The sequence below is a fragment of the Paenibacillus shunpengii genome (genome assembly GCF_042684905.1).
Taxonomy (GTDB): domain Bacteria; phylum Bacillota; class Bacilli; order Paenibacillales; family Paenibacillaceae; genus Paenibacillus; species Paenibacillus shunpengii.
The window spans coordinates 115,343-230,685 of sequence record NZ_JBHUMJ010000011.1; the positions used below are offsets into that span (position 1 = coordinate 115,343).

Genomic DNA, 115,343 nt, shown 5'->3' on the forward strand with positions numbered 1-115,343 from the left:
ACAAAATGCAGTTTTATGCTTCCTACAGATTAGGAATCTGGAACGCACTAGACTCCGCAGATCGGACAAGTCGTTTCGTAATTTCTCCGCCAATCGATCCGTTTTCTCTAGAGGTCAAATATCCCCATCCAGCAAACGAGGAATGACCCGTTGTTGAGCCCAGCTCATCACCAAACTCTGTGTCTGCCCCCCCTGTATGGGAACCGCCGGTATATATCCCAAACTCCGCTGCGATTTCGTATTTCATTTGCTCCAGCATTTGACGGGATTCCGGAACCAGCTTGCTTTTGTTTCTCGCCATATTCTATGCACCTCCTGCGTATTGTTCTTGCAGAAATATTGTTTGCAGCTCGGCCGCATTGTAGACTGGCGAATCATTGTTACTTATGGAAAAATGACACTCAATAAGCAAATCCATCTCGTTCACGAAAAAAGACGCTCCGCCTCATATATAATATGAAGCGAAACGTCGCATACTTATAAGTAACGGGCTATAAAAATATGACTTAGCTTTTGTACACCCTAATAAGAAGCTCAGTGCTTAAGGAACCAAGAAAAGATTATAATTACCGCGAACCATAACCGTCAGATTATATTTATTGCCCTGAGCAACCTCGATCCCTCTACCCTCACGAGGGAAAGAGAGCAGATGATTGTTCGTAATTGCTGTTCCATTGGTCAAGTCCTGTCCTGCAGTCAGATCGGCTACACCGTTCGCATCTGCTGAATAGATAACGGCCTTCCCACTACGAACGATAAACTCAGTTCCTGCTCCCGCAACAAGACGCTGTCCGGGCTTCACAACAACGATCTTCAGTTCTTCACCTGCAGCTGGGGTGGATGGTTCAGATGGACCCTCTCCACTCCCGCCATTTAGTGCATTTTGTATTGCTTGATCTACATAACTCTTTGTAACGACTGGATCATCCGCTGTACCCGGCTGGGTATTCACTGATGCACCGTCCGCAGTAATATTCATAACTGATCCAATCCATATGCCACCACCGATCGCAACGGCAGCCATAACTAATTTCAACATGCGTTTCATGATGTTCCTCCTCTAATCTATCAATCCCATAATTATCATGATAGAGTGATTTTGCCATATAGACAAGAAGAACTTGGTAATAAGAAAAAAACTATTCTTCTGGAATTACAGCAGGAAGGCGATTGGGATTATAGTACATGGACTGACCAGCAATCTTTAACCTCTCCCCTTGAAACTCGTCATAAATGGATATTTGATAGGTTCCCGCTCTACGATCTTCGAAGATTTGATCATCTATAGACCAGGATAGCAGCTGGTTCCCTCCCAGCTTCATGTCTGTGCCCGGAACGAGCTCCTTGGCAAAGGTTCTGCCCGTAGAGTCACTAATCTCGACAATGAACTTGTGCTCATTCTCAGGAAGGCTATACTCGTTGTTTTGGCTAAGTGTATAGTACCATTCAATAGATACATTGGAACCACCTGACAGGTATGCATCGAAGGTATGCGTCTGTACTTGGTATGGGAACAGCTCAAAATTTTGGATCGTTGTCAGTGCAGTTATCTGCTGCGGGCTAATTTCAAGAGATGCCGCATTAACGTAACCACTTGACTCTCCTTTCACCGGTGTAAGCTTATCCTCCGTAATTCCTTCACCGACGATTAGTCGCATATCAGAAACCGTGACTCGTTTAGGAATCTTGGTCCACATGGTTACGATGCTCTTGTCTTCAGGGCCAGCCGGGTAATCAATCTGTTTGACGTTCGCTTTGAAATAAAGGCCGCTGGAAGACATATAGTATCCGCTGAGTTGAGATAGATCTGCCTGACGATTCTCCATATTGGTCATTTCCAGCTCTGTATACACAAGATCTGTCGTTGTCCCTGGATAAACGACGGATTTTCGTGTCTTGACTTCCGCCTTTTTACCGAGTGTGGTTAGCGTGTAAGCTTCATCCTTCTCAATCTCCGGCACCTCTGGGATGGCTCCAATATTCGTCAGCTTGATCCACTCTGTTGACTCTTCTCCTACCTTCTCTTCAAGTGCTACTTGCAGCTGAGCAATATCTAGCGATGTCGGAATCTTCGTTACCAAATACATATCTACCGCCTGCCCTGGTCCGAGCAGTGAAGCAGCCTGACTCTTAATCAGTTTCGTGCTGCTTGCGTCCTTCGCTGCATCAATGGTATATACACCTTGCAGATCTGGAAGACGAAGTGTCTTCACCGACGTGTTCTTGACCGTCAGCTTGGCAGAGAGCAGATCCCCGTCTGTCCAAGGTAAACGTTGAATGGAAGACCAGGTCACACCATAGGTTCCGCTATCATTCTTTACAGAGATCTCTCGCCCAAGCGTATTCTGTAATGAAGATGGCTGAGGAAGTATATAGATTCCTGCGGGATAACTGTAAGCGGGTGCTTTGCTCTCTGGATCCTCCGATTTAGGTGTATTCATGATTAGCTTTAGCGCACCTTGAGCCACTTCATAGGATACGGAGATATCCAGCTTGATCGTCTTCTCTGCACCTGGCTGTAAAGATAGATTCTCTAGCGCCTTCGTTGTCATCGGATAGGAGTTGCCATTACCGCTTTTCAATAGAAATTCGTATTTAGGCACCATGATAGTTTCTTTGCTGATGTTCTTGAATTTGAAGCTTAAGGACAAATCATTGCTGCCATAGCTCTGACTGACCGTCGCTGCTTCCAGCGTCGTTTCCAGCTTCAAATTCTCCACCGTGACTTGTCTTGGTTTAAAAGGCGGCGTCGATACAGTCTGTGTCGTACTTGCTGCAGGCAGCTGTAAGGTAGCAAGCGGAAGCACCGTCTTGGCCTCGCCTTCCTCTTCAACGACAATGAGCTCTGCTCCTGCCAGCTTGACCGACTTCGGGATACTGGAGAGCAGCTTCAATGTCTTATTCTCCTGTGGCTGAATACTAAAGGTAGCTTCTGCCGAATCCAAGAGCAGCGGATAGTTGCTGCCTCCTGCTGTTCTCAGAATCCATTTTGCGGTAGGGTTCTCCAGCAGCTTGTAGCCCGTATTATGCAGGTTCACACTGACCTCTGCATAGTTGTAATCCGTACCCGAATGGAACTCAAACTTCGATACTTTAATCTTGACCGGTATATCGTTGAGACGTATGGTCTTGGATTGTTTGACTGGTGTAGACAAGGTATAAGATGCAGGCACATTAAAATGCCCTAAATGGCTCTCATAGTTCGGTTTGCTGAAATCCCATTTCACGATCTGGAACAGAAGATCACTGACTTTTACGTTCTTTCCAACCTTCACAATATAGGTAACGGCAAGGGACGAGCCAGCGGCTACACTCTTCTTCTCCTGATCGCGTGCGATGAGGTTCGGAGAATACAACGTTCCACCTTTGGTTTTCACTTTGGTCCAATAATCAATAAGCATTAATGTCTTGCTGTCATTATTCTGATAGGTCAGGGTGTAGGTGAGGGTCTTGCCATCTTCTTGTGTAAGTACATTGAGGTCGGTAAGTTTAACATTGCTCTTAGAGGTTAACTTGACGGGTTTGAGGTTATTAAGTGTATGTATGGGTTTGTCACTTTTTATCGATGATACATTGGAGCTTTTGCTTGTTGAGGAGTTCTTTACAGTTGAATTTGATTTTGAGTTACTGGCCGAGGCACCGATTTGATTTAGATCGGAGTTGCCATTCATCAAGCCTGCTCCAAGTAGTTGTGCTCTTGGCACCTGTCCGCTATACAGTAAGTGCGACGGTGTTAATGTGGATGTGTCTGAATAAGTGGACGTTAATGGATGAATAGGCAGTGCTTGTACTACTTGATCTGAGTGAGGATGTGAAGTAACCTGTGTTCCTGTTAAATCACTGGAATCATCTGATATAGCACCTACGGAAGTGCCTTGCCCGATAATAAGTACGGCAGCGGTGATCCAAAGTAAGGCTTTTTGAGTATGTTTATGATCCACGTCTGTACCTCCAATTGTTTCCTTATTTTGAAGTTACTATATAGACGCTGGTTTAGTAGGAAAAGTTTCTATAGATATAAACAAAAAAACAGTGGGGTTCCCCCCACTGTTTTTTCTGCTCAACTAATTATTTGAATACTACAGATGTAGAGAATGCTTTTGCAGCATTACCTTTAGTTGTATCCTTAATAACTTTAGAGCTTTCGTTGCTGGAGTTCAGTTCAATAGTTACTACAGAGTCAGTAGTCAAAGCTTTATCAGTAGTAAATGTAACTACCAAATCTTTACCACTAGCGCTGTACTGAACGTTGCTCACAGTTACTCCTGTAACAGATGCAGATACTACGTTAGTACCGGAAACAGCTGCGATTGCTTCGTCGAAAGTCACACGTGCTTCGTAAGAAGTACCAGTTCCAGTAACTTTCAATGGGTTTTCGGAAATAATAGCAGGAGCAATCTTATCAGTTAGATTGATTGTAAATCCAGTTTGTACTTTAACTCCAAACTCAGTTGCGGAGTTAGGTTCTGTTGCATCTACAACAAATGCATAATTTGAAGCATCAGCAGGAAGAACTTTGTCTCCTCTTAAGACGAAGTTGTAAGCATCAGAAGTTTTACCATCATAAGAAACTTCGTAAGTGTCACCAGTTACAGTGTTCTTGATTGCAAAATCGTTAGCATCAATGCTGGACAGATTCGCATCAAATTCAACTGCAATTTTCGTGTTAGATACAGCATTTGCTACTGTTGCTTGAACTGCTGAACTTGGTTTAACAACTACATAACCAACATAACCATTGTTCTTATAAGCATAGTTTCCAGCTTTGTCTGCTACCAATGTCACTCTAAGCTCAGCGCCATTAGCAGAAACTTGTTTAGTCGTGCTAGGAACTGTAATCTTCACTGTGTCGGCTGTAACAGCTTCTACTGTTGCGTTAGTTGGAAGTGCTTCGTATGTGCTGGAAGCCGCAGTCCACTTCACATTATACTTAGTTCTTTCCAATACGCTTCCAGAACCATCAGTAGCCATTTCTTTATTATAAGTGAGGTAGAAGCTTACATCACGCGCACCGTTAGTATTAGGTGTACCTTCTTCAACCCAAGCAGTTTTCAGTTCCGGAGTAGTTGTATCGCCTACTTCGAATGTACCAGTGTAAGGCAAGATTGTGTTAGGAACATATGCATTATCTTGTACTCCAGCAACTGCTAGTGTATAAGTACCTTGTTTAAAAGTGCTAGAAAGAGTGATTGTAGCTTCTGTTTTATCAGCGCTTAGAGCAACCTCTCTTACAGGATGACCTGCTGAATCAAGTCCATTTCCAGTAACTACTTTGCCGTCTTTATCTTTGATAGTGTAGTTATCTTTATTAGTTGCATAGTTTACTGTTTCGGAATATTTCACTTTAATTGAGATATCTCCGTTGTCTTTAACACTTGTAGTAAGAGAAGTAACTTCAGGACGTGCAGTGTCTAAAGTAGGAGTAATCTTAACTTCACGATTTGCACTGTTACCACTATAGTCAGTAGCACCTTCAATCACAATTGTGTTCTCATTAACTGCAAGTGCGTTCTCTTTTGTGAATACTACAGTAACTTTGTTACCGGAACGAGTAACTGTACCGGTTTTGGATGATACACCGTTGTAAACTTTACCTACGGATCTCAATGGCTCGTTAAACTCGATTTCCACTTTTGTAAGATCAGAAGATTTGGATGTCACTACAGTTGGAGCTTCAGTATCAACTGCTACAGTGAAGTCATAGGATACTGGAGTAACTACGAAACCAGCAAAATCTTTAACTCCATTTACTGTAAGTTTGTGATCTCCTGTAGCGAGTTCAGTAGTAACGATCACTGTTGAAGAGTTAACGTATTCTACAGAACCAGCAATGGATTTACCATCAATTTTGTAGTTTGCAGTAGAGATCGCTGTTGCACGGTCAACCGGCTCAGAGAATTCTACTTGGAACGCTTTAGTACCAAGACCAGTTACTTCTTCAACTTCAGGAATTGTAACGTCTACTGGAGTAAATGTTACTTCTTCAGAGAAAGTTTTAGATTTATCAGCGTTTTTAACGCCGTCAACTTTGATCTTGATAGCTTTTTGGTTCTCTAGTTTGTTAGTATCAGACAGATTTTCGCCTTTCAAGGAAAGAACAACGGATTTCTTATCAGCAGACAATACTGCGGAATCAATTGTTTTAGAGAAAGAATAGTTTGTAACTTCTTCTGCAGTTTCTTCGTCAACTTCTCCGTCAAAATTCACTACTACTTGTTTCAAGTTGTTAGCAGAAGCACCTTCAACTTTAGTTGCAGAAGTAACTACGTAAGTAACTTTCTCAGTGAATTCTTTTTCTTGGTAAGTAAATTTAACTTCAGTTTCTTTGTTAGCTTCAAGAGCTTTATCCAAAGTTACTTTTACAGTTTCGCCGTCAGTCATTTTGAATTCTACAACTTTACCAGCTTCGGATACAGTGTAGGATTCTACGGACAGGCTCAATTCTTGATCAACTGCGTAAGCAGCGCCTACAAGAAGTTCGCGAGTAGCGTTGGATTGGAAGTTAGCGTTAGCGTCAACCAGACCTGCGTTGATTGCTGCTTGAACATAACCTTTAGCCCATGTTGTTGCAGAGTTGTTAGTTTCAGTTGGTACTTCAAGATCAAGCGCACGTACAAGTACAGTTGCCATTTCTTGAATTGTTACTGGGTTAGAAACTCCGAAGATTTTCTTAGTAGAGTTAACGCCTTCCATGATACCTGCAGCGTAAACTGCTTCTACATAAGGAGCTGCCCAGTGTTTCTCACCGTAGTTTTTGTCTTTGAAGGAGTAAACGCCTTCTACTTCTTTAAGACCCAAAGTTTTAGTGATGACTTTAGCGAACTCAGCGCGAGTCATTTGTCTGTCAAGGTGTGCTTGACCGTCTGGGAATCCAGAGAAGATTCCTTTATCTTTCAAGTAGTTGTATTGCGCGTTTACATCAGTAAGACCAGTTTGACCGAATGCTACAGAAGCAAACATGGAGAATGCCATTGCTGTAGACAAAGCCACGGATAAAATTTTCTTCATAACCTTTTTTTCTCCTCCTCGAGAAATCATCACATGATTATTTTCTTTATGATTGCTAGTACTAGTAAATGGGTTGCCCGTGTTACTCATTAGCCGATACACCCCCTTTCCAGAGTTGAGCAAGTAAATCCATATAAAATGATGTCTGTGATAGATCACAGAAACTAGTAAATATAAGCCAGGGTAAGAAAAAATAGAGTAGTTTCCTAATCCTACCTATCGTATTATACAATGCGGTTTAGAAGACGTAAAGAAAATTTTTCTAATAAATAGACAAAATTCTCCATGAATCTCTTTCCTAAATCCTCCATCGTTTTGGCTCTACATCTTAAACGCAGTAGTTTCAAAAAAGTTGCGAAGTTTCGAAAAAAATTTTCCACTAATTAAAAAATGATGGGATTCATCCTTCAATATAGAATATCGGTTCCAATTAATTGATGATGAATAGCGCGTAAACTCTATGTTATATGTAACCACAAATAATACTGGAATATACTTCAATTTAAGTAACATTTCAAAAAAAATTCAAAATCCCCTCAGGTGAAACAGCAACGTAACTAATAGAACGATAAAAATATAAAAAAGGTGCCGAATTTCGGCACCTTCATCTCTTAAGTTATCCAGTTGATTTACTTAATCTTCATTGCCAGTTCAATGATGCGAGCACGCAGCTTAGGATCGGTATTCAAATTCTCATACATATCCTCGATTGGTTTCTTGTTATCGCGGTATGTCTTCTCATGCTTGATCGTAACATGGGACCATTCAATAAGCTCATTCTCTGCTGCCATCAAATTATTATATGCATCGTGGAATCCAGTCTTCATAACAAGACCTTCCATAACTTCCTGCGAGATCTCCTGAGTCTTGCGTGTCTTCTCAATCTCTACTTCTAGAATCGCTGCTTGTTTCTCAAACTGTGTCTTTGCCTTCATGTAGCCAAGCTGAGCTTTCGAATAGATTGCTTTCATCAGATACCTTCACCCTTTAGCAAAATGTGTATTTTAACGCTATTGTATCTTATAATCTATTAAATTACAAAATCTAGTGAATGATTCTTTCTATAGATAGAAAAGAACTGCGCCTCAGAGGAGCAGTTCTTTCTCTGTTAGAAGATTTTAACTTAAATTAATTGGAAAAAGTTTGTTGCTCTTTTTGAACAGCTCCACAGCAATTTTAGCTGCTTCTGCACGTGTCAGGAAGCCCTGCGGATTAAAACTGTACTGCGGCTTGCTCTGTCCGGCAACCGTTAATGCATTTCCTGTCATGATTTTTGCTTTGTTCACTGCCAGGACGGCCGGCTTCGCATAATAGTTAATGCTGCCCGAATCCACATACAGCTTCGCCAGATTGTCTGTTAGCTTGCTGTCATTAGCAGCTAGCTTGAGCTTCATTGCACGGGCGATCATCACAGCCGCTTGTTCACGGGTCAGAGGCTGGCTCGGGGCAAATACCCCTTCCGTTAGTCCTGTCACAATTCCTGCTCTTGCTGCTGTTTCAATATGCTCGTAATCCCATGTTTCGCTTCGTGCCCCAGGCACAAGATCCACGAAGGTTTGATTATTGTCATAGTTCAAAGGCAGATTCATACCCTTAACGAGCAGCGTAGCGAATTCTCCGCGCGATGTGCGATCATCAGTACCAAACTGATCAAATCGAATATTCTCCATCAAGCCCTTAGAATACATCGCGTTCAGGACGTTTCTAGCCCAATTGTGATTCGTAATATCTGTGTAGCTGCGGCTCAGCTTCATTACCACATAATAACCGAACTCATCGAAAGGAACAGTAATGGTATGGTTCTTCGCGTCGACAATACCACCAACATTGATCCATTCCCGATCAGAGGTATATTTAAATACGGTAATTGTAGAACCCACTTCATCAACCACGCTGCTGTTGTAAGTAAGTGTTAGTTCCCCACGCTGCGACGGAGTAACCTCACGTTCAGCTGCAATTGTCGGATCACCATACAAGCCTTCAATCGAATATGGAGCAAGTCCATTGGTAGGCGGCAAGTAATCTGCAGAACCTAATGTTCCGCGTTCTCCAAGTCCTCCACTGATCCAGTAAACATTAGAGATCGTCGTAAAATTCTGTTTATCTCCAGAGGAAGCTCCGAATCGCAGGAAGTACTCATCCGGGATATCCCATACCGGAAATCCTGTTTCTTCATTAGAAAGACCGTTGTTCGGGAAACCGATAATGTTGCCATAATCATTTCTGCGCTCCACTACGCCGTCTTTTGGATCTGCTAGACCGAATAGCAGCTGTGTTGTAGGGTAATATTTATTAATCCCTCTCGAATCTGTAGATTGCATAATAGTTCCCTTAGGAAACTCAAGCTCTAGACTCTTATTAAATACACTGTATTTAGTAGCGACTTTTGGAGCCATGTACTGGGAATCAACTGCGACTGCACCTGTATAATACACCGATATCGTGTCTTCAAGTGTTGTACTTCCACGTACGATCTCAATATCAATATCATTTGCTTTGTCTTGCTTGAGGCCAACATAATCATACAAGAAGCGATCATCACCGAGATCTGTTCTCTTTACCGCAGGCTCTCCATCGATTAATACTTCAGTGGCACCTTCTGCTTCAATATCAAAGCGAACAAAATTCTTATTCACAACATAGGCTCCATCAACCGTCGGCTGTGGTGCTAACAATCGATAAGGCTTAACCTCTCGGACCAATTGGAGCTGCTGGCTTGTCTTCGCCCCAGTGCTATTAATCAATTCCAGATTATATACATAGGTTCCAGGCGTTTCAGCAGGCAAATTCTGCACACGGATAACAAATTCAGCTGAACTGCCGAAGTATTCATAGGCGTATGTCTTATTGTTGTAAGTAAACTCGCTTGTCTGCTTAATAATTGTATCTGTGACATCCAAGGAGAATAAATTCTGTGATCCTAGATTCAAGTTCACCTTGGATGCTCCATTACCGCGAATAACGATGTCATGCTCTTGAAGACTCGTTGTATACGTTCCGCCATTGTATATGAAATCAGGAGTCAGATTGAAAATCTTCGCCCATTGTTCATTATCTGTATATTCCAGCGGGAAGGTAACTCTGTTATTGCCTACAGCCGGCTGAAATTTATCAATGTTGGAAACATTCTCATCCAGAATATAGATGCGGATTTCTTTTCTTACAACCCGGTACTGATTGTTATCATCTGCAACCGTTCCGGTAAATACGATTCTGTTTTCACCATAATATAAAGGTCCGGTGTCTGCATTGACTTGCAGATTCAGATTAAACTTTCCGTTTGTCAGCCAAGTTCCAAGACCCGATGGTGTTGTTCCGTTAACGAACACTTCTCCTTTGAAAGCCGTGCTGTTCAGATCAAAACCGATATACTCCCCTGAGACCTGCAGGTTTGTTGTCTGATTCGAATCAATGGTCACCGTCTGACCATCCGTCAGGTTAGAGACATAAATATAAGTTTTGGAAACAAATGAAATGACAGCGTCCTTATACTGCGTGGATCCGGAATATTGGAAACGAACGGTTTGATTCCCGTTCTGGAAACCAGAAATTCTGTAAATATACTCTGTTGTTGAACCTTCTACCGGTCCCACATAATTGATTGTCATGTTGCTGCCTACGGGCAAGTATTTTGCTGTTAGGGCATTAGGATCTGTGACAGGAGAATTCGTCTTAACGGAAATATAATAATCGCTGGAATCTACGTTTGCTCCGTTAAGATTCTCTTTGGAATATGTTGCTTTACCATCTGTGCCTACTGTATAGCCTTTCAAATGATACAGCTGACTAATTACGACTTCACCTTGAGCAAAATTGAAATTTGCAGCCTTGTTCACTATTGTTGAACCGTAGGTAATATTTAATGTGTGTCTTTGGCTTTTTGCTGTAGTCCCACTTGTATCGTCAAGAAAAGGAAAGTTCGGAACTGCAAATGTAATCAGCCGGTAAGCCGAAGTGGCCCCTTCGACACCTTGAATAACAACATCGCTATTACCTGCAGTAACCAGCTTGCCTGAGCTGTCTAGTGACAGGGAAGAAAAGTATACCGGAGTTACATCAAGACCATTAAGCTTAATTGACTTACTCACAGCATCGCCTTCATCAGGAACTAAAGCTTGAACATACAATGTCGCTGTATCTTCCGCTCCTGTCCATGTTGGTGTTCCTGTTAATAAATTGTTTGCATTACGATCGGAGTCAGCTAAGTACATAGAAACGATCGGATTGCTCGTATCAAAGTAATACAGTGAGTGATTTACCGTAATTCGATCTGAACCATTCTCAATAACGAGAACAATATTGTTAAGTCCAGGATTCAGTGATAATTGTGGAGAGTAGAACGTCCCATCCGACAATAATGTCGTTGCTAGTGCTGACCCGCCATTTAGAGCCACCGTTGCTCTCGTCGCATTTTGAATTTTACCTTGAAGGGTAATATCTTTTCTTGGGATAACCACTTGAGTCCCCTCATTCAAGGTAACAGGTTGGGACAAGCCTAGTACACTTAAGCTCTCTACATATGGAACCTGGTCAAACAATACATAGAAGCTCTCCGACCGTGTCATATTGCCTTGTGTTCCAGAGAACGTAATTTCATTCATACCTGGATACAGCGTAAGTGTAGATGTAAAACGGTTTTCCGGGCTGTCTAAATCAAGCTGAATGGTTCCTGGAGTTACTTTTGAAGTATCACGAGTCCACTTCGAGGTGAGTGGATCCCATGTTAATTGCTGAATGCTGGCACTGAGTGTTGAGCCTGTAACTTTGGTATAGGTACCTGTTGCTGTTAGCATTTTATTTGTTACTTTATATGCATTTTCTCTACTCAGTAATTTATCCGTTCCTTCGAGCTTCAACTGAACGGTATTCTTCAGCGTTTCGATATCCGGAGCAAAATAACTCGTAGATACATTGTCCGCTGCCTCTGCCTTATTAATCAAACCAGGGGGGAACAGTGAAACAATAAGTGTTACTAACAGCAGCCATACCATCGGCCGTTTGATGCGCTGCATATAATCTCTCCTTTAAATATAGTTACCTCTTATATCGGATGGCCTGGGTTAAATATGAAGAAGTTTCAACAAAAAAAGCCTTATTCCCTAAATAGGAACAAGGCTGGTTAATAATAGTTCAAAGGTTTAAATTATAGATGATATAATGGCTGTTCAATTCACTTCTTATTTCGTGCGAGACTCGGACGCCTTCACTCTCAGCTTCATAAAGAAGTTGATCAGCGGACGCTTGGTTTTATCGATCAGGCCGATGACCTCTGCTCCGATCTGCAGGAAGAACATCATGACACAGATCACGACAAAGGTAACCCAGTTCGCTTCATGCATCGTCGCAGAAGACTGGATCACGGCAAGCACGCCGAAGAATGCGGCAATACCGTAGATAATCAGCACCGTTTGACGGTGGCTGAAGCCAAGCTCACGCAGACGGTGATGCAAGTGACCTTTATCCGGTGCGAAGATCGGCTTCTTGTTCAGGAAGCGGCGAAGAATCGCAAACAGCGTATCGGACAATGGCACAGCGATAATAATCAGCGGTGTGATCAAGGATACGACAGCGATCTGCTTAAATCCAAGAAGTGAGAGCATAGCAAGACTGAAGCCCAGGAACAGTGATCCTGTATCTCCCATGAAGATCTTGGCCGGATGAAAGTTAAAGAACAAGAATCCGATAATACTGCCGAGCAATACAAGACAGATGAGTGCAGTCGTAACATTGCCCATAATGAAGGACATCACCGCGATCGTACCAATCGCAATGGCAGACACACCTGCGGCAAGACCATCGAGTCCATCGATCAGGTTGATCGCATTCGTCACACCGACAATCCAGAAGATCGTCAGCGGAATCGAGATCCATAGTTCAAGTGATGAGTAAGCATCAGCAAAAGGAATATTTACAAAATCTATACGGATTTGAAATCCGAACACAACGACACACGCCGTAATAATCTGAGCTAAAAACTTAACCTTGGCCGACAATTGGAACCGGTCATCTAGCGCACCGATCAGGGCAATCATTGTACCGCCAATCATAAAAGCCTGGATGAATCGGGAATCTCTTGCAGTGAAGTATTCCGAAACAAACGGAAGCAGCGCCAGCATCGTGACCATGAAAGCAAGAAAAATACCGAGACCACCGAGTCTAGGCATAATCTTGGTATGAACCTTCCGTGCATCAGGCACGTCAACGGCTCCCACATTTACCGCAAACTTCTTCACGAGAGGCGTAAGTCCTACCGCAAGTCCGAGAGCCACGATAAATCCCAAGATATAGAACATTAACATTTGTTCATTCAACCCCCAATTTTTAAAAACAAAGAATCCTTCACGAATCTGTCCATGACCCAACTGAACAGCATTATACTCTCTTGACCTCTGAATTACTATTCTTTTTTTCTAGCAAAAAACATTGTTTTTAACAGATCTTCCTGTATTTTCACACGATTTACACTATTTTCGTCACGTTTTCTTTCTCACGTTTTACCTTGAGTACAAACTGCGGCAAGGCAAGCATGCGCTTGGCCCGCTTCGGTTCCTTGAGCAGCCGGTACAGCCATTCCGCTCTCAGCTTCTGGAATACGACCGGTGCACGCTTAGACTTGCCGGAAATAATATCGAAGCTGCCGCCCACGCCCATCATCAGCGGAACGCCGAGCTGCTCCTTATATTTACCAATCCAAGGCTCCTGGGTATCTGCCCCCCTGGCTACAAACAGCAGGTGCGGGCTCGCTGCACGAATCTGCGCAATGACTTCCGGATCTTCGGGCTCACCGAAGAAGCCATCGCGATATCCGCACACCACGATGCCAGGATATTGCTTTTGTAACCTGCTTGCTGTCTCTTGAATCACTTCTTCTGTAGAACCGAGCAAATACACTCTCCACTGATAGGATTCACCAACATGCATGAGTTCATGTAACAGATCAAATCCGGCAACACGCTCTGCTACAGGAACACCGCAGTATTCGGCTGCCCAGACTACACCGGTACCATCTGGAACGACCAGCTCGGCCGACTTCATAATTTCCATATATTTCGGATCATTCAGCGCTGCCATGACCATGATCGGGTTGCCTGTAATGATCTGATGGGGCTTACCGGCCTGTATCGCTTCGGTCAGATAAGCCACGGTGTCCTTCATATTCATGCGCGAAAACGGAATGCCAAAGATCGGCACCGTCGGTACGGTTCTCACGGGGGATTGAGTTTGATCTGCCGTCCCGCCAGACGCTTGTTCCTTACGCTCTATCATGACTTTCAATCATCCTTTGCCGCTAAGAAATTTTAGAATGTGAGCTGCAGGCTCCTGAGCTTGCTCTTTCAGCGCAGCGATCGCCTCTTCCTTGTCCGCAAGCCACTCTGCATGAGAATCCAGCATGTCATTAAGTGCAGCAAGCAGCTTGTCTGCATCCAGTGATTCTGTGCTGCCGACAGGCTCACTGTTCAGCCGCTGCAGGAATGCATCGATCTTGGGATCATAAGATACACCTGCGAGCGGTACCCGCTGTGATGCAGCATAGATCAGACTGTGCAGACGCATCCCGAGGACGAGCTTGCATCGGGATACCTCCAGCAGCATCATCTGGGGATCGGTCTGCTGGGAGCAGATACTCACCTTGCTGCCTGTCCCATTCAAATGCCCGATCTTCTTTTTCACATAAGCAGAGGCTTCCTCATCCGAAGGAAGATGGAACGGAAGCAGCCGGATATGCACCTTGCGCTGCTCCGCGAGCTTCTTGAGTCCTTCGCCGATGGCATCCAGCTCTCTTCTCTCCTTGTCCCAGAAACGAACCGACACCCCGATTACAGGCAGGTCTTCCTCCTCTTGTCTTGGTGTCGTTCTTCTTGCACTTCCTCCGCCATACGCAGCGGCCTTCTTCACCTTGGATTCATCGGGCAGTGGTAATCCCATGACAGGGTCTGGGACGACCTTGACATCATTCCACTGAATCCCATAGCTCTGAATGAGCTTGGCTGAATCCTCGTCACGTACTGAGATATACTCACAGTGTTTGAAGACACCACGGATCATCGGGTGAAAAATCTTCCGGTGCACTGGCCCCACGCCCTGCGCATATATAAACGTCGGCTTCTTCATATTCTGTGCCAGTTTAAGAATACCCAGATAATAAGGAATGGACTTCCAGCCCGTTGCATCCTGCAGCAAGCTGCCGCCTCCGCTGATCAGACCGTCGCTCTCCTTAATGGCCCGCCGAACCTCTCCGAGCTTCATCCGATGTACAGCTCTCACGCCATACGTCTGCTGTGTCCATTCAGGATCACCTGATAAGACGATGGGCTCAATTTCAATAGACGAACGCTGGCTTTGTTCCTCAAGCGCTGTAAGAATCGACTTAAGTACCGCTTCATCTCCGCTGTTACGAAAGCCGTAATATCCTGAGATAACTATTTTCTTAGTAGTATTGGTGACCATTTTTTCCAACATCCTTCCAGAACTTGCCACACCAGTATTGCAATCAGTCCAACAATCAGTCCCAGTCCGAGACCAAGCAGTCCACGAATAAGTGACAGATGCACCGGTGTATGAATGTGAGCGAAGGTGCCCACCATAGATAGCTGTGCAATAGCTGCAATGATTAGCAAGTAAATCCCATGACGGTATTTAAGAGCAATAAATGCTCCTACCACGAACATCGGATGGCCCAGCAGGAATTCCTTGTTACGCGGACGTACGCCAAACGTATTCTCAAGGAATGTACGCAGCTGTGCTTCAAACGGCAGTACCGTTCCGGCGTTCCCAGTTCGAGTCATATAGTAATAGCCTACCACACCGACAATACCCACTGCCACTATCATCAAAATCGTGATCGGCCGGTTCAGCAATTGGCGAATTGATGCGACTGACATGGACTTCAGGTAGAAAAATACATAGATGGCAACGAGCAAAACAGGTCCGGAGTACAGTATGCTTACGCCTCTAAATTGATCGATGACGAGTGAATACGTAATGTTGTTAAGCAGTGCAATCATGAACGGAACACCAACGAAGGATAGGATAGATGTCCATACATACAGCAGGATGCTCTTCGATAACCGGCTCTTCACCGATAAGTCAGGCTTTCTCACCTGTGCAGCATTAATCTTTCTTACCGCAAGGATCATCGCAACGGTTGGTGCACTGATCGCAGCCAAGAGAGCTAACGCTTGTTCAAGCAGTGTTGGTCTAAGCAGGAACAGTCCAGCACTTCCAATCAGTCCGAGAACAAAGGCCGGCAGAGTCAGGAACGGAATAAAGTAGGATATCATCAGCGCAATCATTGCCACGCTGCCGACAACGACGACGGCCTTAAAGTATCTCTCACCGCCCGTTTCTGCAACATCAAAAGGCTCTGCCTTGCCCATTACAAAACCGTTGTCTTCCATTCGCTGAACCGCATTTCCTTCTTCACCCAATGCATCCATCAGGTTATCCAAAGGATCCGTTACTTGAGCCGTAAGTGCACTTCTAGCCGGAGCGGCATTTAGGTACAGCATTCGGATGTTCCGGTCCTTCGTTGCCAGTGCGAATCGATCTGAGATCACGTTCACATCCAGGTTTGCATCCGATTCACTGAGTGAATATAGACGAGTGACATTATAATCCGTCAGATATGCAAGGGTGCTGAATCCACTCTGAGGCTTCTTCAGATTCTCGATGGCAGCAAGCCCAATCCCATGCTTGTTCATTAGTTCTGCAAAGGCAGACAGACTCTTCATGTCTTCGTTATCGTTATAACCCTTAACTTTATCGCCATCAAACAGAATCCGTGATACACCATACTGCTCAAAGGTCTCCATCATCGCAGCAGCCGCTTCTTGATCATACGGCAGTGCATCACCCAGACGAGGCATGATGTTGAAGCCACGCTCATGGAGTTCCGCCATCGCAATAGGATCAGGAAGCATCGGCTTCAGCTTCGCATTTTCCGTCGGAGTCTGAAGAACCAGTCCTTCTTCATTCAAATAGGTCCATGGATTCACGGGAATATCGAGTCTTTCGAAAGTATCTTCGATAATTGAAGACAAAGCCTCCCGGCTCTCATCCGATGTGAAGAGAATATACGTGTAGTTCTCATTAACCGGTGGGATTTGACCTGTCAGGTTGGCCGCTTGTACGCTGTCATAGATTGTAATCCTCTCTGACTTGCGGAATTCTTCCAATGTGCTCTCGTACACTGCCATCGTGATGACACCAGCATCCTTCAGCTCGGTCAGCTTCTGGTCAATAAAATCCTGTGGATGCACCTGATAAGCGGCTACTTCGACAAGATCCCGATAATCGAACGCAAGCTCCACGTTCTTCGCGCTTGATTCTGTCTTCACACGATCTGCAATGATGGGAATCGAGGCAATGAGTCCGATAATAACAAGGATCCAGAGCCATTTGCGGGATACGGTGTTCCAATACTGCCATTTTTGACGCACAAAAAGTACCTCCTAAACAAAATAAATTAAAGATAATGAACAGAGACGGTAGAAATGAAGGAAATGAATTCAGCTGAAGAAAATAAGTATAATAATTTTCTATAATCGCATGATACATCGTTACGATGGAGGGTAATAAGTGTATAGGGTGAAAAATGACCTCATATTTTTATACATTTCATATCATGCCCTAAGGAACCAGAAAATTCTCCTTCTGAACCAAACTTGCAATCTGCTGACATAGGAAGAGCCTTTCCGCCAAACAACCCGTAACGGTGCGGAAAGGCTCTCTACAATTAAAGTCTTGCTTATGTTAACTCCTTGACCTTATGCATCCACACGTGCCATTACAGCTTCAATCAAACGATCAATCCGTGCTTGTGCATCTTCATAAGAAGTACCCTGTACCGCAAAATAAACCTTAATCTTCGGCTCCGTCCCTGATGGACGAAGGCAGAACCAGGATCCATCCTCAAGGATAAATTTCAGTACATTTTCTTTTGGCAGACCGTTCAGGCCTTTGGAGTAATCCTGCATCTCTGCCACTCGGATGCCTGCAACCTGATCAGGTGCGGATGTACGCCAATCTGTCATTTTGGACTGGATTTGCGCTACGCCGTCCTTACCTTTCAAGGTTCTCGATTGCAGTGCTTCAAGGAAGTAGCCGAACTGCTCGTACAGCTCCTGCAGTACATCGTAAAGCGTCTTGCCTTGGGCTTTGTAATAAGCCGCCGCTTCACAGATCAACATCGCTGCAAGGACCGCATCCTTATCTCTCGCATAATTACCGGCAAGATAGCCGTAGCTCTCTTCATAGCCGAACAGATACGTATGGCTGCCCGTCGCTTCAAAAGCATCCATCTTCTCACCGATATATTTGAATCCGGTCAGTGTATTAAATACCTGTGCACCGTAATGCTCGGCAATTACTGCCCCCATCTCACTCGTTACGATCGTCTTGACAACCGCACCGTTCGAAGGCAGCTCTCCCCGCTCCTTCATCTGACTGAGCAGGTAATGGGTCATAATCGCCCCGGATTGATTGCCGGACAATACGAAGTATTTGCCGTTCTTATCCTTCACGACCGCTCCCATCCGATCTGCATCGGGGTCGGTACCAATCAGAATATCGGCTCCAACTTGTTCTCCAAGCTCAATCGCCAGGGTGAAGGCTTCTCGCTCTTCCGGGTTTGGAGATTTCACGGTAGAGAACTCGGCATCCGGCTCTGCCTGCTCAGGTACGATATGCAGGTTCGTAAACCCGATCCGCTCAAGCACCTGACGAACCGGATGATGGCCTGTCCCGTGCAGCGGCGTGAATACAATGTTGAAATCCTTCGCGTATTCGGAAGCGATGCGATCACGGTTCAAGCTTACAGAAGCAACCGTTTCAATAAACGCTTCATCCTCCTCTTCGCCAAGCCATACCAGCAGTCCTTCAGCCTCGGCTTCAGCCTGGTTCAGCTTCTTCACTTCACTAAGTGAGGAAATCTCCTGTATGTAGCTGATGACACGTTCTGCTTCGTCCGGTACCAGCTGTCCACCTGAGGCATTGTACACTTTATAGCCGTTATATTCTGGCGGATTGTGGCTCGCTGTAACGACAATACCTCCTGTTGCAGCAAGATGTCTTACGCTAAAAGACAGCTGCGGCGTAGGGCGCAGTGATGGATACAATTTAGCAACAATCCCATTCGCTGCAAGGACCAGCGCAGCCTCCAGGGCAAATTCAGGTGAGAAGTGACGTGAATCATGTGCAATGACAACAGAAGGCTGCCCTTCGCCTTGATGCTGTTCAAGAATATATTTGGCAAATCCTTGCGTCGCTTTACCAACCGTATAACGGTTCATGCGGTTGCTTCCTGCTCCAATTACACCACGGAGACCCCCTGTACCAAATTCCAGCTCTCGGTAGAAGCGGTCCTCCAATTCTGTAGTGTCATTCGAAAGCTCTTTAAGCTCCTGCTTCGTCTCCTCATCGATTGAAGGATCCGCAAGCCATTGATTCAAACTGCGTTCTGCTGTTTCACTTAACATTACCATCATTTCTCCCTCCGGCCATGATCATTATTTTCTCTATGTGTTTATCCAGTAAGTACAACCATTAGAGCTGCTATTACTATATAATCATTAACCAATTTATCTAGGATCTGATAACGCAAACATGATTTCGCCTTCAGCAACCACTTTGCCTTCCACGCGAGCCGTTGCTTTTCCCTTGCCAATGGAGCCCTTCAAACGGGTAATCTCCACCTCAAGCTCCAGCGTATCGCCAGGCACTACTTGTCCGCGGAAACGGAAGTTATCCAGTCCAGCCAAAAATCCGATCTTGCCCTTGTTGGCTTCAACGTTAAGAATGGCAACCGCTCCGACCTGAGCCAGTGCTTCGGTAATGAGCACACCCGGCATCACCGGATAACCGGGAAAGTGGCCTGTAAAAAACGGTTCATTCATGGTCACATTCTTGATGCCAACGGCACGCTTGCCCTCTTCCATCTCCACGATCTTGTCCACCAGCAAAAACGGAGGACGGTGTGGAATAATCTCTTGAATTTGATTAATATCGAGCATTATTGGTAAAACTCCTTCCATTCTATGCATAACATCTCAGCTTCTCGTCAAAACTATTCTTATCCTTCATCATCTGCAGTAGTGAAGGTTAAGATAAGGGGGTTTCTCTACCGCTTGCAGAACCGTAAACAGCCTTATGGGCTGCTTGCCCTGCTATAGAGAAGCCCTTTTTTGTTGTTGTTAAATGGAGCCTTGCTTTACGCACAAAGTCCCCCATCATTATACATTTTTCGGGAACAAAAAGAAAACTCCTGCTAAACAGGAGCTTTCCGTATTTTAAATGTTAAACGTCTATGGTGCAAATACCAGATCAAAAATATGCTTCCAGGTACGATAATCAAAGGCTGAACCGATATCCTGTCCACCAACGACCACATAACCCGCAATCATACCGCCGACGAGTGCCAGAATGAACAGCATAGGGATGAGCCACCAGCGCAGGACCTTCTTCCCAGATCCTTTCTTCTTCACCACAGCTGTATCTTCTTGAGTCATTACGTTCACCTATGCCCTCATATTATTCGCGAGATTTAACATGGTATCACTGGAGCTGAGTGCACGCGCAGCCAGCTGGTATGTGCGCTGTACCTCCAGCATCTTGGTCATCTCTGCGGTTAGATCCACATTCGAAGTCTCCAGGTAACCGGAACGAATGGAGGCACCCGCAGGAACACGAGCCGCTGCATTCTCTCCAAAGACTTCTGCTTCCGTCGCTCCCGGTGCTAGTGTATAGAGGTTGTCCGCACTTGCAGAGAGCCCCTCCGGTCTCATTGGCTCAACAAATTGCAGCTGACCTGCAATCGCTGCGTTAGGCGAGTTGCCTATACGGACCAGCAAATTCCCGCTTGCATCTACAGCAGCAGATGAATTTACCGGTGCGGTAATCCCTTCTCCGTCTCTGCCGAGAACAGCGTAACCTTCTGCGGTAACAAGTCTCATCCGCTCATGATCTGCTGGGTCGGGAACAAATTGAAAATTCCCTGCCCGGGTCCAGGCCTTCTCTCCGTTCACCTCAACAGCGAACAGGGCGTTGCCTTCAATAGCCAGATCGGTCGGATTGCCTGTTGCATTCATTTCGCCCTGCGTCATATCCTGCGCAAGTGAAACCATCTGAATGCCGTAGCCTTGCGTAAAGCCCAGTGGCGTGGCACGGCCATCCCGGTTCAGTGGTGAAGCCTGCTGCTGGAACGTGGTTAGTACATCTTCAAAAGAAGCCTGCTTGCTCTTATATCCCACCGTATCTACATTCGCAACGTTATCAGCAATTACATTCAGGCGCTGCTGCAGACTTTGCATAGACACGAGTGCACTTATCATCGAATTATTCATAAATTATCCCCCCAAACTTAAGAGATATGTAAAGCTCTAGCCGTATCCATTTAGACACGACCAATCTCATTCACAGCCTTTTCAAGGCTTTTATCATAGAATTGTATTACCTTCTGATTCGCTTCATACAGTCGCAGCGCCGCCATCATGTCTACCATAGACTGAGACGCATCAACCGTAGATTGCTCCAGAAATCCTTGCTGAACCTGTACATTATCCCCATCTGCCAGCTGCCTTGCCGCCCCTTCACTAGAAGGATCCAATGCAAAGTTACCATTACCTTCTTTAACAAGCTGGTGAGGCTGATCAATAATGGAAATTCCTAGACTAAGCCCTGCAGGGGTGCCGTTCACGGCATTCACCAGACGTCCTTGCTCGTCCACTTTAAATTGATTTACGGATCCTGTCAACACAATCGGCTCGCCATTATCTGACAGCACTTCGTAGCCGGTTGCACTAAGAAGTCTCCCTTCAGCATCCACACTAAATTCACCATTCCGTGTATATTTAACATTGCCTTCACTGTCCTGTACGGTGAAAAAAGCCTGCGGCTGATAAATGACGCTGCCGTTATCGCTAATATATTTACCTGACGCATCAAAGGGTACAGCCTGGCCTGTATTCGGGTCAATCACATTCAGATCGGAATACAGCGCAAAATCCATATTGTTCTCCGTTGGCGTAAGCGCTCCTTGGATATTCGAATACAAGCTCTCCTCCGCATATACGCCTGTGTTGAGCAGACCTACCTTCTTATTGCCGGGCGAGGAAGCATCTCCTGTCCGCTCCAAGAGCATTTCGGGAAAAGAACGAGTCACGCTCTCCACCTGCTTGTATCCTGTTGTATTCAAGTTGGCGATATTTTGCGTCACGGTATCATGTCTGCGCTGCTGGGCTACCATTCCGGCTGCCGCTGTATAAAGACCACGAATCAACCTTACTCCTCCTTCATGTTGTCAGCATATTTGTATATATTATTTAAAGACCAGCTGTTTGATAAGTTATCAATTTAATTTATGTACTGCTTATTGCTATATCGGCAGATTAGAACTTTTTCTTAAGGGAACGATCCAAATGATTAAGCATCAGGCCCGTCCCCTTGACGACGCAGTGCATCGGATCCTCCGCCACCAGAACCGGAACTCTGAGCTCTTCTGCGAGCAGCTCGTCCAATCCTTTGAGCAGTGCACCTCCACCGGTCAAAATCACTCCACGATCAATGATATCCGCAGCCAGTTCAGGCGGAGTCTGCTCCAGTACCGATTTGGCAGAGGCGACGATCCATTCTACAGGGTCGGACAATGCCTCCTGAACCTCACCTGATGTGACCATAATCGTCTTCGGCAAGCCGCTGACCATGTCCCGTCCGCGAATATCGAGCTCAGCCTGCTCACCATTCGGATGTACCGTACCGATCATCATCTTAATATGCTCTGCCGTCCGCTCTCCGATCAGAAGCTTGTACTTATTTTTGATATACTTCAGTATAGCTTCGTCAAACTTGTCCCCCGCCATTTTAATAGAAGAAGAGGTAACGATCTCACCCATCGACAGTACAGCGACATCCGTTGTCCCCCCGCCGATATCGACGACCATATTTCCACTCGGCTCATAGATATTCATGCCTGCGCCAATGGCTGCCGCTTTGGGCTCCTCCTCCAGAAATACTTCCTTCGCCCCACTACGTTCTGCCGCTTCACGAATTGCCTTCTGTTCTACAGAAGTGATATTGGTTGGTGCACATATTAAAATACGGGGACGGCTGTACCAATTCTTGCCGCCAACCCGATGAATGAAATATTTAAGCATCGTTTCCGTAATATCAAAATCAGCAATGACCCCATCACGCAAAGGCCGGATAGCCACGATGTTCCCAGGTGTACGCCCTACCATACGTCTTGCTTCTTCTCCAACGGCGAGGACTCTCTTGGACCCGCTCTCAATCGTAACGACAGAAGGCTCGTCAAGCACAACACCGCTTCCTTTCACGTGAATAAGCACATTTGCTGTGCCAAGATCAATGCCGATATCCTTGCTAAACATATAAAAGAGCCCCCAAAGTGATATTTTATAGGTCCGGGATTTTGCATAAGGTGAATGGTTAACGAATGGATTTATGCAAAATCCTCATGAAAATACGTTGTTTGCTGCATATCGAATCTCGCACCACTCGAATGACTCAAATGAATGCTTAATCCCTCATATAGCTATTGTTCGACAAAAGACAGCAACTTTATGTGAAAGTTCAATCGTATACTAGTCATATTTCGACGTAATCCCATCTTTTAACATATCATACTTCAGGGGAGGTATTCAATGCATTTGTATGCTTCTGGTCCTATCTTAAGCAGGGTGGTCTCAAGATTTGCTGGAGGCGAGCACCTCCCGTTTTTTTCCGCTCGATTTCTTATATTTGATCTTGGTGGCTTCTCCTCCCCGCAAATGACGGATGGATTTATGATACTCAAGAATGTGCTTTACCTGATCGGCAAGATCAGGGTTAATTTCCGGCAGCCGTTCGGTCAAATCCTTATGCACCGTGCTCTTTGAAACGCCAAATTCTTTGGCGATTGTCCGGACCGTATGCCTCGTCTCAACGATGCAGCGTCCAATCTTAATGGTCCGTTCCTTGATGTAATCGTGCACGCTCCCGCCTCCCTACTGTGGATAGTTTGGTACATTATATGAGGGGCGTGCCTAGATATTCACGGTTTCAAAGGGTGACAAGCTTAGGTAGATGGATTTATTTTCATTTTCATTATCCACAGGTTTGTCCATTTCCGCGATTTAAGCGGCAAAAAAGAAAAACAGCGGGTTTCCCCGCTGCTTTATAAAGATAGATCTTTTATTATTTTTGTGGCAGGTACTGCTCTGGATTAACCGGTTTTCCTGCTTCGAATACTTCAAAGTGTACGTGGTTGCCAAGATCCTTCTTCAGCTCGCTGGTTCCGGATGAGGCGATGATATCACCTTGTTTGACCTTATCATCCTGTTTCACTGTTACGTTAGACAAGCTTTGGTATACCGTCTTCAGATCGTTGTCGTGTGTAATTTCAACGACCATTCCGTTTAACGGATGTGTTTCAACACGAGTTACGGTACCGCTCATTGCTGCTTTGACTTCAAAGCTCTGATCATCTGCTCTTGCGAGGTCAATACCGACATTGGCAAAAAACGTTTGGTCATACTCTAGCAATGCACTTGCTTTTTCTTCATTCGAAGCTTCTGAATCATAGAAAGGCTTCACGACACTTACATCAGCTGGGCTTGCAACCGGCCATGCGAGATTCTCGGCTGTACCTTCTCCTTCACCGCTGCTAGCAGGCTCTTCTTCTAGATTCACTCCAGTGGTAGGAACGGATTCTCCTGTTTCTGAAACCTCATTTACGGTCTCATTCACTAGAGATTGTCTGGTTGTGTCCTGGTAGACCCACACTAAAGTTAGTATAATAGCTGCTGCGGCAATGTAAGCTGCCGGGTATACCCACCGTTTGGACAACAGCCTTTTCCAGGATGAAGGTTGTGAACTTTGTGCTCCTTGATTGGATTTTGGAGCATCTTCTTGGTTTTGATTTTTGTTTTGTTCATTCATATTCTATCACCTCAGTAACAAGTGTTACCGGGCGCAACTCTTTTATACTCGCCTATTAAAATATTTATGAAATTTTTTGAGAGTTCAGGATTTCTCTTTATATAAGAGCTCAGAGGCTCGTCCGAACGATATCCCTGTATAGTAGTGTTTGAGAATCTCTGTTGCTGTATATCCTTCCATAGCCATGCCGTTCGCCCCCCACTGGCTCATCCCTACGCCATGCCCGTAGCCGATCGTCGTGATCGTAATCTCATTTCCTTTGGTAGACCATTTGAACTCACTAGATCTAAGCCCCAGCAGCTCTCTTATATCTTGTCCGGAGAAAATCTTGCTGCCTACACGAATCTCTTTGATCCGATTCCCCTCGGTCTTGGAGATGACTTCGATAAAAGGCTTGACCCCTGCGTTATTCGTAGACACTGGCACCGGATCCGGAATGACATTCAGCTTATTCAAAAATTCCACACGCGTCATTGTCACACTCTCTTGAAATCCAGGTGCAATCTTGGCATCCCATGGACTTGCCACGCTTCTAAGGTAAGGAACCGCCTCTTGCCACACTTCCTCGGAGTTCTCTGTGTATCCATTGCTGGTGGAGAAGAAGGAGGCCGTAATCGGTTGTCCTTTGTACGTCATAATCGAATCCTTGCTCTCCCGGACAGCCTGCTCCAGCTTGGCCCATTCCTCTTGCTTGCCTAGCTCGGCCCACTTGTCTTCCAGACCGCCGTACGGATGATAAACCTGGTGATCCACAGTATCTGTGACATCAGCACCGCTGACCGGAACGCCGCTGGCATTGCCTGCGGCGAGACGCTTCACGATATAAGTGCGCGCGGCAATGGCCTGCGCCTTCAACGCCTCGAGGCCGAAGTCCGAAGGCATTTCGGCCGCCAGTACCCCGGTGACGTACTGCTCCAGCGTCACCGTATCAATGGTGCCCGTCTCCGCCAGGTAGACGCGCACCGTGGGTTCGGGATACACCTGGGCCGGCTGCGTAACGGCCGGCCCAGGTGTATCCGGCGCTGAGGCAGCCGGCGGAGCTGCTGCCTCCTGCGGCGCCTTCCCGCCGGTGCTGCTGCCGGCGGGAGGCGCGGTTTGCTCCGCCGCTGGCGCTGGCTGCGGCGGGGTCCCCTCGCGGGGCCAAGCGAGCACTGCTGGGATCAGCAGTGCGGTGAGGGCCAGCCCCGCGAGGCCGGCGGCAGGTGCGAAGCGCCGCCGAGGGGGGCGCCGCGAGCTGCTGCCGCGGCGCCAGACGTAACGGGCCGTGGCGGGAGCCGGCCCGTCCTCTTCGTGAGCAGCCGGCGAACGATCCGGCTGCGGCCCCACCCCTGGCTGCAACTTACCCCCTGGATCCGTCTCCGATTCAGCCGCTGTTTTTCCTGCCGTACCGAAGAAAAACACCTCAGGCAGCTTGTTTCTGATAGAAGCCGTCTGCTTCAACCCTGATTGATGTCCTGCATGTTTCTCATTGAAGTCATGCTTGACGGGCGCCTCCTCAGCAGCTGTAATCTGATGATTCAGTTTTTTTAACCTTTTACTTTCTTCTTTTTTTTGTATCACGTTGATATCTATTAGGGTAGAGTCAGGTGCGTTCTGCTTCTTTTTTGAGATCAAGTACGGAGTAGATTCCACCTCTTCCTGCTCTGTGGGATTAGAATTAACAGAATGACGATCTGGCCATGGGATTCGGACGATCCGGCTTCTTCGATAAGTGCGTACTCGTTCTTTCTTATAAGATGTATTGCTGCGTATCTTGCTCATCTTCGTGTTTCCCTCCGTTCTATTTGCCTGTCCATGTTTCAAACAAGGCTCGTAGAGACTTCATAGACTATACATATGAGTCCCCACCATCTGATAGAACCAAATAAGAGAATCGAAATGAAGAGACTAGCAGGTCGTTATAGAGTGATCTTACATCGTATTCAAACCCTAAATGCGCATGCAGCGCGTCATTATAATCATTTTAAAAACATTCCATATAGGAGCTGTTACCGCTTCATATTAGAAGCTGCTACTAATAGTAGATAACACAGGCTCTAATCCTTGCTTTTTCCAAATTCGTAGAATTACACTTTTAGTAACTTACTTTAATCAATATAAAATCAAAAAAAAGAACCAGGGCTGCTAGGAGCCTGGTTCTCTGTTCGAACACACTGTTGCATATATTTGTATTATCCTTATGCCAGACTGGATTGAACTTTGAAGAGAGGTGTTTCTTCCGCCTTCTTCTCGCTTGCCTTGTTCTCCAGCTTCGGCTCTTCCACAGATACACGGTAAATGTCAGCACCAAGGCCATTCAGCTTCTCAGCCAAATGAACATATCCACGATCGATATGATGTACACCACCGACCTCTGTCGTACCGTCAGCAATTAATCCAGCCAAGATCAGAGCCGCCCCTGCACGCAGGTCTGTCGATGTGACTTTGGCTCCGGTCAGCTTAGCACCGCCCGTAATAATAGAAGAGCGGCCTTCTACTTTAATTTCGGCATTCATCAGATTAAACTCATCGACATGCATAAAGCGATTCTCAAACACCGTTTCCGTTACAACACTGGTTCCTTCAGATTTAAGCAAGAGCGCCATCATCTGCGATTGCATATCTGTAGGGAAACCTGGGTATGGTAAGGTTTTGACATCTACAGCTTTGAGAGGACCGTCCGCAATTACACGAACACCGTTCTCATCAGGAATAATGGTTACGCCCATTTCTTCCATCTTGGAGATAACCGGACCGAGGTGATCCGAGATCGCTCCCTCGACATAAACGTCGCCGCCTGTAATGGCAGCTGCCGCCATATAGGTACCTGCTTCAATCCGGTCAGGAATAACGGTGTGCTTCACGCCATGAAGTTTGTCAACTCCATCAATACGAATGACACCTGTACCCGCACCGCGAACCTTAGCACCCATTCCATTGAGGTAGTTAGCAAGATCGACAATCTCAGGCTCTTTTGCTGCATTCTCAATCGTCGTTGTTCCTTCAGCAAGTGTAGCTGCCATCATGATATTCTCTGTCGCTCCCACACTGGCTACGTCCAGATAAATCTTAGCTCCACGCAGCTTGCCGTTAGAACGTGCTTCTATATAACCTTGACCAAGGCTGATTTCCGCACCCATCGCTTCAAACCCTTTGAGATGCTGGTCAATCGGGCGAGTACCAATGGCGCATCCGCCTGGTAAAGATATTTTTGTATAACCCATCCGAGTTAGCAAAGGACCCATAACCAAAAAGGAAGCCCGCATTTTCGTAACCCATTCGTAAGGGGCCTCGCACGAAGTTAAATTCGTTGCATTTACAGTAATTACCTCATCCTGGTATTGTACTTCCGCTCCTAGCGATTCCAGTACTTTGTTAATAGTCATCACATCGTCGAGAGGAGGTGCATCAATAATTGTGCTTACTCCTACTTCCCCTAAGAGAGAGGCGGCGATGATCGGAAGAACTGAATTTTTAGCGCCGCTGACTTTGACACTTCCGGTCAATCTCTTGCCTCCGCGGACGATAAATTTGCTCATCATGGTTCCCTCCGCGCGTTTTTTTCCCTTTTCTGCTTACAATCTTAGATCCTGTAAAACAGATCATCCGTTGCTTGCCCGAATGAATCGGAAAATTCGACATCATCATTTAATGTTCGTCAAGATGTCTTTCTTCAGAAAAGAATCGTTTTCATTGTTATTAGAATAATTTGATCATAACTACACTACAAATCGAAGAAAAAGCGAGTCATTCGCTAATCCCCTAAATTCCATCATAACACCTTATAAATAAAGGAGACAAGCATTTTTTCAATTAAGGCAGAATATTCAAGTTCCAACTTCCATTAACACTTGTTTGACCCATCTTATTCAAGGACATTCATTACTTTCATTGTTCACATAAATACATGATGTTATTCGACAAAAGCCGTGTTGTTCTTGCCTAACAGAGATTAACCAGCTTTATATATCTTTAAAACAAGATTTTTATAAAATTATTCTTCACCTTGCTTTATGGTAATTCCTGGTCGAAAACAAGCTGAACAGCACATTTGATTAAATCTCACATGACTGAATCAATTTCTTGAACAACTTATACTATGAAATTGATTCTGCGAAGTGAATTTATGTAAATTCACTAGAACAGATATCTCAGCATTTGAGTCCAGCTTAAATACTTTAGTATGAACTCAGATACGAAATGACCAATGACAATTGCGATTAACAGCTGCAGCATCCTTGCTTGGGGACTCTGCGGGTGACGTACGAATAAATCCAATTTCAAATGCTGTAATGACCACCAAGCTAAGGCAACACAGGCGAGTGAAACGATCATCGCTACCAGACCATTCACACTAACCGCTTGATTAAGCTGGTCGTTCACCAATTGATCCATATCCTACCCTCCGCCTTTATCATAACATCAGAAAATCACACACTGAGAAATCATAGTCGGTAGACGTCCCCTTGTCAACATGCCAAATACCTTATCTGACTGCCAATATACGTCACTTCCGTCAAAATTGTTCTCTTTCAGACACATTTCCTGTTTGTCCGAGCAATTCTCTGTCATTTCCTCGGAAATAATATCAAAAAATTAAAAGAAGGATCTGGGACACATTCATGCCCCAAATCCTTCTTCAGTTCATATATATTTAGAATGATCTCAAAGCTTCATTCTAACTTATTGATTACTGACCGGAAACTTTAAGTCGGTTCATGGCTTTTTGCAGTGCAAGCTCAGCACGTCTGTGATCAAATTGATCCCGATTGCTCGATAGACGTGTTTCTGCACGCTCTTTCGCAGCTCTTGCACGATCAACATCGATCTCATTAGCCAGCTCCGCACTTTCAGCCAGAATAACGACCTTCTCTTTGCGAACTTCAACAAATCCACCGGCAACGGCGATCTTTTGCTCTTTACCGTTCGCTTTAATCGTTACAGGGGCAATCTGCAATGGAGTCACGAAGGGTACGTGACCAGGTAAAATACCCAGTTCTCCCTCTAGACCTCGTACAACCAGACTGTCAGCCTGTTCAGAGTAGATGAGTCGCTCCGGAGTTACGATTTCCAATAAAAAGGTGCTCACTGTCATCCCTCCTGAACACTATCCGCAAGGGATAGTTCACTTCATGTGTGGATCATTAGTTCTAAGTCTTAAGAACTATTCCATTGATTTTGCTTTTTCTACAGCTTCTTCAATAGTACCCACGAACAAGAATGCAGCTTCCGGAAGATGATCGTACTTGCCGTCGAGGATTTCTTTAAAGCTGCGTACTGTTTCTTTAACAGGAACATATTTACCCGGAATACCGTTAAATGCTTCTGCTACGTGGAACGGCTGGGACAAGAAACGTTGAATTTTACGTGCACGTGCAACGAGCATTTTATCTTCTTCACTAAGCTCGTCCATACCCAGGATCGCGATGATGTCTTGAAGCTCATTATAACGAGCCAAGATACGCTTAACGCCTTGTGCCACATTGTAATGCTCTTCACCCACAACGTCCGGTGTAAGAATACGGGAGCTGGAAGCAAGAGGATCTACCGCAGGATAGATACCCATCTCAGAGATTTTACGCTCAAGGTTTGTCGTTGCATCCAAGTGAGCAAAGGTTGTTGCTGGAGCCGGATCCGTATAGTCATCGGCTGGTACATAGATCGCTTGGATGGAAGTAACGGAACCTGTCTTCGTGGAAGTAATACGCTCTTGCAATTGTCCCATTTCCGTTGCAAGTGTAGGCTGATAACCTACCGCAGACGGCATACGACCGAGCAAAGCGGATACTTCAGAACCCGCTTGAGTAAAGCGGAAGATGTTATCGATGAAGAGAAGTACGTCTCTTCCTTCTTGATCACGGAAATATTCTGCCATTGTCAGACCTGTCAACGCTACGCGAAGACGTGCACCTGGTGGCTCGTTCATCTGTCCGAATACCATTGCCGTCTTGCTGATAACGCCGGAATCCGTCATTTCATGGTACAAGTCATTACCTTCACGTGTACGCTCACCAACACCGGCAAATACGGAGATACCACCGTGCTCTTGTGCAATGTTATTGATAAGCTCCTGAATCGTAACGGTCTTACCTACACCGGCACCACCGAAGAGACCGATCTTACCACCCTTAGCATAAGGAGCAAGCAAGTCGATAACTTTGATTCCTGTTTCCAGCATTTCTGCTTGTGTAGACAATTCTTCAAACTTAGGTGCTTGACGGTGAATCGGGTTACGAGTAACGTCGGCTTGAATCGTTGTTCCATTATCAATCGGCTCGCCCAATACGTTAAATACACGTCCCAAAGTAGCCTCACCAACAGGAACGGAGATTGCTTGTGTTGTATTCACTGCTTCCATGCCGCGTACAAGACCGTCTGTGGAAGACATGGCAATACAACGTACACGGTTATCACCAAGATGTTTTGCTGCTTCAAGAGTCAGATTGATCTCGGTGCCGCTGTCTGTAGTTGTATTGATCGTAATCGCATTATTAATATCCGGGAGTCCGCCGCGGTCGAACTCGACGTCAACGACCGCACCCTGTATGCTGACAACGCGTCCTTTATTCATCTTTTAGTTCCCTCCTACAAGCTATAACAGATCAAAAAGTCCAAAGAAATATTTATTTCTCCATTAACATTAATCCCTGATTAGCCTTCGATTTATATTATTCCGTACATGACTTTAAGATTGAGCGTTAGCTCCCGCAACGATTTCCGTAATCTCTTGCGTGATCGCAGCCTGACGAGCACGGTTATACGTAAGAGACAGCTCTCCAATAAGCTTGGAGGCATTCTTCGTCGCAGATCCCATGGCGGTCATCTTGGCACCAAGCTCACTTGCTTTACCGTTCAAGAGCGCACCGTAGATCAACGTTTCTGCATAGCGTGGAAGAAGAGCTTCCAGCACAGCATCCGCAGAAGGTTCATACTCATATTGAGCAGAAGCACCCGTGGATTGTTTCTCTGGTCTTTCCATAGGCAGAAGCTTCTCAACGGTTGGAACTTGAGTAAGTGCATTCACAAAACGGCTGTAACAGATATAAATCTCATCAAACTTACCTTCCTCAAATCCATTTACAGCTTGGTTCGCTATGGTTTTGATGTCTGCAAAAGAAGGCGAATCTGATAGATCCGTTACATCCAACTCAATGGCCTGTTCCCGGCGTCTGAAGTAATCACGACCCTTTCTTCCGATGACATAGAGAACATACTCATCCTGGGAGGAGTGGCGTTCTTTAAGGGTAAGTGTGACTTGACGCAGGATGTTGGCATTGTATCCACCCGCAAGACCACGGTCTGAAGTGATGATCAGATAAGCTGTTTTCTTAACCGGACGTGAGACAAGCATCGGATGACTGACCTCATTGGAGGAAGATGCGATGCTTGTTACGACTTCCTTAAGTTTCTCGGAGTATGGGCGAGCAGCTTCTGCTTTCTCCTGGGCTTTTCTTAGCTTGGAGGCAGCGACCATCTCCATTGCTTTGGTGATTTGCTTCGTGCTTTGAACACTTTTGATTTGGCGCTTGATTTCGCGCATGCCTTTTGCCATTTTTTTCACCACCTTAAAGTTTTGACGTAGTCAAAACTAGCATCGTAAGCATAAACCTTAAAGTTTTGACGTAGTCAAAACTAGCATCGTAAGCATAAACCTTAAAGTTTTGACGGAGTCAAAACTAGCATCGTAAGCATTAACTTAGTTTTGACGGAGTCAAAACTAACTTCGTAAGCGTAAACTTGGTTTTAACGTAGTCAATGACTGAGTCAATTCCAATCCGTTCACATTCAAATATATATACCATTATGCAAGAGAGGCTGCGGCGTACGTTAGTCGCGCAGCCTATTTGCACAAAGGTTATAAGCTCATTCAACTCGCTGGAAGCACTTAATCTACTTAAGCAGATGTAGAAAAGCTCTTTCTGAAGGTCTCGATTGAATCCTTCAATGCAGCTTCGTTGTCAGCTGTAATTTCTTTAGTTGTACGAATCGATTCCAGGACTTCTGGCTTGTTGCTCACCATGAAGCTGTGGAATTCCTTCTCGAAGCGAGTTACATCGCCAACTGGAATTTCATCCAGGTAGCCTTTCGTCGCTGCGTACAAGCTGATGACTTGCAGCTCAACTGCGAGCGGCTTGTGTACATCCTGTTTCAAAATTTCCATCATACGCGCACCACGGTTCAAACGAGCCTGCGTGGATTTATCAAGGTCAGAACCGAACTGGGAGAACGCTTGAAGCTCACGATATTGAGCCAGGTCTAGACGCAGGGATCCTGCTACCTTCTTCATGGCTTTGATCTGAGCGGAACCACCGACACGGGATACCGAGATACCTACGTTGATCGCTGGACGTTGACCCGCGTTAAACAAGTCTGCCTCCAGGAAGATCTGACCGTCTGTAATCGAGATTACGTTTGTAGGAATATAAGCAGATACGTCAGAAGCTTGTGTTTCAATGAATGGAAGAGCGGTTAATGAACCACCGCCAAGCTCGTCGTTCAGCTTCGCTGCACGCTCCAGCAAACGGGAGTGCAGATAGAAGACGTCACCCGGATATGCTTCACGGCCCGGAGGACGACGAAGCAGCAAGGACAGCTCACGGTATGCAGATGCTTGTTTAGTCAAATCATCATACACTACGAGAACGTGCTCACCTTTGTACATGAAGTACTCACCAATCGCACAACCTGCATATGGAGCGATGTACAAGAGCGGTGAAGGCTCAGATGCAGATGCAGTTACGACAGTTGTATACTCCATTGCACCGTTGCGGCGCAGTGTTTCAACAACCTGTGCAACGGTGGACTGCTTCTGTCCGATCGCTACATAGATACATTTCATTCCATTGCCTTTTTGGTTCAGGATGGCATCAATTGCAATCGCCGTTTTACCTGTTTGACGGTCACCGATGATGAGCTCACGTTGACCGCGGCCGATTGGAACCATCGCATCAATTGCCTTAATCCCTGTTTGCATTGGCTCGTGAACGGATTTACGTGCCATAACGCCTGGAGCTTTATTCTCAACTGGACGGAACTGATTCGTTTCAATCGGTCCTTTGCCGTCGACAGGCTCTCCAAGTGCATTAACAACACGGCCGATCATTGCTTCACCAACAGGAACCTGCATAATTTGACCTGTACGCTTCACTTGATCGCCTTCACGGATATCCGTGTAAGGTCCCAAGATAACGATACCTACGTTGCTTTCTTCTACGTTCAGTGCAAGACCCAGTACGCCAGTTGAGAATTCAACGAGCTCACCGGACATTACGTTCTCGAGTCCATATACGCGGGCGATACCGTCCCCGACTTCGATTACAGAACCAACCTCGCTAACTTCGATATCAGTTTTGTATTGTTCGATCTGATTTTTAATTAAAGTACTGATTTCCTCAGGTCTGATACTCAAGTGTCCTCACCCCTCACAACTATACTCGTCTATTAAAAGACTGTTCTATCCGTTTTAATTGACCTGCGAGACTTCCATCATAAACCGTATCGCCGATGACGACCTTCAGTCCGCCGATCAAACTCTTATCGACAATATTTTCAATGCGGATCTGTTTATTGATACGATCTCCAAACTCTTTCGACACCGCTTGCTTTTCTTCTTCACTCAGCTCATAAGCAGAGTACACACGAGCATTCACCATACCCAGAGATGAGGCTTCAAGATCAAGATAGCTGTCTACAACAGCATCCAGCACCTCAATCCGTCCCCGCTCAATGAGCAGCTTGATTGTGTTGAGAACCGGCTCTGATACTTTCTCTTTCAGGGCGTCCAGAACACTCAGCTTCGTTGAAATACTCACATTCGGAGAAGATATAAATTTCAAAACGTCGCGATCTCCCGTAATGGAGCTTGCAACCGCGCGAAGTTCGGCTTCCACTTCCAGGACGGACTGTTTCTCGATCGCCACATCATACAATGCTTTGGCATATCGTTTAGCAACTACCGTATCCTGACTCATGGTCTGCCTCCTACTTCATTCAGATACTTCTCAACCAGTTCTTCTTGAGCTTTATCCTGCTTAACTTCCTTATCAAGAATCTTGGATGCGATTTGTACAGAAACTGTACCAAGCTCGTTCCGCAAGGAAGCAACTGCTTTGTTTTTCTCACTTTCAATTTCACGTACAGCTTCATCTTTCATGCGTTCAGTCTGCTGCTTCGCTTCAATCAGCAGCGCCTCAGCCTGACTTGCGCTTGTCTTGCGAGATTGCTCAATGATTCCCTGTGCTTCTTGACGTGCTTCTTGCAAAGCCGCCTTTTGCTCTTCAACATATTGAATCGCTTGCTCACGGGTTTGCTTTGCATCTTCCATTTGCTTCGCTACCAATTCACGACGCTGCTCCATAATCCCAAACAGCTTATTGAAAGCAAATTTAGATAGCAGGAAGTAAAGAATTAGAAATGCAACGATCGTAATTGCGATATTTTCCCATAAGATACTCACTCACGTCACTCCTTTCCGTTCAATCCATTATCGTAACAAAACGAAGGCGCGGATGGCATCGCCCTCCCCGCCAAACCGTCTAAATGTGATATTAAGAAAACATGATCAAGAACGCGATAACTGTAGCTGCCAAAGGAATAACCTCTACGATACCAACACCGATAAACATTGTCGTTTGCAATTGACCGCGAGCTTCTGGCTGACGAGCGATAGATTCTACCGTTCTGCTGACAATCATACCGTTACCAAGACCTGCACCAAGTGCACCCAAACCTACTGCAACAGCTGCTGCTAAAAATTCCATTTTAAATTTCCTCCTCGAAATATATATACATTTTTTTGTTAAAAACTGTTTAATATAATAATCTTCTAGCGAGTAAACTCGCATAAGAAGTTACCACCTTGCTAGTGTTCCTCATGAATCGTTGTCTGTGCAATGTATACCATTGACAGAATGGTAAAGATAAAGGCCTGAAGTGCACCTACGAATATACTGAAGCCTTGCCACGCCATCATGGCCGGGATTCCCAACCATCCGATTCTCAAAATGGTGGAGATCAGGATCTCCCCTGCAAAGATGTTTGCAAACAAACGAATTGCAAGCGCGATCGGCTTCGCCAGGTTCTCAATAATGTTAAGCGGAAGGAAAACCGGGAACGGCTCGATGTAGTGCTTCAGGTAATGCTTGCGGTTGTGTTTCAAACCTAAATAATTCATTAGAATAAAGATGACGATCGCAAGACCTGCAGTCACAGAAATGTCAGCCGTAGGTGATTTCCACCATAGGATGTGCGCATGATGATCTTCCGTCAACCCCCTGGTCGCCTCAATGACGAATGGACCCACATTGGATTCATGATGATGCTCAGAGATAACAGAGAATGGCAACCCCAGCAAGTTAGCGACGAAGATGAACAGAATCAAAGTCAGGCCAAGATTGATATAAGCCTTCCCTTTGCTGAGCGGCATGGCGCTTGCAATAAGATTCTGAACAAACTCGACAACCCACTCCATGAAGTTCTGAACCTTCCCAGGATTCTCAACTGATAGATTGCGAGTTGCCAGTCGGGCGAGTATGAACACAATGAGCACCGTCACTGTGAGCATAATTACAGCGGAAAGGTCAATGTTCAATCCTCCGAGCTTAATTATCGGTGAGTCATGCATAGTGATTTATTCACCCCTTTCCAAAAGTATTTTCATTTGCCGGCTCTGGCGTTCAAGATAATACTGACCGGAATAGCCAGAACCTGAACTAAGAAAAGCCCAATTATAGTGAAGCTCATGGATACCTGCTCAAACCGCACTGCAAACATGATCGCCAAAAGAGTAATGCACATTCGTGACAAAAAACCGAAGTTGACTCTTTTGCCTCCGGGCGTTGCGGCGCTTTCCGACACCTGGTTGATTTTCACCGATAAATATCGAAAATTGAATAATCCTGCAGCTAATCCAATGGTAAGTCCAAGAAACACCGGACGATGTTCGGGCATAAGCACCCAAGCGAACAGCGATACTGACAAGAGTACAAATGCCAATCTTGTCACAGCATTCACGATGGAAGACAAACTAATCATTTTGTGCCCCCAAAAACTTCTTAATAAACATAGCTATATTCAGAACCCCCAGCACGAGCCCGGCCATACAACCAATCGCGATTATATATGCCTCTCCGTCTATGAGATTCATCAGCCACCTGCCTGCAAAGAATCCAATGGTTATGTACGTAGCCAGCAGGATGCCGGAACCACCGATTGCAAGAGCAATTAACCACGGTTTATCTTGGTTCATCGTAGACACAACCCATCCCTTAGAAAGCGCTGTATATGGAAAATGAGTCAAAATCTCGTTCTTCACGAATACTCCGTAAAAACGATGAATTATGCATCTGGCCTGTCCAATCCCAATTATCTTACTGAATGGGTAAACTGTTTGTCAATCGGTCGATTCCTTGCTCCAGCTATGAAAAAGGCCTTGAAAAACAGTGAAAAAATCTCACAATATCTCTCAAAGCCACGTAAACCGTACAGTTTGACTGTATGCTGTACTGTTCACTTCATCACATAATAAAAATAATTATTTTTCGAACTTTCTGTGAAATTGCTCAGGGCGCTCTTCTTTTTTGCCAAAATGGTGCAAAATCGCACTGACAATCCGTTCAGAAGCACGTCCGTCACCGAATGGATTCGCTGCTTCGCTCATTGATGCGTACAGCTCCGAGTCGGTCAATAATGCCTTCGTTCTGGAATATACTTGCTCCTCGTTCGTACCGACAAGCTCCAGTGTTCCCGCTTCAACCCCCTCAGGTCTCTCCGTTGTATCACGAAGCACAAGAACAGGTACTCCATAGGACGGCGCTTCCTCCTGCATACCGCCTGAATCCGTTAGAATCAGATGCGTATGCGGATAAATATTGTGGAAATCCACAACGTCCAGCGGATCAATGAGCTTGATGCGCGGGTGTCCTCCCAGAATTTCGTATGCCGGCTCTTTCACTGCAGGACTCAGATGCACAGGGTAAACGATGGCTACATCCTCAAACTCATCTGCAATGCGCTTGACGGCTCTGAATATGTTACGATGAGGCTCGCCTTGGGATTCACGGCGGTGAGCCGTCATTAGAATCAGACGCTTCCCTTCTGCAAATTCAAGCACCGGATGCGTGTAATCATCCCGTACCGTATATTGAAACACATCCGTGACCGTATTGCCTGTGACGTATACACTTGACTCCGGCTTATTTTCTCGCAGGAGATTGTTCGCAGACATATCTGTTGGTGCAAAATGCAAGTCAGCAAGCACACCTGTCAGCTGTCGGTTCATCTCCTCAGGGAATGGTGACAGCTTGTTCCACGTACGAAGCCCTGCTTCCACATGTCCAACCTTGATCTGCTGCAAAAATGCCGCATAGCTGGCAAGGAATGTGGTCAAGGTATCTCCATGAACCAGCACAATGTCCGGTTTGGCTTCCTGGAGTACCGGTTCAAGTCCTTGAAGGACTCTTACCGTAATTTCGTTCAGTGTCTGACGATCCTTCATGACATCCAGATCATAATCCGGTGTAATGTTGAATACTTCCAGCACTTGATCCAGCATCTGACGATGCTGGGCTGTGACACATACAATTGATTCGATTTCATCCGGATGACGTTCCAGCTCCAAAATAAGCGGCGCCATCTTGATCGCTTCCGGGCGGACTCCGAAAACCGTCATTACTTTAATCTTCGACATTCGCGTTCGAGCCCCTTTGTATCAGATTGATTTGTTATTTCGTACCGTACAAGCGGTCTCCTGCATCACCAAGACCAGGAATAATATAACCGTGGTCATCCAGACCTTCATCAAGTGCAGCCACATAAATGTCCACATCTGGATGCGCATCCTGAACCGCTTTGACACCTTCTGGTGCAGCCACCAGGTTCATCATCTTAATCTGAGTGCAGCCGCGCTTCTTGAGCACATCAATCGCCGCAATCGCAGAGCCGCCAGTCGCCAGCATCGGATCGATCACAATGAGCTCGCGCTCTGTTACATCCGTAGGCAGCTTCGTATAGTACTCCACAGGCTGCAAAGTCTCAGGGTCGCGGAACAGTCCAACATGGCCTACTTTGGCCGCAGGAATCAATTTCACGACGCCATCCAGCATACCAAGCCCGGCGCGCAGAATCGGGATAAGTCCCAGCATACGTCCTGAGATGACCTTGCCCTCTGTCTCGGCTACAGGTGTCTGTACAGTTATCGTTTCGAGCGGAATATCGCGTGTTATTTCGTATGCCATTAAAGTTGCCACTTCATCTACGAGTTCACGAAAATCCTTAGTGTTCGTGCGCATGTCACGAATAATCGTCAATTTGTGTTGAATCAACGGGTGATCACATACCACCAATTTTCCCATTGCTTGTCCCTCCGGTAGGTTCTTCATTCATCATCAACAGCCCAATCTATGCAATGATAGACAGGCAAGTCGATAAATCCTGTATATTATATCATTCCCTATCCTTAAAATGCACCTTCATCTGGCTGTATCCTTCGAACAATATAAAAAAGACCGGACCACTACGACAGCGGTCCGGTCTGTTGTTCAAGAAAATAGCCGAAACAGCTAATTCTTAGTATAGGAAAATTTGTTTCATTTTAGTACTTTAGCTCCGGATAAAGCGGGAATTTGTCAGTTAATGCAGTTACTTGTCGTTTCACTTCTTCCAGCACCGTAGCGTCTTGAGCGTTCTTCAGCGTTTTGGCGATAATTTTACCGATCTCAACCATCGCTTCTTCGTCCATACCGCGGGAAGTTGCTGCAGGCGTACCAATCCGAATACCGCTCGTAACAAACGGGCTTGTAGGATCAAACGGGATCGCATTTTTGTTGACAGTGATACCGATCGAATCCAGCACATGCTCGGCATCTTTACCTGTAATGTTGATATTACGGGTATCAATCAGCATCAAGTGGTTGTCCGTTCCGCCGGAAACGATATTCAGACCTTCGGCAATCAGAGTTTCCGCAAGAACTTGAGCATTTTTGACTACATTTTGTGCATAGGTTTTGAAAGAAGGCTGAAGAGCTTCACCCAGAGCAACCGCTTTGGCAGCAATAACATGCATCAAAGGTCCGCCCTGGCTTCCTGGGAATACAGCCTTGTCAATCGCAGCAGCCCATGGCTTGCGCGTAAGGATCATACCACCGCGTGGTCCGCGAAGTGTCTTATGCGTTGTTGTCGTTACAAAATGAGCATGAGGCACTGGATTTGGATGCAGACCTGCCGCCACGAGACCTGCAATATGGGCCATATCCACCATGAACAATGCGCCTACATCATTAGCAATGCTCGCAAGTGCTTCAAAATCAATGGTGCGCGGATATGCACTTGCGCCTGCTACGATCAGACGAGGACGATGCTTAAACGCCGCTTTGCGAACCTCATTGTAATCGATGCGGAATGTATCTTCCTGAACACCATAAGCAACAAAGTTATAGAGAAGACCCGATGCATTCACCGGGCTGCCATGTGTTAAATGACCACCATGTGCAAGGTTCATCCCGAGCACAGTGTCTCCCGGTTTGAGCGCAGCAAGATATACAGCCATATTCGCCTGTGCACCGGAGTGCGGCTGAACGTTGACATGCTCTGCACCAAACAATTCTTTGGCACGCTCACGAGCGATATCTTCAACCACGTCAACATGTTCGCATCCGCCATAGTAACGTTTGCCAGGGTAGCCCTCAGCATATTTATTTGTAAGTACGGAGCCCATCGCTTCGATAACTGCTTCGGAGACGATATTCTCAGAGGCGATCAGCTCGATATTGTTTTGCTGACGCTTTAATTCCAATCCCATCGCATTGAGTACTGCCGGGTCTGCTTTGCGCAATTGATCCATAACTTGAATTCCTCCCATATGATAGCTGTTTTAATTAAATTCTCAATCACAAGTTGAAGTGTTGCCGATTACATCAAGCTGGTACACCGCACGCTCTCCGCCAATAAGCTTCGGCCTCGACAATGCGGTAGTCACCCGTGCTTCCCCAATATAACGCCTTGCTGTACGGTAAGGAACAGCAACTCTCCTCAAATGCATGCCGATGAGTGTCTCACCGATATCCATGCCCGCATGCGCTTCAATCGTTTCGGCAAGACAGGGTTCTTGCAGAGATCGATAAGCTGCGGCGGCCATGGAGCCTCCTGCCTTCGGAACCGGTACGGCTGCTACCTCCGTAAGTCCAAGCCTCTCAAGCAGCGAACGCTCCAGAACCAATGCTCGGTTCAAATGCTCGCAGCACTGCACAGCAACCTCAAAACCGTAAGCATTCTTCACTTCATTTATACCTTGAAGCAATGCTTGTGCAATCTCTGAGGCTCCAGCTGTCCCAATGCGCTTGCCTGCTACCTCGCTTGTACTGGTGCCAATGACGACGACTTTACCTGGACCAAGCTTTCCTTCAATCGCAAGCTCTTCCAGCACCTCAGCTGTCTGTGCCGTAATTTGGTCCAATTCCGGGTGACTGCTGTTCTGTTCCATAGCCTAATGAACCCTCCCCTTCCGTTTGTGACTTCAAAACGATCGCAAGAAAGAGTTGTTCACTCATGAGAATCGTCTAATTCGCCCTATTTTGCGATCTGCCAAGATCATTTGAGTCTTATTATACCGAAAAATATGACGAAATACGAAAAAAGAGCAGTCTCCCACACAAGTATACCTTGCGTGCAAGAAATGCTCTTTTGCCCAGGCGACCGGCCGTTATCTCCGATGCTCCATCGTGGTTTAATCCACACTTGTCGCCAGTTACACCGGAATCTCATTTATCTTCTTCATCATAGAACATCAGATGTTAGAAATCAACTATTTCTAGAGTGCTGCACCAAAAAAATCAGCTGAGCTTATCCAGTACACGCTCAACCGCAGAACGGATCTCCGCTGCCGTCACATCATAATCTTCTCTGCTGCCCCCAAAAGGGTCTGAAATATCAAAGCTTGGAATTCGCTGCTGGATTTCGATAATACGCTGACGATCCGAGTCCAGCACTTCCTGTCCAAGCGCACGCTTCATTTGCCATTCTGCATACAATCGATCCCGTTCCTTAAGATCAGCCAGGACTTTCGGATCATCTTCTGCATATTCCTTCAGCGTGTAGATCTTATCAGCACACTCAGGATAGTGATGAATGACTTGCTGCTTATGTGAACCCGTTAGGGTTAATATAAGATCTGCCCATTGGACTAGATCGCGATTGACCGAGGATGAAGTTATGACATCCTGAATATCGTGATCCCTGAGCACAGCAGCTGCATGACGAGAGATGGTACTTCCATCTATCGCAGACACTCCTGCGGATCGAACTTCGACATCAATACCTCTTGAAGCAGCAGCTTTGCGAAACAGACCCTCTGCCATCGGGCTGCGGCATGTATTGCCTGTACATACGAATAGAATATTCTTCATATTGTCACCTCCGTCGTCTGTATAACTGGATGAAATCCATTGTCATTAAGTTCCCTATGAGATGAATTCTATTGTATGACGCTTCGTCTCAATATGCAAAAGAGAAAAATCGAGCTAGAAGATGAACAGCATGCCAAAAGCCAGCAATATGGCCCCTCCTACAGCTTCTCCGTATTCTCCGAGATTACGGCTCACTCTTCTGCCTATTAATAAACCGACCATCGACATCACGAAACCACAGATGCCGAAGGCGATAACGGTCAGCCATAAATCACTCTTGAACATACCGAGGGTTACACCAACGGAGAAGGAATCAATACTGACACTAACCGCAAATATCATCGTCCCGGCAAACGTCCGGTGGTCCATGAAGTTGGACTCCCCAGGTCTCAAGGCGTTAAATATCATATGTGCACCGAGTGCAAGAAGCAAGCCTCCTGCTACATATGAAGTAATCTGACCCAGAAAGGAGCTGACATACTGTCCTGTGTAGAAACCAATCAAAGGCATAAGAATATGAAACAGCGATATCAACAAGCTCAGCCGAAGCACATGCAGAAGCCGAATCCCCTTCATGCCTATTCCGATACCCAGCGAAAATGCATCCATTCCTAGAGCAACAGCCATAATCATAATTGTGATAAGATGGCCGAGTTCAGCAGGTGCGACCAGCATTCATTCATACCCCCATGTTCACTATAAGTCTTGTACACGATATGCGGACAAGAAGTAAAACATGACAAGTATGAGGTTCTTACGTCACATGGATGATCTGATGTCCGGCTGCTTTTAACAGACGATTCATAATCGCTGCACCAAGCCCCGTGGAAGGGCATGCCTCAGCCAGAATATAGGATGCGCCCATCTCATCACAGCTTCGGAGTGCGGCATATAGCAGATGAGCTCCCTCTGCCAGCCGGTCCATACTGCCCAGCGAGAACAAACCATCTGCCTGATACTGACCGATATGCTCACTGAAGGCTAGAACCGCAGTTACTTCCCCGCGTCCCTTGGCTTCGTGAAGCCTGCTGGAGATATAATCCGTTACTTTAGAAGCATCTCCATCGACTATACAGAGTGCACCTTTGGGGGCATAATGCGTGTATTTCATACCTGGTGAACGGGGTGCAACCAAGCTCTCATTGTGATCCGCAGCAAGACCCGGGTCCACGCGAACCTCGGAAGCAACCGTCCTCAGCTGTTCTGCCGTAATTCCACCAGGACGCAGAATCGTTACTGTTCCATCCGCATCTGCTTGCACGACCGTTGATTCCACCCCAACACCGGTAGCCCCGCCGTCCACAATCCCGGCAATGCGTCCATCCAGATCAACCTGAACATGCTCCGCGAGTGTAGGACTGGGTCTTCCTGAGCGATTCGCACTTGGAGCAGCAACAGGGCAGTCCGCCAAGGCCAGGAGCTGCAGAGCCACAGGATGGTCCGGCATACGAACGCCAACCGTGTCGAGGCCCGCAGTTACCCGTGCTGACAAGACTCCTGGCTTAAGCGGTAGAATAATCGTAAGCGGTCCCGGCCAAAAAGCATTCATCAGCGCTTCCGATATTTCATTGATTTCACTTACAAATTCGACTAGCTGCTCCCGATTCGCAATATGCACGATTAACGGATTGTCTGAAGGTCTCCCTTTGGCTTCAAACACCGCTTCCACCGCTGACGTATTTCTCGCATCCGCACCCAGCCCGTACACTGTCTCTGTAGGAAACGCAACAATGGAACCGTCCCGAAGGAGCTGAGCAGCTTCTTCCAGATGTTCCATCGCTTGTATCGTATGCTGTTCCTGCCAGCCATTCTGTACACTGCTGTTCTGCGGCGACACCTGCCAATAAGAGGTCTCCATTCCCGCGTCTCCTCCACTAGCTTTGATAACAGGCTGTTCCTTATCTGTTCTATTTGAATTGTTTGTCATTTGTAATCATCCAGCCTCATCTTGTATTCGTAAATGTTTATAGTATAGCATAGTTGTTGAGTTTTCGATGAGATGGCCATGCCATTATTCGATTCCGGTGAACGGCACCCGCCTCACACTTTTCCCTCGTTAACTACGATCTGCTAAGCAAACATGCTGTCTGCCCAGTCCCATATTTTAACCAATAAATCCCATAAGAAAAATCGGACTTCAGGCTCAGAAGTGCCCTCTGCAGCAGCTACCTCTGTGGTTTGTTCATTTCCATTCGCCGAATTCCCTGTATCCGCTGTATCCTTATCCGCGAGATCTCCGTTACTGCCACCTACAAAGCATAGAGGAGGGAATAACACGCACCACCAATTCTGACCTTCGCCTTTACCGAGCGTAATTCGAACCGCTTCATAATCGCCTGCCGGATAGATCAGCTTGCCGTACATCTTTGTCGGAAAAGGGACGACCGCCAGCTCTACATTATACTCATAATCCAGTCCGCGTGCAGCGAGCTCCTCGCCTACCAATTCTTTAAGCTGAGGAATATGCGTTTGAACCATCGTTCTTGCCTGATTCAGACTATTCGGGTTGTCGAGCTCAGGGACCCACTCATTCATCTGCATGACGACAGCGTCCCGAATCTCTCTTTTGACGAGCTGGTCACCCGGCATATCTGAGTTAGCCAGTATACGCAGCCGGATGGACTCCTGCGGAATAAGAGTTTGATGAAGCGCAGCATCCATCTTTTGACCTTCCCAGCTCATCATGACAATCATCATTACCACCACGATCATTAGAAACTGCTTCATACTCTTCCGCATACCCGTCTCCCCCTTAGGCCATGTTCTTCATGTCTATCAGTATGTCCCCATTTGCTAGAGTTAAACCTAGCATTTGAAAATTTAAGAGATTCGATTCATTTCGTAAATAACGCCAACTCGTACGTAGAAATGAGACTGCACATAAGGGGATCGAGAGATGGGATGATAGAGTTCATAGAAAGGGAAGTCCGCACTTGTGAAAATAAAAAGAGAAGCACAGTTCTGTGCAGAGCAGCTCCTCTGCGACAGTCCGTACTTCCCTGATTCTTATCTTACTTACTAGGCTCTAGCTTCCTTGCGGCTGAAAGAGCGCTTCTTCTGCTCATTGCTCGATGGAGATGGGATATCATCATCGGTCTCCTGTCCGTGCACCCGAATACTCATGATCAAGCCGATACTTGCCATATTAATCATAAGTGACGTTCCCCCGTAACTAATGAAGGGAAGTGTAATTCCGGTCAGCGGCATGATCCCAATGAAGGCGCCGATATTGACGAACACCTGATACAAATACATCGCCACCACACCGACAATAATGTACGGCCCGGTCCTCTCCTTCGTCTCCAGTGCAATCAAGATCATGCGGTGAATCAGTATAAAGTACAGCAGCAGCAGTACCGATGAACCTACAAACCCGAATTCCTCCGCAATCAGCACAAATATGGAGTCGGAGTAGGTGTACGGAACTCGTCCGGATTGTACTGAGGAGCCGTCCATGAAGCCTTTCCCCGTAATCCCGCCAGATCCGATGGCGAGCTTGGCATTATCGGTGTGCCAGGAGGCTTTGGCTGTCGCCTTCTCGGGAACGAGCCAAGGGTCGAGACGCTCAGCCCAGTGCGTACGGCCGAGTTTGTCTAGATAATCATAGATCGAGTCGTGGTATACCGTATACAGCTTGATGCCGCCGCCCACTATAACAGCGACAATGACAAAACCAATGAGGGCATGAGACGCTTTAACATTCCCGATCCACAAGAGAGCAATCAGTATCACCACATAGGCCAGCGCGTTTCCAAGGTCATTCTGGAGCATGACAAGAGCAAACGGCAAAAAAGTCAGAAGGCCGATTGGCACAACGTCTTTCCAAAAATCCAGCTTCGACTTGTCCCGTTTAATCAGCACAGAGGCGAGGAAAATAACCAGTACCAGCTTGAAGAGCTCTGCCGGCTGAATAGACAGCGGTCCGAGCTGAATCCAGCCGGTCGCATTATTCAGGTTACTTCCGAAGAAGTTCGCTGCGAGCAGCGTAGCCAGTCCGAAGAAATAGATATACAAAGCATATTTGACTAACAGCCGATAATCGACCAGCGTAATTGCAAACATTGCTCCGAAGCCCAGCACATAATAAGCCAGCATCCGAAGATGATGACCTTCTAGTTTCGTGCCGTGCGTGGCACTGTACAAGCTCAAGATACTAATGACCATAAGCAGGCAGATGATAACCAGGATGGAAGCATCCATCTTTTTAAACTTCTGCAGCATGAAGCCGTCCCCCTAAAACGCATCCTGTTTCGGTTCGACACGATAAAGCGTGTATGAAACCATCAGCGCATTTCACAATTCACAATTTTAATTCGACATAATATTACACACTTCATCTATTGTAAGGGATAGATTCGGAAAAAGAAAATCAAGAGGGATTACAATTTCGTAATCCCTCTTCCAGCTTTACCCTTTATTTCTGATTCCCATAACATGACGATCAATTCCAGCGAGATCCGGCACAACAATGATCTCATCCCAGTGGCCGGCCACACGCAGCAGATCGGCCACATCCTCCGCCTGGCCTTGGCCAAGCTCGAAGCCAACGAGCCGCGGCGGCGCAGCGAGCAGGGCCAGCTGCGCCATCATGGTCCGGTAAGGGCCGAGCCCATCCGGACCTCCATCCAGCGCAGTGCGCGGCTCATGCTCGCGCACCTCACGCTGCAGCCCGGCGATATCATCCGCCGGGATATAAGGCGGGTTCGACACCAGGATGTCGACCCGCTCCCCCGCGAAGGGCGCGAGCAAATCGCCCTCGCGAAACTGCACGGCTGCGCCGTTCGCTGCTGCATTCTGTGCAGCTACGGCGAGCGCCTCCGGGCTGATGTCGCTTGCTTCGACATGCCAGCCCGTCCGCTTCACCGCCAGCGTCACCGCAATGGCGCCGCTGCCTGTGCCAATATCTGCGGCCAGCGGTGTTCCGCCGGGCCACAGCCTGTCGCCGTGCAGCATGACCGCCTCGACGAGCAGCTCCGTCTCGGGCCTCGGGATCAGCACGGCGGGACTTACCATAAACGGCAGGCCGTAGAATTCCTGCCGCCCTATAATATACTGGGCCGGTTCCCCCTGGCCCTTGCGATTCACAGCCTCTTCGAATGCCGAAATCCGCTCCGCCGGAAAAGCATCCGGCAGCGCCATATAATAAGCAGCCCCCTCGAGCCCCAGAACGTACTCCAGCAGCAAACGCGCATTATTCTGCGGCTCCAGCACACCACAGTCTTCTAAAAAAGAGGAAGCCTTAAGAAAGGCTTCCCGATTGCTGCTTCCTTGCGGCAATTGAAATTGCAACCGCATCAAAGCTTTATTCCCCTTTTTCCATAATTTCTGCCTGCTCTGCAATGGTCAGGGCGGACAGGATTTCTTCAATCTCACCGTTCATCACTTGATCCAGTCTATGCATGGTTAGACCGATCCGATGATCCGTTACACGGCTCTGCGGGAAGTTGTAGGTACGAATCCGTTCACTCCGATCGCCCGTTCCAACTTTGCTCTTCCGCTCACCTGCATATTTTGCCTCTTCCTCTTGACGCATCATGTCATAGATCCGAGTACGCAGCACTTGAAGTGCCTTTTCCTTGTTGGAGTTCTGGGATTTGCCATCCTGACATGTAGCGACAATGCCCGTTGGTACGTGCGTTACCCGAACGGCCGATTTCGTCGTATTAACGGACTGACCGCCTGCACCACTGGAGCAGAACGTATCAACACGAATATCCTTGTCATGTATTTCAATATCAAAATCCTCAGCCTCAGGCATAACCGCTACGGTAGAAGTAGAGGTATGAATCCGTCCGCCAGATTCTGTCGCAGGGATGCGCTGTACCCGGTGAGCGCCGCTCTCGTATTTCATTTTGCTGTAAGCGCCGCGGCCATTGATCATGAAGATAACCTCTTTAAATCCGCCAAGGTCACTCTCATTCACATCCATCAGCTCGACCTTCCAGCCTTGGGATTCTGCATAACGTGTATACATCCGGTATAGATCTGCAGCGAACAGCGCAGCCTCGTCACCGCCTGCCGCACCACGAATCTCGACAATCACGTTCTTGTCATCGTTCGGGTCTTTCGGCAGAAGCAGAATACGAATCTTCTCCTCGAGTTCCTGCTGGCGGGGAGCCAGCTCATCAATCTCCATCTTCACCATTTCACGCATCTCATCGTCAAGCTTCTCGTTCAGCATTTGCTTCGCTGCATCGAGCTCTTCAACGACAGTTTTATATTCGGTATAAGCCTCATACGCAGGCTGCAAATCCGATTGTTCCTTCGAATAATCTCTCAGCTTCTTGCTGTCACTCGCCACATCCGGGTCACACAGCAGCTCACTAAGCTTCTCATAACGATCCACAAGGGCCTGTAAACGATCCAACATAGTAATCACCTCTTCTTAAGCATCTTTCACATTCGTTCGTATCCGACATTATATTATAAGGTTTAAAAGGTTGTAATGAGGGTATCGCTACAACGTCATCAATCCTTTGTCATTAATAAAAATAATCATACAGTTAAAGCAAGTCTGTCGACTCTTTATTATATCATACGGCAAAGCGCTTGAGAAGATACTGCTGTGAGGATGTATTTGAAGATATTTGAAGATATACTTGAGGATGTAATTTTTTTATAACGCATGCTACTTAGATGTACCGAAGCTAAGAAGCGAGGTTATGAATCAGGCAATTATTCTGCCTATCCATGATTCCACAATAAAGCCCCTGTCTTCCCAACAAAGGAAAGGCAGGGGCCTCTTCATGATTAAACGTTAAAGCGGAAGTGCATCACATCGCCGTCCTGCACAATGTATTCTTTACCTTCCAGTCTCAGCTGACCGCGCTCCTTCGCTCCGTTCATGGAGCCTGCAGCCATCAGATCAGCATAGGATACAACCTCAGCACGGATAAAGCCGCGTTCGAAGTCAGAGTGGATCACGCCTGCTGCGCCCGGCGCCTTCGTACCTTTGCGGATCGTCCAAGCGCGAACCTCTTGAACACCTGCAGTAAAGTAAGTGTACAGACCAAGAAGGCGATAAGCTGCCTTAATCAGGCGGTTAAGACCGGATTCCTCCAGCCCCAGCTCTTCAAGGAACATTTCCTTGTCTTCTCCTTCAAGCTCTGCGATCTCAGCCTCTACTTTAGCACTGATCGGTACCACTTCAGCATGTTCTGCGGCAGCAAATTCCTTCACTTGCAGCACATACGGATTCTCGTCCGCAGTAGACACTTCATCCTCACTAACGTTTGCCGCATATAGTACGGGCTTCATTGTCAGCAGGTGAAGATCGCGAACGACGAGACGTTCGTCTTCTGTCAGCTCCAGGCTGCGTGCTGGTTTGTCTTCATACAGCACTTCCTTCACCTTCTCCAGAACTTCCACTTCCTGAGCGCCCTGCTTGTTGCCGCCCTTCATATTCTTGCGGGCACGATCAATGCGCTTCTCAACACTCTCAATATCAGCCAGAATCAGCTCGAGATTGATCGTTTGAATATCGGATACCGGATCGACCTTGCCATCCACATGCGTAATATTCTCATCTTCAAAGCAACGTACAACGTGCACAATCGCATCGACTTCGCGAATATGAGCCAAGAACTTGTTACCAAGCCCTTCACCCTTACTCGCACCGCGGACAAGCCCTGCAATGTCGACAAATTCAAATGCCGTAGGCACGGTCTTGTTCGGCTGTACCAGCTCTGTAAGTTTGTCCAGGCGCTCATCAGGAACCTCAACGACACCGACATTCGGATCAATCGTACAGAAAGGATAGTTTGCGCTCTCCGCGCCTGCTTGGGTAATCGCATTAAAAAGGGTCGACTTTCCTACGTTCGGAAGTCCGACAATCCCTGCTTTCAAAGCCATGTATTCCTACAACTCCTCAAATAAATATTTGTTTGCAGCGAGCGTATTCGCTGAGAAGAACGTATTTCATAATGGTATGAATCCATTCGTTATAAACGAAGATATCATGAAATTCATTCGAAATGTATGCAAATTACGTGTATAAACTTTCGTGACAATCCCACTAATTATATATGAGAAGCGGTAGACCATCAAGACAAGAAGCGGCTAAAGTCTCCCGTTTGTACATAATTGCCAGCACCAATCGTAAGCCTACAATTCCTTATACATGGTAATGCTCTTCGCCTCATAGCCCATTTTGGTATACAAGCTCATGGCCCGGGCATTATGACCAAATACATGAAGTCCAATCCGTTCAGCCTGTAATTTGCGAGCTTCCTTCTCCAGCAGCTCCATTGTCCGCGTACCGTAGCCCTTGCCCTGATATTCCTCGGCTATATGTATGTCATACAGAAAGGCCTCTCTTACTCCATTCCGCAAGTAGATATTAAACCAGATAAATCCGATGACTTGTCCATCACCTACACTTGAATCGATCAAGTTGTAAAAATAAGCATCCTGGGTAAGGTATCCCTCCGGGAGAATCCGGTGCATATCCTCTAACGCCCGGCTCTCAGCATGCTCAGGCAGCCAGGTTCCGGCTGTAATCTTCTCCTGAGCATATTGTTTCAGAGTAAAGGACATAAAATCCTCAAACTGCAATTTATTCATTGCACTAAGCTCAATCACGATCCAATTCACCTTCCTGCTGATTCAATGTTTGATGAGTCTTGATGTGCCCTGAAGCTCTGCAATCGTTCTTACGCCTATACCAAACATGGCAGCACGCAGCTCGAATTCAACCTGCGCCAATCTCTCATGAAGTGCCTCTTCTGAATGGACGGCGGATTCAAGCAGGGATCTCCCGAACCCGGCCAGATCTGCACCCAGTCCAATTGCTTTGGCTGCATCCACTCCATTCGTCAGTCCGCCGCTGCCAATCAACGCCCTGCCAGGGTTGTACTTACGAACTTCCAGGATGCAATCGCTAGTAGGAATTCCCCAATCAGCAAATGCTTCGGCTGCGGCCTTGCGCATGGGATCCTGATTGCGATACTTCTCCACCTGAACCCAGCTTGTCCCTCCTGCTCCGGCAACATCAATAAATGAAACTCCAGCAGAATACAGCCGGGCTGCTGTGCTTCCATCAATTCCCCAACCCACTTCCTTGACACCGACCGGTACCTCAAGCTTCTTGCATAGAGCTTCAATTCGCTGCAGCAGGCTGCTAAAGTCCGTGTTTCCTTCGGGCTGAAAAACCTCCTGCAGACTGTTCAGGTGCAGGACCAGCATCGATGCACCCGCAATGTCTACTGCCCGCTGACAGGCTTCTGCACCGAAGCCGTAGTTCAGCTGTACCGCTCCCAGATTCGCAATGACAGGTATGGTAGGCGCATTTCTTCGGACAGCAAAGGTATCACTAAGCTCCGGCTTCTCCACAGCTGCACGTATGGAACCCACTCCGAGTGACCAGCCTCTCGCTTCTGCCGCCGCCGCAAGACGTTCATTGATTAAGCCTGTCGTTTTGCTCCCACCGGTCATGGAGCTGATCAGCAGCGGTGTACGCAGCTCTTCCCCTAGGAAGGCGGCGGCAAGACGGATATCGGAGAAGCTAAGCTCCGGCAGTGCCAAATGGCGGAATCGATATTTCTCAAATCCAGTTGATATCCCCTGACCATTCACATCCTCATTCAGGCATAACCTGACATGCTCCATTTTCCGTTCTCCGGTTGGGATCTCAGGCAGCAGATGCTCGCTAACCCGAAATTCATTTGTGCTTGTGCGCTTGTTGTCTTCATGATCCTGATCGGGTCGTCTTTGCATACTCTCCTCTTCTCCTCTCATCACTCCCATGAGTTGTTGTGAGATTGATTTCACATTCTTTATGATCCTGAACTATTATAACGAAATGAATACAGCTTATCGATGTGAGCTTGCTCATCTTTTTTTCATAATCACTAATATCTCAGCCTATATACTTACCCGCTACCTGCTCTCCAACAAGCTGACCGGACAACGTCACAATCGGCGTTCCTCCACCTGGATGTGTCGTTCCTCCGACAAACCATAAATCCTCAATATCCTTGTGCTTGTTACCTGGCCGGAAGAAGGTCTGGTTCACCGTGTTGGAGGATATACCATAGATACCGCCGCGATAGGCAAGTGTATCTTGCTCGATCTGCTCCGGGTTGTAATGGATGATAACTTCGGACTGATCCAGTCCATCTAAGCCTCTTGCTGCGAGTTTATCAAAAATCAGCTGCCGATAGGTGTCTGTATGCTGTTCCCAGCTCCAACCCTCAGACACATACGGGGCATTGGCCAGTATAAATAAGTTACTGCTTCCGTCCGGAGCCATTCCCTTCTCAGAGTAACCAGAATAACACAGATACAGTGTCGGATCCTGCGCCGCCTGTCGTCTCTGAAAGATATCCGTAAATTCATCCTGATAGACCTCAGGGAAAAACACCGTATGATGCAGCAGCTGCTCATACTGCTTACGCACGCCGCACAGCGTTACAAAGCCAGATAATGAGGGCTCGTACCGGGAGATTGCCTTATCATTCATAGACGGGCGATATTGCTCAGGAATAAGCAGGCGGTTCATGCTGAGCACATCTCCATTTACGACCACGACATCTGCGGTGTATTCCCCCTTGTCACTCTGGACTCCTGCCGCTCTCCCATTTCGGATAATCAGCTTACTCACATGCTCCTCAGTATGAATGCGTACCCCAAGCTCTTCTGCCCGCTTTACCATCCCCGTAATGAGGGAAGAGGTCCCTCCTTCTACACCGTAAATACCAAGATCGGCCTCCACATGACCCAGCATGGCGAAGATCGACGGTGTACTGTAAGGGGATGCGCCGATATACGTAGCATACCTCCCCAGCATCATCAGTGTATTCGGATGTTCAAAATATCGACGCAGCAGCGTATCCAGCTTGACGAGCGGCCTTACTCGCAGAAGGCTCTTTAACATGGACAGGCTGTACTTGTCTCTGGGGGTGAGCAGCAGACGATTCAGAAACTTGCCCTCCGCCTCTCTGTACAGTGCTTGGGATTCCTCCATGAATGCCTCATATCGCAGCGCATCCTTCGAACTGTAGACGGCAATCTGCCCCTTCATCTGTTCCCGGTCTTTCGTTAAATCCACTACACTGCCATCCGCAAAAACATTACGTGTACGCGGATCAAGGTTATATAACCGAACGTAGTCTTCCATTGAGACCCCGGACTGCTCAAACACTTGGCGGAACACATGCGGCATCGTGATTGTGCTGGGTCCTCGATCAAAGGTATAGCCCTGTTCCGTAATTCTCTGAAGCTTGCCGCCTGGATGCTGCTGCCGCTCGAGCACAGTAACATCCATTCCTTCCGATGCTAGACGAATGGCGCAGGACAGCCCTCCGAATCCTGCGCCGATAATGACTGCCTTCTTCTTCATTAGTTGTACCTCCGCCCTTTCCACACATAACCTTTGCCTGTGACTGCTCCAAGCCAGGAGGATATTCCGATCAGAATGACACAGGCGATGCTGACCGGATGCAGAAACATGAGCCACAGCGGCTGGCTGTTCACCTGGTCGGCCACCCTCTTCACACCCATGCCGAGCAGAGTGGCAGCTAATCCATAGCCGATGACCAGAGGATCACCTGTCAGTATACCTATGATAAGGCCCATCGGCGGCAGCAGGTACAGCAGGGCATACATGAGCAGCACGAGAGTCAGCAGGAAACCGCTGCGCCCCAGCCCCTCGAACAGGTTCTTCTTATATCCGTTCCATACCTCCCGTGCATTCTGATACATACGGGTATGGGTATGCTGATGGATATCAGCCAAGGTTACCGGCTCCCCTGCGCGTTTTACTGCCCTGGCCAGCTGCATGTCATCGAGCAGATCCGCTTTAATTGCGGCATGCCCTCCGGCAAGCTCATAGGTATTGCGATGAATGAACATAAAAGCTCCGGTCGCCGCAACAAATCTGGCGTCACCCGAGCCTCGTACAAGCCGAATCGGAAGATGGCTGATAATCGTGAATTTCATCATCGGTACGACCAGTTTCTCAAGCCATGTACCTGTAACCTGTCTAGGAAAGCCCGTAACAAGTCCTGTCCCCTGCTGTACTGCGGTGTTCAAAACTGCAGTTATCGCATGGCGCTCAAGCCTTACATCCGCATCCATGAACAGCCACCATGTCCCGGCTGCCTGTTCAGCAAGCTGATGACATGCATGGGATTTGCCCATCCACCCGGGCGCAAGCTCCCTGCCATCTATAATGCGAAGTCGAGAATCCTGCGCAGCCATCTCTTCCAGTATACGCCCGGTCGCATCTTCTGACCGGTCATTGAGGACAAGCACTTCCAGCTGGATACCCTCTGTATCTGCGGCAAGCACGCTGGCCAGACAGTCTCCGATATGCCGCTCTTCATTACGGGCCGGGATCAGGATCGAGACCTTGACCACATCGGAAGCCCTTCCTTTCGCGGCTCCCGATTCCTTTATGGAACCGGATTGGATTGCACGCTTAGAGCCGTGTAATGCAGAGGAGCTCCCTGCATCGCCAAGACGCGGAAGCTGCCTTTTATTCCATATCGAGAAGACCAGCTGTACAGTCAAAATACCGCACAGAATCATGAGCAGATATGCAAGCACATTCATGTCTATTGCTCCCCCCGCTTCACAAACACTTTCTCAAATCGCTCACTCGTTGACCTCTTGCTGTGTATCAAAGATATGTATTCTACTGGCCGTCCGAGAGGAGCAGCCATGATCTCGCGCTTCTGTCTCTCCAGCTGCCCAGTAAGCACGTCCTCCAGTATCCCCGTAATTTCACGACTGGTGTAATCGGACCAGTTCTCTATAATCGGGTGCCCGGCATTCAAGAACGCCTCAGGCTTATCCCGGCTGTACAAGCCGTGTACAAGAGTTACCGGTATTACAGCCGTGTTGGGCAAGCGCGACAGCAGCAGTCCGACCCCGCGCTCGAAGCCAAGCGGACGAACATCCTGATGCCGGATTTCCCCTTGCGGGAAGATCCAGACTCTATGACCTGCGGATAACAGCTCACGTGTGTAGTTTAACGTTTGGCGCACTTCCCCCGTATCGCCTTTGCGTATCGAATAGGCGCCAAGCTTCCGAAAGAACGCAAATTTGTGCAGCTGCTCCTCCTCCATCATCACATAGTGCTCACCAGAAGACAGCCGCTGCAGCGCATGGTGCACAAGCAGTCCATCCCACCAAGAGCTGTGATTCATGATGTAGAGGACAGGCAATTTGGAATCTGCAGGATCCAGCTGTCCGCGAATACCAATATAGCTGAATCTGCGCTCAAGCAAGTATTTTTCATTGTATATCGAGAACAGCTTGTTAAAGAATCGGGACTTGTTTGCGGACAGCATATTGATGACTCCCCTCTGCTACAAAGATGGCAACAGCCGCAATGATGGTAGAACCGTACAGTCCATCTTGAAGCGCCAGCAGCCCAAACAATAAAATGAACATTTGGTACAGCAGCTTCCCTCTGCGCTGGAGAGACGGATTGTAGTCAATCGGAGGCAGCAGCAGGGACAAAATTGCGCCCATAATGAACCAGCTGGAAAAATTCGTCCACGGCACCCCGTAGAATCCGCCCACCCCCTCCCAGCTCCAAAATTCCCGCTGATGCATAACAGGGTCCAGTACCAGATCCATCACAAGAGCCCATGTTCCGACCTTCAGTGCTCGAATAAGTCTACCTCTTACACCATGACCACCACCGCTCAGCAGCGCAGCATTTCCTACTACAGCAATCCATGCAAAACCGAGTGTGAACGGCACCGAAAATACATGGAAGCCGAACAGAAATGAATAGCTGTATTCACCAAATGGCCAGCCGCTGTGGACTCCCAACCACTCTACGCCCATTCCACCTAGCCACATGAGGAAGGCAATTAGCCATACAGCAGGTCTTCTCCACCATTCATGAGGCTGATTAGACATGGCGGGGTTCAGCTGTCTACCAAACACAAGACTGAGCGCACACAATGCGTAGAAGACGAGGAATAATCCATTAGAGAAGTTCAAATATTCAGGAACACCAATGGTCAGCAGCAGCACTGCACCAATGCTGTACCATATCCAATATACAATCTGAATCATCTTAGGACACCGCTGCTTTATTACGCTTGCCAGAGCGCTTCTTATGCTTGGCCGCAAGCTTAAGGAAGAGCTTCATTTTTCGCTCATCTGTTACAAATGCCCGCTTGGTATACACATCATATTGATTCACCTCTACCGCATCCAGAATGGAAGCATAGAACGAGGCTGCCAGCTCTACAGCAAAGCCGCTGAGCGGCGGATACGTATCAACATCGGCCAGCCCCTCTTCAAACCACCGGCTTGCGATCTCTTGTAATTCCCGAATGACGGAGATAAAGCGTTCATCCACAATTCCCTCATCAAAATCCTTCATCGTATAACCGTGTCTGACCATCAGCTCCATCGGAATGTATCTGCGGTTACGAGCCTTGTCCTCACCGACATCGCGTATAATATTCACAATCTGCATCGCCTTGCCAAGCGCAATACCCGAAGTCATGGCGGATACACTGTTATCATCGCGAAGAACAGGAAGCAGCATCTCTCCTACCGTGCCTGCTACCAGATAGCAGTAATGCTCCAGCTCCTCCATCGTAGAATAGTGCGTTAGAGTCAGGTCCGAGATCTGCCCCTCCATTTGGCGGAAGAAGGGCTCCTTCGTCAGATTCGGAAATTCTCCGAACAGCCAGCGAAGGGCCGGCCATATGAAATGTCCCTCAGCCTGATCCAGCTCTTTCAAATGATGCTGCAGCTGAAAAATGGAATACGGCGCTTGGTCCGGCTCATCTACACTGTCATCGATCAGACGACAGAAGGCGTAGATAACGAAGACCGCTTCCCGTCTTGGGCTGGGCAAACCGCGAAAGGCATGGTAAAACGAAGCAGAGCCCTTTCGTATCATTTCCTCACAGCGTGATATAATCGCTTCATTCATTTATCCCATCTCCTTTATCAACTCGTTTGCACATAACCTTGCGCCTTGCATAACAATCGGTATTCCACCGCCTGGGTGAACAGAGGCTCCTGCTGCGAACAAGCCTCGAATGTTCGGATACGGCTTGGGCTGTGGCCGATAGACGCCGGATTGAAACAAGACCGGAGCTATGCCGAAGCTGCCGCCGCCGTATAACCCGTCTCGTCTGGCATCCTCTGGTGTGCGAATCTTGCGCCATCGGATGGCTTCTCGAAGCCCGGAAAAAGCCTTCATCTCAGCAGCTTCCAGCACTTTATCCACTATAGCTTCCGCATCTTTCCAATCTTCTATTCCTTCAGCATTGGGCACAGGTATAAGGAAGTAGAGTACGCTGTGTCCTTCAGGTGCAGCTGTCTCATCCACAGCAACCGGATTAAATGCATAGAATGAAGGGTTGTCCGGCAATGATCGTTTCAGGAACACTTCCTTCATATTGGATACAAAACGATCTGGCAGAAAGAACTGATGCGCCGTTGCTTCAGGAAATCTCTTATCTACCCCCAGATAGACGAGGAGACAGCCAGACGAAGCGGTATACTTTCTTCTAGTTCGGATCTTCCCGTTCATCAGCTTCGATATTTCGGGAAAATCCCCATTATAAACGACGGCATCATATAAGGCAGGGCCCTGAGGAGTAATGACACCCTTGCATTCCCGATTCTCCACAATAAGCGTCTCCACTTCCTCATTCAGCCGAATCTCCCCGCCCCGTGCCAGCAGCTCATCCGCCAGCAGAGAAGCAAGGGAAGCGTAACCGCCTCTTACCATCCAGACTCCAAATTGATGCTCCGCATAGGGAAGCAGCGTATAAATGCCAGGGGTAGATAATGGTGAGCCCCCAATATACAAGCTTTGCAGCGAATAAGCATCCTTGAGCTGCTCGTTATTAAAATAACGGCCCATCGCAGATCTTAAGCTGGTATATGCCCTCATATCCTTCAATAGCCGAGTGACTTCCCGTGTATAGAAGTCTCTCCTTCTCGGAAACGGCCGTTCAAGGATCGTACTTACTCCTGATGGAAAGAGCGGGTCCATGTCCTCCATGAAACGCTGAAAGCCGGCACCCTCACCCGGAAACACACGATTAATCTCCTCGATCTGTTCCTCACGGTCAGACCACTTCGACAGAACCTTACCGTCCTCAAAATAGAATCGATGCATCGGATCACAGCGGATCAGATCTATACGGGATCTATCAATACCCGCTTCCTCGAGAATGCCGAGCAGCATCTCCGGCAGGAGGACGATCGTAGGACCCTGGTCAATCCGGTAAGGTCCCTCTTCCTCATATGCGAGGCGGCCTCCTACACGAGCGGCCTTCTCGTAGATCGTCACTTCAAACCCTTGTTTTGTAAGAAGCAGAGCGGTCGTTAATCCTCCAACACCTGAGCCGATAACGGCTATTTTCTTGGTTGTGCTCATGACAATTGCCCCGCTTCCCTAGCTTTGCCCATATAGTTCTTCCTTGGATGCTTGCGTGCATCAGCCTCCTGAATGAGCCTAACACTGATCTTGGCTGATTCAAAAATCGTAGGCAGCCCGCTGCCTGGATGCGTTCCTCCACCAACCAGGTAGAGACTCTCCAATTCCTCAAATTGATTATGGGGCCTTAGATACATCATTTGATCAAGCCCATGGGCCAGGTTAAATAAGGCTCCATTATAGATATCAAGCTCCTCTTCCCACTGAAGGGGAGTGAAGAACATTTCTTCCTCAATATGCTCGGACAGCCCTTTCAGCTCAGGAATTTGCTCGAGGCGGTTCATCATTGATTGCCTGATTTCTTCCCTCTGCGCTTCCCAGTCAATGTCTGCTGTCGTATTCGGAGACGGCATCAGCACGTACAGCGAAGATTTTCCAGGAGGAGCCAGTGTCGGATCCAGCACTGACGGGTTATGTATATAGATAGAAGGATCTGCAGACAGCGTTTTGTGCACTGTCATTTCATCGACATTCTTCCGATAATCCGCTGCGAAATGGACGGAATGATGCGCCAGATCAATCTTCTTGTTCACACCCAAATAGAGCATCGCACCTGAACAGGAATACTTTTTGTTACGAATCTTCTCAGGCGTATATTTCTTCAGTACACCAGGCTCAAACAGTTTGACCATAGACGAGGAAAAATCAGCATTCAGTACCACATGATCGGCATATACCTTTTGTCCGTCATCCAGTAGTACCCCTGCTGCTCTTCCTTCCTCCACCAAAATCTTCTGCACGGGCCTCGAAGTATGAATCCGGCCGCCGTGCTCCTTGATGACTTCCTCCATGGCGCGAAACACCTGATTCACACCGCCCTGCGGATGATGAAGCCCGAAATGATGCTCTATATAAGACAGAATCGTAAAGGTACCAGGACAATCCCAAGCAGACATACCTAGATATTTTGCCTGAAAAGTGAAGCCCCAGCGAAGACGTTCATCCTTGAAATAACGGGATAATCTCCCGTACACGGTATCGTTCAAATGCAAATAAGGCAGGGCTCTGACTGCGTCCGATTTAAGATAATCCGTCAGCTTGCCAAAAGGTCTGCGTAATAGCGGCTCCACCTTCTCATATTTAGCCTTCTCATCCTTCATGAATCGAAGATAATTGTCCTCGTCCCCAGGGAACACACGGGCAATCTCCTTCGCGGTCTTCGCTTCATCACTCGAAGGAGCGAACACTTTGTCCCCAAAATGAAGAGTATACAGCGGGTCCAGCTGCTGCATATCCACATAGTCATGGAGTGAACGCCCGACTTGTGTGAACATTTCTTCTATTAGATGAGGCATCATCAGGAAAGTAGCACCTCGGTCAAATTTATACTCTCCCAGCGTTAATCTCGCAGAACGCCCCCCGATCACAGGCTGCTTCTCGTACAGATCCACTTCATAGCCTTGCCCTGATAACAGCATCGCTGCTGCCAAACCGCCGGGTCCAGCTCCAATCACAATGGCTTGCTTTTTCTTATGTACAGGCTTCATGTTTTAGGCACACCTTTCTATGTATTTATTAAGATTGGCGGTTATGCTAGACAATATTCATAGACTTTCCAAAATATACTTTCTAAAAGTTAGATAACCAGTATAAAGGCAATAATAATTATTTACACCGGTAGGTTAATTATTAAACAAAAAAAATAAAAAACTTTTTTATAGCAAGATTTTTATCTATTCAATCAGACTTATGCAGTTTGGACTACCCGTATAATGAATGACATTATATATTATGACGTTCGGTAAAGATAAAGTACATTTATTATACATAAACGGATTACCCTTGTCGATGCCTCTAAGCCGGCTGATTTGCTTCATCTCCCGTATGTTGGCGTTAATAATGTGCAGGATATAGAAATCATGATATGTGACCCATCATCCTATCTTATATTTATTACTTTTGAAGGGGCGTCTTCATCAATGAACAATCTACATCATCCGCATCATACGCAGGCATCGAGCTCAGCTGTTTCCAAGAAAAAATTCTCTATAAAAAAGCTCCTCCTGTGGTTTATCATCCTTAACATACTATGGCTTGCAGGTGTCATTGTGTATCAAATGAATAAACCTCTGCCTGAAGGTGTATCCTTCGAGGGACCTGTTCATCATGTAGAGCATGTCGAGTTTTTTGCTGATCTGACCTATCCCGATCCGAAAGCGCCGGAGGGTACCGAACGACATGAACAACGCATCATTAAGCGGATGGAACAAATTGTTCAAGAGGCAGAACAATTTCTTGTCATCGATATGTTCCTGTTTAACCATTATGAGCACGCAAACCAGACATTTCCCCAAGTGAGCAAGCGTTTCACCAACCTGCTGATCAAGAAAAAGCAAGCGAATCCTGATATGTATATCGTATTCATTACAGATGAAGTCAACACCAATTACAACTCTCACCCCAACGCCTTGCTGGAGCAAATGAAAGCCAGTGGAATCCGGGTAGTCGTAACCAATGTGGATCCGCTCAGGGATTCAACCCCCTTCTACTCTGCTGTATGGCGTACATACTTTCAATGGTTTGGTGAACAGGGAACCGGCTGGCTGCCGAATCTCATGGCCACAAACGGTCCTGATGTGACCTTCCGCTCCTATCTCAAGCTGCTGAATGTGAAAGCCAATCACCGCAAGCTTGTAGCCAGCGAACAGACAGCTATCGTTGCTTCTGCCAATATTCACGACGCCAGCGTCTATCACTCCAACATTGCCTTTGAGGTCTCAGGTCCGATTATCGGAGACATTCTCAAGACAGAACAGGCTGCCATGGATTTATCCTCCGCAGGCAAGCTTCCCGAATATACTGCACCAGAGAATGCTGAGTCAGGGCCTATTCGGGTGCGCTATCTGACCGAAGGGAAAATAGCGAAGCATGCGATATCTTTAATCGAGCAGTCTCAGTCTGGAGATACCCTATGGATGGGGATGTTTTACTTGGCGGACAAAGCGGTGAAGGAAGCCCTGCTGGAAGCATCGGAGCGGGGAGTTGAGATTAGGATCATTCTTGATCCGAACGAGAATGCTTTTGGACAGAAGAAGATCGGTATCCCTAACCGCCCGGTTGCCGAAGAGCTGACTGAGAAGTCCAAGGGCAGGATCAAGATCAGATGGTATAACACGACCAAGGAACAATATCATACCAAGCTGCTGTATCTGGAGCGCCGTTCTGGAGACCATATGATGCTAGGGGGATCAACCAATTTCACTCCCCGTAATTTAAATGACTACAATCTAGAAAACAATCTATGGATTGAAGCTCCTTCGGACAGCAAGATTGCTGCTGATGTATCTCAATACTTTAAACGTTTATGGAGCAATAAGGACGGCGAATTCACTCTTGATCTATCGGCATATGAGGACCCTACTACGTTCTGGACCGGCATTCTGTACAAGATTCAATATGCTCTCGGCTTCACTACTTTCTGATAAACGTTGATCTGATAACCGCTGAATGATCATTCAGCGGTTATTTCTGTATTCCTATCGCCCATATTATCAGCATAACTAGTTGACATTGAACGTTAACCACGTTAGACTAACGATCGTTAGGTAGGTGAATGACAATGAGTTCAGACAAGATAAAAGAAGCCGCGCTAAGTCAATTTGCACTCGAGGGCTATGAAGGGGCCTCCCTCCGCAAAATTGCGGATGAAGTCGGAATCAAGAAGCCGTCGATCTACGCACATTATAAAAATAAGGACGACCTGTTCATCCATGTCGTGGAGTATGTGTTCCAGCTGGAACGCAGACGAATCCTGACTTATTTTCAGGAGCAGTCCAATAAGCATAGTACGCTTGAAGAATGCCTTCATGGGTTCTTCGATTGGTTTGGGAAAGAATTCGAATCTCAGGACGCCGCCAAGCTGCTCATGCGAGTCAGCTATTTTCCGCCGGCATCCCTGAATTATGAGGTTAGTCATATGGTGTATCCGTTTCTGGATGGCCTGGAGAGAGTGCTCGCCAAATTTCTGGTGCGTCAATCTTATGAACGCACTCACGCAGCTCAAATCGCCATCAGCTATATGACGCTGGTTGACGGCACGACGGTTGAGCTGCTCTACGGGGGCATGGAGCGTTATCAGAAACGTGTCGAAGCCGCCTGGCCCGTGTTCTGGCATGGTCTTCAACTTTTTCATACAAAGGAGTCATCTTCATGAATCGCAACTGGTTATTTGTTATCCTCGGAGGAGTCATCGAGGTTATTTGGGTCTCTGGCCTAAAGCACGCGGAAACACCGCTGGAGTGGATTGCTACTGTAGTATCGATTGCCGTGAGCTTCTGGCTCATTATTCAGGCTGCCAAGCGGCTGCCTGTCGGGACGGTCTATGCCGTATTTACTGGACTGGGTACCGCAGGTACCGTCATTGCGGAAATGCTCTTGTTCGGAGAGCCCTTCCGCTTATCCAAAGTACTCTTAATCGCACTATTGTTAGCCGGTGTAGTCGGACTCAAGCTGGTAACGGATCAATCGTCGAAGCAAGAAACGAAAGGAGGTCTGACCTAAATGGCATGGGCAGCAGTTATTTTTGCAGGTCTGAGTGAGATACTTGGTGTTATTGGGATCAAAGGCATGTCATCGGGGAAAGGAAAAAAATACTTCCTGTTGATGGGCGTAAGCTTCCTGCTGAGCTTCTCCCTCCTCTCCTATGCAATGCAGTCTTTGTCTATGGGTACGGCATATGCTGTATGGACCGGAATTGGCACCGTCGGAAGTACTATTGTTGGAATGTTCATTTTTGGGGAACCTAAAGAAGCGAAGCGCGTATTGTTTATTGCAATGATCTTGTGCTCCGCTGTCGGACTAAAGCTGATCGGTTAAGAATCAGTGAAAGACAAGGGTGTTACAGGAGAAATTTCCTGATGCACCCTTGTCTTTTTTCAAAATACTTTGTGACGAGCACAATACATATTCAAAGAGTTGTTTCTCCTGTTTTTTTAAGATATAATTTTTCTGACCCATTAGTCAGATTAAGAACCGGGGAGTTCTGAAAAGAGGTGATCCTATTATTGTCGAACTCAACCACGGATAAGAAAAAACATATTCTAATCGCTGCACTGCAGCTATTTTCTACGAAAGGCCCTGCTGCAACGTCTATGCAGGAGATCGCGGAGCTGTGCGGCATTTCCAAAGGGACACTGTATCTCCACTACAAATCCAAGGAAGAGCTTCAGGAAAGTGTAGTCAGCTACTGCATCCAAACGATTTACGACAAGATTGCCGTAGTGGAACGGGAACGGGAGCTGCCTCCACGCGATAAGCTGCGCAGACAAATTGAAATTCTGCTGGAGAATTTCCTTGAACTCAGAGAGTTCTTCATTGCTCAGATGCTGGATATGGCGAACCGGGGAGATAAAGGATTTCCTCTGGAGAAATGGCCCGAGGGCATGCTCGCCCACGCCATGAAATTGTTCAGCCAGAAGATGGTCGATATATATGGTCCAGAAGTGCTTCCTTACTCGGTTGATCTTGCGCTCCAGCTTCATAGTATGATGGGATCTTACTTGAAGCTGATTGTTACGGAGCTGTTATCCATTCATCTACACCGGATGGCTGAGTATCTGGTAGAAACGCTGGATATTATTGCCGAGGCCAAAATTCGCGATCAGCGTGAGCCTTTTATTCCAAAAGATCTATGGCTTCCGTGGGTGGAAGAAAATCTCCACAAGCATGACTCCAGAAAGCACCCTCTGTTCCTCATCAAGGAAATTCGACATGCGGTTCGGAGCAGTGAAGAACTGGAGGAACGCCTGCGTGAGGACACGCTTGATTCGCTTTCTATACTGGAAGACGAGTTCTTCGAGCTTAAGCCCAGACGTGCCATCATTCTTGGTATGATTGCCAATCTGAAGCAAGTGACTGGTGTTCAAGAGCTTGTCCAGGAGCTACAGCTAGTGTTCGATATGTATTTGAAGTGGAGAGAATAGAAACATGCTTACAACTTTGTGCTAAAGAGAGAGGAGAAGAAACTTAAGAATGAAAGGAATTATAAACTTCTCGCTAAAAAACAAATTAGCGATTTGGATTCTGACGATCATCCTGATCTTTACCGGCTTGTACAGCGGTCTCACGATGAAGCAGGAAACGATACCAAATATCAACGTACCCTTCCTGAGCGTCAATGCCGTGTATCCAGGTGCAGCCCCTGAGGCTGTCGTCGAAGAAGTGACCAAGCCGCTTGAAGAAACACTCCGTAATGTTGAGGGGATCAAGAATATCACATCCACCTCTATGGAGAATGTTGCTTCTGTTAATATTGAATTCGATTATGGAACCAATCTGGATAATGCGACGGCTGCTGTACGCGAGGTGCTGAATGATGTTCAGCTTCCAGACGATGCACAGAAGCCAAGCATTTCCAAATTCAGCATTAACTCCTTCCCTGTTGCTTCGATCAGCTTATCTGGGAAGAACGGAGAATCGTTGGAGGATTTGACTCGTATTGCCGAGAATGACATCGCCCCTGCCTTCGAGGACGTGGATGGCGTTGCTTCCGTTCAAATCTCGGGTCAATATGCGAGAGAAGTAACACTGAATTTCGATGATGCCAAGATGGCAGAGCTTGGACTTACCCAAGAAACGGTGCAAAATATCGTTCAAGCTTCCTCTATGCGCGCTCCTCTCGGACTCTTTAACCTGGATGATGCCGAGAAGGCTGTCGTTGTAGACGGCAACATCATTAGCATTGAAGATTTGGAGAACATTGAAATTCCAGCTGTTCCTAGTGGTGCAGGCGCCGGTGCAGGTACGGGTGCTGGCGCGGGCGCGAGTGCTGGCGCTGGTACGGGTGCCGACGCAGGTGCAGGCGCCGGTGCTGACGCGGGCGCGGGTGCTGGTGCAGGCGCCGGTGCTGACGCGGGCGCGGGTGCTGGTGCAGGCGCCGGTGCAGGTACTGGCGCTGGTGCGGGTGCGGGTGCCGCAGCAGGAATACCTACTGTTAAGCTTAGTGAAATTGCTAAAATAGAAGTTATCGGTCAGGCCGAGTCGATCTCTCGTACCAACGGAGCAGAATCTCTTGGTTTCTCCATCGTAAAAGCAAATGATGCCAATACTGTTGATGTAGTCAATGGTATTAAGGACGCTTCTGCTGACCTTGAAGGACTGTACGATAACATCAACCTGGATCTTCTGCTTGACCAAGGTCAACCGATTGAGGATTCCGTTCATACGATGCTCTCCAAAGCATTATACGGCGCACTCTTTGCGATCATTATTATTCTGATCTTCCTGCGCGACTGGCGTTCAACGCTGATCTCCGTCATTTCCATCCCACTGTCTCTGCTTATTGCACTTACAGTACTGAACTTGATGGATATCACGCTTAATGTCATGACCCTGGGTGCGATGACTGTAGCGATCGGCCGGGTTGTCGATGACTCCATTGTCGTTATCGAGAATATATATCGACGGCTGGCACATTCCGGTGAGAAGCTCAAGGGTCGTGAATTGATCCTCTCCGCGACGCGTGAAATGTTCGTTCCGATCATGTCTTCAACGATCGTTACGATTGCCGTGTTCCTTCCGCTTGCCCTTGTCAGCGGTATGGTCGGTGAATTGTTTATGCCGTTTGCATTGACGATGGTATTTGCCTTGCTGGCTTCCTTGGTTGTGGCGATTACAATTGTTCCGGCAATGGCACATTCCCTCTTCAGAGGCGGACTTAAGAACAAGGTTAATCATGATGAGAAGCCGGGCAAAATGGCTGGCGGATATAAGAAAATTCTGAATTGGACGCTGAACCACAAGTCCATTACCATTATTGCAGCTGTACTCCTGCTGGTAGGCAGCTTGTTCCTGACCCGCTTCATTGGAACCAGCTTCATCCCTGAACAAGGTACCAACTATACACTGATAACCTACAGCCCAGAGCCAGGTGCAACACAGGAAACGGTTGAAGAGCGTACACTTGAAGTCGAAGAATTCATCCTGAATTCTGAAGGCGTGAAGAGCATGCAGTACTCCGTAGGCGGCGGTAACCCGATGGCAGCGATGGGCGGATCGTCCAACTCCGGTCTCTTCTACCTGATCTTTGAAGATGGCGTAAGTATATCTGAAGCAACAGAACCGATCATTGAAGGACTTCAGGAGCGTGTGCCAGAAGGTGAATGGTCCACTCTGGATATGGCAGCCGGCATGGGTGGAAACACACTGACCGTCAGCATCTTCGGTGATGATGTGGAACAGATTAAGCCTGTCGCAGATGACGTTCTCGAAGTCGTTAAGGCGGATACTGAGAACTTCGAAAAAGCAGAATCCACCCTTGAAGAAGGCTATGATCAATATACACTTGTAGCCGATCAGCAAAAACTGAGCTCCCTTGGCCTGACAGCAGGTCAACTGGCGATGGCGCTTGCTCCGCAAAATGAGCGTCCTGTCCTGACCGAAGTTGAAGTTGACGGCAAGAACTATAACGTGTATATCGAAACAGAAGAAAAGCAATACGCAAGTATTAAGGAAATTGAAGAAGAAACTCTTACTTCCCCACTTGGAATTGAGGTTCCAATCAGTGAAGTGGCTACTGTAGAAGAAGGAACAACCCCGGCATCCATTATGCAGATTGATGGGGAGACTGTGGTACAGGTAACAGCAAACATCCTGTCCGCTGACGTTGGTGCTGCTTCAGCTACTGTAGAGGAAGCCGTTAACAATATGGAGCTGCCAGAAGGCGTTCATGTTGAATTCGGCGGTGTAACTGAGCAGATTAATGAGACCTTCTCACAGCTTGGCCTTGCCATGCTGGCGGCGATTGCCATTGTCTATTTCGTACTCGTTGTAACCTTCGGCGGAGGTCTAGCTCCATTTGCAATCTTGTTCTCCCTGCCGTTCACCGTTATTGGTGCGCTTGTTGGATTGCTCATTACAGGCGAGACACTCAATGTATCGTCCCTCATGGGCGGACTGATGCTGATTGGTATCGTAGTCACGAACGCGATCGTCTTGATCGACCGTGTTATTCATAAAGAAAATGAAGGAATGTCCACTAGAGAAGCCTTGCTTGAAGCGGGAACCACTCGTCTTCGTCCGATCCTGATGACTGCACTTGCGACCATTGGTGCGCTTCTGCCGCTCGTCTTCGGATGGGAAAACAGCGCGGGTATTATCTCTAAAGGACTTGGCGTTACCGTAATCGGCGGTCTGATCAGCTCCACATTGCTGACACTCGTTATCGTGCCGATTGTGTATGAAATTCTGTCCAAGTTCAAGAAAAAACGGATTGACGATTAATGAGCAGATGAGCTTAATCTAAACATTTCATTCTAGAACAAGCCCATATAGCAGCATTATGAACGATCAATCTGTCATGTTAGCTCCAAGGAACAGGGTCTCCTCTGTTTCTTGGAGCTTTTTTATATGAGAAAGGAAGAGTAAAGTATAGTGTTAAGGGAAGAAAAAACTTTACGCAGAGCAAGAAACCGACAATAATCCAGCCTGATTTCGAGGCTCGGACATAAGGAGGTAAAAAAATGAAGGATGTGTATCGAAACGGCGTGGTGACCACCGTTACGCTAAACGCGGCACTGGACAAGGTGTACACCGTGCCGCAATATGCCCTGGACCGCGTGCATCGTATCGGCAGCGCGGTCACCGTACCGGGCGGCAAGGGCATTAATGCCGCCCGAGTACTGCACGCGCTCTCCGTTCCGGTGCGCGTGGCCGCATTTGTTGCCGGACACACGGGCCGGCAACTGCTGGATCTGCTGCAGGCCGAAGGGATTGCAGCAGACCCCGTGGCAGCCGCGGCCGGAGAAACGCGGCTTGCCATTACGGTGCTCGACCCTGTGGCGAGCACCCAGACCGAGCTCATCGAGGCGGGTCCCTGTATCGCCGGCGATGAGCTTGCGGCGATGCGCCGCAAGGTAGAGACCCTGGCGCGGGACTCCGCCTGGGTCATCTTCTCGGGCAGCCTTCCGGAGGGCTGCCCGCCCGCCACTTACGCCGAGCTGATTCAGCTGGCGAAGGCCCAGGGTGCGCGCACCGCGCTCGATGCGAGCGGTGCGGCACTGGCGGCAGGGCTTGCTGGCGGCCCGGATCTTGTGAAGCCGAACGCCGATGAGGCAGCCCAATTCGCCGGGATGCCGGTAGCGAGCCCGGATACCGCGATGGTTGCAGCAAGTATGCTTGTCCAAGCCGGAGCAGGACTCGCTGTGGTCTCGCTCGGTGCAGAGGGCGCTCTCGCTGCTACACGAGAGGCAGTATATCACATTACGATTCCAAATGTACGCATCGTCAGCCCTCTTGGCAGCGGGGATGCGATGGTCGCAGGGCTCGTTGCTGCTTCCCTTCAGCACGAGGGCGATCTGCCTGCTATTCTGAAGCACGGAGCCGCCTGCGGTACAGCAGCAGCTCTTCATAAGATGGCAGGGGTCGTAACGCCTGCTGATGTGGAAGCATTGGAGCAGCAGATCGAAGTTCAACTCATTTCGAGCTGAATTCCTGTTTCCATATGAGGCTTATGCTAAATTTCTATCTTCAAACAAGGTAAGATCATATTCCATATCTCTTGCGACAGTCAGGGCTGCATCAATGCCCAGCATCTTCTCAACGAGATACAAGGCCATCGGGATACCGGTCGAGATTCCGCCTGAAGTGATGATCTTTCCGTCCTCCACATATTTGACGCGATCTTCGATATGAATATCCTTGTCCTGATACGTCATGCGCATCCGCTCCAAGCTCGCTTGGCCTGTGGTTGCGCGTTTGCCATCCAGGAGGCCCGCTTCGGCAAGAACAAATGCCCCTGTGCATACGGAAGCCACCCAGCTCGCCTTCGTGGTCTGCTGGCGAATCCATTCAAGAACCTTAACATTCTGTGCCAGCTTGCGCGTGCCATAACCTCCAGGAACAATCAAGATATCGTATTCAGGCGCAGCTTCAAGACTGTAATCTGCTATAACCTTGAGACCGTTCCGAGTTGCAACCTGTCCCCCGTGCTCCGAGATCGTCGTCACATGAAAAGGCTCCAGCAAGTAATCTTGTCCACTCGCCTTCGTCGTAGCGACCAGAGAGAACACCTCAAGCGGTCCCGCAAAATCGAGCAGCTCTACATCATCAAATATCAGAATACCTACCTGTATCGGATTCACAGTCACACTTCCACTCCTCATAAATGAAAATCCTTGTCTATAAATGAACGGGCATTGTATGCTATGGTAATATTATAGATTGATTTTTACAAAGCGTATAATATTATTCGTTAAAGGAAGGTGGATCTGGAATGGAACTGCTGCAAGATCCTTTTGGCCGGATTCACGATTATATACGAATCTCGGTTACGGACCGCTGTAATTTACGCTGTGTTTATTGCATGCCTGAGGAAGGCATGGAATTCGCGCCTCATGAAGACATTATGACTTTTGAAGAAATTACGCAAATTCTGAGGGTGCTTGCACCTATGGGTCTTCGTAAAGTCCGATTGACTGGCGGTGAACCCATGGTACGCAAAGATCTGGAACAACTGGTCGCCATGATATCCGCGATTGACGGGATCGAGGATATCGCCCTGACAACGAACGCTATTTTTCTGGAGAAAAAAGCTCAACTGCTGAAGGACGCCGGTCTGACCCGAATTAACATTAGTCTGGATTCCTTGCGCAAGGATCGCTTCTCCATGATTACACGCGGCGGTGACGTGAACAAAGTCCTTCGCGGCATTGAAGCTGCCCAAGCGGCTGGGCTGGATCCCATCAAGCTGAATGTCGTACTGATGAAGGGCATCAATGACGACGAGATCAAGGACTTCATTGCACTGACCAAGGATGCTCCGCTTCATGTCAGATTTATTGAATATATGCCGATAGGTCATGCCAATGATTCATGGCGCAAATCCTACCTTCCGCTGTCTACGGTACTGAATGCCTGTACCGAAGCAGGCTGGGAAGTAGAGGACACGTCGGGTCCGAACGGGAATGGCCCCTCCGAATATCGCAAGCTTCGGGGAGCCCAGGGCACCTTCGGCCTGATCCACCCTGTCAGTGATCACTTCTGTGATAACTGCAACCGGCTGCGTATAACAGCAGATGGACATATCAAGGCCTGTCTCTACTGGTCTGATGAATATAATGTCCGTAAGGTGGCCGGAGATCCAGCGGCGACAGCGGCGTTATTTCTGAAGGCCCTTGGCAACAAGCCGAAGAACCACGAGATGGCGCTCGCCCTGGAGCAGCAGGCACAGAGTCATACACCGACCGTTCGACGAATGTCTCAAATTGGCGGATAAATAGAGCAAGGGATGGTCTTAAGTGACCATCCCCTTTTTTTGATTAACTTATAAATACGCCGAATCTATTCCTTATGCCAAGCAGATACCAGAGAGATCTAACTGAATTCTCAATGGTTACAGCTGCCTCAGACAATCTTGTACAGCATATACAGCGCGAGCAATGCCATTGTCATTGAGGAGGCTTTATTCATATAAAAGGAGATCTTACCGCTCTCATCCCATCTGCCCATGAGTCTCCCTGCTGCAGACAACAGGATGAACCATAACCACGAAACAATTATGGTTACGATTGTAAACGTAATCCGCTCGGTTCCCTCATACTCCAGAGAATTCGTACCGATTACTCCCAGAATGTCTATAATGGCATGCGGATTAAGGACAGATACGGATACCGCGAAGAGAATTTGTCTGCGTGGAGACAAGGCTCTTCTCTCGGCGCCCTGCCTGCTGTCTGACCGCCATAGTGTCCAGGCCATGTATAAGAGAAACACACAGCCCCCAATATAAATAATATCGGTGAGCCCCTCTTGCCCCGCCAGAATGACGGACAAGCCCCCAATCGAAAGTACAATAAGGATGGTATCGCATATTGCCGCCGTGATGACCGAAGGCAAAGCGTAGATCCATCTCGACTGGGTTGCTCCCTGGTTAAAGATGAATAGGTTCTGAGCTCCCAGCGGCAATATAAGCCCAAATGCCAATAGCACCGCATGGATTATGACTTCCTGCATCATTTCAAATGTTCTCCTGCCCTTCTCTTCTCTGATTCTCATTCATCCTACAGCATCACTGCTGAATTGTACCCAGCCATTTGGTTGATGCTATACCCAGCCAAATGATATAGTTACACATCATATGACCAAAAGGAGTCTGCTTCCTCATGAGATCACAGGATATCCATTGGCAGCCCGATCCTGAGCTGTCCATCCCGCTGTATCAGCAGATTGAACAATATATCAAAGATAAGATTATGCAGGGAGAGTGGACCAAGGGCATGCGGCTGCCCTCTCAAAGGGCACTGGCCGCAGCCTTCAAGGTCAATCGGAGTACGATTATCGCTGCCCTGGATGAGCTTCGAGCCGGCGGTTTCATCGAAGGAAATTATGGCGGAGGGACGATTGTATCACGGGCAGGCTGGAATGGGATGCCTGTAACGGTTCCGGATTGGGAGGATTACGCTGAGAGCGGAACGCATTACCCTAACCTTCCTGAAGTTCAGGAAATTAACGATACCGAATTTAGCAAAGCCATGAACCGGCTCGGAACAGGGGAATTATCACCTGAACTTCTTCCGAATGCTGAATTCAGCTCCATCTATGCAGAGTTAGCCAGACGACAGGCTCATCACCTGGGATATCTTGAACCTCAAGGCTCCCCAGGACTCCGTGAAGCAATATCCTCTCATTTGGCGACACAAGGCATCACTGCTTCTCCGGATTCGATTCTCGTCGTGTCCGGCTCCATTCAAGCGATGCAGCTCATTGCGATTGGACTTCTGCCAAGGAATGCTTCCATCCTGGTCGAGAAGCCGTCCTATCTATACTCGATTCATCCTTTTCAGTCGGCAGGTATACGCATGATTGGCATGCCGATGGACCATGAAGGCTTGAGAGCAGATCGTGTGCAGCATTATGTACAGCAGTATCACCCTTCCCTGCTCTATACGATCCCGTCCTTTCAGAACCCGACAGGAACGGTGATGAGCGCGGATAGACGCAGCCAATTAATGAATACAGCCCAGAATACGGGGCTCCCTATATTGGAGGACAGCGCCTATAGCGAGTTATGGTTTGAGACAGTGCCTCCTCCTTCCCTCAAAGCGTTTGATCCCGGTGGTTATGTCCTTCATATGGGAACACTGTCCAAGACCGTGAGCCCAGGTCTGCGAATCGGGTGGGTCACAGGTCCTTTGCCCGTTATTAAACGCTTGGCCGATCTAAAAATGCAAACCGATTATGGGGCAAGCAGTCTTGCCCAGGATGCTGCCGAGCTGTGGCTTAAAGAAGGATATCATGATGTCCACTTACATCGGATTCGACTTGCGCTCAAGCATAGACGTGACTATGTTCTCGAGCTGTTGCAGCTGCATTGTGCCGATCTGGCTGAATGGAATGTTCCGCAGGGGGGATTTTATATGTGGATCAGGCTCAGCAGCGGCATCCGTTCTGACAAACTGTTCCGGAGAGCGCTCGCTGAGCAGATTCTGATTAATCCCGGAAGTATATATGACCGAATGGACCAGGATTATATTCGCTTGTCCTACGCCTTTGCATCGCTCTCTGAACTTCAAGCCGGAATCACAACACTCGCCCGAATTATGCGTGAGCTCGCTGTGTCTTGATGAAGATTTCGCCATTTCTATGGCCTTTCGAAAATGCAGCTGCTTGCTATTCACCCGTTAAAAATTTTAGAATAGGGGTTGAGTCAATCTCATCACTTTCCTATCAGGTGAATTCGAAACGATATGCTCTTCACTAGAGCAAATTAACGGTTTTAGAAGATTGATTCCGTGTAATATGAATTATGGTGTTCGCCTCTCAAGCTGAGCAATCTGGCTGAATTCCAAACAAAACTACAAAGCGGAGGGATTAACAATGACTATTGCACATCTACAAGATACCGTCACACTGAATAATGGAGTTAAAATGCCGCAGTTTGGATTAGGTGTATGGAAGGTAAAAGAAGGTGATGAAGCCTATAATGCGGTTAAGCATGCGATTACTCATGGCTACCGTGCCATTGATACCGCTGCAGCTTACAAGAACGAGGAGAGCGTTGGCCAAGCGATCAAGGATTCAGGCGTTCCTCGCGAAGAGTTGTTTATTACGACCAAAGTATGGAACAGTGACCAAGGCTACGAATCCACGCTGCGTGCATTTGATGAGAGCCTTTCGAAGCTTGGACTTGATTACCTTGACCTCTACCTCATCCACTGGCCGGTAGCAGGCAAATATAAAGATACATGGAAGGCACTGGAGAAGCTCTATGCAGATGGTAAAGTACGTGCGATCGGCGTCTGCAACTTCCATATTCATCATCTGGAGGACCTGCTCGCGGATGCCACTGTCGTTCCCGCGGTCAATCAGGTTGAATTTCATCCACAGCTCTCTCAAGAGCCGCTTCGTGCCTTCTGTAAAGCACAGGGTATTCTGTTCGAGGGATGGTCACCGCTCGGCAACGGTAAGCTGCTGGACAACACGACGATCCAAGTCATCGCTGATAAATATAATAAATCGGTAGCTCAGGTCATTCTGCGCTGGCATATTCAGCAGGGTGCCATCACAATCCCTAAATCCGTTACGCCAAGCCGAATCGAAGAGAATGCGGATATTTTTGATTTCGAGCTGACAGTTATGGATATGGATACGATTAACGGACTTAACAAAAATGAACGTTTTGGAGCCGATCCAGACAACTTCAATTTCTAATAAAGTAGAGGATGAACCCCGGCTAAGGCACATAAGCAGGGACGTTACATCGAGGATCTATACCAAGCGAAGGGGGGATTCTATCGTGAATCTCCCTTCTCGCTATACCCTATTCTGTGGGCTGGGAGGAGATAGAACAATGAAGCATCTGATCATATATGCGCATCCTGTTCAGGACAGCTTTAATCATCGAATATGCCAAACGGTGCAACAAACACTGGAAAAATCAGGCCACACGGTTGTGGTGAGAGATCTGTATGGACTGAATTTCGACCCTGTTCTCAGCGAGCAGGAAATGGCTGACTGTTACGCTGGAGAAGCACCGAAGGAAGACGTACTGAAGGAGCAGCAATATATATTAGACGCTGACTCGCTTATCTTTATCTATCCTATATGGTGGGCAGGCATGCCAGCTATACTGAAGGGTTACATTGACCGCGTGTTCTCCTATGGTTTTGCCTATGCTTACAACGAGGACGGCCAGCTGATCCGGATGCTCACGGACAAGCACAGCTTGATTATTAATACTCACGGCTCATCCGCTGCACATTACGACCAGATCGGAATGACAGACGGTCTCAGGGTTACCGCAGGTGCAGGCATACTGGAGTTCGTGGGTACACAGCCCGTAGGTCATCTATTGTTTGGCGATATGGATGATGCCGCAGAAGATCAGAAGGAACAGATTATAGAGCAAATCAAGACTGAATTGTCCGCTATGTTCGCTACAGACGACAGCGCTCCTTGATTCGCTCATAATCCTCCATCTGATTCATATTAGTAAACATCTCTGAAATTTCGGACGTTGTCCATGGCACTCCAGCTTCTGCTGCCAGCTCATGCGCTGTGATATATCTAACACGGATCTGAAAAAGAAAATCCATGACCCTTCGCTTGCCCGTCTCAAGCTGCTGCTCAAGTACAGGGATGACACAATCGTGGTACATCGCAATCAGGGGATGCGTCTGACCTTCAATCACAGGGACGATCGCCTGATAGCCGGAGTTCTCCTGCTCTTCTGCATATTGGATCAATACCTTGAACAGCTCGGAGCGGACAAGCGGAGTGTCACACGGAACAGATAAGCTCCAGCCTCCTACCCCGGAGGAGTTGGCACCCCGGTGTGCTGTCAGGCCTGCATGCAATCCTGCAAGCGGGCCGCCTCCCGGGTATACATCAGCTGCCTGCCTATACCCAAGCTCTGCATACTCCTTCTTATATTCTTTGCCGACGGCAATACGGACATCATCTACAGCTCTAGCTAATTCAGAGGCGATCGTCTGAATGACATTGGCTTCTCCCAGTGGCAGCAGTGCCTTGTCTGTCCCCATTCTGCTGGAGAGTCCGCCTGCCAAAATAATTCCCGAAACTCTCATTAAATCCACCCGCTCTCACGAAAATAATGCAAATGTGTATCAAAAATGATTGTATCCCCTTACAAGTACATGCTACAGTGTATTGAACACTCCCTCCACCTAAAGAGGCGAGGGATTCTTGGATTGTCAAACCCATCGGTTTGAAGTTGTCCTGCTTGTGCAGTACCCTAGCTCGGTCCACCTGAAATGAAAGGAATGGCATCCCTTTGCATACATTATCGCAGCTGAAGCTGTATAACTTCTTCGTGTACGGTGCTGTCGCCGTGTTCACCAGCTTTTTCTCAATTTATCTCCAAAATAATGGATTAACCAAGCTTCAGATCGGAACACTTATGGCCATTGGCCCCTTCGTGTCCCTCTTCGCCAACCCCTTCTGGGGCTTCATGAGCGACCGCTCGCAAAATATCCGTAAGACGGTTCTTCTCATGTTAGCAGGGACGCTGGTATTCGTACAGGCTGTATTTCTTGCTCCGACGTATAGCCTTATTTTTGCAGCGATGATCTTCTTCTATTTTTTCCAGAGTCCCTTATTCGCACAAACCAACAGCATGATCCTGGTATACATTGATGGGACGAACCATAAATTTGGCTCATTTCGTCTATGGGGATCTCTCGGCTGGGCGCTGACTGCTGTCGCTGCAGGTCCAGTCATGGATCGGCTCGGTGACAGCGGCATATCGATCGTATTCAGTGTGCTGCTGCTGACGGCCATCTTCTTCGCTGTTCTTCTGCCGCAGCTGCAGCGAACCTCGGACGGTCCGGTCGTCAGTATGCGCGGGTTTGGTCAAGTGGTGCTTAACCCTTATTTCATGACTTTTATTATCCTCGGTGTTCTGGTCTCCGTGCCGAATGCGATGAACAGTGCGTTCGTCTCGCTGTACATTACCGAGCTCGGAGGAAGCAAGCAGATGGTTGGACTTGCCGTATTTATGTCCTCCATATTGGAAGTGGCAGTGTTCCTCTTATTTGATCGGTTTCTAAAGCGTAAGATGACCGTTATGCTGGGCTGTCTGACCGTGGTCAGCATCCTCTTCGCCGTACGCTGGGAGCTGATGGCGCTGGCGACAGATCCGCTGCAGATCGCATTCATTCAGCTGCTTCACTCGGTAACCTTCGGAGGGTATTTCTATGTAGGCACCCAGCTGACGATGCTCTTCATCCCGAGACCTTATCGTTCATCCGGGCAGGCGCTCTATACGCTCTCCTGGGGCGGCGTATCCGGCGTTATCGCCGGAATCTTCGGGGGATTCATGTTCCAGAACTTCGGCGCATCTGTCATGTATCAGTATGGGGTCATTTTGTCCGTGATCGGCATCATCGGGTTTGGGATCATGTTTTATATCGTGAAGAAATACGGATACCAGCCTCCACTGCCTTCCAGCTACAAGGTCGGAAGCTAAAAAAACGCCGTTCTCTGTACATTAGAGAACGGCGTTTCCTATATCTCCGCCCGAGAAGAGCGGAAAATGGATTATTTGAAGTTCATCACGCTGAGCAGCATCAGCGCCCCCTACATCTATCCCACTCCTTCCATTCTCCTTTTCGGAGAGTGGAAGATTGAAAATAGTTACTTGAGGCGTTAAGCGAAGGAAGCAGAATGATCACGTAGGAGCGTTAGCGTTCGCCTTTGCTTTCGAATTTGCCCAGCATTATGTTAATCAAATCATCAAATTCGTAAAGCAACAGCGACCAGAGGGATCATCTGCTGCCGGAGCGGCCATAAGCCTCAACATGATCTTTCATTCCTTCCATTTTACGCCTTCGGCAAATGGAAGGAGCTCTTCAGTGATACAACCCGGTTAAACACAGGCTTGCCTGGCTCCGAATATTTGGAATCCACATTAAAGTAGCCATGGCGGAAGAACTGGAACTTGTCCTGCGGCTTGGCATCCGCCATATTCGGCTCGACATAGCCGTGAACGATGGTCAGCGAATTCGGGTTCAGCTCATCAAGGAATGACTTAGGTGCTGCAACCGTAGCTTCTTTTTCCTCCTCAAGCTCTGTATCGCCTTCCGGCTCTTCCTTGTTGATCAGCGGCTCGAACAGGCGGAATTCTGCCGGAATCGCTTGACTTGCCTCCACCCAGTGAATCGTGCCTTTGACCTTGCGGCCGGTAAAGCCGGAACCGCTCTTCGTTTCAGGATCATAGGTGCAGTGAATCTCAACAACGTTGCCTTCTTCGTCCTTGATAACATCATTACATTTAATGAAGTAGGCATGCTTTAGACGAACCTCGTTCCCAGGGAACAGACGGAAATATTTGCTCGGCGGATCCTCCATAAAGTCCTCGCGCTCAATGTAGATTTCGCGGGAGAACGGAATTTGGCGAGTGCCCATCTCTTCATTCTCCTGATTGTTCTCTGCCTCCAGCATTTCGGTTTGACCTTCTGGATAATTCGTAATAACCACCTTGATCGGATCAAGCACAGCCATTGTACGAGGTGCCTTCAGCTTCAAGTCCTCGCGGATAAAGTGCTCCAGCATTTGCAGATCAACCAGGCCTTGGCTCTTGGAGATTCCTGTCTCATAGACAAACTCCCGCAGCGCTTCCGGCGTATAGCCTCTGCGGCGAAGTCCCGAGATGGTCGGCATCCGCGGATCATCCCAGCCATCGACATGCCCTTCGTCCACGAGGAGCTTTAATTTGCGTTTACTCGTTACGGTTTGGGCCAGATTAAGACGACCGAACTCATATTGATGAGGCTCTGCATCCATTTCACAATGCTCAATAACCCAATCGTAGAACGGACGCTGGTCCTCGAACTCCAGGGAACAGAGGGAGTGGGTCACATGCTCGATCGCATCCTCCAGCGGATGGGCAAAGGTATACATCGGATAAATGCACCATTGATCTCCGGTATTGTGATGAGTGACGTGAGCAATCCGGTAAATAACAGGGTCCCGCAGATTGATGTTCGGGGAGGCCATGTCAATCTTGGCACGCAGCACACGCTCGCCGTCCTTGAATTCACCGTTTCGCATCTGTGTGAACAGCTCCAGATTCTCTTCAACGCTGCGATCACGGTATGGGCTGTTCTTGCCTGGCTCAGTCAATGTTCCGCGCAGCTCGCGGATTTGGTCCGCACTCAGATCATCGACGTAAGCAAGACCTTTCTTAATCAACTTGACTGCCGCTTCATACATTTGTTCAAAATAATCCGATGCGAATCTTTTTTCCTTCCATTCATAGCCGAGCCATTTCACATCTTCCTGAATGGATTTCACATACTCTTCGTCTTCCTTTGCCGGATTCGTATCATCGAAGCGCAAGTTGGTGCTGCCGCCAAATTCTTCAGCAAGCGCAAAATTAATCCAAATGGCCTTGGCATGTCCAATATGTAGATATCCATTCGGCTCGGGCGGGAACCGAGTGACAACTTCCTTCACTTTACCTGCACGAAGATCCTCGGAGATCACGTTTTTTATAAAATTGGAGGGGGTTAAGGACTTCTCCACAATTATCAACCTTTCTCTCGTAAATTGTATCGACTATACCTTAAATATGATCGAATAATGCATAATCCTGATCTAATAAATATACCTTTAACTTCAGCGCACCGCAATGATTCTGACATATCGAATCCAGTATAACAATTACATTTCTTTAAAGATGGGAATTCCCTCTCATTGCTTTTTGTAAAATACGGGCGATAAACCGAATAAGGTACATATCCAGTATGAGAATTGCGAATAGCAGCAGGTACCCCGATACAAGAATTACCCAGGAGAGCGTACTGCTGAGCATGCCATTCGGAGCATACAGAGTCGCTGCAATCATCGGGATAAATAGGACGGCTAATATATTTTCTCTTGTCATCCACAGCATAACCAAAGTGACCACCATACTAATCATCGACAGCCAGAGCAGTACTTTGGTAAAGGAACGCATGGGCATATTCGGCACCTCCTTTCTACATAATGTGCTTGTTATTGATCTGTAAATGTCATTTTGACGGTTCGCCTAATATAAGGTAGCATGAAGGAAAATGAGGTGTAAAAGGAGTATATTTGATGAAGGCTACAAAATTGCCCAAAGAGCAGAAAGAGCACATGATTCGTCTAATCCAGCAGCATTTTGAAGAAGAGCGGGGAGAAACCATCGGTGAGCTGGCAGCAGACAGCATGCTTGATTTCTTCCTGACATCACTTTCTCCCTATATATATAATCAGGCACTAAGTGACTGCCGCACACTCGTCAATCAGCGGATGGTATCCATGGAAGACGATATCTATGCACTGGAGCAAAAAATCCCGTTATCTAGATAAATCTAACTCATATAAAAGTATTGATCTATCTATTTTACTCTATGGATGAAAGAAGGTTTGATGATGTTTGCATACAAGGTCGATGAAGATATTGAATTAAGACCCCTGTCACTCGAGCACGCTGGTGCATTGTTTAATCTTACAGATCGATCCAGAGAGCGGCTGCGCGAATGGCTGCCATGGGTAGATCAGATTGTTGAACAACAGCATTCCGTTAATTTCATCAAAAATTCGCTCAAGCAAGGCTCTGAAAATGGTGGATTCACAGCTGGAATTTGGGTCAAAGATGAGCTTGCCGGCGTGATCGGCTTTCATGAAATTGATTGGAATAACAGATCTGTGAGCATCGGCTACTGGCTTGGCAAAAATCATGAAGGTCAGGGACTCATGAGCTCGGCCTGCCGCGCGCTTGTAGATTACGCGCTCATTGAGCTTGATTTGAACCGGGTGGAGATCCGCTGCGCTACTGGTAATCACAAGAGCCGCGGAATTCCAGAGAGACTCGGATTTGTCCTCGAAGGGATTGTCCGGGAGGCAGAGAAGCTGCCGCAGGGCTATGTGAACCATGCCGTGTATGGCATGCTCCAAAGCGAATGGAAGCTGCTCCGGTAACGATCTATACTACATAATGAACATGATTAGGCCTATGCAGATAGGCCTTTTCTATTTTTAATGTGAGCTTAAGCTTCTCTTCATCCTGACTTCATCCCGTTTGGTTAAAGTATACATGTCCCCACATTAGGAAGGGAAGGTATGAACACATGAATAAGACGATGTCGCAATGGGTGATGTCCAGCTCACTTGCGATGACTTTAACGATGGGAATGGCGCTGAATGCAAGTCCATACAGCAATCAAGCGCAGCTAAATTCAGGCACAGAGAACACACAGGCATCAAGCAAAAGAATCTCCGCCAAGGTGGAGTTCGGACCTCAGCAGGCGCCGCAGACAGTGCACGAAACAAAATATCGGGAATAAGCTAACTCTAATATAAGAATATGAACAAAGAGGCTGTCCTGCTTGCGGACAGCCTCGCTTAATGTTGAATTCGAATGAACTCTCCTATTGCTGCATCTAGAATAGCTATGAATCAGTATGTTTATTCGCCGTCAGTGAGAGCTACACGAAGCACAGCTTCTGGCTGCTCGATACCGTACATATAAGCATAAAGCTCGAGCTCATTCGCTCCTGGTAATTCTCGTACACATCCATCCTTTTGTTTTCCCCATTACCTGCAAAGTCTTGTTGCTGACGGAATACCGTAATAAAAATATCATGGCACGCATCCTCGGCATCCTGTGCATGCCTTAGCATGTAGTAGCATGTTCTGTACACGTCCTTATGGTACGAGTCAAACAGCTCTCGTTCGGTCAATGACTTCACCCCTCTCTTTATCTGATGCTATATAGACAATTGAGAACAAAAATCGGTTCATTTCTCAATGATTTCTCTATCACCTGTCGGTTTCTCACCACAGCAAAAAAACCGTCTGCTTCTTACAATAAGAATCAGACGGTCGCCTAATTTTTCACTCCAATTAATAAGGAACGCAGTCCATCCATTACTTCAACAAATAGCGCATCAATATATCATCAACGTATTTACCGCCGATACAGAATTCATTCAGCAGACGGCCTTCCTCAATAAAGCCGCATTTCTGATAGAATGCAAGCGCCCTTCTATTATGGGACAGCACTCTTAAACGGAGCTTCCTCACTTGTTGTTCTCTCGCCAGCTCTTTCACCGCATCCATGAGCATGCTGCCAATTCCTTGCTTCTGGTAGGCAGGATGGACAGCAATATGAATCTCCAATACATGTGAATTACTCCTCAGTCCAGTCGGTGTTCTGAATCCAACATAGCCGACAACGCGAGTATCCATAACCGCAATCATCTGACTGCCTGGTGGACAAGCGTTCAGATACTGCTCCCTCGATGTCCATTGGACCGGTCCAGGTGCGGTATGCTCGTCCCATACAAGTGCATCCAGATCCATAAGCTGTCTTGCATCTCTTAGATGCGATAGCCGGACCTCTATGGCCTCCTGGATAATAATCACATGAATCCAACCCTTCTATTGACGCTCTTTCAGCGAATGCGCCTGACTAAAGCGTTTTTTCCTATTCTATCACAGGCTTTTTACAGAATCACAGATGAAATGACATGTAACGCTGTATTTCAACGTGCATAAGACGTAAAAAAGAGACGCCTCCGAGAAAAAACCGGAAGCGTCTTGATTACGGTTATTATAGCAACGAATTCAATGCAGTGGGTTGGCTTACCAAATGGAAAGAATCATCACACTCCTCCTGATCTGGCCGCCACCTGAGCGCCTTGTTGAAGCTGTTTTTGTGCTAAATGGTTGTACTGCCGTTTGTACTGCGGCTGATCATTGCTACTGCTTCTGCCACAAGGCCGGCACAATCGCAGGCTCCCAGCCAGGTAAGGACGTGTGGGCTTGCAGGCATTTATACGTGCTGCCATTATAGGTCACCAGCTGACCAACCGTATATGCTGTATTCGATTGCCAAGGTGAAGCACCTGGATTACCTGTTTCCGCCTTGGTCTTCACACTAAGCGCGCTGCTTGCCGCAGACAAATTGCCGGCGGCATCCTTCGCTTTCACTGTGAAAGTATATGTGGTATTTGCCGCAAGACCACTGATTGTCGCTGTAGTTCCGGTTACTGTCGTTGCCAAATTCCCTCCATTGTATACTTCATACCCTGTCACACCGACATTGTCCGTGGAAGCCGCCCAGCTCAGTGAGACACTGGAGGTCGTTTGGGCTGTGGAGGTCAGATTAGCCGGTACGGTTGGAGCCGTCGAATCGGAAGGCGGTGTCGTGCTGGAAGTCTTCACAGTTACTGCATTGCTGGCAGCAGATAAGTTGCCGGCTGCATCCTTCGCCTTCACTGTAAAGGTGTAAGAAGTGTTTGCCGCAAGCGAGCTGACCGTAGCCGTTGTACCTGTAACGGTTGCTGCCAGGTTTGCGCCATTATACACGTTGTAGCCGGTAACCCCCACGTTGTCTGTGGAAGCGTTCCATGCGAGCGTCACGGAGCTTGCCGTAACCGCCGTCGATCGAGCATTCGCTGGAGCGCTTGGTGCAGTCGTATCCGCAGGAGGCGGTGTTGTGCCTCCGGTAGACAGATCTGCCTTCAGCTTATTCTGGAGCGTCTTGTTACGGTCTCCGCTCAGCTCCCAGAACATCGCTCCGCCAAGTCCTTTGCTCTTGATATAAGCGGTCTTGTGTCCGAGGGATTCCACATCATCATAGCTGATGAAGCGCTTATTCGATGCATTGTACAGATAAGGAACCTTAGCCGTATCGTTCCAGTAACGCGTATATCCGTTCTTGTTAATGTAGTTCGCTTCCAGATCGTAAAAATCAAATGAGCCTGGCTCCCATGTTCCTACGGAAGAACCACCCGAGCATGTTTGATACTGTCCGTTACTCGTCTGTGTACAGCCATCCCAGCCGCGGCCGTAGAATGGCACGCCCAGTACAAGCTTGCTTGCAGGCACGCCTGCATCAAGATGTCCCTGTGCCCCAGCCGAGACATTAAACGTGCTGGTATCAGGCACACCTGCGGCAGCAGCCGCCGGGTCATTATACAGCGGCGCGTTATGTGCTGAGATCTTTTGCCATGCACCATTAAAGTCATATGTCATAATGTTGATCCAATCTACGATAGATGCGATATTCGCCAGCTCCGTATTGGCTACATAGCTCGGGGAGGCTCCGCTTGCGATCGTCAGCAGATAATCCTTGCCATCCACTGCTTCTGCTGCATTCAGCTTCTCACGGATTTTGCTAAGCAGGAGCGTGTAATTCTGTTTGTCTTGAGGGCGTTTGCTGTTACCTTCAAGTCCGCCTGAAACCGGGTATTCCCAGTCCAGATCTACACCGTCAAAGTTATACTTCCGCAGGAAATCTACCGCCGAATTGGCAAAGGTCTCTCTAGTTGCCGCGGTTGCCGCGACATCGGAGAAACGATTAGACCACGTCCAGCCGCCAACGGAAATAATTGTCTTCAGATTAGGGTTAATCTGCTTCAGTTTATTCAGCTGATTAATGTTGCCGGCATAGGGTTGATCCCATGTATCTCCTGCAAACTGCTTACCGGTATCAATCCAGGGATCACCAAGCACAATCGTACCGTTCGGTACGCTGATCGCCTGCCCTTTCTCATCCTGACAGCTCCAGGTTGCTGGATTCGGGCCTGTGGGATCAGCATTTCCGTGAATTCCATTCCAGCAAATATCAGCAAAAGCATAATTGATATGCGTCACCTTGGTTGGATCGATATCCGTTACATTGTAAGTTCTGCCATAGGCTGCCCAGGCCGGATAATATCCGACAATTTTATAAGCATCAGCGGCCTCCGCCTTAGCTGAGGTTAATGCAAGCGAAGGAATGAAAATAGATAAGAGCATGGATAATCCTAAAAATAATTTGGCGGCTCTGGCAGCAGCATGACGATGACGAGACGACTTTGGCATTAGTACACGGCCTCCTTCGTTGTTTGCGTGCTAAATCCGTTCAGAAACGGACGATGCGCGTTCGAGAACTGATTATTCGTATAGGCATCCCAGTTGATAGACCAGGTCATAATCCCTTTAATCGCTGCATAGCCTGCAGGCTGGCGAAGGGTATAAGAACCACCGTATGAAACACCTTTAATCAAGTAATTCAGCGCCTTCTGCAGCTCGGCTGGCGCGGTGTAGCCACCTCCTGCCGCTTGCTGGGAAGCAGGGACCCCAATCGCGATCTGGTCTGGTCTTAGTGGACTAAAGAAAGGCCCTCCGCTTCCGCCAACATGAAATCCTTGCAGCAGCATTTCAGCCATGGCAACGTGGAAATCAGCTGTCCCCTGGGAGTAAGAGCGTCCGTCCAAGCCCACCATCGAGCCGCTGTTGTAATGCTGTACATGCAGGAGCGTCAGATCATTACGCAGGGCGTGAATGACCGGCAGGTATGCGCCCCATGGACCGCCATAACTCAAATATCCGCCTTGTACATAAGCCGTTTCAGGTGCAGCAGTCAGGATAAAATCAGCACCAAAATGGGCTTTGACTGCCTTGACTCCATTAATGAAATTCACGATCTTAGGGGTTGTCGGATTGCGAAAATCCGTATCTCCCGCGTTAAGAGATAACGAGCTTCCTTCGAGATCAATATCAAGCCCGTTAAAGCCATAAGTGGAAATAATCGATTTGAGTGATTCTTCAAACTGCTGGCGCTTAGTCACATCGGTGAGCTCGATCGTCCCGTTTGCACCTCCCATGGAGAGAAGGACCTTCTTGCCCTGACTCTGGAGATAAGCGATATCGGATTTGAATTGCTCTACGGTAGAGTTATAGGGTGTGAATGCAAGAGTTCCGCTGCCATGTGAGACAGGTTCAGCAAAGGAGACGTTGATAATGTCATAGGCTGGTGAGACGTTGCGAAGTCTAATATTGGTAGATCCATTGTCGAAGTTATGCCAGTAACCGATCAGCCATTTGCTGCCTGTCGGAGCAGGACCCGGATTCGTAGAGCCAGTAGAGGTGGTTACACTGAGAGGACTGCTTGCAGCGGAGAGATTACCTGCCGCATCTTTGGACTTAACGGTGAAAGCATAGGTAGTACCGGCGGTAAGTCCACTTATAACAGCAGATGCCGAGGAAGTGCTGGCTGCAAGGCTGCCGTTCCGGTACACTTCGTATCCGGTTACGGCTACATTATCTGTGGAGGCGTTCCAGATCAGCTGAACGGATGTCTCCGTTATAAGTGTTGATGCGAGTCCCGTTGGAACGGAAGGCGGTATCGTATCCGGAGCCGGGGTTGGGTTCTCTCCTCCCGTACCACCTCCGACATCCTTCCACAATGCCGGCACATTCGGCGGCTCCCATCCGGTTAGGGCCGTATGAGCCTGAATACATTCATAATTCTTGTTCTGATATGTGACAATATCTCCTTTCTTGTATGCGGTCCCTGCCTGCCACTGGGCAGCAGCGTCAGCTCTTGGTGTAAGCCACGGAAGAATGAGAAGAATGACCAAAGCGATTGTCATTACACGGCGGAATTGAACAGCCTGATTCAAGTTAAATCCCTCCTGTACTTATTCTATTAATCTTTCGAGCATAACAAGGATTTCCTGGTGCTCATGTGGGCTTACATCGTTTTAGAAAAAAGAGTCTGAACAAACTGTGCTATTTAGGTGAATTACACCACTCCTTTCATAAAAGGGTCGGACCCTTCCCTTGGACGCTTCATTCACAGACGGTCCTTCATCCAAATTTAACAGGGAATTTACAAATCCTCACCTAGTATTTAAACAGCAAACGATAGGGAAGATAAGGGATAAATTATTGCTATAGAGGGTGAAAAATGTGTGATTTTCCGCACAAAAAAAGACTGTTCCCGAAAGTCCGGCGGACTCGTCAGAAACAGTCTGATTCTATGGATGCTTTTTGCTAGTCTTACAGAACGGCGGATTCCTCTTGTAGAGCAAGTCTCCTTGATGCGTTCACTTTGGCATGAACCACAAAAGCGATAATGCTGATTCCTGCTGTAATCGCGGCGAACCAGGCAACGGGTGATAGTCCTCCTGCATCATACATGATTCCCATTGCATAGGGACCTGCAACTCGTCCAATCGCAGCAATACCTCCGGATACACCCAAGTAGAACGGTGCTGCCTTCCCTCCATACTCAGATATAAACGCCGGTGTAGCAGGTGAGATCAGCATCTCCCCAAGCGTAATGAGAATCATCGCCAGAATCATACCAGGATAATGCTGGAACAGTGCAATAACCGCAAAGCCTGCCGTGTAGAATATCGCACTTACAATCAGCTGGGCAGACGAAGTCTGAGCAAACCATCTTTTGATCAGAGAGGTAACAGGCTGAGCCACAAAAATAAGGATCCCGTTCATTGTCCACAGCAGGCTGTACGCTTTTTTCTCCATCCCTTCCTCAATGATGAAGGGCGACACCCCTGTATTCCAGATGGAGTTGCCCAGCAGAATGAACAAGGAACCCACACTGATAAATAGGTAGAGCCGAACGTTGCGAAGCAAATACCAGGTATTGTCCTCCGGCAGCTTCACCTTCTTATGCTGTGCCGGTACATAGGCCGTCCCCTGCTCCCGATCCACCTTGCTCAAATACATAAAGAAGTACCCGCCAAATATAGCTGAAGTGACACCGTTCATAATAAAACTCAAATGATAGGATATATCGGCCAGGAATCCACTGAGCGCTGTCCCGAGCGCAACCCCGATATTCTGAGCGACATAGATGACGTTGAACAGCTCGCCTCTGCGATCAGCAAAGCGAAAGCCGACAAAGGCTTGAATGGCAGGAAGAGACAAGGAGTTAAATAGCCCGATCAAGCCCATCATGACCACAAACAGCCACCATACTTCATTGATCCATGGCAGTGTGAACAGTCCCATGGCGTTCAGCAGCAGCGAACCAACGATCAGCTTCTTCACACCTATTCTATGGTATAAGCCTCCGCCGAGCAGCTGACCGAATATGCCGCCCAGGGATTGAATCAATATGACAAAGCCTGCCTGTGACATGCTCCGGCCCAGCTCATCAAATACATACATTGTGGTGAGCGGCCACATTAATGAACTGCCGGTTGCATTGACAAGGCTGGCAATTAAGAATACTTTGACTTCCTTCGGATATTGTTCAAGCCATTTCATGTTCTGTTCTCCCACGTTGTCGTTAACTTTGTATGATTAAACTTCTTGCTTGATGACTTGAACCGTTGTTGAGAAGAAGGTAGCCCCTCTGCCCATGTCGGATAATCGGTCCGGAGTCAGCACGTTCGCACGCTGTCTGCCGTCCGCTCCTTCCCACCAGAGACCCTGGCTGATGACTGTACCGGGCAGCATGGTTTCACCTAACTTGGCTGTTAACTGATAAGTTCCCCGGTCATTATATACAACGACCTGATCTCCCTCCTCAATGCCTCTATGCTCAGCATCCCGTGGATGGATATGCAGCATAGGCTGCTTCTCCATCTTCTGATGCTTCTCTACGTTTGCAAACGTCGAGTTCAAGAAGTTATGATTCGGCGGCGAGAGAAACATGAGCGGATACTTGTCTTCCCTTCCTGCCGGATGCTCGCCGTCATATCCTTCATGAAGCGGCGCATAGACAGGCAGAGGTGACAGACCTGCTTCAAGCATCACCTTGGAATACAGCTCAATCTTGCCGGAAGGAGTAGGCAGATGATCAAGAAACTGTTCATACTCAGACATATCCAGCTTCACGAATCGCTGCTCCTTCAGCTTATTCAGCGTCACCCCGTTCAAGTATGGATTATCCGGGTAATTGAGTGCTCCCTCGATCATGGACAGCTCTGTCTCACTGAAGGCTGCTTCATCAAACCCCATAGCTTGTCCAAGCAGTGAGAACAGCTCTACGTTGCTCTTGGCTTCGCCTAGCGGTGCAATAACCGGCTCCTGGATATGCACATATTGGTGCCAAGGCGAGCTGTACAAATCGGTGTTCTCAAAATTAGAGGTTGCCGGAAGCACAATATCTGCATATTTGGCTGTGTCTGTCATGAAGAGATCGTGAACCACCGTAAACAGATCTTCCCTCGCAAACCCCTGCTCTACCCGCTTCGTATCTGGAGCGACCACGAGCGGATTCGAGCAGTATACAAACATCCCTTTAATGGGCTGCTGTTCATCATGAAGCGCTGCGCCAATCTGATTCATGTTAATGCTTCGTGCATTCGGATTCTCTCTGAGATCTGGACGCTCCAGCGCGTCGCTGTTCAAGCTCGCGTAGCCTCCGTTGGATCTGGAGGCTCCGCCCCCCAGCTTCGCCCAAGCTCCTGTCAGCGCGGGGAGACAGGCAACAGCCCTTACATTCATTCCCCCGTTATCATGGTGCTGAAGGCCATTCCCAATATGGATGTAACCAGCCTTAGCCTGACCATAGGTCTCTGCCAGCTTCACAATATCCTCCACAGAAACACCGGTAATGAGAGAGACCCGCTCTGGTGTATAGCTCTTAACATGCTCGCGAAGCTCCTCGTGACCTACTGTCTGTTGCTGCAAGAACGCCTCATCTACAAGCCCCTTCTCGAACAGCACGTTCATCATGCCGAGTGCGAGTGCGGCATCGGTTCCGGGATACAGCGGTACGAACCAGTCCGCCCACTGTGCCGTGCGGTTGCGATGAACATCAATGACAATGACCTTGGCACCTGCTTTACGCGCTTTCTCTGCAAGGACTACCTGATGCATGTTCGTGCTGATAATATTTCCGCCCCACACGATAATGACATCAGCATGCTCTGTTTCTTCCGGCACAGTCCCCCGGTTCGCACCCATCGTATATTTCCATCCGGTAGTGCCGGCTGCATTACATATGGTCTGCTCCAGCTGACTTGCACCCAGCGCATGGAAGAAGCGCCGATCCATTCCGTCTACACCGAGAATCCCCATATTTCCATAGAAAGAGTATGGCAAAATAGCTTCTGCTCCGTATTTCTGCGATATAGCCTTGAAACGTTCCGTAATCTCGCTGATCGCTTCCTCCCAGGATATCCGCTCAAATTTGCCTTCGCCCTTGAGACCCGTTCTCCGCAAAGGATACTTCAGACGTTTCTCATCATATATACGTTCTGTCATGTTTCGGACCTTGTTGCAAATGGCGCCCTTGGTAATCGGGTGATCCGGGTTGCCGGTCACCTTCACAATTTTGCCTTCCTTCTTATGCAAGAGCAGTCCGCAGGTGTCGGGACAATCCAGTGGACATACGGCAGGAAATATTCCATTCTGTTCATTAATCACAGCTTGCCTCTCCTTTCTCATAGCACTTCTTAAGTTTCAAAGTCGCTCAAACCAGTTCTTTTATCATAATTCCGGATTCCATAATCGTCAAAGTGTGACAAAAAATAAAAGCAGTTCCCGCCACTGGCAGTAACCGCTTTTCACACGAGCTGATCTAATCAAAAATATTTTTTTCGCTTGTTTCATCATTTCCATGCAAGGGTAATAAAAATCAAGGCAGTTAGGAGTTAGGAAGACCCCTCCTCCAAGTGCCGTATCATAGACCACTCCCGAAAATTCGTCATGTAAAGGTTTCGTTCCCCCGAACCTAGACATGGCGAATTTTAGTATTGTCCTTGGCACCCTGTGCAAGAGGCTTGCCATGCGGCTGTTCATGAAGATATGCCAAATAGTAGGCCCCTGCTACAAACACGGCTCCACCTGCAAAATTGCCCAGCCAAACCGGAATGAAATTAGTCAGGTACATACTCCAGGAATAATGTCCTTCAAATATGGCGGCGGGTATGAGAAACATGTTCGCGACAACGTGCTGAAAGCCAATGGCTACAAACGCCGCTGTCGGAATCCAGATCCCGAGCACCTTTCCACTCATCGTATCTGCTGCATAAGACAGCCACACCGCAAGTGCCACAAGCCAGTTACAGCCTATTCCCGAAATAAAAGCCTGCAGGAAGCTGTCTTCCAGCTTATGTCCCGCCATATTTACCACTTTATCCAGATAGACGCCTTCACCTGTCAGCCCCAGCACATGACCGAAAAAATAGGCAACAAAAATGGCCCCCGCGAAATTTGCCAACGTGACAAGCGCCATGTTTCGGATGAGCAGAAGTGTAGAGATCCGCCCTCGCAATCTTGCCAGAGATACCGCCATCATATTGCCCGTCAGGAGCTCTCCTCCGGCGATCAATACCAGCACCAGGCCAATGGGGAATACAAGCGCCCCAATTAGATTCGTAATACTGCCCCAAGCCTCGGGAGCCGCTGCGGTGACCCGGATATAGAGCAGAAATCCAAGCGATATATATACACCCGCCAAAAAGCCGAGGATCAAGACGACAGATAGTGGATTATGGGCTTTGGCAAAGCCGGTATCCGCTGTAAGTTCAGCAATGTCTTTAGGTTTCTGAGCTGCCATGAGCCATCCCCCTTATTTCTTTTACATTAACCCATACCTCCATTGTATCGCTTTTTCAAGCTCTCGATTGTTAATAAATTCACAAACATAAATACTGGATCGGTATTCTTATTCGTAGTCTTCACTTGCAGATAAGACGATTTAGAATAAACTGCAATTCTTAGCGTATGAAAAAACCGCCAGAGCAAAATGCGCTGACGGTCATAAGTCCAATCAAATATAGGATTATTAAACGAGAACCTCTTCCTTCTTCTCTTGAGCTGTGGCATCCACAGGCTTCAGTGCTTTCTGTCCGACACTGTTCAGGAAGTTCCAAGGCTTGTTGTAGTGCGGCTGGAAGAAGAAGTCGATAAACGCCAGCTCATCTACAGTCATCTCATTCTGGATACATACGGACAAGGTATTAATCGACTGTGTAAGCTCGGCTTCACTCATCAGCTGTGCCCCCACAATCCGGCGGGATTCCTGCTCAAATATCACTTTAATTAAAACCTTCTCTGCCGTAGGCATGAATTCCGGACGATAGCTGTCCTCGAGAGTAACGCTCTCGACCTTAAGTCCCGCTGCTACTGCCCCAGCTTCTGTCAGGCCTGTTCCCGCGATGTTCTGTTCATAAATCTTGATCCCTGATGTACCTTGGGTTCCCATGTAGCGTGTCACAGGAGCCTTGAGGTTGCGGGCAACCAGCGTACCCATGCGCACCGCATTGGTTGCGAGCGGAATATAGGATGCTTGTCGAGTTGGATTGTAATAGATCGCACTGCTGTCTCCGGCTGCAAAGACATCAGGATTGCTTGTGCGCATGTAGCGGTCCACCAGAATCGCTCCGTTCGGCATCATGTCAACCTGGCCCTTTAAGAGCTCGGTATTCGGACGGAAGCCGATACACAGAATGACCAGATCGGTTTCGTAAGTGCCTTTATCGGTAACGACTTTACGCACGCTGCCCTCTTCTCCTTCGAAGCGGCTCACTTTCTCACCAAGCACAAGCTGAATACCCTTGTCCGTGAGGTCGGACTGAATACGGTCGGTAAATTCAGCATCCAAATATTTGCTTAGAATGCGGTCTTCTGCATCAATCAGCGTTACTTCTTTGCCATTCATCTGGAATGCTTCGACCAGCTCAATACCAATATAGCCTGCACCTACAACGGTTACGTGGCGTGCATCTTGAGATTTGGCAATAATCGTATTGGAGTGCTCATAGTTCTTGCACAGAAGCACGTTGTTCAGATCAATCCCTTCAAGATTCGGAATAATCGGCCAGGATCCAGTCGTCACAATCAGCTTGTCATAAGTGTCCACAAGCTCCTCGCCTGTGTTCAAGCTGCGTGCTTTAAGCGATTTAGCCTTCGTATCCACTTCAATTACTTCATGAAGCATACGCATTTTGACACCCAGCTCCTGCAGCTGTGCAGGTGAAGAATAGAACAATCCGTGAGGATCTTTAACGACCCCGCCAACATATAGTGCAATCCCGCAGGATAAGAAGGATACATTGTCATTGCGTTCATAAACGGTAATTTCGGCATCTGGATAAAGCTTTGCTGTATTAATAATGGCTGCTGTCCCAGCGTGTGTACATCCAATAACGGCTACTTTCATTCTAAAATACCTCCTTAAGGTTAAAAAAGAGCTTTATGGTTGTGATGTGAAATATTTCACTACTATAGGGTTAACGATGCCAGGGCTTTATTTCGTTAAGCTAAGGTAATAACCATCCATCGAAAAACTGCCCTGTAGCATCCTATCTTTGTTGAATGTGATTTATTTCACTATGTCTATGTCTTTATTATAATGTGACACATTTCACAATTCAAGCCCAAGTTTAACTTTTCACAAAAAATTTTGTTTATAAGGCCGCTAAAGAAAACAAATGAACTCAGAAAGCCTTGATTAGAAAGGGAATTGATACATTTGGACCGTGCTCCTTCGTTCCCCGAAAGACAGCTGGACCTCCCTGCTGCCATTGGCGATTCCATATTTTAGGAGTAGAATGAGACCTGTTAGCGGATCAGCCGCGAAATACGGTTTATTTTATTAGGAAAGGAGCTGCACGTTATGAAGTTCTCTTGGAAACGGAATTTGTTTGTGCTATGGGTCGGTGTCTTTTTTTGCAGCACAGCTTATTCCATCTCCATCCCCTTCTTGCCCATATTTATGAATACCGAGCTGAATGTCGGAGAAGACTATATCGAGCTGTGGGCCGGGGTTGCTTTTGGGATTACTTTTCTCGCCAGTGCACTGATATCCCCTTACTGGGGCTCTCTTGCTGACAAATACGGGCGAAAACCGATGCTCATTCGCTCAGGATTTGCGCTTGCCTTCCTGTATTTAATCAGCTACTTTGTGCGCGATCCTTATGTCTTTATTGCGGTTCGCATCTTCCAGGGGCTGCTTGCAGGCTTTGTGCCTGCTTCCATTGCGCTCGTAGCCACAAACACACCGGAGGCCAAAACCGGATATGCTCTCGGGATCATGTCGACCGCAGGAGCTACCGGCAGCATCATCGGTCCCTTGATTGGCGGAGTTGTCAGCCATTACTACGGTAACCGCAATGCTTTTCTGTTCTCTGCCCTGATTGTGCTGGTGTCCGCACTCATTGCTACCTTCTTTGTCAAAGAGCATAATTTCAATCGTTCTGCCGCCCGTTCAAGAGTACGGGATGATATTAAGCAGGCATCTGCCAATAAACCATTCATGGCACTGCTCGCCATTATGGCCGTGACGACTTTTTCTGTCATGATTCTGGAGCCGCTTCTTACCGTATACGTCATGGAGATGGGTGTATCGGTTGATGAAGCCTCCCTGACCTCTGGAATTATCTTCTCTTCCGTCGGCATCGCGACCATCATTATGGCTCCTAGGTGGGCCAAGATTGGACAGCGAATCGGCTACTCCAAAATTCTCATTATTGGACTTGTCGGCGGCGGACTTGGCAACATGCTTCAGATTCTTGTAAGCGATTATGTCGGCTTCGGCCTGCTTCGGTTCGGATACGGATTGTTTTTTGCTGCCGTGTATCCAACCATTAATGCACTCATCGTGGAAACGACGGATTCCGCATTCAGAGGAAGAGCCTTCAGCCTCAATCAATCCGCTTCGCAGCTCGCGACCATGGCAGGGCCAATTATCGGCGGTCTGCTTGGCAGCCTGATGCCGATCCGCTGGATCTTCGTCCTTAATGGACTCGTGCTTCTTATCGCTGCCTGGATGATCATTCGCAGCAGGCGAAGCAGCAATTATGCCTTTACCAAATCTTCTTCACCTGTACTTAAACAGGTGGATCGGTATTAGCATTTACAAATCAGCCGTTTCAATTCAGCACGATATATGGAAAGCATGATCTCAATATAAAAAGCTTGTCATCCCATAGAATCTTTTGATTCCATCAATGGGTGACAAGCTTCGTTTTTTTCAAAATAATATAAAATTTACCTACAACAGCTTCTCGATGAGCTCGGTCATTTCTTCTGGAGATTGCTTCGGCTCAAACCGCTGAACCACCTGTCCATCCCGATCAATGACAAACTTCGTGAAATTCCACTGGATGTCGCTGGTCTCGCCAGCACCAGGCTCTTGCTCTTTGAGATACTGGAACAAGGGATGTGTGTTCTCTCCATTGACCTCTACTTTTGCAAAGACCGGAAAATTCACACCGTAATTGATCTGACAGAACTCTTCTGCCTCGCCGCTGGTTCCCGGCTCCTGCCCGCCAAACTGATTACAAGGAAATGCAAGTACAACAAGCCCTTGATCCTTGTAACGGTCATAGAGCTGCTGAAGCTCACCGTATTGCGGCGTCAGCCCGCATTTGCTCGCTGTATTCGCAATAACCAGCACTTTCCCAGTGTACATATCAAGAGGGACCTCCTGATTGGCCGTTGTCACTGCAGTGTAACCATATACTGACATGTTCTTGTGCCTCCTTCTTAATCTCATCTAATATTTACCCGTTCGTCTTACAGCTCTAATCATACCAAATCCAGACGTGAAACAAAAAAGGCCTCCCGCAAGGAAAGCCTTAATGAATGGTTTAATCCCAGACTCGAAAATTCCCTAGACTCAAAAATTCACGAGGTCTGGTGCCTTACACACCCGCCACTTGACGAATCTGGGTATGAATCGAATTCGTTGCGCCCACAAGACCCGCATTATCTTTACCTGCAAGTGCATATGGCAGACAGAGCGGAACGCCTGTACGCGGATCAGTAATAATATCGGCCTCTATCCCGAACACTTCACGCATGACATCTGACGTCATGACCTCCTGCGGAGATCCGATCGCCGCTGCCTTACCCTGTTTGATTGCAATCATATGATGGGCATAGCGTGTAGCATGGTTAAGATCATGCACAACCATGACAATTGTACGCTGTGAGCTGATATTGAGCTCCTCCAGCAGCTGAAGCACCTCTAGCTGATGCGCCATGTCAAGGAAGGTTGTCGGCTCATCCAGGAACAAGATGTCGGTATCCTGAGCAAGTGCCATCGCAATCCATGCACGCTGGCGCTGACCACCGGACAGCTGGTCAATGGGACGATCATGAAATTCATTCAAGCCTGTCGCTTCAATGGCCCACTCGACCATCTTCTTGTCTTCTTCCTTGAGTGAACCAAAGCCCTTCTGATATGGAAAACGACCATAGGATACAAGCTCAGTTACCGTCAGACCTTCCGGAGCTGTAGGATTCTGCGGCAAAATAGCCAGCTGCTTTGCCACTTCACGCGTTGACTGCTTATGGATGGATTTGCCGTCCAATAATACTTGACCCGCCTTCGGCTGCATTAAACGTGCCATCGTTTTGAGAATTGTCGATTTCCCCGATCCATTAGCTCCAACAAGGGCTGTGATTTTCCCTTGTGGTATTTGGATATTCAAATCCTCAACAATAAGTCTATCCTCATAGGCTATAGACAGTCCGGTCGTTTCTAAACGAAACATGAGCGATCATCTCCTTAGAATGGTTGTCACATCAGAAGCGTAAATCTTGGATGTATGTAAATGAAATGAATTTCGTATGAAGATCAAATGAGTGATCAATGAAAATAAGCGTTTAAATTAAAACTCTATTTAAAGATACTGATAATCATTATCATTTGTCAAGTACTGTGATCGATGCTCACACAAAAAACACACCTTCTAGTGTAAGCTAAAGAGTTCATCTTAGGCCTGGAATTAGAAGGTGTGTCACATTATATGGTTATTTCATTTAACAAAGCGTTACCTGCCTCTGCGTCCTCCGCCCCTGCGGCTGTCACGTCCTGCAGCAGAGCCTCCTCGGCTAGAGCTCGGACCTGGACGGCCTCCCGTCTGCTTGCCGGAACGTCCCGATGAGGACGGACCACCTCGTCCATCTCTGCTGCCACTGCCTCGGCCAGAGCTCGGCTTGCTGTCTGCACGCCATGGGCGATCCTTATCCGCTCGCTTTTGACCTCCACGACCGCCGGATCCGCCATCACTGCGTGATCCGCGCGCATTGTCCTGGCGTTCGCCTGAACGCCCGCCTGTGCCCTTGCGAGCGCGATCTCCGCTATCGTCTCTTGACTTACGTGCGCTGCCCTGTCCGCCGGAGCGGCCACCGTCACGCTTCGCATCCGAACGCACTTTGCGTGTATCGATTGTGCTTCCTCCGCCGCTGAACTTCTGGAGCGAGCCCGGCTCGCCGGCATAGCCGCTCTGCCAGCCAATGCGGTCCAGACGCTGATCTGTGCCCTGCTCAATACGTGCGAGCTCCGGCTTGTCCTTCGGTGCGGCAAAGGTAAGCGCTAGTCCCTTGCCGCCTGCTCGCCCTGTTCTGCCGATCCGGTGAATGTAGCTCTCCGGATCATGTGGAATGTCATAGTTAAACACATGGGTTACCCCTTCCACATCCAGTCCTCTGGCTGCTACATCTGTCGCGACAAGCAATTGCAGCTTGGCATTTCGGAACGCCTTCATCACCGTCTCGCGCTTCGCTTGGGACAGATCGCCATGAAGCTCATCACTCGCATACCCCAAGTCCTGAAGCGCTGAATTCAGCGCAGACGCACGGCGCTTGGTGCGGCAGAAGATGATGCCCAGGTATGGACGATACTGCTCAATCGCACCAATGAGCGCCTCCTGCTTCGTACGATCCGTACATTCTACGACCAGCTGACGAATCTGCTTAATAGGAATGACAGAGTCGGATTTGACTTTAACATCAATCGGCTCCTTCATGTAGGTGCGGCCCAGTCTGCGGATGCCCGTCGGCATGGTTGCAGAGAAGAGCATCGTTTGACGCTTGTAAGGCAATGCCTTGATGAGCGTCTCCACCTCGTTCAAGAATCCCATGTGGAGCATTTGATCGGCCTCATCTAGAACGAGAATCTTCACTTTGTCCAGCGCAAGCGTTCCTCTGCCCAGATGATCAATGAGTCTTCCTGGCGTACCGATAATAATTTGGGCTCCGCCCTTCAGCTTATGCAGCTGCTTCTCCACGTCCTGACCGCCATATACAGCAAGCACTCGGATGGCTTCGTTCGCTTCCGTCAGCTTCTTCGCTTCGGTCGTAATCTGCAGCGCAAGCTCTCGGGTCGGTGCAATGATTAGAGCCTGTGGGGATCGATCCTCCGCATGGATACGCTGCAGAATAGGCAGCATAAATGCAAACGTCTTGCCTGTTCCTGTCTGTGCCTCTGCAATCACGTCCGAGCCCGCAAGGGCAAGCGGAATGGACTTCTCCTGAACCGGTGTTGGGGTAGCAATTCCCTGCTGACGCAGAACCTCGCTCCATTCCGGCTTAATACCTAATTGTTCAAAACTCAAAATAGTCACCTCATAATATCCATTCGCTAAAAAGACTTATTTCATCACTTTGCGTATGATTTTCAAATTGTTTTTTGACGGATACTTCATCTTGATATCAAATTTATTGGTCTGCTTAAGCACACTCTTCATGTGAGAAAAAGCAGCAAAGCTCGATTCTCCATGATAGCTGCCCATCCCGCTCTCTCCGACTCCGCCAAAAGGAAGATGCGGTGTGGCAACATGCATCAGTGTATCATTAATACAGCCTCCACCAAAAGAAATTTGTTCAATAATGCGCTCCTGCACCATTTTATTCTCTGTAAATAGATACAAGGCGAGCGGTTTAGGACGCGCATTGACCATATGCACCACCTCATCGAGATGCTGATAGGTCATCATAGGAAGAATCGGTCCGAAGATCTCCTCCTGCATGACCGGGTCCTCCCAGCTGATCTCCTCCAGGATGGTAGGTGCAATCTTCAGGGATTCCTCGCGCACTTCGCCGCCCAGCACAATAGAGCCTGTCTGTAGAAATGCTTGCAGCCGCTCAAAATGCTTGGGAGATACGATTCTTCCGTAATCCGGATGCTCCACTGGTTCTTTGCCGTAAAAAGACTTGATCGCCTTCGCATACTCCTCTACAAAGGCATCCCTGACACCCTCATGCACAAGCAGATAATCGGGAGCTATACAGGTCTGTCCCGCATTCGTGACCTTGCCGAAGGCAACCCGCTTGGCCGCGAGCTTCACATGGGCGTCCTGATGAATGATGCAGGGGCTCTTGCCGCCCAGCTCCAGCGTAAGTGGAGTCAGCTGCTCGGCTGCAGCCTTCATGACGACCTTGCCCACCGCGACACTGCCGGTGAAGAAGATCTTGTCAAAAGGCTGACGCAGCAGCTCCTGACTGGTCTCCACCGCGCCTTCAACCACTGTGATATAAGCGGGGTCATACAGCTCTCCGATCAAGGAGTTGAGCACAGCGGAAACATGCGGTGTCAGCTCTGACGGCTTGATGACCGCTGTGTTACCGGCAGCAATAGCTCCTAGCAGCGGAGACAAGGCCAATTGGAAGGGATAATTCCACGGAGCGATAATGAGAGCTGTTCCGTATGGCTCGGCCACAATATAGCCTTTGCTTCCAATGTGCGTCTTCAGGCTTGTCTTTACTCTCTTCCGTTTCATCCATCCCTTCAGCCTTTTCTTAATAAAATCGATCTCCTCCAGCAATATGCCATATTCGGTCATGATCGCTTCCTGCTCACTCTTGTTCAGATCGATTCTAACGGCCTCCAGAATCTCGGGCTTGCGTCGTACGATACCTTCTCTCAGCAGTCTTAGCTGCTCCAGCCTGAACTCCAGTCTGCGCGTCGCACCGCTGCTGTAATAATCCTTTTGTCTCTGCACAATCTCATGGATTCCGTTCATTTGTGACAACCCCACCCTTACTTTAAAATCTACCTGAGCGAATAATATGGATAATGAACCACACCACCATAAGAGCCGCTACCGCAAGCCCAATCTCAACAATTGGAATATTCCACTTCTGTTCACTTAAGGCAGCCCCGACGATAAGCCCAACCATCAATATACTGAACGCAAGCAGTACAATACTGAAGGACAGCCGATTGCTGATCTGATCAAGCTTCTTCATCACCTGCTCAACCTCTGGGACGCTCACCTCGAGTTTTAATTTCCCTTTGCTAATAATCGAGGTCAGAAGCCGGGCTTGCCCTGGCAATTCAATGATGGATTCCACAAGGTCGCTCACACCGCTGAACACTTTGCCGCGAAGGCGTCTTGTATTGAACTTCTCACGTACCAGCTTGCGACCGAAGGGCTCGGCCATATCAATAATGCTGATGCTCGGGTCCAGGTGCTCAATAACCCCTTCCAAAGTGACCAGTGCCTTGCCCAGCAGGATAATGTCCGGGGGAAGTGTGATTTGATGACGCTGCGCCACACCAAACAGATCGCTCAGTGCCTTGCCTATGCTGATTCTGGAGAATGGAATGTCATAGTATTCATCCCGCAGCCGGTCTAGATCACCGTGCAGTACGCTCATATTGATTCCTTCAGGAATCATGCCAAGCTTATCAATAGCTCGAACCATGCTGTCTGTGTTCTTACGCATCAATGCGATAATCAGCGATGCCAGGTGCTCCTTCATATCCCCATGCAGACGCCCCACCATGCCAAAATCGAGATAGGCCAGCGTCTCATCCTTCATAACCATGAGATTTCCGGGATGGGGATCAGCATGGAAGAAGCCCTCAATAAAGATCTGGTTCAGCATGGAGTCAACCAGCTTCTGGGCGATCCCTTTCAGCTCATACCCCCGGCTAAGCAGCAGTTCTCGCTGATTCAGCATAATTCCATCCATGTATTCCATCGTCAGCACTTTGGCACTCGTGTAGTCCCAATATATTTTCGGGATATGTATTTGCGGATGATCGATAAATTGTTGCCCAACTTTCTCTGTATTTCTTCCTTCATGGCTGTAATCAAGCTCGGCGAGCAGAGAATCCGCGAATTCTTCCACCATCTCCCGAAGCTGATACCTGATCACCCACTCCCACCTGCGCTCAGCAAGTGCCACAAAGTCTCTGAGTATATCAAGGTCTCGTCTAATAATCGGAGCAATGCCCGGTCTCTGTATCTTGATGGCTACCTTCTCTCCCGTCACCAGCTTGCCAATATGGACTTGTCCTATGCTGGCCGCTGCCAGTGGCGTATCATCAAAATGGCTGAGCACCTGCTCGAGCGGTACTCCCAGCTCCTGCTCCAGAATGCCCTTTGCCGTTTCAGACGAGAAGGCAGGAACCTGATCCTGTAATTTGGTCAGCTCCTGTACGATACCCGCAGGAAGCAGATCCGAGCGGGTACTTGCAAGCTGGCCCAGCTTCACAAAGGTAGGACCCAGATCCTCCAGCACATGCCGTATTCGTTCACCCAGCGATTTGGATTCGGGAATACCCTCCCGCATAATCCACCGTCTAGGCAGTGATAACGCTTGAAAGAAGCCCATTTCCTCCACCATATAGCCGAAGCCATGACGCATCAGCGCCATGGCAATATCTCTGTACCGTCCTGCATTTTGTACACGAACAGCCATTATTCAATCTCTTTGGTAGGAGGCTGCATATCAGGCGTTGTTTCATCAAGCACCGGCGTTTCCGGCAGAGGCTTATTCGGCAATTCCGGATCTGCTGCGGGCTTCTGCTGTGCAGCCCGAGCTTCTAGCTCAGCGATACGCTTCTCCAATCTCGCCACATCTGCTCTTGTCGGCACACCAAGGTCTACAAGCACCTTCTCCACCTGATCCGTAATCGCCTTCTTGATCCCGGCCGATTCCTCGGCTCCGCGTTCCATCAGCTTATCAATAACTGCCTTGGATTGAGACGGAGCAAGCTCTCCGCGTTTAACAAGCTCATTTACAGCACCTTCAATCTTTTCCTTACTGTAAAGAGTAAATCCTACGCCAAGGGATACTGCCTTCTTGAACAAGTCGCTCATGATTACGATGGCCTCCTTTATTTTCCTTTATTGAATCAATTTATTATGAAATTAATTCTATTATATCTGCTTTTGCCGTCTTATACTCTCATCTTTGTACGCGTCGCCCACATTGCAGACTGAACGATCAGCTTGCGGAAGGGCTCCGCGGAGAAGGAAGGAACATCATGTCCCGGCATAAGGTATACGACTCTCCCCATTCCGTAAGAGTGGGCCCAGGCACAAGGCCACGTGCCTTCACCATCTGTATATTCCAGCAAGACCGTCTTCTCCGAAAATGAATCGAATTCGAATCGGTACGGTTCTTCCTCCATTGTAAAATGATTTACCCCCTCAACGATGGCGTGACCCTCCGCGGCCACTTTAAATTCAAGCTTCCGTGGTGCCGGGTGTCCTGTAAATCTTCCCCCGAGCAGCTGAGCGATCTCATACCGATTGTGCATCGAGATCCCATTATGCAGCACCAGCAGCGCTCCTCCTCCGCTTACATAGCTGAGCAGACCCGCTGTCTGCTGGGGTGCAATGGCTCCCTTCCAATCATCCACATAGGAAATGAGCAGATCGTAGCCGGATAAGTGCTCAGCAAGCAGCAAGTTTCGATTCTCGCTGCACTGAACCGTCATCACATCCTGCAAAATATGGCTAATCTCCTCATCCACACCTTGCAATGGATGATACATCGGATGTGTGTAATCTCCTAACAGCAATGCTTTCTTTCGTTCCATCCTTCTTTCCTCCTTGCTCTTTCTTAGCCGTTTAGCTCATAGAGCCTAGTATAGCCTCAATCGATGAGCTAAATCCACACATTCTATCTCCTAGAATCAAGCCGGCTGTCACTGAATAATCACATAAAAATACGAACCAGGCCGGGCTTACTGCCTGAGCCGGTTCGTATCTAAGTTCGCGAAGCAAGCCTTTATTCCTCTAATCTCTATGAATTCACCCTTCAAGCTTCTACGAGTTCATTCTCCACATCACCATCGGGAAGCTTCTTGACAAGAATTTTGCGGATGCGCTGCTTGCCCACTTCCTCGACCTTATAACGAAATCCGCGATAATCAAATTCCGGACGCTCCTGCTTGGTCGGAATCCGTCCGAGTGTCCCAATCATGAAGCCGCTAAGGGTCTCATACTCATCCTCAGGCAGGCTGGCTCTCACAATATCAGCCACTTCATCCAGACGAGCTGTTCCGTTAAACGAGTAGGTTACCTCATCTATCGCTTCGTATATGGATTCATCCTCATCATATTCATCGTATATCAAGCCTACAATTTCTTCGATGAGGTCCTCAATTGTGATAATACCGGCAGTTCCTCCGTATTCATCAACTACGATGGCCATATGCACATGATTCTGCTGAAGCTCTTCAAGCAGATCATCACCCTTTTTGGTTTCTGAGACGAAGTAAGCGGGCCGAATGATATCCTTCAGCTGTCTTGGATTCGTATTGTTCTTATTAAACTGCATAATCAGATCCTTCACATGCAGGATTCCGATGACATTATCAATTCGTTCTTCGAACACCGGGAACCGTGTATACTGCTCAGACTGAACCATTTCCAGCACATCATCAAAAGGCGTATCCACGGAAATGGAGACCATGTCTGTGCGATGTGTCATCATATCGGATACCGTTTTATTATCAAAATCAAAAATATTGTGAATGATCATTTTCTCACTTTGCTGAATGGTGCCCCGTTCAAGACCCGTATCCACCAGCATCCGAATTTCTTCCTCAGAGGCTTCCTCCTCCTCCGAATTCGGATCGATACCGAACAAGCGCACCGTTACATTCGTGGATGCAGTGAGCAGCTTGACGAATGGGGCTACGATCTTTGACAGCAAGCTGAGCGGCCCAACGACGGCAAGGGCGATCGCCTCCGCCTTTTTCATCGCAATACGTTTCGGCACAAGCTCACCGAATACGAGCGTGAAGTAAGACAGAATAAGTGTAATGACAATGACCGAGATCGAAGACAGAACAGAAGGAGCAACGTCCACTCCGATCGAGATCAAGTAATTAACCAGCAAGGACGCGAATTTATCGGCCGCAAAGGCACTGTTCAGGAATCCCGCCAGTGTAATCCCGATCTGGATCGTGGACAAGAAGCCTGTCGGCTCCTCAACTAATTTCTCCAGCTTCTGAGCCCGCTTATTTCCTTCCAGGGACAGAACCCGAATGCGATTATCATTAATGGAGATCAGTGCCATTTCAGATGCGGCAAAAAAAGCATTGACCACAAGCAGCACGAGGATAACGATGATGTCAAATAACAAGGGTTGCACCTCCCAAGAGATATCAATAAATCGGACAGTGCCTATATCGAATAGATCAGGTCATCCGCCAACATATGTACAATTTTTCCAATTAATTAGGAGAAATTAATTCTAAGTCTTACTCTTTTCTAAACACAAACACGGAATCTTTAAACGAAAACACAGAGAAAACACCTCACCTCGTCATGCATCAGGTAAGGTGTCTTAAGGAATAGCATGTGACAAAGCCTGCTTCCTTATACTGTCTTCTGCTCTGCAAAATACTTGCCAAGCGCGACCATCATACTGCCCATACGCTCCTCGGCAGGAACGACCTTGGGTTCAACCCCTTCTTCGATCATCGCTTGCGCTGTCACCTTGCCTACAGCCGCTGCCACGATGTCTTGTTCAAGCCGCTGCTTCATCTGTTCAAGCTTCCCGTGCTGTTCAGCATATTCCACCAGAAAACGGATTTGTGGTGCACTGGTAAAGGTGATCGCATCAATCTGCTGATTCAGGATGTCAGACAACAATAGTGCAAGGTCACTCTCCTCAGGCGGCACATGCCGGTAAGGCAACACCTGCGTAATCTCCTGTACACCTTGATCTGAGAGCCATGCCATAAGGCGCGGCGCGGATTCGCCATGCAGCTGAACAAGGACCCTGCTTCCTTCAAGCGAATAGGCTTCAAGCTCACGGATAAGGCCTGAAGTGCTTCCATCATCATCCCTTACTACCGGCTTTAGCCCTCTTTTGCGTAGTGCATTCACGGTCTTGTATCCTCTTGCAGCGATTTGGGACTGTGACAGCGCCGAAGTCAGAGCTTCCTCTACACCCATCTGTTCTGCCTTACTGAAGATCGCATCCAGGCCCATCCCTGTGGTGAGCAGAGTCCAATCAGGCGGATGCTTCACCCAGGCCTCTATACTGCTCTCCAGATGTTCGTCATCGAGAAACACCGTGCCTTGCGCCGGCCGCAGCACGGGGGTTCCGCCCAGCTTCTCAATAATCATAGACATTTCCTCTGACTTTCGAGGACCTGCCAGCGCTACTTTTTTACCTAGCAAATTCTGAGCCATATGCCTAACTCCTCTCCACTATACGAGATATTGTATCTAGTATATAAGGAGCTTGGCCCAGAAGAAAGTAATCCCACAATTTCTATATGGATTCCTTACTGCGTCAGGAGCCTTCTGCCGAGCCTGCGTTCCCATTCTGCGAATTCCCCCCTTTTTGGGCGGAGCTCCGACGCTGAGAAGACTCATTCTGAGCAGACTGCGCTTTTTGAGTGGATTTCTCCGCTTGAGCAGACTTCCCAGTTTGATTGGATTTCTCCGTTTCGGTAGGTTCTCCCTCTTGAGAAGATGACCCATTCTGGGATTCCTCGTTCTGTGCAGACTGCTTGTTCTGAGTCACCCCATCCGTCTTATTTTTCTTGGACGGCCTGAAGATCAGGTAGATCAGCACCGGCATAACTAGCGTGAAGAAGAGCACGATTGCTGACCATTCCCGATCGAACTTGAATAGCTGAATAGAATCCTTGAAGAACCAGAAGGCACACACATATCCGAGCAATATGATCGGCCCCTGCATCATGCGTCCGGATATGTTTTTGTCTAAACAGCCCATACCGTAGCACACCACATAAGTGTTAAATGCAACCTTCGTCATATGTATAGGGAGAATCGCAGCGGCCAGAAACATATCGAACCGGTCCAGAAAGTCACTAATCTGCACTTGGCGGACAAGCTCATGGGACGGATAGGATATTCTTGGAATAATCGGCAGCCCAATGATCAGAATCATCATAATGATATCGATAACGAGAAGAAAAAAAGCGAAGGATAAGCCTTTGACAGCGGATTTCAGCTTGAAGGTCTCTTTTCCGAAAATGAACGGCAATATAATAATCTCTCCTGCGTAGGAGAAGAAGTACCATGTTCCATTCCCGACACCGATCAGATCCACAGGGAAAAACGGCTTTAAGTAGTGAAAGTCCAGCGCGCCGGATACAAACAGCGGGATCATAAAAATGGTGAGAATCAGAATCGGCATAAAAATCTCAGTCATGCTGACGACTGATTTCATGCCTCCCCGAATAATGAATCCCGACATGACAAAGATACACAGCAGAATGATCATGACGGGAGTAAGCGGGAGTATCGTGGTATCCACATACTCCGTCAGCAGCCTTGCATCTCTTGCCAGAATATAAAAATAGTACAGGACATACATCCCAACAATCACTCTTCCGACAAAAGGCCGGCGACCAATCATCGCCTGGAACAAATTCTGGCTGCCGAAGCGGCGCTGTGTTCGGGACAGCAGCCAGATGCAGATCAGGAGTACAAGATACACCAGAATAATGCACAAGTAAGCATGCTGCTGGCCAAATTGCACAATATCGGACGGAGAATGAACCAAGGTCATCGGCAGCGTAATCATGATAATCATGAGAACAAGCTGCCGCTCTGTCAATGGTCTAGCATCATGTTTCTTAACCTGTTTGGTTGCTCCACTCATATAATTATGCACCTGCCTTTCTTCTTACTCAGACGGAACAGGAATGTAGGGATACATCCACTGCGAGATTAGATATGTCGGATGAATTACAGGAATCGGCGATAGTGTGTAGATCCATATCCCGATGCCGAGTCCTATAATCACGTAAGATAAGATGCGATTAATCGGCTTGTAGTTTTTTAAATTTTTGTGATCCTTCAGCACGATAATCAGACTAAACACAAGGACTGCCGACAAGGCCATGAGATTCATTCCGCAATATCCTCCTCTTCCACTGCGAATGGACTTGTAGCCGCTCCATTATTCTCAAGCCGATAATCGGCTTCTACCTCGAAAGTGATATTCGGATATATTTCGTACCAGCGTTCTCGTAATTTTGACCACAGCTGCGGCTTTTCTGTCTTAATAATTCTACCGAAGCCAAGTGCATCCGAATTATATTTCTGAAGCAGCTTGAGATCCTGAGTGATCTTTGCTTTCATGTATTCATTCATCTTCTGTTCAAGCTCTATAATATTGTTCTCATTATTGGTATCGAAGTTGGACTCGTTCGTCGTAATGGACATCCTGCCACCCGTGTACATATGAAACCGAACATCTTCTCCGTTCACAATCGGCTTGATCTTCGTATGATTTGATCTGATTAAGAAAAAAATCTTCCCTTCTCCACGGGGAACTGTAATCGGGAGCTCCAGTGTTCTTGCTTGATCCATTGCCACAAGAATGCCATGTGTATCCTGCTTCTTAATAATTCCGGTCAATTTATCGCCGCGGAATACAGCCAGTCCACCAACCCCGATATTTTTATGAGGCTTGTCGATCTTCTCGGGCACACTATCTACCGTTTCCACTAGCGGCATAATCGGATCGATCCCGTCTTCAAGCATCAGATTGACTACAGTCTTGAGCGTCCATGGCTTGCTGAGATACGAGAAGACAAGCTCACGAACCACTTCACCGGGATATTGCTCAATGGTTGGTTCTCCGTTAAGTACTTCATAGGCATGACCTTCGGTTACGACAGGCAGAGCAGACAGCCGGTTCTCCGGAAGCCGTCCGATGGAATCAAGCGCTTCTGCGATGCCCTCACGGGCCATCGCCTCTCCCACGAGCAGAGCCCTGCGGTGGGAGAAATACAGCTTACGGGATGTGCTCGTTTGTTCTTTTAAGGTGACTCCTCTTACGGTTTCACCGACACTTGACTTTAGAAACCAAGGGTTCTTATCTCCACCTCCACCCCCGCCATTTGATCCTGCGAGCATACCAGGAATGGTAATTTGAAGGGTAACTCTATACTTATCCTCCTCTTTATCAAGCGCAGTGCCGACTACAAAAGCAATATCGTTAATCTCTCTGCGATCCCAGCAGCCTGTCAGCAGGAGGCACAGCAGCAGGATTGTTACGGATTTGGATACTCTGTTCATCAGATCAATTACCACCCTTCATCCGAGTTAGGAGACCCGTTCATTCCTTTGTCCATCCGCTTACGCTCATGATTGGGGGTTGATGATGGCTTGAATATCATCTTCCACCAAGGCACCCGCATGATGATGTCTTTCGATTCGCCTTTACGGTACGGACTCACACCAAGCAGATAGGGCTGTCCAAATGAAGTGAGCTGTGTCAGATGTGCTGAGATCAGGACTGTACCAATGACAATCCCGAACAGACCCAAGGTTCCAGCGAGGATCATGATCGGAAACCGCAGCAGCCGAAGCGTAATGGCAAAGTTAAACCTTGGAATGGTGAAGGAAGCGATCCCTGTCATGGATACGATGATAACCATCGGAGCCGACACGATACCCGCGGTCACAGCCGCCTGTCCGATAACAAGCGCCCCGAGAATACTTACCGCCTGACCGACTGCTTTAGGCAAGCGAACACCTGCCTCCCGCAAGGCTTCGAATGAAATTTCCATCAGCATTGCTTCGACCAGGGCCGGAAAAGGAATGGCTTCACGGGCAGCTGCTATACTGATGATGAGCGTGGTCGGCAGCATGTCCTGATGAAAGGTAGTTATCGCAATATATAAGGCAGGAAGAAATAATGCCACCATCATAAAGAACAAACGGATCCACCGTAAGAAGTTACTGATAAAGAATCGTTCATAATAATCCTCACTCGCCTGAAGCATCTGCCACATCGTTACAGGACCAAGCAAGGCGAAGGGAGTTCCATCCACCAAAATGCAAAATCGTCCTTCCAGCAGGTTGGCAACCACGGTATCCGGTCTTTCCGTGTAATGGAGCTGAGGGAACGGAGAGTAGGGATGATCCTCAATCAATTCCTCGATATAGCCGGATTCGAGCACTCCATCGATATTGATCTTCTTAATGCGCTGCCGCACATCATCGATCAGCTCCTCACGGGCGATCCCTTTGATATAAGCAAGCACAACACTTGTCTTCGTTTCTGTCCCGAGCGTGAAATTCTCCATCTTGAGCATCGGCGTCTTCAGCTTGAAGCGGATCAGCCCTGTGTTCGCTCGAATCATTTCGGTAAATCCTTCGCGCGGTCCCCTGACAACCCCCTCTGTCTGAGGCTCTTGCACAGAACGTCGAAGCCCGCCCTTCAGATCGAAGAGCAGTGCTTCGTCATTGTCTTCAACCAGCACAAGTACACAGCCATCGGTTACACCATCTGCAGCTTCACGCCAGGTCTTGGCCTTCTTCACATGAGACAGCGAGATCGGAACCTTCTCAAGCTCAATATCCTCTGATGCTCCCTGAACATTTGCTAGATCAACGCCTCTTACGAGAGGTAATATGATATGATCCTGCACTTCAAGAGAGATGACGATGCCTTCCAAGTAGGACAGGCATACGTCCGGGTACCCTTCATGCTTAATCTCGCGGAACACGAAGTCAGAGCAATCCTTGAACACCTCTTGAAGGACCTCAAGGTTCGACTTCAAATCCTTTACAATCGGTAATTTCAACTGTGGAAGCTCGGGAACCGCTTTATCCTCATTTGATGAGGTATCCCCCGATGGCTTCGAGTCCTCCTGATCGTCTGCGTCTGAATCTCCTGATTCTTTTGAATCTTGCTTATTCGACTGCTGATTCCCCTCTTGTTCTCCGGATGACGCCTCCGTCTGTTGTTCATCAGACTCTTGCTTTTTCTCAAGCCCTTGGTTGTCAGGTGTCTGATCCTCGGAGCCTTGCTTCAGCTCTTCCTTCTCACTGCTCATGACTGCTCACCTCTCTTGTTCCGGCGAAGGTTAACTTCCATCCATTTTCTGAAAGATAGCATGCAACCATTGGCACCAAATTATGCAAAAAAGGATTTTGCATCATCCCAAAATGGAACGATACAAAATCCTAATAAAAAAGACTCTGCCAATGCAGAGCCTCTCATTTCTTTATATCAAGTTTTGCTTATCTGCGGCTTCGTCTTCTAAACAGGCTGTCCACTGCCAAATATCTGCTGCCTGCTACCGCGAGTGTTAACGCCATCCCAATTAGAGCGATATCGAGCTCATACCCACCTACAAACGGAGCACCCGCCTTCGCGGTAAAGATCGCTACAACCAGAAGGATGACAAAAATAACGCTGATCCATCTCGTAAACAGACCGATGATCAGAAGCAGCCCGCCGAAAAATTCAGCCAGAGCGACCAAAGTTGCCATAAAACCAGGAAGGCCAAGGCTCACAAAGTAGCTCTCCGTCCCTTCCATTCCTTGAAATTTGACAACTCCATGTGCCATGAAGATGAGTCCCAGCACGAGCCGGGTGATCAACAAACCAATCTCCATGCTGCGGATCTGACTATAATTGTTGTTATTATACATTTGATTTACTTCCTCCTTCTAATTGCTATTTTAATAATGTGCGTAATTAAATAATAAGAATAAGGCCGTCATGACGATAAAAGATATGGCGATATTCCATTTGGAATAAGGAAGCAGCAGCTCCTTGTCAGGCTCCAAAATTCTGGAGATTCGGTCATTAATGGAGACATCCGCGGCGAATGGTGAAACAACGGCTCCAGTAAACATCCGGTGATTCCGGCGAGCTGCACCTGATTTAATCAGCTTGATTAGTGCACCTCCGATTCCCAAGGCAGAGCCTGACTGCTTGATCGCATAATTATCGGCCAGAATCTCTCTGACCATCTTATAATTGGCTAATATGTTTTTTAGTATAGGTACATATCCAAGGATGGATACACTGAGTGTTAGCAAAAAAGTCTTGAGCGGGTCATAATGACGCAGATGATAGTACTCATGATAGAGTACTGCGTTTAATTCATGCTCATCGAGCATATCCATAAGCCCGGTAGATAACACAATTCTTCTGCGAAACATGCCAAAAGCAAGCGCAACAGGCTCGGCAGCCGATATGACGATCAGCTGCTGCTCCAGGTGAAGATGCTTATACCGTGAAGCCAGCTTCTTGGACGCATTATCATCCTTAAGCCACCGTATGTACTTATGCACATTCATTGTTCTGACCGCATGCTTGATGATATAGAGCAGCATGAGTAAGAACGTGCTTAATACCAATACATTCAACAAGTGAATAAGCGACCATAGCCCAAGCTCTTTCATCCAGTGTGTACACCAGGTCAACAAATTAAATGTAATCGGAACATTCCAGATCATATGGACACTGTACAGCCCCATCTGTGTGAAAATAGCAGCCATGATCCCCATGCCGACAGAGAACAACGCGAGGGAACGAGAGGACCACATCACTGTATCTCCTTCTTCCATTGTTCAATCTTTTGCTCCAGCCGTGAGATAAGATCCGGGTCAGCCTCCTCGACGGCATCCAGCATATGAGCTACAGCAATAGAACCAAACTGATCCATGAGCTCCTGTGTAAGCTCCTTGGACTTTGTGTTCATGAACTCTTCTCTGCTCTCGGCAGGAGTATATATCGATGTTCTTCCCTGCATTTCCTTCAGAAGCACACCTTTATCGACAAGCCGGTTCATGACAGTCATCACCGTATTGAAGTTCATCACCTTATCCTCACCCAGCTTCATTTGTACTTCCTTGATGCTAAGCGGTCCCTGACTCCACAATACTTCCATAATCCTTGCTTCCAGCGGTCCAAAAAATCGGTTCAGTCCCTGCTCTCCAACTTTAAAGTGACTTATCTTCATGGCGCACCCCTTCCACACTACTCATTGTAATGTCATATGTTCTGTTGTCAACCATAGAAGATAAACAATAATAGCCATGCAGGAATTGAATTCCGCATGGCTATGATTAGCAAGGAATCAATCTCATTCTACCATTAGCACATAGATAGGAGATTGATTCAAATATATTTGGATTAAACTTCTTCTGTTACTTTCAATTCAACCGACAGACCCAGACCCTCAGCGATACGTGTTCCGTATTCTGAATCGGCTTTGTAGAAATGCTCGATTTGACGGCGTTTGATCTCATCAGATTCTACCGGCATCATCGAACCTACAATATTTGCGACCAAGCGAGCACGCTCATCCTCGCTTAACAGACGATAGAGATCTCCTGCCTGAGAGTAATGATCATTACTATCATAGGATACTTGTGCTGCTTCGCCTGTTACTTCAAACGGAGTTTGCTTCGCGCTCGGATCCTCGAATGGCCCGCCGAAGCTGTTTGGCTCGTAGTACATGGAACGGCCGCCGTTATCGCCTGTCGCCATGAAGCCGTCTCGCTGATGATGATGAACCGGACATTTTGGGCTGTTCACCGGCAGCTGGTTATGGTTCGCACCAACACGGTAGCGGTGTGCGTCACCGTAAGCAAACAGACGTCCTTGAAGCAATTTGTCAGGGGACGCTTCGATACCAGGTACAAATGAACCCGGAGTGAAGGTTGCCTGCTCTACTTCAGCAAAATAATTCTCTGGATTGCGGTTCAGCGTCATCGTTCCTACTTCAATCAGTGGATAGTCTTTTTGAGACCAAACTTTGGTCACATCAAACGCATCATAGCGATACGTATTCGCATCTTCAATCGGCATGATTTGAACATACAGCGTCCAAGAAGGGAAGTCCCCATTCTCAATGGCGTTGAACAAATCTTCTGTATGATAATCAGGATTCACGCCTGCAATTTGCTCTGCTGTAGCGTTATCCAGGTTTTTGATTCCTTGGTTCGTTTTGAAGTGATATTTAACCCATACCGCTTGACCTTCAGCATTCACCCATTTGAAGGTATGGCTTCCGAATCCATGCATATGTCTCCAGGTTGCAGGGATACCACGGTCAGACATCAGAATTGTGACTTGATGCAAAGCTTCAGGAGATAGCGACCAGAAATCCCAAACCGAGTTCGGATTTTTCAAGTGTGTACGCGGATCTCTCTTTTGTGTATGAATGAAATCCGGGAACTTGATCGCATCACGGATGAAGAATACAGGCGTGTTGTTACCAACAAGATCGTAGTTCCCTTCTTCTGTATAAAATTTGACAGCAAATCCGCGCGGATCGCGCTGAGTATCAGCTGCACCAAGCTCACCGGCTACAGTGGAGAAACGAATGAACATCTCTGTTTCTTTGCCTACGCCGTTGAACAATTTTGCTTTTGTATACTCTGACATATCATTCGTCACTTTAAATGTACCGAATGCGCCGCCGCCCTTGGCATGCACGACGCGCTCAGGAATGCGCTCACGGTTGAAATGAGCCAATTTTTCAAGCAAATGTACATCCTGAATCAAAGTTGGTCCGCGATGGCCTGCAGTCATTGAATTTTGGTTGTCTCCCACTGGAGCACCCCAGCTCGTCGTTAAACGTTGGTTTGTCATTTTGCTGCACCTCTCTAATCTTTGTCTATTTATATGTGTATTTAGATCTGATCTAAATTTATGTATAGATTGTAGCATGGCATCCGATCAGCTTGCATGAGGAACAAATGAACTTTTGAGAGCGTCACATGAACCTTATTTACATCAGATGAAGAACTGTGAAGATTATGGAAATTTCATGAATTCCCCAAAATAAAAAGAAGTCTTTAAATGAGCAGTCGATGAACTGTCATTTAAAGACTTCCTTCTAGTCCGCGAGCCGGTAGCCGACTCCTCTTACAGTAATGATATATTTAGGTGCCGCCGCTTGATCCCCAAGCTTCTTGCGCAGACTCTTGATATGGACATCCACAACATTGCTGCCTCCGGTAAAGTCCGTCTCCCATACTCTTGATAGCATTTCCTCGCGGGAAATGACAGAACCCTTCGCGTTCATGAGAATAAGCAGCAAATCATATTCGGTCTTGGTCAGATGAATCTGATTGTCCTGCTTATACACAAGCATGCGTTCTGTGTCTACTCTGAGGTCCTTGAAGACCAGGCAATCACTTCTGTTCGGATTCACTGCTTGGTTATTTCCAGATGTACCTCGGCTAATAATCCGCTGAACATGATACAGTGCCTCATGAGGACGTCCAGGCCATACAAGCAGCTCTTCCTGAAGCAGCTCCGGAGCTGCCCCTCGAATGAAGTTCTCACTAACCAAGAACAAGGTCTGCCCAGCGGTCGAATTCTTCAGCTTCAGCTGCAGATCCAGTGCATCCATCTCATCATATGACGTCACATCATAGATCAGAAGATCATGGGGAATGCTTCCGTACAAGTCTGGCTCAAGCCGGTGGAACATCATCACGTCAAAACAGCGGTCGGTCAGCAGCTTCACCAGATCATGAACTTGATTCAGCAGGGGACTTACGAGCAGTATACGCTTCGTTACTGCACAGAACGGCACCACAGGCTCCTCGGCTCGATTAAACATCTGAACGGCCTTGTCCTGTGAGATACGAATCGAAGCATAAGGATACTGATTAATGTTCGCTATTTCTGCTTGCTTTTGCATTCCGGACATACACCTCCAAATACAACATGTGCATGATCAATTTCATACCCTGTCTCTTGTGCTACCAATTCCGTCCAGCTCTCAGGTACATCTGTCATCACTTCGTCAACCTTACCGCACACTTCACAAATAATATGTTGATGGTCATCTGTTCTGGCATCGTATCTGCTGGCGGTTTCACCCAGCTTAAGCTCTTGTATCAACTCTTTCTCCACCAGATACCGAAGGGAATTGTATACCGTACCATATGCTAGATTATATCCTTCCTGGGACAGCATGGTCATCACTTCTGCTGCTGTAGGGTGATTATGTGATTTGCGGACGACATCATAAACAGCTTGACGCTGAGTCGTTAAATTTAATGTTTTAGCCATAAGATCATCAGATCTCCTTCTATATGAAAAGAACTTATTTTTAGATTAAGTATAAATCTAAAGTCATAGGCAGTCAATCCCTGTATAAATTCCAATGCATGGACTAAAAATAGGGTGAAAACCACCCGGCAAACGATAGCTTTTGTCTTTTTCCCAGATTGCTTTACCAAAAATTTATATAGGGAGGCATATACATGCTCAAGGCTGCAGGCGCTTTTATTGTCTTATCCGTGCTTACCATAGCGTTTGATATGGCTACTGATTTTTTCTTCGGCCACGGCTCGATTGACTCTGCCTTTAACTTTGATAATTACATTCTCCGCCCGGCGGAAATAAACACGCTGATGCTCGTAGGGTCTGTCGTCTTTCTATACTTTACCGGCAAGCCGATTGGAAAAGGCCTGTTTAAACTATTCACACTTATTAACAAGCCTTTACGCGATGGTGGTGCTCCTCCTCTGTCTTCGCTTATGAATCCAAGCGGCTACAAGCAGCAGGCTGGGAAAAAAGAACAGAAATAAAGGATGAACATAATAGAAGGCGAGAACACCGAACTCAATTTGAAAAATATAATTTCTCGCCATACTATAGGACCATATTAGAAAGATAAAGGCCACAGGAATGACCAGTTTACGGTAAGGGATATTGAAAATATCTGATGCACCGATCAGCACAGCTGTGAAATACAATGCGACTCTGTAGAAATTAGTAATAATCATTGTCATCACGACCAGAATGTCTACCCGCTGGATAAAGTCAGAGATCTGAATGGTACTAATTGTGGATAGAACGGGAAATGGTGATCCCTTCGCGATATTGAGCCCCAATGAAGCTACATTTAAAAACATCGTCTGAGTGATGAGCAAACCTCCGATGATAATAGAAATTACGCCGATATAACCGCCTTTCTCAGGTCTTCGCATATACGGCAGCAGCATCAAGAAGAGGATCATTTCGCCGAAAGGAACGATAAGGGTATCTGTCGTAATTGCCTCCCATAGGGGCCCGATCCCATCAGCAAGTATGGGGAGGATATAATCAACATGGACTGAACCCGAAGCAAACAGCAAGACATTAATAATCAAAACAATAGAGAAAATAAAAACCATTAATAATACAGCTGT

Annotated in this window: 101 protein-coding genes, 1 pseudogene and 1 riboswitch (1 of these 103 cut by a window edge); of the genes and pseudogenes, 17 read left to right on the plus strand and 85 right to left on the minus strand. The window is 47.7% G+C overall.

The window, feature by feature from the left end; genetic code table 11:
* Positions 1-22: 22 nt before the first annotated feature.
* From ACFSVM_RS22520 to ACFSVM_RS22775, 52 genes are all read right to left on the minus strand, one after another.
* Positions 23-301 (minus strand): small, acid-soluble spore protein, alpha/beta type, encoded by a 279-nt coding sequence (locus ACFSVM_RS22520; protein ID WP_379264713.1) that lies wholly within the window; start codon positions 299-301, stop codon positions 23-25.
* A gap of 240 nt (positions 302-541) precedes the next feature.
* On the minus strand, positions 542-1,048 hold the full coding sequence (locus ACFSVM_RS22525) for a hypothetical protein (RefSeq protein ID WP_379264715.1): 507 nt from the start codon (positions 1,046-1,048) through the stop codon (positions 542-544).
* A 91-nt stretch (positions 1,049-1,139) separates the two neighbouring features.
* A complete protein-coding gene (locus tag ACFSVM_RS22530) occupies positions 1,140-3,941 on the minus strand; it encodes a hypothetical protein (protein ID WP_379264717.1) in 2,802 nt (933 codons plus the stop codon).
* A 127-nt stretch (positions 3,942-4,068) separates the two neighbouring features.
* Positions 4,069-7,098 (minus strand): S-layer homology domain-containing protein, encoded by a 3,030-nt coding sequence (locus ACFSVM_RS22535; RefSeq protein WP_083656036.1) that lies wholly within the window; start codon positions 7,096-7,098, stop codon positions 4,069-4,071.
* Between the two features lie 539 nt (positions 7,099-7,637).
* Positions 7,638-7,979 (minus strand): hypothetical protein, encoded by a 342-nt coding sequence (locus ACFSVM_RS22540; RefSeq protein ID WP_076314506.1) that lies wholly within the window; start codon positions 7,977-7,979, stop codon positions 7,638-7,640.
* A 147-nt stretch (positions 7,980-8,126) separates the two neighbouring features.
* On the minus strand, positions 8,127-12,020 hold the full coding sequence (locus ACFSVM_RS22545) for an S-layer homology domain-containing protein (RefSeq protein ID WP_379264720.1): 3,894 nt from the start codon (positions 12,018-12,020) through the stop codon (positions 8,127-8,129).
* A gap of 165 nt (positions 12,021-12,185) precedes the next feature.
* Positions 12,186-13,307 carry a glycosyltransferase family 4 protein gene (locus tag ACFSVM_RS22550; protein WP_076314504.1) on the minus strand — a complete coding sequence of 374 codons (1,122 nt, stop codon included), beginning with the start codon at positions 13,305-13,307 and terminating at the stop codon, positions 12,186-12,188.
* 160 nt (positions 13,308-13,467) lie between these two features.
* A complete protein-coding gene (locus ACFSVM_RS22555) occupies positions 13,468-14,169 on the minus strand; it encodes a WecB/TagA/CpsF family glycosyltransferase (protein ID WP_379265221.1) in 702 nt (233 codons plus the stop codon).
* A gap of 114 nt (positions 14,170-14,283) precedes the next feature.
* Complete coding sequence (gene csaB / locus ACFSVM_RS22560) at positions 14,284-15,456, minus strand: polysaccharide pyruvyl transferase CsaB (RefSeq protein WP_076314503.1); 1,173 nt, start codon at positions 15,454-15,456, stop codon at positions 14,284-14,286.
* Positions 15,429-17,447, minus strand: coding sequence for a DUF5693 family protein (locus ACFSVM_RS22565; RefSeq protein WP_379264723.1), 2,019 nt, complete (start codon positions 17,445-17,447; stop codon positions 15,429-15,431). The genes csaB and ACFSVM_RS22565 overlap by 28 nt, the downstream gene beginning before the upstream one ends.
* Before the next feature lie 327 nt (positions 17,448-17,774).
* A complete protein-coding gene (locus ACFSVM_RS22570; RefSeq protein WP_379265223.1) occupies positions 17,775-19,490 on the minus strand; it encodes a phospho-sugar mutase in 1,716 nt (571 codons plus the stop codon).
* Between the two features lie 96 nt (positions 19,491-19,586).
* Positions 19,587-20,018, minus strand: coding sequence for a 3-hydroxyacyl-ACP dehydratase FabZ (gene fabZ, locus ACFSVM_RS22575; protein ID WP_047912381.1), 432 nt, complete (start codon positions 20,016-20,018; stop codon positions 19,587-19,589).
* Positions 20,019-20,309: 291 nt separating this feature from the next.
* Positions 20,310-20,513, minus strand: coding sequence for a DNA-directed RNA polymerase subunit beta (locus ACFSVM_RS22580; protein WP_076314614.1), 204 nt, complete (start codon positions 20,511-20,513; stop codon positions 20,310-20,312).
* A gap of 9 nt (positions 20,514-20,522) precedes the next feature.
* Complete coding sequence (locus ACFSVM_RS22585) at positions 20,523-21,347, minus strand: flagellar hook-basal body protein (RefSeq protein ID WP_076314499.1); 825 nt, start codon at positions 21,345-21,347, stop codon at positions 20,523-20,525.
* Positions 21,348-21,397: 50 nt separating this feature from the next.
* On the minus strand, positions 21,398-22,282 hold the full coding sequence (locus ACFSVM_RS22590) for a flagellar hook-basal body protein (RefSeq protein WP_076314498.1): 885 nt from the start codon (positions 22,280-22,282) through the stop codon (positions 21,398-21,400).
* Between the two features lie 109 nt (positions 22,283-22,391).
* Entirely contained in the window at positions 22,392-23,390 is a 999-nt protein-coding gene (gene mreB / locus ACFSVM_RS22595) for a rod shape-determining protein (protein ID WP_047912384.1), read from the minus strand.
* A 315-nt stretch (positions 23,391-23,705) separates the two neighbouring features.
* Complete coding sequence (gene spoIIID, locus ACFSVM_RS22600; RefSeq protein ID WP_047912385.1) at positions 23,706-23,993, minus strand: sporulation transcriptional regulator SpoIIID; 288 nt, start codon at positions 23,991-23,993, stop codon at positions 23,706-23,708.
* A 202-nt stretch (positions 23,994-24,195) separates the two neighbouring features.
* Entirely contained in the window at positions 24,196-24,939 is a 744-nt protein-coding gene (locus tag ACFSVM_RS22605) for a M23 family metallopeptidase (RefSeq protein WP_076314497.1), read from the minus strand.
* A gap of 84 nt (positions 24,940-25,023) precedes the next feature.
* On the minus strand, positions 25,024-26,700 hold the full coding sequence (spoIID, locus tag ACFSVM_RS22610) for a stage II sporulation protein D (protein ID WP_379264727.1): 1,677 nt from the start codon (positions 26,698-26,700) through the stop codon (positions 25,024-25,026).
* 416 nt (positions 26,701-27,116) lie between these two features.
* Entirely contained in the window at positions 27,117-28,457 is a 1,341-nt protein-coding gene (murA, locus tag ACFSVM_RS22615; RefSeq protein ID WP_083656032.1) for a UDP-N-acetylglucosamine 1-carboxyvinyltransferase, read from the minus strand.
* A gap of 598 nt (positions 28,458-29,055) precedes the next feature.
* Entirely contained in the window at positions 29,056-29,313 is a 258-nt protein-coding gene (locus tag ACFSVM_RS22620) for a DUF1146 family protein (RefSeq protein WP_047912388.1), read from the minus strand.
* A 295-nt stretch (positions 29,314-29,608) separates the two neighbouring features.
* Positions 29,609-30,007, minus strand: coding sequence for a F0F1 ATP synthase subunit epsilon (locus ACFSVM_RS22625; RefSeq protein WP_076314495.1), 399 nt, complete (start codon positions 30,005-30,007; stop codon positions 29,609-29,611).
* A 75-nt stretch (positions 30,008-30,082) separates the two neighbouring features.
* Positions 30,083-31,489, minus strand: a complete 1,407-nt coding sequence (gene atpD, locus ACFSVM_RS22630) for a F0F1 ATP synthase subunit beta (RefSeq protein WP_076314494.1) — start codon at positions 31,487-31,489, stop codon at positions 30,083-30,085.
* A 114-nt stretch (positions 31,490-31,603) separates the two neighbouring features.
* Positions 31,604-32,470, minus strand: coding sequence for an ATP synthase F1 subunit gamma (atpG, locus tag ACFSVM_RS22635; RefSeq protein WP_047912392.1), 867 nt, complete (start codon positions 32,468-32,470; stop codon positions 31,604-31,606).
* A gap of 342 nt (positions 32,471-32,812) precedes the next feature.
* Positions 32,813-34,327, minus strand: coding sequence for a F0F1 ATP synthase subunit alpha (atpA, locus tag ACFSVM_RS22640; protein ID WP_076314493.1), 1,515 nt, complete (start codon positions 34,325-34,327; stop codon positions 32,813-32,815).
* 19 nt (positions 34,328-34,346) lie between these two features.
* Positions 34,347-34,889 carry a F0F1 ATP synthase subunit delta gene (locus ACFSVM_RS22645; protein WP_076314492.1) on the minus strand — a complete coding sequence of 181 codons (543 nt, stop codon included), beginning with the start codon at positions 34,887-34,889 and terminating at the stop codon, positions 34,347-34,349.
* Positions 34,886-35,374 (minus strand): F0F1 ATP synthase subunit B, encoded by a 489-nt coding sequence (atpF, locus tag ACFSVM_RS22650; RefSeq protein ID WP_379264732.1) that lies wholly within the window; start codon positions 35,372-35,374, stop codon positions 34,886-34,888. Before atpF ends, ACFSVM_RS22645 begins: the two co-directional genes overlap by 4 nt.
* Positions 35,375-35,465: 91 nt before the next feature.
* Positions 35,466-35,678: a F0F1 ATP synthase subunit C gene (gene atpE, locus ACFSVM_RS22655; RefSeq protein WP_076314490.1), complete on the minus strand. Its 213-nt coding sequence runs from the start codon at positions 35,676-35,678 to the stop codon at positions 35,466-35,468.
* A 101-nt stretch (positions 35,679-35,779) separates the two neighbouring features.
* Positions 35,780-36,541: a F0F1 ATP synthase subunit A gene (gene atpB, locus ACFSVM_RS22660; RefSeq protein WP_379264734.1), complete on the minus strand. Its 762-nt coding sequence runs from the start codon at positions 36,539-36,541 to the stop codon at positions 35,780-35,782.
* A 32-nt stretch (positions 36,542-36,573) separates the two neighbouring features.
* Complete coding sequence (locus ACFSVM_RS22665) at positions 36,574-36,951, minus strand: ATP synthase subunit I (protein ID WP_076314488.1); 378 nt, start codon at positions 36,949-36,951, stop codon at positions 36,574-36,576.
* Positions 36,944-37,231, minus strand: a complete 288-nt coding sequence (locus tag ACFSVM_RS22670) for an ATPase F0F1 (RefSeq protein WP_256209718.1) — start codon at positions 37,229-37,231, stop codon at positions 36,944-36,946. Before ACFSVM_RS22670 ends, ACFSVM_RS22665 begins: the two co-directional genes overlap by 8 nt.
* 219 nt (positions 37,232-37,450) lie before the next feature.
* Complete coding sequence (gene wecB / locus ACFSVM_RS22675) at positions 37,451-38,605, minus strand: non-hydrolyzing UDP-N-acetylglucosamine 2-epimerase (protein WP_076314487.1); 1,155 nt, start codon at positions 38,603-38,605, stop codon at positions 37,451-37,453.
* 34 nt (positions 38,606-38,639) lie between these two features.
* Positions 38,640-39,269: a uracil phosphoribosyltransferase gene (gene upp, locus ACFSVM_RS22680; RefSeq protein WP_090724685.1), complete on the minus strand. Its 630-nt coding sequence runs from the start codon at positions 39,267-39,269 to the stop codon at positions 38,640-38,642.
* Between the two features lie 239 nt (positions 39,270-39,508).
* Positions 39,509-40,756: a serine hydroxymethyltransferase gene (gene glyA / locus ACFSVM_RS22685; protein WP_379264737.1), complete on the minus strand. Its 1,248-nt coding sequence runs from the start codon at positions 40,754-40,756 to the stop codon at positions 39,509-39,511.
* A gap of 42 nt (positions 40,757-40,798) precedes the next feature.
* Entirely contained in the window at positions 40,799-41,395 is a 597-nt protein-coding gene (locus tag ACFSVM_RS22690; protein WP_076314484.1) for a TIGR01440 family protein, read from the minus strand.
* 195 nt (positions 41,396-41,590) lie between these two features.
* Positions 41,591-41,673, minus strand: a riboswitch (ZMP/ZTP riboswitch).
* Between the two features lie 71 nt (positions 41,674-41,744).
* Complete coding sequence (locus tag ACFSVM_RS22695; RefSeq protein WP_076314483.1) at positions 41,745-42,317, minus strand: low molecular weight protein arginine phosphatase; 573 nt, start codon at positions 42,315-42,317, stop codon at positions 41,745-41,747.
* A gap of 114 nt (positions 42,318-42,431) precedes the next feature.
* On the minus strand, positions 42,432-42,992 hold the full coding sequence (locus tag ACFSVM_RS22700; RefSeq protein WP_047912405.1) for a manganese efflux pump MntP: 561 nt from the start codon (positions 42,990-42,992) through the stop codon (positions 42,432-42,434).
* A gap of 79 nt (positions 42,993-43,071) precedes the next feature.
* Positions 43,072-44,244 carry an L-threonylcarbamoyladenylate synthase gene (locus tag ACFSVM_RS22705; RefSeq protein WP_379264740.1) on the minus strand — a complete coding sequence of 391 codons (1,173 nt, stop codon included), beginning with the start codon at positions 44,242-44,244 and terminating at the stop codon, positions 43,072-43,074.
* A 143-nt stretch (positions 44,245-44,387) separates the two neighbouring features.
* The gene (spoIIR, locus tag ACFSVM_RS22710) at positions 44,388-45,056 is read right to left on the minus strand and encodes a stage II sporulation protein R (protein WP_076314482.1); all 669 of its coding nucleotides are present in this window, start codon (positions 45,054-45,056) and stop codon (positions 44,388-44,390) included.
* Between the two features lie 279 nt (positions 45,057-45,335).
* Positions 45,336-46,538, minus strand: coding sequence for an FtsW/RodA/SpoVE family cell cycle protein (locus ACFSVM_RS22715; RefSeq protein WP_076314481.1), 1,203 nt, complete (start codon positions 46,536-46,538; stop codon positions 45,336-45,338).
* A 186-nt stretch (positions 46,539-46,724) separates the two neighbouring features.
* A complete protein-coding gene (gene prmC, locus ACFSVM_RS22720) occupies positions 46,725-47,612 on the minus strand; it encodes a peptide chain release factor N(5)-glutamine methyltransferase (protein ID WP_379264743.1) in 888 nt (295 codons plus the stop codon).
* 7 nt (positions 47,613-47,619) lie between these two features.
* Positions 47,620-48,687 carry a peptide chain release factor 1 gene (gene prfA / locus ACFSVM_RS22725; protein WP_047912410.1) on the minus strand — a complete coding sequence of 356 codons (1,068 nt, stop codon included), beginning with the start codon at positions 48,685-48,687 and terminating at the stop codon, positions 47,620-47,622.
* Positions 48,688-49,067: 380 nt separating this feature from the next.
* Positions 49,068-50,168 (minus strand): redox-regulated ATPase YchF, encoded by a 1,101-nt coding sequence (gene ychF, locus ACFSVM_RS22730; RefSeq protein ID WP_076314479.1) that lies wholly within the window; start codon positions 50,166-50,168, stop codon positions 49,068-49,070.
* A 252-nt stretch (positions 50,169-50,420) separates the two neighbouring features.
* Positions 50,421-50,897, minus strand: coding sequence for a GNAT family N-acetyltransferase (locus ACFSVM_RS22735; RefSeq protein ID WP_256209720.1), 477 nt, complete (start codon positions 50,895-50,897; stop codon positions 50,421-50,423).
* A 24-nt stretch (positions 50,898-50,921) separates the two neighbouring features.
* The gene (gene fni / locus ACFSVM_RS22740; RefSeq protein ID WP_076314478.1) at positions 50,922-52,031 is read right to left on the minus strand and encodes a type 2 isopentenyl-diphosphate Delta-isomerase; all 1,110 of its coding nucleotides are present in this window, start codon (positions 52,029-52,031) and stop codon (positions 50,922-50,924) included.
* Positions 52,032-52,173: 142 nt separating this feature from the next.
* A complete protein-coding gene (locus ACFSVM_RS22745; RefSeq protein WP_379264747.1) occupies positions 52,174-53,655 on the minus strand; it encodes a phytoene desaturase family protein in 1,482 nt (493 codons plus the stop codon).
* On the minus strand, positions 53,655-54,869 hold the full coding sequence (locus ACFSVM_RS22750) for a glycosyltransferase (RefSeq protein WP_379264749.1): 1,215 nt from the start codon (positions 54,867-54,869) through the stop codon (positions 53,655-53,657). The genes ACFSVM_RS22745 and ACFSVM_RS22750 overlap by 1 nt, the downstream gene beginning before the upstream one ends.
* 2 nt (positions 54,870-54,871) lie before the next feature.
* Positions 54,872-55,609: a lysophospholipid acyltransferase family protein gene (locus tag ACFSVM_RS22755; RefSeq protein ID WP_379264751.1), complete on the minus strand. Its 738-nt coding sequence runs from the start codon at positions 55,607-55,609 to the stop codon at positions 54,872-54,874.
* Positions 55,578-56,348 carry a carotenoid biosynthesis protein gene (locus tag ACFSVM_RS22760; protein ID WP_379264753.1) on the minus strand — a complete coding sequence of 257 codons (771 nt, stop codon included), beginning with the start codon at positions 56,346-56,348 and terminating at the stop codon, positions 55,578-55,580. Before ACFSVM_RS22760 ends, ACFSVM_RS22755 begins: the two co-directional genes overlap by 32 nt.
* 1 nt (position 56,349) lies before the next feature.
* Positions 56,350-57,222 carry a phytoene/squalene synthase family protein gene (locus ACFSVM_RS22765; RefSeq protein WP_076314473.1) on the minus strand — a complete coding sequence of 291 codons (873 nt, stop codon included), beginning with the start codon at positions 57,220-57,222 and terminating at the stop codon, positions 56,350-56,352.
* Complete coding sequence (locus ACFSVM_RS22770) at positions 57,223-58,683, minus strand: phytoene desaturase family protein (RefSeq protein WP_076314472.1); 1,461 nt, start codon at positions 58,681-58,683, stop codon at positions 57,223-57,225.
* On the minus strand, positions 58,680-60,230 hold the full coding sequence (locus ACFSVM_RS22775; RefSeq protein WP_076314471.1) for a phytoene desaturase family protein: 1,551 nt from the start codon (positions 60,228-60,230) through the stop codon (positions 58,680-58,682). Before ACFSVM_RS22775 ends, ACFSVM_RS22770 begins: the two co-directional genes overlap by 4 nt.
* A 432-nt stretch (positions 60,231-60,662) precedes the next feature.
* Between ACFSVM_RS22775 and ACFSVM_RS22780 the strand changes: the two genes are divergently transcribed.
* The 7 genes from ACFSVM_RS22780 to ACFSVM_RS22810 all read left to right on the plus strand — a co-directional run bounded on the left by ACFSVM_RS22780 (position 60,663) and on the right by ACFSVM_RS22810 (position 69,167).
* On the plus strand, positions 60,663-62,165 hold the full coding sequence (locus tag ACFSVM_RS22780; protein WP_379264756.1) for a phospholipase D family protein: 1,503 nt from the start codon (positions 60,663-60,665) through the stop codon (positions 62,163-62,165).
* 137 nt (positions 62,166-62,302) lie between these two features.
* Positions 62,303-62,896, plus strand: coding sequence for a TetR/AcrR family transcriptional regulator (locus tag ACFSVM_RS22785; protein WP_076314469.1), 594 nt, complete (start codon positions 62,303-62,305; stop codon positions 62,894-62,896).
* Complete coding sequence (locus ACFSVM_RS22790) at positions 62,893-63,243, plus strand: DMT family transporter (RefSeq protein WP_076314468.1); 351 nt, start codon at positions 62,893-62,895, stop codon at positions 63,241-63,243. The genes ACFSVM_RS22785 and ACFSVM_RS22790 overlap by 4 nt, the downstream gene beginning before the upstream one ends.
* Positions 63,244-63,558, plus strand: coding sequence for a DMT family transporter (locus ACFSVM_RS22795; RefSeq protein ID WP_076314467.1), 315 nt, complete (start codon positions 63,244-63,246; stop codon positions 63,556-63,558).
* 188 nt (positions 63,559-63,746) lie between these two features.
* Positions 63,747-64,664 carry a TetR/AcrR family transcriptional regulator gene (locus ACFSVM_RS22800; protein ID WP_379264759.1) on the plus strand — a complete coding sequence of 306 codons (918 nt, stop codon included), beginning with the start codon at positions 63,747-63,749 and terminating at the stop codon, positions 64,662-64,664.
* Positions 64,665-64,713: 49 nt separating this feature from the next.
* Positions 64,714-67,962, plus strand: coding sequence for an efflux RND transporter permease subunit (locus ACFSVM_RS22805; protein ID WP_379264761.1), 3,249 nt, complete (start codon positions 64,714-64,716; stop codon positions 67,960-67,962).
* Positions 67,963-68,201: 239 nt separating this feature from the next.
* A complete protein-coding gene (locus ACFSVM_RS22810; protein WP_379264763.1) occupies positions 68,202-69,167 on the plus strand; it encodes a 1-phosphofructokinase family hexose kinase in 966 nt (321 codons plus the stop codon).
* A 21-nt stretch (positions 69,168-69,188) separates the two neighbouring features.
* On the opposite strand, the gene ACFSVM_RS22815 is transcribed toward ACFSVM_RS22810, so the two are convergent.
* A complete protein-coding gene (locus ACFSVM_RS22815; protein WP_379264765.1) occupies positions 69,189-69,827 on the minus strand; it encodes a DJ-1/PfpI family protein in 639 nt (212 codons plus the stop codon).
* 125 nt (positions 69,828-69,952) lie between these two features.
* Between ACFSVM_RS22815 and moaA the strand changes: the two genes are divergently transcribed.
* Positions 69,953-70,954, plus strand: coding sequence for a GTP 3',8-cyclase MoaA (gene moaA / locus ACFSVM_RS22820; protein ID WP_090724703.1), 1,002 nt, complete (start codon positions 69,953-69,955; stop codon positions 70,952-70,954).
* A 128-nt stretch (positions 70,955-71,082) separates the two neighbouring features.
* On the opposite strand, the gene ACFSVM_RS22825 is transcribed toward moaA, so the two are convergent.
* A complete protein-coding gene (locus tag ACFSVM_RS22825) occupies positions 71,083-71,688 on the minus strand; it encodes a LysE/ArgO family amino acid transporter (RefSeq protein ID WP_379265227.1) in 606 nt (201 codons plus the stop codon).
* A 149-nt stretch (positions 71,689-71,837) separates the two neighbouring features.
* On the opposite strand from ACFSVM_RS22825, the gene pdxR reads away from it, so the two are divergent.
* The 3 genes from pdxR to ACFSVM_RS22840 all read left to right on the plus strand — a co-directional run bounded on the left by pdxR (position 71,838) and on the right by ACFSVM_RS22840 (position 75,133).
* Positions 71,838-73,298, plus strand: coding sequence for a MocR-like pyridoxine biosynthesis transcription factor PdxR (gene pdxR, locus ACFSVM_RS22830; RefSeq protein ID WP_076314462.1), 1,461 nt, complete (start codon positions 71,838-71,840; stop codon positions 73,296-73,298).
* A 253-nt stretch (positions 73,299-73,551) separates the two neighbouring features.
* Positions 73,552-74,385 carry an aldo/keto reductase gene (locus ACFSVM_RS22835; protein ID WP_379264768.1) on the plus strand — a complete coding sequence of 278 codons (834 nt, stop codon included), beginning with the start codon at positions 73,552-73,554 and terminating at the stop codon, positions 74,383-74,385.
* Positions 74,386-74,524: 139 nt separating this feature from the next.
* Complete coding sequence (locus tag ACFSVM_RS22840; RefSeq protein ID WP_379264770.1) at positions 74,525-75,133, plus strand: NAD(P)H-dependent oxidoreductase; 609 nt, start codon at positions 74,525-74,527, stop codon at positions 75,131-75,133.
* Here the strand turns inward: ACFSVM_RS22840 and mobA are convergent.
* A complete protein-coding gene (gene mobA, locus ACFSVM_RS22845) occupies positions 75,111-75,761 on the minus strand; it encodes a molybdenum cofactor guanylyltransferase (RefSeq protein ID WP_379264772.1) in 651 nt (216 codons plus the stop codon). The genes ACFSVM_RS22840 and mobA overlap by 23 nt on opposite strands.
* A 206-nt stretch (positions 75,762-75,967) precedes the next feature.
* On the opposite strand from mobA, the gene ACFSVM_RS22850 reads away from it, so the two are divergent.
* The gene (locus tag ACFSVM_RS22850) at positions 75,968-77,161 is read left to right on the plus strand and encodes an MFS transporter (protein WP_256702965.1); all 1,194 of its coding nucleotides are present in this window, start codon (positions 75,968-75,970) and stop codon (positions 77,159-77,161) included.
* Positions 77,162-77,514: 353 nt separating this feature from the next.
* Here ACFSVM_RS22850 and ACFSVM_RS22855 read toward each other — a convergent pair whose 3' ends face one another.
* Together ACFSVM_RS22855 and ACFSVM_RS22860 are read right to left on the minus strand one after the other, a co-directional pair.
* Positions 77,515-79,218: a glutamine--tRNA ligase/YqeY domain fusion protein gene (locus ACFSVM_RS22855; RefSeq protein WP_379264774.1), complete on the minus strand. Its 1,704-nt coding sequence runs from the start codon at positions 79,216-79,218 to the stop codon at positions 77,515-77,517.
* A gap of 148 nt (positions 79,219-79,366) precedes the next feature.
* Positions 79,367-79,657, minus strand: a complete 291-nt coding sequence (locus ACFSVM_RS22860; RefSeq protein ID WP_076314456.1) for a hypothetical protein — start codon at positions 79,655-79,657, stop codon at positions 79,367-79,369.
* Between the two features lie 116 nt (positions 79,658-79,773).
* On the opposite strand from ACFSVM_RS22860, the gene ACFSVM_RS22865 reads away from it, so the two are divergent.
* From ACFSVM_RS22865 to ACFSVM_RS22875, 3 genes are all read left to right on the plus strand, one after another.
* The gene (locus tag ACFSVM_RS22865) at positions 79,774-80,028 is read left to right on the plus strand and encodes a DUF2164 domain-containing protein (RefSeq protein ID WP_076314455.1); all 255 of its coding nucleotides are present in this window, start codon (positions 79,774-79,776) and stop codon (positions 80,026-80,028) included.
* A 63-nt stretch (positions 80,029-80,091) separates the two neighbouring features.
* On the plus strand, positions 80,092-80,640 hold the full coding sequence (locus ACFSVM_RS22870; protein ID WP_076314454.1) for a GNAT family N-acetyltransferase: 549 nt from the start codon (positions 80,092-80,094) through the stop codon (positions 80,638-80,640).
* 149 nt (positions 80,641-80,789) lie between these two features.
* Complete coding sequence (locus tag ACFSVM_RS22875; RefSeq protein WP_076314453.1) at positions 80,790-81,005, plus strand: hypothetical protein; 216 nt, start codon at positions 80,790-80,792, stop codon at positions 81,003-81,005.
* Between the two features lie 270 nt (positions 81,006-81,275).
* Here ACFSVM_RS22875 and ACFSVM_RS22880 read toward each other — a convergent pair.
* The 8 genes and pseudogenes from ACFSVM_RS22880 to ACFSVM_RS22915 all read right to left on the minus strand — a co-directional run.
* Positions 81,276-81,401 (minus strand): annotated as a pseudogene (locus ACFSVM_RS22880) (RNA polymerase sigma factor); the annotation flags it as partial.
* Between the two features lie 187 nt (positions 81,402-81,588).
* Entirely contained in the window at positions 81,589-82,086 is a 498-nt protein-coding gene (locus ACFSVM_RS22885; protein WP_379264777.1) for a GNAT family N-acetyltransferase, read from the minus strand.
* A gap of 336 nt (positions 82,087-82,422) precedes the next feature.
* Positions 82,423-84,531, minus strand: a complete 2,109-nt coding sequence (locus ACFSVM_RS22890; RefSeq protein ID WP_379264779.1) for a glycosyl hydrolase family 18 protein — start codon at positions 84,529-84,531, stop codon at positions 82,423-82,425.
* Complete coding sequence (locus ACFSVM_RS22895) at positions 84,531-86,084, minus strand: chitinase (RefSeq protein ID WP_379265229.1); 1,554 nt, start codon at positions 86,082-86,084, stop codon at positions 84,531-84,533. Before ACFSVM_RS22895 ends, ACFSVM_RS22890 begins: the two co-directional genes overlap by 1 nt.
* Positions 86,085-86,493: 409 nt before the next feature.
* Positions 86,494-87,729 carry an MFS transporter gene (locus ACFSVM_RS22900; RefSeq protein ID WP_379264781.1) on the minus strand — a complete coding sequence of 412 codons (1,236 nt, stop codon included), beginning with the start codon at positions 87,727-87,729 and terminating at the stop codon, positions 86,494-86,496.
* 36 nt (positions 87,730-87,765) lie between these two features.
* Entirely contained in the window at positions 87,766-89,859 is a 2,094-nt protein-coding gene (locus ACFSVM_RS22905; RefSeq protein ID WP_379264783.1) for a molybdopterin-containing oxidoreductase family protein, read from the minus strand.
* A gap of 286 nt (positions 89,860-90,145) precedes the next feature.
* Entirely contained in the window at positions 90,146-90,973 is an 828-nt protein-coding gene (locus tag ACFSVM_RS22910; protein ID WP_076314449.1) for a formate/nitrite transporter family protein, read from the minus strand.
* Between the two features lie 228 nt (positions 90,974-91,201).
* Positions 91,202-92,578, minus strand: coding sequence for an FAD-dependent oxidoreductase (locus ACFSVM_RS22915; protein WP_379264785.1), 1,377 nt, complete (start codon positions 92,576-92,578; stop codon positions 91,202-91,204).
* A 456-nt stretch (positions 92,579-93,034) separates the two neighbouring features.
* Between ACFSVM_RS22915 and ACFSVM_RS22920 the strand changes: the two genes are divergently transcribed.
* On the plus strand, positions 93,035-94,270 hold the full coding sequence (locus ACFSVM_RS22920) for an MFS transporter (protein ID WP_379264787.1): 1,236 nt from the start codon (positions 93,035-93,037) through the stop codon (positions 94,268-94,270).
* A gap of 141 nt (positions 94,271-94,411) precedes the next feature.
* Here the strand turns inward: ACFSVM_RS22920 and ACFSVM_RS22925 are convergent, their stop codons facing one another.
* The 19 genes from ACFSVM_RS22925 to ACFSVM_RS23015 form a co-directional block, all read right to left on the minus strand.
* The gene (locus tag ACFSVM_RS22925; RefSeq protein ID WP_076314446.1) at positions 94,412-94,888 is read right to left on the minus strand and encodes a glutathione peroxidase; all 477 of its coding nucleotides are present in this window, start codon (positions 94,886-94,888) and stop codon (positions 94,412-94,414) included.
* Between the two features lie 175 nt (positions 94,889-95,063).
* Positions 95,064-95,918, minus strand: coding sequence for an ABC transporter ATP-binding protein (locus tag ACFSVM_RS22930; protein WP_076314445.1), 855 nt, complete (start codon positions 95,916-95,918; stop codon positions 95,064-95,066).
* A gap of 279 nt (positions 95,919-96,197) precedes the next feature.
* A complete protein-coding gene (locus tag ACFSVM_RS22935) occupies positions 96,198-97,766 on the minus strand; it encodes a DEAD/DEAH box helicase (RefSeq protein ID WP_379265231.1) in 1,569 nt (522 codons plus the stop codon).
* Positions 97,767-97,799: 33 nt separating this feature from the next.
* The gene (locus ACFSVM_RS22940) at positions 97,800-99,170 is read right to left on the minus strand and encodes an aldehyde dehydrogenase (RefSeq protein ID WP_379264790.1); all 1,371 of its coding nucleotides are present in this window, start codon (positions 99,168-99,170) and stop codon (positions 97,800-97,802) included.
* A 22-nt stretch (positions 99,171-99,192) separates the two neighbouring features.
* Positions 99,193-100,857, minus strand: coding sequence for an ABC1 kinase family protein (locus ACFSVM_RS22945; protein ID WP_379264792.1), 1,665 nt, complete (start codon positions 100,855-100,857; stop codon positions 99,193-99,195).
* Positions 100,857-101,258 carry a phasin family protein gene (locus ACFSVM_RS22950; RefSeq protein WP_090724731.1) on the minus strand — a complete coding sequence of 134 codons (402 nt, stop codon included), beginning with the start codon at positions 101,256-101,258 and terminating at the stop codon, positions 100,857-100,859. The genes ACFSVM_RS22945 and ACFSVM_RS22950 overlap by 1 nt, the downstream gene beginning before the upstream one ends.
* A gap of 80 nt (positions 101,259-101,338) precedes the next feature.
* Positions 101,339-101,983, minus strand: coding sequence for a ThuA domain-containing protein (locus tag ACFSVM_RS22955; protein WP_076314441.1), 645 nt, complete (start codon positions 101,981-101,983; stop codon positions 101,339-101,341).
* 221 nt (positions 101,984-102,204) lie between these two features.
* A complete protein-coding gene (locus ACFSVM_RS22960; protein ID WP_083656024.1) occupies positions 102,205-103,536 on the minus strand; it encodes a hemolysin family protein in 1,332 nt (443 codons plus the stop codon).
* Positions 103,537-103,772: 236 nt separating this feature from the next.
* Positions 103,773-104,594 (minus strand): uroporphyrinogen-III synthase, encoded by an 822-nt coding sequence (locus ACFSVM_RS22965; RefSeq protein WP_379264796.1) that lies wholly within the window; start codon positions 104,592-104,594, stop codon positions 103,773-103,775.
* 103 nt (positions 104,595-104,697) lie between these two features.
* Complete coding sequence (locus tag ACFSVM_RS22970) at positions 104,698-106,038, minus strand: GerAB/ArcD/ProY family transporter (protein ID WP_379264798.1); 1,341 nt, start codon at positions 106,036-106,038, stop codon at positions 104,698-104,700.
* A gap of 24 nt (positions 106,039-106,062) precedes the next feature.
* Positions 106,063-106,290: a hypothetical protein gene (locus tag ACFSVM_RS22975; protein ID WP_047912452.1), complete on the minus strand. Its 228-nt coding sequence runs from the start codon at positions 106,288-106,290 to the stop codon at positions 106,063-106,065.
* Positions 106,287-107,462 (minus strand): Ger(x)C family spore germination protein, encoded by a 1,176-nt coding sequence (locus ACFSVM_RS22980; protein WP_379264801.1) that lies wholly within the window; start codon positions 107,460-107,462, stop codon positions 106,287-106,289. The genes ACFSVM_RS22975 and ACFSVM_RS22980 overlap by 4 nt, the downstream gene beginning before the upstream one ends.
* Before the next feature lie 8 nt (positions 107,463-107,470).
* Positions 107,471-109,228: a spore germination protein gene (locus tag ACFSVM_RS22985; RefSeq protein ID WP_379264803.1), complete on the minus strand. Its 1,758-nt coding sequence runs from the start codon at positions 109,226-109,228 to the stop codon at positions 107,471-107,473.
* A 187-nt stretch (positions 109,229-109,415) separates the two neighbouring features.
* Entirely contained in the window at positions 109,416-109,829 is a 414-nt protein-coding gene (locus ACFSVM_RS22990; RefSeq protein ID WP_076314435.1) for a DoxX family protein, read from the minus strand.
* A 30-nt stretch (positions 109,830-109,859) separates the two neighbouring features.
* Positions 109,860-110,732: a M56 family metallopeptidase gene (locus ACFSVM_RS22995; protein ID WP_076314434.1), complete on the minus strand. Its 873-nt coding sequence runs from the start codon at positions 110,730-110,732 to the stop codon at positions 109,860-109,862.
* Complete coding sequence (locus ACFSVM_RS23000; protein ID WP_076314433.1) at positions 110,732-111,148, minus strand: BlaI/MecI/CopY family transcriptional regulator; 417 nt, start codon at positions 111,146-111,148, stop codon at positions 110,732-110,734. The genes ACFSVM_RS22995 and ACFSVM_RS23000 overlap by 1 nt, the downstream gene beginning before the upstream one ends.
* Before the next feature lie 173 nt (positions 111,149-111,321).
* Positions 111,322-112,785, minus strand: a complete 1,464-nt coding sequence (locus ACFSVM_RS23005) for a catalase (RefSeq protein WP_076314432.1) — start codon at positions 112,783-112,785, stop codon at positions 111,322-111,324.
* A 247-nt stretch (positions 112,786-113,032) separates the two neighbouring features.
* Positions 113,033-113,845 (minus strand): response regulator transcription factor, encoded by an 813-nt coding sequence (locus ACFSVM_RS23010; protein ID WP_076314431.1) that lies wholly within the window; start codon positions 113,843-113,845, stop codon positions 113,033-113,035.
* The gene (locus ACFSVM_RS23015) at positions 113,824-114,219 is read right to left on the minus strand and encodes a Fur family transcriptional regulator (RefSeq protein ID WP_047912458.1); all 396 of its coding nucleotides are present in this window, start codon (positions 114,217-114,219) and stop codon (positions 113,824-113,826) included. Before ACFSVM_RS23015 ends, ACFSVM_RS23010 begins: the two co-directional genes overlap by 22 nt.
* Before the next feature lie 194 nt (positions 114,220-114,413).
* On the opposite strand from ACFSVM_RS23015, the gene ACFSVM_RS23020 reads away from it, so the two are divergent.
* Positions 114,414-114,740, plus strand: a complete 327-nt coding sequence (locus ACFSVM_RS23020; protein ID WP_090724741.1) for a hypothetical protein — start codon at positions 114,414-114,416, stop codon at positions 114,738-114,740.
* On the opposite strand, the gene ACFSVM_RS23025 is transcribed toward ACFSVM_RS23020, so the two are convergent.
* Positions 114,654-115,343 carry the 3' portion of a GerAB/ArcD/ProY family transporter gene (locus ACFSVM_RS23025; RefSeq protein ID WP_379264807.1) on the minus strand. Its footprint extends 417 nt past the window's final position, so the window shows 690 of its 1,107 coding nt (coding positions 418-1,107); the start codon falls outside the window, past its right edge — the gene reads right to left on this strand; the stop codon is at positions 114,654-114,656. The genes ACFSVM_RS23020 and ACFSVM_RS23025 overlap by 87 nt on opposite strands.

Coding starts and splice junctions, on each gene's coding strand:
- fni (WP_076314478.1), bottom strand. CDS start 52,031: ATGCAAAGACGACCCGATCAGGATCATGAAGACAACAAGCGCACAAGC.
- ACFSVM_RS22995 (WP_076314434.1), bottom strand. CDS start 110,732: ATGTGGTCCTCTCGTTCCCTCGCGTTGTTCTCTGTCGGCATGGGGATC.
- ACFSVM_RS22810 (WP_379264763.1), top strand. CDS start 68,202: ATGAAGGATGTGTATCGAAACGGCGTGGTGACCACCGTTACGCTAAAC.
- ACFSVM_RS22750 (WP_379264749.1), bottom strand. CDS start 54,869: ATGAATGTGCTTGCATATCTGCTCATGATTCTGTGCGGTATTTTGACT.
- murA (WP_083656032.1), bottom strand. CDS start 28,457: ATGAGCAAATTTATCGTCCGCGGAGGCAAGAGATTGACCGGAAGTGTC.
- prfA (WP_047912410.1), bottom strand. CDS start 48,687: ATGTTGGATCGTTTACAGGCCCTTGTGGATCGTTATGAGAAGCTTAGT.
- ACFSVM_RS22975 (WP_047912452.1), bottom strand. CDS start 106,290: ATGAATCTCATGGCCTTGTCGGCAGTCCTTGTGTTTAGTCTGATTATC.
- ACFSVM_RS22645 (WP_076314492.1), bottom strand. CDS start 34,889: ATGAGTCAGGATACGGTAGTTGCTAAACGATATGCCAAAGCATTGTAT.
- ACFSVM_RS22950 (WP_090724731.1), bottom strand. CDS start 101,258: ATGAGCGACTTGTTCAAGAAGGCAGTATCCCTTGGCGTAGGATTTACT.
- ACFSVM_RS22525 (WP_379264715.1), bottom strand. CDS start 1,048: ATGAAACGCATGTTGAAATTAGTTATGGCTGCCGTTGCGATCGGTGGT.
- ACFSVM_RS22550 (WP_076314504.1), bottom strand. CDS start 13,307: ATGTTAATGTTCTATATCTTGGGATTTATCGTGGCTCTCGGACTTGCG.
- ACFSVM_RS22580 (WP_076314614.1), bottom strand. CDS start 20,513: ATGACTCAAGAAGATACAGCTGTGGTGAAGAAGAAAGGATCTGGGAAG.
- ACFSVM_RS22865 (WP_076314455.1), top strand. CDS start 79,774: ATGAAGGCTACAAAATTGCCCAAAGAGCAGAAAGAGCACATGATTCGT.
- ACFSVM_RS22715 (WP_076314481.1), bottom strand. CDS start 46,538: ATGCTGCAGAAGTTTAAAAAGATGGATGCTTCCATCCTGGTTATCATC.
- ychF (WP_076314479.1), bottom strand. CDS start 50,168: ATGGCTTTGAAAGCAGGGATTGTCGGACTTCCGAACGTAGGAAAGTCG.
- moaA (WP_090724703.1), top strand. CDS start 69,953: ATGGAACTGCTGCAAGATCCTTTTGGCCGGATTCACGATTATATACGA.
- ACFSVM_RS22755 (WP_379264751.1), bottom strand. CDS start 55,609: ATGCTGTCCGCAAACAAGTCCCGATTCTTTAACAAGCTGTTCTCGATA.
- ACFSVM_RS23010 (WP_076314431.1), bottom strand. CDS start 113,845: ATGCAAAAGCAAGCAGAAATAGCGAACATTAATCAGTATCCTTATGCT.
- ACFSVM_RS22745 (WP_379264747.1), bottom strand. CDS start 53,655: ATGAAGAAGAAGGCAGTCATTATCGGCGCAGGATTCGGAGGGCTGTCC.
- ACFSVM_RS22790 (WP_076314468.1), top strand. CDS start 62,893: ATGAATCGCAACTGGTTATTTGTTATCCTCGGAGGAGTCATCGAGGTT.
- ACFSVM_RS22620 (WP_047912388.1), bottom strand. CDS start 29,313: ATGGATCAATTGGTGAACGACCAGCTTAATCAAGCGGTTAGTGTGAAT.
- ACFSVM_RS22555 (WP_379265221.1), bottom strand. CDS start 14,169: ATGAATATGAAGGACACCGTGGCTTATCTGACCGAAGCGATACAGGCC.
- ACFSVM_RS22805 (WP_379264761.1), top strand. CDS start 64,714: ATGAAAGGAATTATAAACTTCTCGCTAAAAAACAAATTAGCGATTTGG.
- ACFSVM_RS22910 (WP_076314449.1), bottom strand. CDS start 90,973: ATGGCAGCTCAGAAACCTAAAGACATTGCTGAACTTACAGCGGATACC.
- ACFSVM_RS23015 (WP_047912458.1), bottom strand. CDS start 114,219: ATGGCTAAAACATTAAATTTAACGACTCAGCGTCAAGCTGTTTATGAT.
- ACFSVM_RS22890 (WP_379264779.1), bottom strand. CDS start 84,531: ATGCCAAAGTCGTCTCGTCATCGTCATGCTGCTGCCAGAGCCGCCAAA.
- wecB (WP_076314487.1), bottom strand. CDS start 38,605: ATGTCGAAGATTAAAGTAATGACGGTTTTCGGAGTCCGCCCGGAAGCG.
- ACFSVM_RS22965 (WP_379264796.1), bottom strand. CDS start 104,594: ATGGCTCAGAATTTGCTAGGTAAAAAAGTAGCGCTGGCAGGTCCTCGA.
- atpE (WP_076314490.1), bottom strand. CDS start 35,678: ATGGAATTTTTAGCAGCAGCTGTTGCAGTAGGTTTGGGTGCACTTGGT.
- ACFSVM_RS22700 (WP_047912405.1), bottom strand. CDS start 42,992: ATGCTGGTCGCACCTGCTGAACTCGGCCATCTTATCACAATTATGATT.
- ACFSVM_RS22955 (WP_076314441.1), bottom strand. CDS start 101,983: ATGGAACGAAAGAAAGCATTGCTGTTAGGAGATTACACACATCCGATG.
- ACFSVM_RS22980 (WP_379264801.1), bottom strand. CDS start 107,462: ATGAACAGAGTATCCAAATCCGTAACAATCCTGCTGCTGTGCCTCCTG.
- ACFSVM_RS22945 (WP_379264792.1), bottom strand. CDS start 100,857: ATGGCTGTTCGTGTACAAAATGCAGGACGGTACAGAGATATTGCCATG.
- atpG (WP_047912392.1), bottom strand. CDS start 32,470: ATGGCAAAAGGCATGCGCGAAATCAAGCGCCAAATCAAAAGTGTTCAA.
- mreB (WP_047912384.1), bottom strand. CDS start 23,390: ATGTTTAGCAAGGATATCGGCATTGATCTTGGCACAGCAAATGTGCTT.
- spoIID (WP_379264727.1), bottom strand. CDS start 26,700: ATGAGCAAGATACGCAGCAATACATCTTATAAGAAAGAACGAGTACGC.
- ACFSVM_RS22860 (WP_076314456.1), bottom strand. CDS start 79,657: ATGCCCATGCGTTCCTTTACCAAAGTACTGCTCTGGCTGTCGATGATT.
- ACFSVM_RS22775 (WP_076314471.1), bottom strand. CDS start 60,230: ATGAAGCCTGTACATAAGAAAAAGCAAGCCATTGTGATTGGAGCTGGA.
- ACFSVM_RS22665 (WP_076314488.1), bottom strand. CDS start 36,951: ATGATTAGTTTGTCTTCCATCGTGAATGCTGTGACAAGATTGGCATTT.
- csaB (WP_076314503.1), bottom strand. CDS start 15,456: ATGGTCACCAATACTACTAAGAAAATAGTTATCTCAGGATATTACGGC.
- ACFSVM_RS22785 (WP_076314469.1), top strand. CDS start 62,303: ATGAGTTCAGACAAGATAAAAGAAGCCGCGCTAAGTCAATTTGCACTC.
- ACFSVM_RS22840 (WP_379264770.1), top strand. CDS start 74,525: ATGAAGCATCTGATCATATATGCGCATCCTGTTCAGGACAGCTTTAAT.
- ACFSVM_RS22545 (WP_379264720.1), bottom strand. CDS start 12,020: ATGCAGCGCATCAAACGGCCGATGGTATGGCTGCTGTTAGTAACACTT.
- ACFSVM_RS23000 (WP_076314433.1), bottom strand. CDS start 111,148: ATGAAGATAAGTCACTTTAAAGTTGGAGAGCAGGGACTGAACCGATTT.
- ACFSVM_RS22835 (WP_379264768.1), top strand. CDS start 73,552: ATGACTATTGCACATCTACAAGATACCGTCACACTGAATAATGGAGTT.
- ACFSVM_RS22605 (WP_076314497.1), bottom strand. CDS start 24,939: ATGAATGAACAAAACAAAAATCAAAACCAAGAAGATGCTCCAAAATCC.
- ACFSVM_RS22535 (WP_083656036.1), bottom strand. CDS start 7,098: ATGAGTAACACGGGCAACCCATTTACTAGTACTAGCAATCATAAAGAA.
- ACFSVM_RS22990 (WP_076314435.1), bottom strand. CDS start 109,829: ATGTATAATAACAACAATTATAGTCAGATCCGCAGCATGGAGATTGGT.
- prmC (WP_379264743.1), bottom strand. CDS start 47,612: ATGCGGTTGCAATTTCAATTGCCGCAAGGAAGCAGCAATCGGGAAGCC.
- spoIIR (WP_076314482.1), bottom strand. CDS start 45,056: ATGCGGAAGAGTATGAAGCAGTTTCTAATGATCGTGGTGGTAATGATG.
- ACFSVM_RS22930 (WP_076314445.1), bottom strand. CDS start 95,918: ATGTTTCGTTTAGAAACGACCGGACTGTCTATAGCCTATGAGGATAGA.
- ACFSVM_RS22690 (WP_076314484.1), bottom strand. CDS start 41,395: ATGGAACAGAACAGCAGTCACCCGGAATTGGACCAAATTACGGCACAG.
- ACFSVM_RS22925 (WP_076314446.1), bottom strand. CDS start 94,888: ATGTCAGTATATGGTTACACTGCAGTGACAACGGCCAATCAGGAGGTC.
- ACFSVM_RS22900 (WP_379264781.1), bottom strand. CDS start 87,729: ATGAAATGGCTTGAACAATATCCGAAGGAAGTCAAAGTATTCTTAATT.
- atpB (WP_379264734.1), bottom strand. CDS start 36,541: ATGCATGACTCACCGATAATTAAGCTCGGAGGATTGAACATTGACCTT.
- ACFSVM_RS22895 (WP_379265229.1), bottom strand. CDS start 86,084: ATGACAATCGCTTTGGTCATTCTTCTCATTCTTCCGTGGCTTACACCA.
- ACFSVM_RS22795 (WP_076314467.1), top strand. CDS start 63,244: ATGGCATGGGCAGCAGTTATTTTTGCAGGTCTGAGTGAGATACTTGGT.
- ACFSVM_RS22970 (WP_379264798.1), bottom strand. CDS start 106,038: ATGAGTGGAGCAACCAAACAGGTTAAGAAACATGATGCTAGACCATTG.
- ACFSVM_RS22905 (WP_379264783.1), bottom strand. CDS start 89,859: ATGAGAAAGGAGAGGCAAGCTGTGATTAATGAACAGAATGGAATATTT.
- ACFSVM_RS22825 (WP_379265227.1), bottom strand. CDS start 71,688: ATGCAGGAAGTCATAATCCATGCGGTGCTATTGGCATTTGGGCTTATA.
- ACFSVM_RS22870 (WP_076314454.1), top strand. CDS start 80,092: ATGTTTGCATACAAGGTCGATGAAGATATTGAATTAAGACCCCTGTCA.
- ACFSVM_RS22875 (WP_076314453.1), top strand. CDS start 80,790: ATGAATAAGACGATGTCGCAATGGGTGATGTCCAGCTCACTTGCGATG.
- ACFSVM_RS22915 (WP_379264785.1), bottom strand. CDS start 92,578: ATGAAAGTAGCCGTTATTGGATGTACACACGCTGGGACAGCAGCCATT.
- upp (WP_090724685.1), bottom strand. CDS start 39,269: ATGGGAAAATTGGTGGTATGTGATCACCCGTTGATTCAACACAAATTG.
- ACFSVM_RS22920 (WP_379264787.1), top strand. CDS start 93,035: ATGAAGTTCTCTTGGAAACGGAATTTGTTTGTGCTATGGGTCGGTGTC.
- ACFSVM_RS23020 (WP_090724741.1), top strand. CDS start 114,414: ATGCTCAAGGCTGCAGGCGCTTTTATTGTCTTATCCGTGCTTACCATA.
- ACFSVM_RS22985 (WP_379264803.1), bottom strand. CDS start 109,228: ATGAGCAGTGAGAAGGAAGAGCTGAAGCAAGGCTCCGAGGATCAGACA.
- ACFSVM_RS23005 (WP_076314432.1), bottom strand. CDS start 112,785: ATGACAAACCAACGTTTAACGACGAGCTGGGGTGCTCCAGTGGGAGAC.
- ACFSVM_RS22570 (WP_379265223.1), bottom strand. CDS start 19,490: ATGGTAATGTTAAGTGAAACAGCAGAACGCAGTTTGAATCAATGGCTT.
- ACFSVM_RS22540 (WP_076314506.1), bottom strand. CDS start 7,979: ATGAAAGCAATCTATTCGAAAGCTCAGCTTGGCTACATGAAGGCAAAG.
- ACFSVM_RS22520 (WP_379264713.1), bottom strand. CDS start 301: ATGGCGAGAAACAAAAGCAAGCTGGTTCCGGAATCCCGTCAAATGCTG.
- glyA (WP_379264737.1), bottom strand. CDS start 40,756: ATGGATCAATTGCGCAAAGCAGACCCGGCAGTACTCAATGCGATGGGA.
- ACFSVM_RS22940 (WP_379264790.1), bottom strand. CDS start 99,170: ATGAACGGAATCCATGAGATTGTGCAGAGACAAAAGGATTATTACAGC.
- ACFSVM_RS22585 (WP_076314499.1), bottom strand. CDS start 21,347: ATGAATAATTCGATGATAAGTGCACTCGTGTCTATGCAAAGTCTGCAG.
- ACFSVM_RS22765 (WP_076314473.1), bottom strand. CDS start 57,222: ATGAATGAAGCGATTATATCACGCTGTGAGGAAATGATACGAAAGGGC.
- fabZ (WP_047912381.1), bottom strand. CDS start 20,018: ATGCTCGATATTAATCAAATTCAAGAGATTATTCCACACCGTCCTCCG.
- mobA (WP_379264772.1), bottom strand. CDS start 75,761: ATGAGAGTTTCGGGAATTATTTTGGCAGGCGGACTCTCCAGCAGAATG.
- ACFSVM_RS22770 (WP_076314472.1), bottom strand. CDS start 58,683: ATGAGCACAACCAAGAAAATAGCCGTTATCGGCTCAGGTGTTGGAGGA.
- ACFSVM_RS22780 (WP_379264756.1), top strand. CDS start 60,663: ATGAACAATCTACATCATCCGCATCATACGCAGGCATCGAGCTCAGCT.
- ACFSVM_RS22705 (WP_379264740.1), bottom strand. CDS start 44,244: ATGACAAACAATTCAAATAGAACAGATAAGGAACAGCCTGTTATCAAA.
- ACFSVM_RS22760 (WP_379264753.1), bottom strand. CDS start 56,348: ATGATTCAGATTGTATATTGGATATGGTACAGCATTGGTGCAGTGCTG.
- pdxR (WP_076314462.1), top strand. CDS start 71,838: ATGAGATCACAGGATATCCATTGGCAGCCCGATCCTGAGCTGTCCATC.
- atpD (WP_076314494.1), bottom strand. CDS start 31,489: ATGAATAAAGGACGCGTTGTCAGCATACAGGGTGCGGTCGTTGACGTC.
- ACFSVM_RS22695 (WP_076314483.1), bottom strand. CDS start 42,317: ATGAAGAATATTCTATTCGTATGTACAGGCAATACATGCCGCAGCCCG.